Source organism: Brevibacillus sp. 1238 (genome assembly GCF_029892995.1).
GTDB lineage: Bacteria > Bacillota > Bacilli > Brevibacillales > Brevibacillaceae > Brevibacillus > Brevibacillus parabrevis.
On sequence record NZ_JARXWC010000008.1, the window covers coordinates 173,015 to 279,731 of the forward strand.

The window sequence follows — 106,717 nt, forward strand, 5'->3', positions numbered from 1 at the left end:
AATGACTCCGCTTCTTTCGCTGTGGTCGTCATCGGCTTTTCACACAGCACGTGGATGCCTTTTTCCAGGAAGTGCTTGGCGATTTCGTAGTGGGTGTGATTGGGCGTACATAAAATGACGGCATCCAAAGGGACCTGTCCGATCTCGCTTAGACGTGAGCACGCCGCCGCTCCCGCCTGTTCGGCCAGGCGCGCAGCCCGTGCCTCGTCCGTATCGTATATCGCTCGCACGGACACGTTATCAAGCGACAAAAAGCACGGGAGATGCGCGTGTTCAGCGATCCACCCGGCTCCGACAATCCCTATGGACATGTGACGTTGTTCGGCCAAAGCATTCATCCTCTTCATCTGTCATCTGTTGGTTCTGACTCATTCGTTTATGCGAAAGGTTTTTCCTTCCTTTTTATCCGCTTTTTATCAAAAATTTCCTGTTTGTCCCGATGCTGTCGAGCATGTCAAAAGCTCAAGCGTGAGCGACGCTACGCGCTTTTCTTTTTCGTACATGCCGCCGAGCAGCTCTCGCAACGACTCGATTTCGCGCTGATGCGCCGGGGTGGAAGCCTTGCTGTAGCAGCTCTTGTAATAACATTTGATCAGCGAGTTTCCGAATAACTCCCACTCCTGGCACAGCGTTTGATACTCGCTGCTCAGCTGCTGAAATTCTTGCTCGCTCACCCAGTTTTGCTTATGCAAGATCAAAGGCAAATGAACGGTAGACTTGCGAAAGAAATACGGGTTTTTGAGCGCCACCGCCTTGCGCTGAAACTGCGAAAGGGAAATCCCGAACAATCTCGCCTCCAGGCTGTCTGCGAATTGCTTGATCGCAGACAGTCCGTACGTTGTGGAAATGAGCGAATTTCCTGCATGATCGGTTTTGTATGGTTTGCACTCTTCCCGCAGAAGCGTCTGGAGATTCGCGCTAATCAGCTCTTTTGTGCACCTGGAAAAAAACGCCACCTCTTCTTGTTCCTTTACGCGCGTGACAATCAGGGAAGACGTCTGCGCGGCTGCAAAGGCCCGGTCGAAGCAATCGTAGGGAAGCGCGTATGGTTCCATTTTGCTCGGCTGCATGCAATCCTCAATCAACAGATAAGATTTCGTCTGTTCGTCGTAGCCGTACAGAAAAGCAGGGTGAATTTGCCGGTGCTTTTCCGCGTCCACGCCAGAAGGGTAATGAAAGCGGTCCAAATCGACAAACACGTAATATCCGCTGTGCAAAAACTGCTTGATGGCCAAGTGCACACTGTCTGCTGGTTCCAAGGAGTGGGTTTGGAAATCCAGCACAGAAGAAAAATCCAGCGCGCGGACAACGTCCAGCAGCAGGCTTCCTTCTTCATGCGCCTGGCTGCTGTGCTCTGCCGCTTCCTGACTGCCGTCGTCTGCGACGGAATGTAGCTGATACTGTGCTTGCGCCAGGCACGGGGCGTACGCGAAGTTTTTGTCGTGGTTCATCAATATCGAAATCAAATTGTTGTTAACACAATTCACCCATGTGCCGTTGAATGGCTCAACGGGTAGCGAAAACGCTTCCAATGCTTCTCACCTCCGCGATCATGCTAGACTTGCTCGCTGATCTCTCTGATCAGCAGATCGGCTTCGTCCGCCGTTATTGTGCCTTGCTCCAAATCATTCATGATTTGCTCGATCGTCATGCTGCGTTTTGCCGGGGTGGCGCGCTTTCGCTCCAAATAAGCCGCCATATCGTGAACGGTCGGATACGAAAAAATATCCGAAATCATGAAGACGCCGGGATAGGCTGCGTCCAGCTCCTTTTGCAGTCTGACCGCGAGCAGCGAATTGCCGCCCAAGTCCTCGAAGTTGGCAAAAATGCTGATCTCTTCAAGTCCCAGCACTCTCGCCAAGATGTGCGCGATCTCCTGGTCCCACGCCGTAATCTCCTGATGGTCTGCTTCTTTAATGATCGTAGTTTCTGTGGCTGACGAGTCTGCCGGATAGCTGCCGCTGCCAATCGCCTGCGTGACGGCCCTCTCGATGGTTTCTCCCAGCACGTAATCGTGCACCAGACTGTGCCCGATCGTCTCCTTCGCAAGTCGGCGCTTCAACTGGCCGACGATGATCTGGCATTGCTCTGCGTGCAAAAGCTCTGTGAAGATCGCCGCCCCTTGTCTGGGCGTAAGGCTCTCGAACAGGCTCTGGCGGTTGTCGGCTTGGTAGGCTTGCCCCATCCCCACTTCTCGCCAGAGCGGCCAGTTGATCGTCAGCGCCTTTCTGCCTGCTTGGCGCATGTACGCGGCGTACAGGTCGAGGTAACTGTTGGCCGCAACGTAATCGCTCTGCCCGATGCCGCCTGTTACGGTGTGCATGCTGGAAAACATCACAAAGAAATCGAGATTGTCCGCTTCGGTGAGCTGATCGAGCAGCCGGGTGCCTTTTACCTTGGCAGCCAGCACTTCCCGGATGCGGCTTTCCGGTTTGCGCACTAGCAGCCCTTCTCCGGCTACGCCCGCACAATGAATCACGCCATGGATTGTGCCAGACTCGGTGCGGATCGTTTCCAGCAGTTGCCTGAGCTGACTCTCTTCGCTAATGTCTGCCGCGTGAATCTGCACGCTCGCACCCTGTTTTTCCATCTCGCGGATAGAGGCGATCTGCTGGATTCGCTGCTGATCTGCTCCTGCCGCTTCGATCTCCGTCCACGTTTCGCGCGCAGGCAATCCTTGGCGGCTGATGAGGTGGAGGTTTACCGGATGCAAGCGGCTGAGCTGCTTGCCGATTTCCAGGCCCAGTCCTCCGGTTCCGCCCGTAATTAGGTAGACGCCGTTTGCTTTGATTGCGTCCCTGTCTTCTGCTGCTGCCAGTGTCGTTTCCTGCAAACGCTCCACATACCGCTGGTTGTGGCGATACGCTACCTGATACGGGGCAGCTGCGACCGCAAATTCCTCCACGACCTTATGCGGATCGGTATGGGCGTCGACATCGATGAACCGGATGCGAACGTGCGGAAACTCTTCTCGTGCCACTTTGCCAAGACCGAGCAAGCAGCCATGCTCCGGCCGCAGAGTGATCTCATCGCCTGTCACGCGGTTGGCGTAGTCGCCGACGAGGATGATTTCCCATTCCTCGCCGTTACTTGGCTGAGCAGACAGGCTATCGAGCAAGTAATACAGACTGTAAAAGCCTCTTTGCTCGGCGTCATCGAATCCTTTTGCCTCTGTGGCTCTGGCGTCCGTCATGCTCAGCAGATGAATGATCTTCCTGACCTTTTTCGCCTGCTGTTGCCATTGCGGCCACAAGTGATGGTAGTCCTCGCGATCCTTGACCTGCCCCGCTTCTTTTCCGAAGCCGACTTCAATTACTTCTCCGTAGACAGCGCCAAGCTGCTGCCGAAGCTGCTCGGCCAGCTCGCCTTCCCCTGTGAACACGACGACCGTTTCGTCCGCTTTTTCTGGCGCAGGGGATGCTGTTTGCACCTCTTGGACGATCCAGTCTTTTTCGTAATAGCTCGCCGCCGTCAACTGCGTGCGCACTTGCTTGATCGTGTATCCTTCGATTTCCACAAGCACCTCGCCAGCGGGATTGACGATGTCGATGTCAAAAGTCGCCGTCTGATTTCCTTCCCCCAGCTCCCGCTGACGCACATAGCTGTAAATGGCGGAAGGGATCGGGCCATAGACGCGAATCTCCTGATAGTAAAACGGCAAATACAGCTGCTCATCAATGCTGCGTATCGCAATGTTCGCCGCGTTGTCCAGCATGGCTGGATGATAGTGGTAGTGCGCTGCTTCTGCGCGTTGCGACTCGGAAAGCTCGATGGCAACCAGGCACTCCTTCTCGCCAACCCGCAGCTCCTTGATGTTGTTCCAGTGCGCTCCTGTCGTGATAAAGCCCCCATCTGTCTGCAAGTCCGGCGTGTCGCGAGCCGCAGGGAACGCCTTTTGGAGAGCCGCCAAATCTACGTACTTTTGCTCCTGCATAGGGCGGCACAGCTTCCCTTCCGCGTGCTTGCGCCACGAGCCATCTGTCTGATCTTTGCTGGCGATGTAGAAGTGATGTTCACCGTCCGCTTTTTTCAGCGTGATTTGCAGCTCGTGGCTCTGCCCTTCCTGAAGCGAAAAGGGCTGCAAAAAGGCAAGCTCCTTGATGACGGTAAGCCCGCCCTGCTGCCTGCCGACCTCCAGCAGCAGCTCGATGTAGGCCGTGCCAGGCAATACGTACTCGCTGCCCACTCGATGCTCGCTCACGACCCAGTCTGTCGCCACGGAAAAAGAGGTCGTGTACACCGTCTGTTCAAGGCTGTCGCACGTTGTCCCGCGAAGCAGCGGGTGCCCTGTCGTTTGCGGCACGGCTTGCCGATAGCCTTGGCTGCTGCTTTCCACCCAGCAACGCGTTTTCTGAAACGGATAGACGGGCAGACTGAGACGGCTGCAGCTGGCTGGGTCGTACATCCGTTTCCAGTCGATCGCTGCTCCCAAGACGTACAGTTCGCCCAAAGCCAAGTAAAAGGAAGCGTCTTTTCCTTGCGCCGTCTTGGCTGTCAGCAAGTCCTCTCCTTGCCGGGACAGCTCCTGCTTCTCCCGCTCGGTCCATTTTTTCTTCGCGCCGAGCTGCTGCTCTGTCGCTCCTCCGCTGACGACGATCTCGTGTACCTGGTACAATACTTGCTCGCCGGAAGCAAGCCCGTGTCGTTTCAGGTGCCCCAGCTTGGCGAGCAAATCGTCGTATCTGGTGAAAATGATCGCCAAGCGATGGCTGTAATGGCCGCGTCCCGTGCTCGCCGTATAGCACAAATCTTCCAGATCAAGCTCCCGGTTTTGCGATAAATGCGCGACATATTCCTCGACGAGCTTGAACAGCACCGCTTCGTCTTTGGCAGACAGCGGAAGCAAATAGAGCGAAGGATCGACACTCTCCGGCTTTTGCTGCCTGGCGGGTACTTCTCCTACGACCATGTGGCAATTGGTGCCGCTAAAGCCAAACGAGCTGATCCCGGCGATTCTCGGTTCGCCCGCAGTCGTCCACTCCTGGAGACGATCATTGACATAGACAGGGGAAGCAAAGAAATCAATGAACGGATTCGCTTCCAAAAAGTTGATGCTCGCCGGAAGCTGGCCCTGGCGGATCGCCAGCATCACTTTGAGCAACGATGCCAGCCCCGATGCCCCAACCGTATGTCCGATATTCGTCTTGACGGTCCCGATCGCGCAAAACTGTTTTTTCTTCGTATGGCGGGAAAACGCTTTGACCAGTCCGTCAATCTCGATCGAGTCTCCCAATTTGGTTCCGGTGCCATGAGCTTCGATGTACGAGATCGCTTCGGCGGCAACTCCGGCTTCCTGCCACGCTTGGCAAATGACTTCTTCCTGCGCGCGCGAGTTTGGTGCCGTGATTCCGTCCGATGTTCCGTCGTTATTTACGGCGCTTCCTTTTATCACACCGTAAATGTGGTCCCGATCGCGAAGCGCGTGCTGCAACGGCTTGAGGATGACGACGCCGACTCCTTCTCCCCAAACCGTTCCGTTTGCCCGCTTGTCGAAGGTGCGGATGAGATAATCTTCCGACTCGACAAGACCGAGCATCGGATTTTTGATCGGGCTGTAATTGAGGTGAATCCCTCCGGCGATCGCCATGTCGCAAACGCCGGACTGAATCGCCCGGCACGCTTCATGAACGGCGACCAGTCCCGATGAGCACGAGGTGTCGATGACCAGGCTTGGCCCTTTTGCATTCAGCCAATACGAAATCCGGCTCGACAAGATCGCTGACCAGGTGCCGGACAACAGCAGCGGGTCTTTTTCCGCCGCATTGTCCCGGTACCATTGCCCCCACGTATGATCCGTGCCGATGTAGACGCCTGTATTCGTTCCGCTCAGCTCTTTGTAGTAGTATCCGGCGTCTTCGATCGCTTGATAGGACGTTTCCAGCATCAATCGTTGCATCGGGTCCATGAATTTCGCTTCGACAGGCGAGATTTGGAAAAAGCCGGGGTCAAACTGATCGATCCGCTCCAAATACCCGCCTTTAAAAAACCATTGATTTTTGTCGTTTTTGCCCCATAAACGCTCGTCGATGCAATCGCGAACGCGTGAATCGGGAAACTCGTCGATGCAATTTTGCTGATGCTTCAGTTGCTCCCAAAAGCGGGCGAGGTTTTCTCCTTTTGGAAATTTGCCTGCCATGCCGATAATCGCGATTTCTTTGTCCGCTATCGGCTCGGTCAGCTTTTGACACTGCGCAAGCAACGCGGCAGCATCGGTCGGATGTATTTTTTGCGAAGCGACCAGTTCGAAAATGAGTTGTTCTACTGCCGTCATTACACACCTCCCCCTTTGTTTTTGTAGGCGCCGAGCGCTTCGTGTACGGAGATTTCCCGGCTGGCCAGCCGCTGCAGCAAATCCAGCGTCGTCGTTTCGCTGGCGGCATCTGCGGCACCTGCACTAGGCTGCTGCTTGCTATCTATGTAATCAGCCATCTCCGAGATCGTGGAATAAGTGAACACATCGGAAATATTGAGAATTGGCCCGTACGTTTCTTCGAGAAGCCGGAACAAATAGACAGCCAGGATAGAATTGCCTCCCATGCTGTTGAACTTGGCGGAAACGCTGATTTCTTTGACGCCGAGAACTTGCGCCCAAATTTTCGCGACTTCTCTTTCTGTCGCAGACAAGCTCGTTTCGTCCTGATCCAAAATGCGCAGCGGCTGCTGCTCGCCAGGACGATCCGCTTTTTCCTCGCGTGGAGCTTCGAGCTGTCCGCGGAAAAAGCTTGCCAGCAAATCGCTCAGGACGTAATCGTGCGCCAGGCTGTGTCCGATCGTCTCTTTCGTGAGTCGGCGCTTCCACTGACCGACGATGATCTGGCTTTGGTCGGCGTGCAAAAGCTCTGCAAAGATCGCCGCCCCTTGTCTGGGCGCAAGGCTCTCGAAAGGACTGTGGCGATTGTCCACATCATACGCCTGCCCCATTCCTACATCTCGCCAGAGCGGCCAGTTGATCGTCAGCGCCTTTTTGCCTGTTTGGCGCATGTACGAGGCGTACAGGTCGAGGTAGCTGTTGGCCGCGACGTAATCGCTCTGGCCTGCACCGCCAGTCACCGTGTTCATGCTGGAAAACATCACAAAGAAATCGAGATTGTCCGCTGCGGTGAGCTGATCGAGCAGCCGGGTGCCTTGCACCTTGGCAGCCAGCACTTCCCGGATGCGGCTTTCCGGCTTGCGCACAAGCAACCCTTCTCCGGCTACGCCTGCGCAATGAATCACGCCATGGATCGCTCCAGCTTCTTTGCGAATGTTCTCAAGCACTTGCCGAAGCTGGCTTTCTTCGCTAATGTCTGCCGCGTGAATCTGCACGTGCGCACCCTGCTTTTCCATCTCGCGAATAGAAGCGATCTGCTGGATTCGCTGCTGATCCGTTCCTGCCGCTTCGATCTCCGTCCACGTCTCGCGCGCAGGCAAGCCTTGGCGGCTGATGAGGTGGAGGTTTACCTGTTGCAAGCGGCTGATCTCTTTGCCGATTTCCAGACCCAGTCCTCCGATTCCGCCTGTAATTACGTAGACGCCGTCTGCTTTGATTGCGTCCCTGTCTTCTGCTGGTGCGAGTGTCGTTTCTTGCAAACGTTCCACATATCGCTTGTTGTGGCGATACGCTACCTGGTACGGGGCAGCTGCGACCGCAAATTCCTCCACGACCTTACGCGGATCGGTATGCGCGTCGACATCGATGAACCGGATGCGAACGTGAGGGAACTCTTCTCGTGCCACTTTGCCAAGGCCAAGCAAGCAGCCGTGCTCCGGCCGCAGGGTGATCTCATCGCCTGTGACGCGGTTGGCGTGGTCGCCGACGAGGATGATTTCCCATTCCTTCCCGCTACTCGGCTGGGCAAACAGACTGTCGAGCAAATAATACAGACTGTAAAAGCCTCTTTGCTCGGCGTCATCGAGTCCTTTTTCCGCTGGGGCGCTGGCGTCCGTCATGCTCAGCAGATGAATGATCTTCCTGACCTTTTTCGCCTGCTGTTGCCATTGCGGCCACAAGTGATGGTAATCCTCGCGATCCTTGACCTGCCCTGCTTCTTTTCCAAAGGCGACCTCGATCACGTCTCCGTAGACAACGCCAAGCTGCTGCCGAAGCCGCTCCGCCAGCTCGCCTTCCCCTGTGAACACGACGACCGTTTCGTCCGCTTTTGCTGGCAAAGGAGATACCGTTTGCGCTTCTTGCACGATCCAGTCTTTTTCGTAATAGCTCGCAGCCGTCAACTGTGTCCGCACCTGCTTGATCGTGTATCCTTCGATTTCCACAAGCACCTCGCCAGCGGAATTGACGATGTCGATGTCAAAGGTCGCCGTCTGGTTGTCTTCCCCTTGCTCCCGCTGGCGCACATAGCTGTAAATGGCGGAAGGGATCGGGGCGTGGACGCGAATTTCCTGATAGTAAAACGGCAAATACAGTTGCTCATCGATGCTGCGAATCGCGATATTTGCCGCGTTGTCCAGCATCGCCGGGTGATAGTGGTAGCGAGCGGTTTCTGCGCGATACGGCTCGGCAAGCTGGATGGCAACCAGACATTCTGCACCTGCCAATCGCAATTCCTGCAAGTTGTCCCAGCGAGCGCCTGTCGCGATGTAGGCTCCGTTCGCTTGCAGATCGGCTGCGCGGGCAGCCACCGGGAGCTTCTGCATGAGAGCCGGCAGGTCTACACGTTTTTGCTCTTGCGTCGGGTGGCACAGCTTTCCTTCTGCATGCTTGCGCCACGAGCCGTCCAACTGATCTTTGCTGGCGATGGAAAAATGCTTTTCTTCGCCCGCTTTTTTCACCGCGATGTGCAGTTCGCAGTTCTCCCCGTCCTGAAGCGAAAAAGGTTGCAAAAAGGCGAGGTCCTTGATGACGGCAAGCCCGCCTTGCTGCCTGCCCACTTCCAGCAGCAGCTCGATGTAGGCGGTGCCAGGCAAAACATACTCGCTGCCCACGCGATGCTCGTTCAAAACCCAATCGTCTTTGACCGACAAGCCGACGGTATACGTCACCTCGCCGGAAGCACTTTCCCTTGCAGGCAAGCTCGTGAGCAGCGGATGCCGCAGCTCTTGTGGACGTGCGGGCGACTGTTTGTAGGCCGCGAAGTCCTCCTGGTTGAGCCAGCAGCGAACTTTTTGAAAAGGATAGACAGGCAGGCTGATGCGATTGCAAGCGATCCCCGCGTACAGTTGCTCCCAGTCGATTTCGGCGCCTGCGACGTACAGCTCTCCCAAGGACACATAGGCAGGCAACTCTCTGTTTGGCAAAGCGCTTTTCATGTCTTGCAGTTTTTGCTCAGCCTGCAGCGTCCGTACTTGCTTTTCTTCCTCTGTCACTCTTCGCCAGACGCCCGCCCCAGCCCGCCCCATGGTTGTGTCGCCGCCCGCTTCCCCTTCGTGAACCTGGTAGCGCACGTTTTCTCCCGAGGCAAGACCGTGTTTCTTGAGCTGTTCCAGTTTGCTGAGCAGATCGTCGCAGTCGGTAAAAACGATCGCCAGCCGATGACTGTAGTGACCGCGCCCTGTGCTCGCCGTGTAGCACAAATCGTCCAGATCAACTTGCCGATTGCGGGATACATAAGCGGCATATTCCGCGACAAGTGTCAACAGCACCTGTTCTTCCTTGGCGGACAGCGGAAGCAAATGAAGCGAAGCTGCTTGCTGTCGCTCGGCAAAAGCGGGCGGAGCTTCTTGCAAAACCATATGGCAATTCGTGCCGCTCAACCCGAACGAGCTGATCCCTGCCGTGCGCAGCGCTCCGGCTGTGCTCCATTCGCGCAGCTGGTCGTTCACATAAACCGCGGACGAGCTGAAATCAATATTTGGATTCGGCTTTTGAAAATGCAGCGAAGGAAACAGCTTTTTGCTTTTCATGGCGTGGATTACTTTTACCAAGCCAGCAATTCCGGCGGCATGATCGAGATGGCCGATGTTGGTTTTGAGCGAACCGATGGCGCAAAATTGCTTTTTCTTCGTATAGCGCGAAAATGCGCGAGAAATTCCTTCTATTTCAATCGGATCGCCTAGCTTTGTGCCCGTTCCATGCGCTTCGATGTAGCTGATCGTCTCGGGATCGATGCCAGCTATCTCCCATGCCTCGCAAATGACTTCTTCCTGCGCTTTCGAGTTTGGCGCGGTGATGCCGATCGAATTGCCGTCCTGGTTGATCGCGCTGCCTTTAATCACCGCATGGATATGGTCGCGATCCTCCAGCGCCTTTTTCAGCGGCTTCAACAGAACGGCTCCCATGCCCTCGCCTTTTCCAGTGCCATCGGAGCTGGCATCGAACGTTTTCGTTCTTTCGTCTGAGGACTCAATCCCGATTTTGACGTGCTCATGACTTTTCAGCGGGAAAAGGTGCAGCTTGATTCCGCCTGCCAATGCCAGATCGCAAGAACCTTCGATGAGCTGGCGGCAGGCAAAATGAATCGCGACCAGAGTAGAGGAGCAAGCCGTATCGATGGCGACGGCTGGCCCCTTCAAATCGAGCAGGTACGAAATGCGGCTGGCGATAATCGATTGGATGTTGCCGGGGATCGCGATCCCCATCGCTTCCGGTGCCAGCAACTGGATACCTTTTTTGTACACTTCGCCAAAATCCGTGCTGTAGCCAATAAACACCCCTGTCTTGCTGCCTGCCAGCTTCGCGCCCCCATAGCCAGCCTCTTCGATCGCTTCCCAGGCCAATTGCAAAAACAGCCGCTGATTCGGGTCCATCAGACTTGCTTCGCGTGGGGATATTTGGAAAAAGCCCGGATCAAACTGATCGATCTCGGGCAAATATCCAACTCGGTCAAACTGCGCTTTGGCTTGGTCGATGGGAAGCATGGGCAGGAAAAGGGCAGCATTTTCCTGCCTGTTTGCCGGGATATCCTGGATGGAGTCGATGCCCAGGTGCAGAAGCTGCTCCAGCCGGGCATCCGTGTCGGCCTGGCCTAGCCGGGCGGCGATCCCCACAATGGCAATGTCGTTATCCGTCTCCTTTTGCTGATCCTGTCGCAAATAATGAATCAGGTGTGCGGCAATGTTTTTGTCCAATTGCCCGGAGCCGACCTGCTGCAATATATAGGAGTACATCTCTTCTTTTTTTGCCATAAGCGTTACTCTCCTAATTTTTTCAGGATATCTTCTACCGATGCTTCTCCCTCGCTAAAATCGTCCAATAGCTGCAAAATATTGTCGATGTCGCTTGGCTGCCCTGCTTTTTTCACACCCGGTTGTGCTTGAGCTGACGAGCTTCTTTCGATGTGCTGCGCCATGGCACTGATCGTTTTGCATTCGAACAGATCGATCACTTTGATTTTTTGCGGGTATTTCTCTTCGATTCTAGCTTGCATCTGGACGATCAGGTGCGAGTTTCCACCGAGATCGAAAAAGTTTTGCCGAGTCCCGATCTGTTCGAGACGGAGCAGATCGCGCCATAGCTGAAGCAGGAACTTTTCCACATCGCTGTTCGGAGCATGCAGCTCGCCTTGCTCTGTGTCTGGTGCCATCGAGTCAGCAGGAAGAGACATGGCTTGCAGCGTTTTTCGATCCAGTTTTTGGTTGGACGTGACAGGCATCGCTTCCAGACGCACAAATCGGGCTGGAATCATGTAAGCAGGCAGCGCTTTGCGCAACGCATCCTGAAACTCCTGCACGGCAATGTCACGGGTCGACGTATAGTAGCCAATCAATTTGTTCGATTCGCTTTCTTTGACTGCCACGACGCAAACAGCCGTGACACCCGGTACGCTTGCGATCCGCTGCTCGATTTCTCCGGTTTCAATCCGGTATCCTCTGACCTTGACCAGGCCGTCATTGCGGGAAATATATTCAAGCTGTCCATCTGTCCCGTATTTGCCCAAATCTCCGGTATGGTAGACGAGCTGATCGGCAAACGGATGGAAGCGATATACTTGCGCGGTCTTCTCGCTGTCGCGGAAGTACCCGGGAGTGACTCCAGGTCCGCTAATGCAAATCTCGCCGGGCACGCCGGGACCGCACAAGTTTCCGTCCTTGTCCAAAATATAGACCTGGTTTTGTCCGAGCGGTCGGCCAAGCGGAACGACCGATTTGCCTTTCAGCTCCTGGTTTACTTCGCAACACGTAGCCCAGATGGTCGCTTCTGTCGGTCCGTACAGGTTGTACAGTTTCGCGTTTGGGAAATGGCTGCTAATGTCTTTTGCCAATGCCGGGCTCCAGGCTTCGCCGCCAACGAGGACGGTTGCGAACTGGCGCAAGCACGCCAAGCGTTGTTCATCTTGCTGCGACAGGCCGAGAATGAATTGGCTGATTAAAGTCGGCACAGAATGCCATACATCGATCCGCTGCTCCTCCAGATAGGAAAACAGCAAAGCCGGGTCACGCAGCCGCTCAGGCGACAGCACATGCAAGGTGGCTCCGCTTGTCAGGCAGCCAAAAATTTCAAAGACAGAAATGTCAAAGCTGATCGAAGTGACCAGCATCATGTTACGCGCAGGCCCCAGTTGAAATTGCTGCTGACTCCACAAAAGATAATGGATCACATTTTGCTGGGTAACCATGACGCCTTTTGGCGTTCCGGTCGAGCCAGATGTATACATGATGTACATCAATTCAGCTGGCGGCGCTGTCACAGGAGCGGCGGACTGTGCGCGGATATGCTCGCTGCCGTAGTAGCGAATTTGCCCCACCGTTTCTGGCTGGAGAGCATCCTCTGACAAATCCACTACTGTCTCCAGATGCGTCCCTGCGATTGTTTCCAAGTTCGCCATGACGCTTTGCTCCGTCAAAACGGTTTTGATCTCGCTGTGCTGAATCATATAAGCGATGCGCTCATGCGGAAAATCAACATCCAATGGGACATATGGACGTCCAGCCTTGAGAATGCCCAGCAGCGCGACAATCATCTCGATACCGCGCGGCATGTAAACGCCGATTGGCTCCTGTGATTCCTGACCGCTTGTGCTCGTGAGCAAGGCAGCCAATTGGTTGGAGCGCTCATCCAACTGCTGGTAGGTCAAGCTCCGCCCCTCAAAAACGACTGCTGTCTGCGCAGGATTTTTTTGCGCTTGCGCTGCAAACAGGCGGTGTACTTGTCCGGGAGCATCCAGAGCAACAGGCTGCGGATTTTTTTCGAGCAAGGCTGCCTTGTGTTTGGCATCCAACAGCTCATAGCGGCCGAGCATTGCCGTCGGATTGTCGATCACTTGGTCAATTAAAAATGAAAAATAGTCAACGTATTTGCGGATCGTCTCCTCGGCGAACAGAGTCGTTTTGTACTCCATCCTGACTTCCATTTGCTCCTGCTCCATTTTGCAAATGCAGCTCAGATCGTACAGACTGATCCGGTCGTTGTCTTGCGGGACGTTATCGTACAGCTGAAAAATCGTGGAAAAAACAGGCGTGCGGCTCTGATCTCGCTCCGGGTTCAGCTTTTCTACGAGCGTGTTGAACGGATAGCGGCCGTTGGCATACGCTTTGACGCATTTGTGCTTGATTGTCTCCAAAACCTCGTCAAAGCGGGAAAGTCCGCGAAAATCGACGCGAATGCACACCATGTTCATGAACAGCCCAATGACGTTTTCCCATTCTTGTCGCTCCCTGCCAGACACCGGGAACCCGACGATGATGTCCTCTTCCTGGCTAATTTTGTGCAGGAACAAAAAATAGACGGCGAGAACCGTCATGTAGAGAGTCGTCGAGCGATTTCTCGCAAGCAAACGCAACTGTTCGGTTTTCTCTTTGGAAACCGTGAATTTGATGTAGCTGCCGTCGTAGACGAGAGAGTGCGGCCGTTCAAAATCGGTCGGCAAATTCAGCACTGGCAGCGGTTTCGCCAGCTCGCTCATCCAGTACCGCTCCATGTTCCGGAACTCAGCAGAGGCCAACCACTTTTTCTCCTGCTCGACCCAATCGCCATATTGCAACGATACAGCTGGCAGCTGGACAGGATGGTTCGAGCGAATGCTCTCATACAGTTCCATCAATTCCCGGAAAAACAGCCCAACGCTCCAGCCATCGGAAATGATGTGGTGCATGCTGACGCAAAGACGGTGCTCATCATCAGTCAAACGATGCAGTTCCATCCTGAACAGCGGCTGCTCAAAATCAAACGGAGTCGCATTGTGCTCCTCCAATCGTCGGGCCGACATGGCTGCGCCTGACGATTCCTGCTGATAATCGCTGAACTGAATGACGTTTTGCCACTCCGGCAAAACGAATTGCTTCGGGACGCCATCGACCATTTTGATGACGGTGCGCAGCGAGGCGTGGCGCCGGGTCAGCATGTCCAGGCTTTGTTGCAGCACATCCAGATCAATGTCCAGCTTCAACTGTTTGATGACAGGCAAGTGATAGGCTGTCGTGTGCGGATCGTAGTTTTGCAAAAACCAAATCCGGTATTGCGCCTTGGAAAGATCGTGCCCGGCTTGTTGTTCGGTTGTCGCTTCCTGGCTTGCGGGCGTCTCTTGTGCGGGCAGCAGGTTTTCGTCCAAGTAAGCCGCCAGCTCCGGAATCGTGGGAAATTCAAAAACTTCCGCAATCGTGATCGGCTTGTTCAAGTGCGTGTTCAGCAGATTGGCCATTTGCGTCGCCATAATCGAGTCTCCGCCGACTTCGTAGAAGCTTTTTTGCAGGTCGATCTCTGCCAGCCCAAACGTTTTTGCCCATACTTGCGCTAATTGTTTTTCGGTCTCGGTAAGCTCGTCCTGCTGTTTGCCGACAATCGGCACATCGCTGGAAAAAGCTTCTCCTGGTGCGGTCGTTGCTGCTCGCTCCGCGACTTTTCCGCGCAATTCAGAAGCGAGCTGCAACGGAAAGCGCTTGCCCAGCGACGCAGCGATCTGCTCGAAGCGGATATCCGCCACGACTACGCGCGGAACGTCTGGCAGGCTGGCAAATGCCTGGACTGCCTGAGCTGTTTTCAGCGGCTTGAACAGAGCGTTGCCGTTTGTCACGCCGTAGTCCGCCGCCATCCCGGTTTCTGCCCACGCGGTCCAGTTGATCGTCGTGGCGCGAATGCCTTGCTGGCGCAGGCAGGAGGCAACGCCGTCGAGGTAGCCGTTCGCCGCTGCGTAATCGCTCTGCCCCGGACTGCCCTCCACCGTTGCGATCGAGGAAAACAGCACGAAAAAGTCAGGGCGTTCTTCCAGCAAGCGGTACAGCAAGTAGCTGCCTTCGATCTTCGGCTGGGTCACTTTGGCAAACTCGGCCCATGTTTTCGTAAACAGGAATCCGCTGCCCGCCACGCCTGCCGCGTGAATGACTCCTTTGACCGCTCCGTACGCCTCGCGCAACTGCTTGAAAGTAGTCGCTACTTGTTGCTCGTCGGCAATATCGCACGCGCAAACCGTGACGCTGCTGCCCGACCGCTCGATTGCTTCCACGGCTTCGATGATGCGGCGCGTTTTGCTGTCCGCTTCGCTCGACTTCTGTTTGATTGCCTCCCAGTCTGCACGCGGTGGAAGTCCGCTGCGGCTGAGCAGACCAAGGCGGATTTTTTTGCGGGAAGCGAGATGCTTGGCGATTTCCAGACCGATCCCGCCCGTGCCGCCAGTGATCAGATACAGTCCGTCCTCTTGCAGTTCGAAAGGCTGCACAGACTCTTCGACCGGGCAGCGAGCAAATTCCTCGACATACCGCTGATTGCCGCGATAGGCAACTTGGTACACTACGCTTTCGCCATAGATTTCCGCCAAAAGGCTGCCGCACTCCGTCTCGTCGTCGAGGTCAATGCTGCGGCACTTCACATGCGGGTACTCCGCATTCACTACTTTTCCCAGCTGGAACATGGCTGTATGGCACGGCTCCAGCGCTTTTTCGGCACCAGTGACCTCCCAGCCGTTCCGGCCCAGTACGATTAACTCCAAGTCCTGCTTGTACTTGGCCTGCACCAGCGATTTCACCGTAAAAAACAAGCTTTGGATCGTGCGTGCCTGTGTCGTTTGCAGGCGGGAGAGGCTGGGTGCATCCTTGTGCTCATCCAGCGCATAAGCGTGGACGATCCGGTTGATGCCCCGCTCCTGCAAGTCGGCAAAAAGCTGCTGGTAATCCGCTTCCGCATCTCCGACCACGTACTTCGTTTCCTGTTCTTTGCGGTAGCTGTCACCGTAAGCGACTTGAATCAGCTCGACGCCGCGCGCTTCCCATTGTTGAATCAGTTCCCGCGTTGTTCCGCTTCCACTTCCACTCTCGCTTCCGCTGTCGCTGTTGCCAAACAACAGCACGCTGCCCGCAGCGACCTCTCCTGGCTGTTCCAGCGGAGCTTTTACCCAGCGAATCTGGTAGAACAAATCGTGCGCGACCATCGCCGCAGAAACGCGCTTCAATGTGTAGTTCTCGACTTCGGCAAACACGTTTCCTTGCTCGTCGATCAGGCTAATGTCGTAGGACACCGTCTCCCGGCTGTCACTGCGTGCTTCTCTTTTCCGCAGGTAGCTGTAAAAGGAAGCAGGCATGTCCGTGTACAGATGGAGCGCTTGGTAATAAAACGGGAAGTAATACGATTCATGCTCCGCCTCGTTCTGTCTCAACAGATGCCAAAAGCTCAATGCCGTATCGAGCGACGCCGGATGCAGCGAGTAAGTGCCCTGTTCCCGCTCATCGGCCAGTCGGATATGCAGCAAGGCAGCGCGGTCGTTTTCATAAAACTGCTCGATGCCTCTCCATCTCGGACCGTATTGAATCAATCCCGAGTAGAGCGGCGCAAACTTGCCAGCGTCCTGTTGCTCCATTTCGCGGATGATGGACGCAATCGGCAGCGTCTTGCCTGTGCGCGGCGCAAGCGGATGTACTTCTCCTGTTGCATGGGTGATCCAGCTTGCTTCCGGATCGCTTTCGTCTCGGCTGGCAATCGTAAAGCGGACGTGTCCGTGCTCCGCCTGGACGATCGTATGGACGATTCTCGTTTCATCCGGCGAGCAAGAAAGCATGTGGGACAAAGATACATTTTTGATGACCACGCCTTGTTGCGCGAAAAAGGCTTTGCTGGCTGCCCCGGCCATCTCCAGATAGGCTGCTCCCGGCAAAACCCCGTTGCCGAGGATGCGGTGTTCCTGCAGCATCCACAGCTCGCTCATCGCTGCCTTTGCTGCGTATACGCGCAACCCGGATGTAGACAGGACACACTCTCCCGGCAGTTGCCCTTTTGCTGCCGCGTCTGCCGTTCTCTCATCCGTCGGCGTCGGCCAATGCCTCACTCTGCTGAATGGATAGACAGGCAGCTCTATCGTTTGCACAGCCTGTCCCTCGTACAACTTTGTCCAGTGGATGCGTGCTCCCTGCACATACGATGTCGCCAATTCGCGAAGAGAGTCGACACTGGCCAGCGAGCCTTGTTCTGCCCAGGCGTAAAGCAGTTGATTGGCCTTTTCATGAAGCGGCCGATTTGCTTTGTCCACTGTATCTGGATGCAGCAGATGGTTTTTCGCTTTCCAGGCGCTGGCGGATTGCCCGTAATACCCAAGCGTCTCAGGCAAATTGTCCAAATCCAGCGGCATGATCGCCGCGATTTTTTGCAACAGCTCGCTTGTGTTCCGGGCGATAATCGCCAAGCGATGGGAAAAATGCTCCCTTCCAACCTGCGCCGTATAGACGAGAGCAGAGAAATCCACCTGCTGATTGGCCTGCAAAAAATGGCAGTAGCGTCGCAGCAAGTCCGACAAATTCGCACGGCTTTTGGCCGATAGCGTAAACAGCCGAGGCGTTTCCTGCTCGTTCTTCTCCGTCTGCTGTTGATTCCATTCCTCCAGCAGCACATGGCAGTTCATGCCGCTAAAGCCGAAAGAACTGATGCCAGCCCGGCGCGGCACACCTCCAGTTTCCCAGGCTAGAGGCCGATCAACCAAGTAAAAGGGCGAATCGGAGAAAGGAATATACGGATTTGGCTCCGCAAAATTGATCGTCGGAACGAGTTGTTTATGCTTCAAGGACAACACGACTTTTAACAGCGAAGCCATCCCCGAAGCTCCTACGAGATGACCGATGTTCGATTTGACGGAACCGATCCCGCAAAACTGTTTTTTGCGCGTGTAGGGTTGAAAAGCTTGCTTCATGGCCTTTACTTCGATTGGGTCACCAATGACGGTTCCGGTGCCGTGCGTTTCGATGTAGGAAATCGTTTCCGGGTGAATACCCGCTTTTGTCCACACGTCCGTCAAGAGCTGCTCCTGGGCTTGCGGATTGGGAGCGGTGATGTAATTGGAAGCTCCGTCGCTGTTTACGCCACTGGCTTTGATCACGGCGTAAATCCGGTCCTTGTCTTGCAAGGCATCGTGCAACGGCTTCAGCAGGATGACCGACAGCCCTTCGCCCCAGGTGGTGCCTTTGGCGTGGCTGTCGAATGGCCTGACGATGCCGTCGCTGTTTTCCACGATTTTAAACGACGAATTAGCCATCGGCACGAGATTCAAGCTGATGCCTCCGGCGATAGCCAATCGGCATTCTCGTTTCCTGAGCGACTCGCAAGCGTGATGCACCGCTACCAACCCGGAGGAGCACGCCGTGTCGATCACCATATTCGGCCCGAAAAGGTTAAAGAAAAAGGCAATCCTGCCCGAGAGGAAGCTGGGCAGATTGCCAGTCATCGCCAATTCGTTCGACGAATCGATAAATTGCTGGTACAGGCCGGAAGAATGGTGATCTCTTCCGATGAAGACGCCCGTATCGGTGCCGTCGATTTTTTCGCCCATGTATCCCGCATCTTCAATCGCTTCTGCCGTGACTTCCAAAAGCAAGCGCTGGTGCGGGTCCATAAACTCGGCTTCCCTGGGCGAGATGCGGAAATATTCGGCGTCGAAGCGGTCTATCTCTTCCAGGTAGCTGCCTTTGGCATAGTGCGGTTCTCCCCAAAGCTTGCGCAGCAAAGGATCGGTATCCATGCGCCGCTTGAGCGGAAAATCGGTGATGCCATTCGTTCCGTTAAGCAGATTCGTCCAATATTGCTCCAGGTTGTCTGCAAAAGGAAGCCGGCAAGAAATGCCGATGATGGCGATATCCGCAACGGCGTCCTTTTCGGGCTTGGGCGAAGCTGCATTGACTTGGTGCAGCAGCTTGCGGGCAAGCTCTTTGTCCAGGCGATTTTCTTTTACACTTTCCAAGATCAGCGCATTGATTTGGTCGATGTTATTCATCTGTTCGATTCCTCCGCTGCGACAAAAGGTCCACCATCTCTTCTACAGATTGCTCCCCGGAAGAAAGGTTGTCCAAAATGGATTGTAGCTGTTGGTCAAACGAATCGAAGGAGTCCTGCTGTTTCGCTTCTTCTTGCCTTTTTGGCTCGCTGCTTTGGCCCTGCCTGATGTAGTCAGCCAGTTCCGCCACAGACGAATACGTAAACAGATCAGGCAAGTCGAGTGCGCCCGGGAACTCGGTTTCCAGCTTTTTCAGCAGTTGGGTCGCGATCAGTGAATCGCCCCCCAGTGCGAGAAAGCTGTCGTAGATGTTGACAGTCGACAAGTGCATCGTTTCCGCCCAGATGCGGGAAATCGTCTGCTCGATGTCGTCATAAGTTTCATCTTTGCGGCCCGTGAGCGTAAAAGCACGCTGCGCGCTGGCAGGAGCAGACGGGGCTTTGGAGCGGCCCTTGCTCGTGTTCTTGTCGATCAGCCCGCTCTCTACTTTCAAAAACAGGTCTTCCCCGCTGGTTTGCAGCCATTCTTGATTGAGAGAGGCAATCACCACTTGCTTGCGATCCATAGCCAGCGCCTGGTCCAAAGCAGCGGTTGCTTCATTCGTTTGCAGCGGTTTGAACAGGGCGTTGCTGGTGGTCACGCCAAAGTCCGCCGCCATCCCGGTTTCTGCCCACGCGGTCCAGTTGATCGTCGTGGCGCGAATGCCTTGCTGGCGCAGGTAGGAAGCAAAGCCGTCGAGGTAGCCGTTCGCCGCTACGTAATCGCTCTGCCCCGGACTGCCCTCTATCGTCGCGGTTGAGGAAAACAGCACGAAAAAGTCGGGGCGTTCTTCCAGCAAGCGGTACAGCAAGTAGCTGCCTTCGATTTTCGGCTGGGTCACCCTCGCAAACTCGGCCCATGTTTTCGTAAACAGGAATCCGCTGCCCGCCACGCCTGCCGCGTGGATGACTCCTTTGACCGCTCCGTATGCCTCGCAAAGCTGCTTCAAAGTGTCTGCTACCTGCTGTTCGTCAGCGATATCGCACGCGCAAACCGTGACGCTGCTGCCCGACCGCTCGATTTCTTCCACGGCTGCAATGATGCGGAGCGTTTTGCTGTCCGCTTCGCTCGACTTCTGTTTGATTGTCTCCCAGTCTGCACGCGGTGGCAGACCGCTGCGGCCGAGCAGACCAAGGCGAATGTTTTTGCGGGAAGCCAAATGCTTGGCGATTTCCAGCCCGATCCCGCCCGTGCCGCCAGTGATCAGATACAGTCCGTCCTCTTGCAGCTCCAACGGCTGCACAGACTCTTCGACCGGGCAGCGAGCAAATTCCTGTACGTACCGCTGATTGCCGCGATAGGCAACTTGATACGTGCCAGTTTTCCCGTACATTTCCGCCAAAAGACTGCCGCAGTCCGTCTCGTCGTCGAGATCCATGCTGCGGCATTTCAGATGGGGATACTCCGCATTGACTACTTTCCCCAACTGGAACAACGCTGTATGGCACGGCTCCAGCTCTGTTTCGGTGCCTGTCACTTCCCAGCCATTCCGGCCCAGTATAACCAATTCTATCTCCTGCCTGTACTTGGCTTGCACGAGCGATTTCACGATAGAAAACAGGCTATGGATTGTGCGAGCTTGCGTCGTTTGCAGGCGGGAGAGGCTGTCCACGCCCTTTTGCTCATCCAGCGCATAAGCGTGGACGATCCGGTTGATGCCCCGCTCCTGCAAGTCGGCAAAAAGCTGCTGGTAATCCGCTTCCGCATCTCCTACCACGTACTTCGTTTCTCGCTCTTTGCGGTAGCCATCCCCGTAAGCGACCTGAATCAGCTCGACGCCGCGCGCTTCCCATTGGCGAATCAGTTCCCGCGTTGTTCCACTTCCACGTCCGCTCCCGCCTTCGCTGTCGCCAAACAACAGCACGCTGCCCGCAGCAACCTCTCCGCGCTGTTCCAGCGGCGCTTTCACCCAGCGAATCTGGTAAAACAAATCGTGCGCCACCATAGCGGCAGAGATGCGTTTCAGTGTGTAGTTCTCGACTTCGGCAAACACGTTTCCTTGCTCGTCGATCAGGCTGATGTCGTAGGACACCGTCTCCCGGCTGTCGCCGCGCGTCTCTCTTTTTTGCAGGTAGCTGTAAAAGGAAGCAGGCATCTGGTTGTAGATGCTCATCCGTTTAAAGGAAAAGGGCAGATAGAGGTCAGACAAAACAAACATGGTCACGGCATTCAGCCCTGTGTCGAGCAAGGCCGGATGAAAGCCGTACAAGGCGAAGTCGTCCGCGTAAGCTTCCGCCAACTGCACGTGGACCAGCACACGCTCTTCGCATTTGCCCAAAGCTCGAATGTTGTTCCAACGCGGCCCGAATCTCGTACGCCCTCGCACCGTGGCAAAATCCGCATCCACCTGCTCCCAGGCGCTGTCCTGCTTGATGCGCTGAATATCCATCCATGCTGGCTCAGCAGTCGCGCCAGGAACGATTTTGCCTTCGACATTCAACTGCCAGTCCTGCCCCGCTCCACCGTCATCCGCTGCCTTGCGATTGACGATCCGCAGTTGCAGCAAGTCTTCCTGACTTTCCATAATCGTATGGACGATCCGTTCTTCCCCCTCAGGGACGACCAACGGACTGATAAAGCGAAAATCCCGCAACTCGAATGAGGCGTCTCCATAATGATTGTCTCCGGCTTTTCTCGCCCATTCGATCAGAGCAGTCGCCGGGACGATCGGAAAGCCCATCATGAGATGCTCCTGCAACATCCACTGCTTCTCCACTCGCAAAGGGATTTCATAGACGCTCTGCCGATACGATTCAAGCACTTTCCGTCCCGGGATGACTTCCTGATGCTGCGGCGCCAGCCCGCCATCCGGTTGCGGCCAGAACGAGGTCTTTTTAAAAGGATAGACAGGCAAGGCCAGACGGCGATGTTCCCCTGTTCCGTAGAAGTGCCGCCAATCGATTTCGGCTCCCTGAACATACAGCTTGCAAACCTCCGCCATCCCGTGCTCATCATCAGTGGAGGTGCGGGCGAGCTGTTGTTGCGCTTTTTCCAGCAGCAGCTGCAAGGCGGATTCGGTAATCTCTCCGACCGCTTTATCCAGCTTGCTCTCGGGAACGACCTTAAATTCGTTGCAAAAGATTCCGGCATGCTCCTGGCCGGATGGCAGCTGCTCCGTCATCACCTGGTTCAGCTTTTCTTGCAGCTCGGGCAAGCTGCGCACGAGGAGGGCAAGGCGGCACGAATAATGCCCGCGTCCCGTTGTCGCAGTCAAGCAAAGGTCTTCCAAAGACAAACTTTTCTGCTCGCTCAAAAAATGGCGGTAACGCGAGAGCAGTTCGAGCAGCGTCTCTTTGTCCCTGGCCGAAGCCGTGAAAACATGGCAAGGACGAGCGCTGGCTGCGCCCGGTTGTTCTTCTGGCGCTTCCTCCAGTACGAGGTGGCAATTGGTGCCGCTAAAGCCAAACGAACTGACGCCTGCCCGCCGCGGGGTATCGTCCTGATCGCGTGGCCATTCTTCCACCCTGTCCACCATGTAGAGCGGCGAACCCGTAAAGTCGATGAACGGGTTCGGATCGTCAAAATGGAGCGTGCTGACCAGCTTTTTATGCTTGAGCGACAAAATGACCTTGAAGACGGAGGCGGTTCCAGACGCTGCGGCTAAATGGCCGATATTGGACTTGACGGAGCCGATCCCGCAAAACTGTTTTCGCGACGTATATTTTTTAAAGGCATTGCCGAGCGACTGGACTTCAATCGGGTCGCCGAGTACCGTTCCTGTCCCGTGCGCTTCAATAAAACCGATCGTCTCGGGTGGAATTTCGGCGTTCGTCCAGGCTCTGGTGAACACCTCTTCCTGGGCGATTGCATTCGGTGCCGTGATCCCGTTCGATTTCCCGTCGTTATTGGCCGCGCTCCCTTTGATGACGGCATGAATGTGATCCCGATCCTGAATCGCTTTATCCAAAGGCTTCAGCAGCAACGCTCCGATCCCTTCGCCCCACAGCGTTCCATCCGCGTGCTTGTCAAAAGGTTTGACCAGATGCAGCTTCGATTCGACCAATCCAAACGCCGGATTTTTCACCGGGAAAAAAATCAGGCACACCCCGCCAGCGATCGCCATGTCGCACTCGTTGTTCCTGATCGCCTGGCAAGCGTTGTGAATCGCGAGCAATCCCGACGAGCAGGCAGAATCCACGACGACGCTAGGTCCTTTCAAGTCGAGAAAATAGGAAACTCTGCTCGCCAAAATGCCCGTATACGAGCCAGTCAATGCCAGCTCGTCTGTTTGATCCAGCAGGTGTGTGTACATGTTCCCGACGGTGTGGTCCCTGCCGATAAAAACGCCCGTTTTGGACGAGACGATCCGGTTTCCGCCATACCCGGCATCCTCCACCGTTTCCATCACAGTGGTCAAAAGCAGGCGCTGCATCGGGTCCATCATGACGGCTTCCTTGTTCGATATTTTGAAATACTCCGCGTCAAAATCATCAATTTGATCCAGGTAGCCGCCTTTTTCATAGGCGACCTCCATAGGAGCTTCCTGTTGCAGCCTGCTCACAAACCCTGCAACGCCTGCCTGTCGGCTCTCCGGAAAATCCGTGATGCAATCGACCTCTGCCAGCAAATTTTTCCAGTATTCATCGAGGTTGCGAGCGCCAGGAAAGCGGCCGGACATCCCGATGATCGCGATGTCCTTATGTTTCTTCGCCCCCGCCTGCTTGATCTCTTTTAAAATGACCTTGGACTTTTCAATGCTTAACTGTTGATCCTTGATCTGCTGATAAATGTACTTTCGCGTTTCTTTCATTCTTCTTCTCCCAGCAATCGATCAATCTCTTCCACATCGAGTTCACCATTGGCCAAGCGCTGCAAGATTTGATCGAGATTTTGGTCTTCCTCCTCCTGACTCACGCTGCCAGAGGAAGACGGTTGCTCTTTTTTCATCCGGGAATGCACATATTCGGCCATCTTGTTAATCGTGGGATACGTAAAAATATCCGAGATGCCCAGTTGGTCCGGAAAATACTTTTCCAGTTCCTGGAGCAAATAAACCGCAAAGATCGAATTGCCGCCAAGAGACGTAAAATTGTCGTCCAGTTGAATCGAATCGGATTCGAGCAGTGTGCTCCATAGCTGGCGGATCAACGCTTTGATTTCTTGCAAGGATGCGTGCTGCGGATCGCCGTGAAACACGCCAGTAGCTGGCTGGACTGGCTGGCTTTCTCCAGGTGTTGCCGCCGCCCCGTCCACATAATCGATCAACAGCCTGTTTCCTGCGTAAAAGAAGTTGCTGCGGAAGTGCTTTCTCGCGACTTCCTTGTTGATTTTGCCGATGACGACCTGTTTTTCGCCAAGGGCAAGCGCAGCATCAAAAGCAGCGACAGCGACCTGTGGCGTCAGCAAGTGAAAGATCAGTTCTTTTTGAAACGTTCCATAATCGTAGGCCATGCCGATCTCAGCCCACGGTGCCCAGTTGAGCGTCATGCCGTTTTGCTGGGCGGGCAGGCTGTAGACGAAGCTGTCCAAAAACGCGTTCGCCGCCACATAATCACCTTGTCCCGGCGTCCCTTCCAATGTGGCGACAGATGAAAAGCAGACGAAAAATTCCAGCGGCTCGGTAATCAGCTCCGCCACATTCAGGCTCCCCGCCGTCTTGGCTTGCAGCACCTCGCGAAAACGCTCCTCTTCCCTGTTGAACAAAAATTGATCCCCGGCGACTCCAGCCGCATGAATGACGCCATTGATGCTGCCATGTGCTGCCCGCACTTCCTCAAGCGCGCGCGCAAGCTGTTCCTTGCTGGCGACATCTGCCTTGTAGATGGTGTATGTACTGCCTGACGCTGTGATCTGTTGCAGCATCTCGATCCTTCGCATGACCTCTTGCTGCTCGCCTTTTTGCAAAATGTCTGTCCACTCGTCCTCTGCGGGAAAGCCTGACCTGCTGATCAGCACCAAATGAACCGGCTGCTTTTCTGCCAAATGTCTAGCCATGGTCAAGCCCAGGCCGCCTGTTCCGCCGGTAATCACATAGCAACCCGATTCAGTCAAGTTAAGTGTTTGGCCCGTAGGCAGCTGGCAATCGAGTTCCACCATTTTTTGCCCGTATCTTTGTCCGTTCCGGTAGGCTGCGATATAGCTGTCTGGCTGATGTTCCAGTTCAGCGAGGATGTCCGGGATCGCGGTAGCGGCATCCAGATCGATGCAACGGCAGCGCAGATGCGACCATTCGCTGCTGACCACTTTGCCAAGGTGATACAAAGCGTTGTGCATCGGCTGGAGCTGGACGGCAGGCTCCGTCTGTGTAACCGGAAGCGCCAGTTCGCCTAGCAGGACCAGATCAATCGGCTGTCGCACGTTTTGCGCAACCAAGCTTTTTGCCAGATGGAACAGACTGAACAAGCCTTCGTCGCTTGCCCTTTCTTCGGCAGCATCAGACAGGGAAAAGCCATGCACGATGCGCTGCACGCCCTTGTTCCCGATGTCCTCCCATAGCGCATCAAAAGCTTGCTGATCGACACTTAGCTCGTATTGATCATGGGCGAGCTTGGCAAACTGCTTGCCTGGCGTGGCGACAATCGCAGGAGTCCCCTTCTTTTTCAGCTCCGCAATCAGTTGCTGCGTGACAGGCTCATGGCCGCCGAAAACAAGCGTAAGCGGCTGCGCCGTGTCCGGCTGTCTGTTTTCTGCCAGCAAAGGCATGGCTTCCCAGACGATTTGATGGAACAGCCCTTTGGGAGAAAAGACGGCGGACGGTGCGGCTTCCATCGGCACCCTTTTTAGCGTGTAGTCGTGAATCTCGGCAAAAACTTCCCCTTTTTCCGTAACGAGCAAGATATCAAAGGAGATCGCTTCCTGCCTGTCTGCCGTCTCTTTGTCTGTCCTTTGCAGCACGCTGTAAAATCGGCCAGGCATAGGTCCGGCAAAAACGATTTTTTTATAGGCAAAAGGCAAAAACAGCCCGTCGCGAATTTGGCTGATCGGAATGTTCACTGCGCAATCCAGCAAAGAAGGATGCAGAACATGCGCGTGCAGTTCAGATGTAAAGGGCGCAGGCAGCTCAAAAAAGGCGACGATTTTGTCCTGCTCCAAATAAATTTCCTTCATGCACTCCCAATGCGGGCCTGTTTGCACAGGGGCATCAGCCTCTGGCTTGTAGCCGCTTACCGATTGCCTGTTTGCTTCACTGAGCAGCTCCGAAAGAGACAGTTGCTTTTGCTTGGGCAGCTCAGGTTGAAGCAGCACTTTTGCGCGGCAGTGAACGATCCAATCGTCCGAATGTTCAGAAGGCGATGTCACCATGACATCAAGCGACGACTTTTGCTTTTGCAAGATTATGTGGACGCTCTTCGGTTCTTGTTCCTTGACCTCAAGCGGCTGCAAAAACATGACGTTTTCCAGCACGAGCGCGGCTTGCTGAGGCATGTTTTTGCGCACAATCTCGCTCATCATTTCCAGATAGGCCGTGCCTGGGAGCACGCAATGCCCCGCGATTTTGTGCTCCGCCAGCACCCAATGCGTCTCGACCGCAAACCTCGTCTCATAAATATCGATGCCGTTGCTGCCAACAAGCCGTTTATCGACGAGCGGGGCGAACTTTTTCTCCAAGTCTTTCGGCTCGATCCAGCAGCGAATGTCCTGAAAAGGGTACGTCGGCAAGCTAATCGCTAAATGGCGTTGATCTGCGTACAGCTCCTTCCAGGCAACTGTCTCGCCAGCCGCATACTGCAACGCCAAACGAAGCAGCTCATGCAAGCGTGCGTTATCCTTCCCGCCCTGGCTGGCATGGCTTGCGTCCTCGCGGGGGGTTCCGCTGTAAAACACATGCTTCACGGCAAGCTTCTCGACTCCCGCTTTGCGAACAGCCTGGAGCTTTTGCAGCAAATCCGTCCTGTCGTTAAACACGATTGCGAGTCTGTGCGCAAAATGATCGCGTCCGACATTCGCTGTGTAGCACAAGCTCGCCAGATCGAGCTGTCCGCTCTGGTTGACTGCCTGATAGTAGGCGCTGACCAGCTGGTCGAGCACAGCGGGAGTTTTGGCTGACAGCGCAAGCAGGTGCCACTCTCCTTCGCCACGATTTTCGAGCGAAGCCATCTCAGCCTGCTGATATTGCTCCAGGATGAGGTGGCAGTTCGTTCCGCTCAACCCGAAAGAGTTAATGCCGCATCTTTTCGGGTGCTCTGCTTGTTCCCACGGACGGGCTGTGTCGTTCACATAGACTGGCGCGTCGACAAAATCGATTTCCTTGTTGGGGCTATGAAAATGCAGCGTCGGCGGCATGATTTCGTGCTTCAGCGCGAGAATGCATTTGAGCAGGCCGGATATTCCCGCAGCGTGATCCAGATGTCCGATGTTGGTTTTGACCGAGCCGATTGCGCAAAACTGTTTTTTCGTGGTGTATCGGTCAAAAGCTCGCTTGATTCCTTCGATCTCTACCGGATCGCCCAGGCGGGTTGCCGTGCCGTGAGCTTCGATCAGCGAGATCGTTTCCGGATGAATGCCGGCATCTTGCCAAGCCCGGACGATCAGGTCTTCCTGCGCCCTGGAGTTCGGCGCGGTGATCCCGAGTGATTGCCCGTCCTGATTGATGGCGCTGCCCTTGATCAAGGCGTAAATGTGGTCGCCGTCCCGAATCGCCTTTGCCGCATCTTTCAGCAGGATGATTCCGACGCCTTCGCCCAGACTGGTGCCGTCCGCCTCGCTGTCAAAAGTCCGCGCCCGAAAGGTTGGAGATACGATGCCGATTCCGGTCTGGGTCTTTTCAAACGGTTGAAACTGGATTTTCACCCCTCCGGCAAAAGCCTGCTCGCATTCACCGCGGCGAATCGACTGGCAAGCGAGATGCACGGCAACCAGCGAGGATGAGCAGGCGGTATCGACCAGCATGCTCGGTCCGTGCAAATCGAGCAAATAGGCCAGTCTTGCCGCCATGATCGACTTGATGTTCCCCGTCATCGCCAAGTCCGCCAGCTCAGCGTTTTCCCCCGCGAGAAAATGTTTGTACTCCCCGCCAAAGTCACTGCTGTACCCTAAAAAAACGCCCGTCTGCGTTCCGCGCAACCGCGCTTTTCCATACCCTGCATCTTCCATCGCAGCCACACAGCTTTGCAAAACAAGCCGCTGATTCGGGTCCATCAGCTTGGCTTCTTTGCGCGAGATAGAAAAGTATTCGCAATCAAACCGATCAACCTGCTCCAAATACCCGCTTTCCGCGTATTCGCTCTGCTCTTTGCGCACCTCTTTCTGCAAAAAAGCAGACAGCAGCTCCTCGTAGTCGTGCTTGCGCGACAAAGGAATGCGGCGGATCGAATCTTTGCCGAGCGCGAGATTGCGCCAAAACTCTCCGACATTGTGCGCATCCGCCAGCTTCCCCGCGATTCCGATGATCGCTACGTCTTTCTTCGGAGCCTCTGCCGCCCTCCCCAAGTCCTCCCAGGTACCTGCGCTCTCCTCCTCCAGGTCGATCTGGATATCCTCGAACAGCGGCTTACTTTTCATTGACAGCTTCCTTTTCGGCAAACATGACCGGGGCAAGGTCAGCAAACAGGTGTCGTTTCTTCGTCTCGTCAAAAATTTGCGTGAACCGCTCGCGCTGCTCTTCCAGCGACACTTTTTTCGTCACAAACACGGAACGGAGCATCTCGATCGCCTGCTTGATTTCTTCGATCGACTCTTCGCGTCCCTCTTCCTCCAGCTTGTTGCCCAAAGCTTGTATCTTTCTGTACGGCTCAATGACCCCTTTTTGGTACTCCTCTTCATTCCAGTTCTGGTTTCTTGTGCACACGGCGATGGCCAAGGAACGGGAAACGACAGATGGACGCTTTTCCGCTGTCTGCTCGTCAATGACCGCCATGATTTCCTGATAGTTGTCTTCATAGGAATAGGCGCGCACGTGCGAATAGTCGCGTTTGAGCAAATTGGTCAAAGCGGATTTTGGCCCAAGCTCGATAAAAGTGTTTACGCCTTGGCGCAGCATGTATTCGATCGTTTCTTTCCATCTGACTGCGCTGATCATTTGCACGTTGAGCCGCTCCTGAATTTCTGTCGGTTGGTAGTACGGCTTCGCGTCCACATTGGAGATCACCGGCCATTTGAGCATGGACATTGGTGTCTGCGCGATGGCCCGCTGGAACATTTGATTGCTCAGTTCCAGATACGGGGTGTGGAAAGGCGCCGAGACTTGCAGGGGAATCGTAATCGCACCGATTTTCGCCAAGTTTTCCATGGCGACCTTCACCAACGATTTTGCGCCGGAAATCACTACCTGGTTGGAGGAATTGTAATTGGCTACGACAATTTTGTCCTCGCCGTTCGATACGCGCTCACATTCCTCTTCGACGAGCAGCGGGTGCAAGCCATTGATGGCAGCCATGCCGCCAAATCCGTCTGCGGTAGCTTGCTGCATGATTGTCGCCCTCTCCATTACGAGCCGCAGCGCATCCTCATAGCGGAACACTTCGGCGCATGTCAAAGCCGTAAATTCGCCCAGGCTATGTCCAGCCATAAAGGAAGGGAAAAATTTCTTCTCCTTCCAGATCGATTGGAAAATGGCATAGCTGTAGGCAAAAATCGCAGGCTGCGCATGTTCGGTGCGCGTCAGTTGCTCCAGGTTGCCCTCGTTGATGATCGCGAGCAAATCGTAGCCGAGAATCTCGTTGGTGCGCTGAAAAATGTCCCTAACCTCGGGAGAGCTTTCAATAAGAGCTTTTCCCATCATATTGTACTGGCTTCCTTGACCTGGAAATAGCAAGGCGATCTTAATCATAAACTGTATCCTCCCTTTTTTGGTTAGCTTGGGACTGGACGCGCTTTTCGCGGGAGCACGCCCAGTTTATTGAATTGACAAACCAGTCGCCCGGATGCGCGACGACTGGCACTGTTTACGTATGAACGACGCGCGAAACTAGCTGCTTCGCCAAATGGGCAAAGCCCTGCACCATTTTTTTCAATTCGGCCGCTTTGAACAGCAGGCTGTCGTACTCCAGATGAATCCTGATCCGCTCCTCGCTGTCGACTTCCCAGCCCCAGACGGCATTGAAAGAAGACGATACGGCTTGTGAAACAGCAGGAACCAACGGGTACAGCAAAAACATCGTTTTGTCCTGCTCCCGTCCGATCCGATACGGCGGAACAGATGGGAACGATTGGTGCTGCTCCGCTTGGGCGATCTTTTCCTTGACTGTCATGAACAGCGAGTCGAAGTCAGACATGCCGGAAAAGTCAAGCGTAACCAACTGGAGCTGCTCGCGTTTGTTCAACAGGTGGATCGAGATGCTCGCTTCGTTCGACACCTGCTTGAGCAAGTAAAACAGCAGTGCAAGCATGACTTCCTCGATGCGCATTTCATGAAGCTGGGCGATTTGGAATAAGCCCTTTGCCGTGGCAGGGGGCAGCTCCAACGCCAAAGGCAAGCTTTCGCCGGAATCGCTTGCCGACAGGAAGTAGTGAGTCGGCAGGGAAACCCCGCGCTTGCCCGCTCCTTGCGAGGCAAAGATCGCCGCTTCGATGGACGCAGCCAGCCGCTCAATGGTCGGATGGGTAAAAATATCCGCTACGTGGATTTGCAGCCCAAATTGTTCTTTGATCTGCTCCTGCATCAGCACCACCGTAAGCGATGTTCCGCCCAGATCGAAGTACGAATCCGCGGCGCTGATTTGCTCCAGATGCAACAGCTTTTTCCAGATGGAAGCCAGCTTTTCTTCCACCTCGGTAGTCGGCTGTCTGAACGGTTTGGAGCTGACCAGCTGTGTTTGCTGCAGCGACTTCAGCTTCTTGCGGTCGACTTTTTGGTTATGGTTCAACGGAATTTGCTCGATCACGAAAAATTGCTGCGGGATCATATAAGCGGGCAGCTGCTCCAGCAGGAACCCTTTCAGCTCATCGATCTCGATCGTCGCCTCTGCCGCGAGTACCAGGTAGCTCGTCAAGCCTTTCTCGTCATCCGCAGCGGATTTCCCGGAACGTTCCGCCAGCGACTCCAGCACGACGACATTGTCGCGAATCCCGGGATACGCGGAAATGACCGCCTTGATCTCAGCCAGTTCGATGCGGAAGCCGCGAATTTTTACTTGATCGTCAATCCTGCCCGCGCACTGAATCGTGCCATCCGCCATAAAACGCGCGATGTCGCCTGTCCTGTACATCGTAGGCTGCATCTCGCCGTCGAACGGATTGGCAACAAACCGCTCGGCCGTTAGCGCCGGATTGTTGATATACCCGAATGCCACACCCATGCCGCCGATGTACATTTCTCCGTAGACGCCCACGGGAACGGGCTTTTTGTCCCGGTCCAAAATATAAATTTGCGTATTGGCGATGGGCTTGCCGATTGTCAGTTGCTCTGCATCGGTAATCTCGGCAATCGTGGACCAGATCGTCGTTTCAGTCGGCCCGTACATGTTCCAGAAGGAGCCGACCTTGCCGAGCATTTCTCGCGCCAAGTCTTGCGGCAGGCTTTCTCCACCGCATAGCGCTTTCAGTTGCGGATTGCCTGTCCAGCCGGACATGAGCAACATTTTCCACGTGGCTGGCGTCGCCTGCATCACGGTGATCCCGTGCGTTTCGAGCAAGCGGCTCAACTGCCTGCCATCCGCCATCTCCGTTTTGCTGGCAAGAACGACTGTCGCTCCAGTGATGAGCGGCAAATACAGCTCCAGCCCGAAAATGTCAAAGGAGAAGGTCGTCACGGACAGCAGCTTATCTGCGGCTGTCATGCCCGGTTGGCTCGACATGGACAGCAAAAAGTTGCCCAAAGCGCGATGCGGAACCATGACCCCTTTCGGCTTTCCTGTAGAACCGGATGTAAAGATGATGTAAGCCGTCTGTGACGGTTCGATTGCGGCGGACAGCGGCGAGGAAGACTCTTGCTTAATCTCGCTCCACTCCTGATCCAAAAGCACGAGGCTTTGGCAGCGGAGCTTGCCGTCTGCGAGCAAATCGCTGGTGGAAATCATCACGTTGACACCAGCATCTTCCTGAATCTGCTGCAAGCGCTGCAACGGAATGCTGGCATCGAGCGGAACATAAGCGCCCTCTGCTTTCAGGACAGCCAGCATGGCGATCACCATGTCAAGCGAACGCTCGATGTATATGCCTACGGGCTGTTCCCGCGTCACCCCTCGTTTTTGCAAGTACCGGGCCAGCTTGTTTGCCGCCTGCTCCAACTCCCGGTAGCTCAGGGACGCTGCTCCCAGCGATACGGCTGCTTTGTCCGGATGTTGTTCCACCTGGCGCTCAAACAGGGACAAGACGTTAGCGCCTGGGTCCACCTGCTGCCGCGTTTGGTTAAAGCCGACCAGCACCTGCTGTTGTTCCTGCCCGGACATGATCTCGACTTTTGCCAAGGCAGCTTCCGGCTCGGCTACCGCCTGCTGCATAATCTGCGCGAAGTAGCGCGCCATGCGCTCCATCGTTTCTTTGGCAAACAGCTTCGTGGAGTATTCAATCTCGCACCCGATTTGCGGCCCTTCCTCCCAAGCGGTAAAGCGGATGCTGAACATGGCCGTTTTATGCTTGTAAAACGAAGTAATCTCCTGGACCCCGCCGATTTGGTCGGTCTTGTCGTACACATCGCGGAAACTGAACATCGTTTCAAACAATGGATTTCTGCTCAAATCGCGCTGAATATCCAGATTGTTGATTAACTCTTCGAACGGATAGTCCTGATGGTCGAGCGCAGCAGAAATCGTTTGCTTGACGGCTTGCAGCAACTGCGAGAAGGAGTCGGCAGCATCGACGCTCAGTTTCAAGGCAACGGTATCGACGAAGGCTCCGATGAGATTTTCCAGCTCCGTCTGCTTCCGCCCGGATACGGGGGTTCCGACGATGACCGTCTCTTGCTGGCATATTTTCGACAAGAGGACAGCGTACACAGCCAGCAGTCCCATATTGACTGTAGCCGCTTCCTGTTTCAGCATGCTTTTGAACCGCTCAGTCGTATCGCGATCAATGTGAAAGGAAACGAAATCTCCCTCAAAGCTCTGGACAAGCGGCGGCTTGAAATCGGTCGGCAGCTGCAGCTTCGTTTCGTGCTCGCCATTCGCGAATTGCGCCAGCCAGTATTGTTTCTGTTTTTCAAAGGCAGGGGTGCCTCGCATGGCTGCATGCCATTCCGCGTAATCTTTGTACTGCACAGGCAATGCGGGCAATTCCTCGCCCTTGTAAAAGGCCAGAAAATCTTTGATCAGCAGCTGATACGACGTCTCATCTGATATGAGGTGATGCATGTCAATGAGCAGCAGCTTTTTGCTTGGCTCGTAACCAACGCGAATGAGCGGCGCTTTTTCCAGGTCAAACGGCCGGATAAAGGCAGAGATCGCCAACGCCATTCCTTCTTCCGGCAGCACCAGCTCCTCGATGGCGAACGGAACCGTCTCATGAACAGTCTGCACGACCTCTTGCCCCACAAAGCCAAAGGAGGTGCGGAAAATCTCATGACGCCCGATGAGCTGTTCAAAAATGTGCTGGATTTTGCCCGGCTCTACTTCCCCGTCCAATTGGTACACGCCCGGATTGTTGTAGACCGTTGTCAACGGGTGCATCTTTTGCAGGAAGTACACTCGCTTCTGAACGGACGTCAGCGGATAGTGGTCTTTGCGCGGTGCGACGCGAACCCCTCCCACCTGGCTCGGACTCGTCTGCTGCAAATAGGCAGAAAGTCCGGCGACAGTGGGATGGTGAAGAAAATAAGCCATAGGGATGCGTTCGTTGTACAGCTTCTGGATTTTTCCCACAATCGACAGGGCCATAATCGAGTCTCCGCCCAACTCAAACAAGCTGTCGTCAACACCGATTGGCTGCATGCCAAACTGCGCTTCCCATACCGCTGTAATTTGCTGTTCCCGTTCATCTCGCGGCGCGACATATTCCGTTGTCAAATCGGGCCGCTCGTATTTAACAGCGCTGTCAGGCTGCGGATAATCAAAGGCGATACCCTCTGAGACAAGCGGGAATTGCGCGTCCTGGTACCGGGTAATCAGCTCGTTTAAGTCATAGGCAGAGATGGCAACCTGCGGAAGCGAGATCGCCCCGACCCTGGAAAAGATGTGAACGCCTTCCGCTTCCGTGATCGCATGCGCCAGCTCCTCACCCGTCAACTGCCGATGCTTCTCCTCGATTTCCTTTGCCATTCCCGTCGCTTTCCATCTCTCCCAGTTGATCGACAAAACGGGAAACTGACTATTATTTCCATGGCAATAGTTTGCGAACGAGTCGAGGAACGCGTTTGCAGCGCAATAGCCTGCTTGCCCGATGGAGGGGATGTACGCACTCAAGGAAGAAAACAGGATAAAAAAGTCGAGCGGCCTGTCGCGCACAGCTTCATAAAGCAGCGATGTGCCCTCGACCTTGGCTGCCAGCATCTTTTTGCCGCTTTCTCTTGTGGAACGCTGGATCATTTCCCCATCGGCGACGCCAGCAGCATGGATCACTCCATTCAGTTCCCCGCCTAGGCGGTCTGCTTTTTGCAGCAGCTCTTCCACTTGGCGCTTGTCGCTGATGTCCGCATGGATGAGGTGAATGCTTCCGCCTGCCTGCTCGATTGCGCACAGTCGATGAATCGTTTGTTTGAGCTTGTCGTCTGCGTTGTTGTCTGCAAGCAGCTCCTGCCATTTTTCCTTAGTCGGGAACAATGTCCTGCCCACCAAAATCAGGGTGGCTTGCGCCTTTTGCGCCAAAAAGTCGGCGATGGCCAGCCCAATTCCGCCCAAACCGCCCGTGATCAAGTACGTTCCTCCCGGCTTCAGCTCCATGCTGTCACTGGAATCGAAGGAAACGGCCTCGTGCGTCGGCAGCCAAAAATGCTTGTTTTGATAGGCGACGATACCGTTCCAGGTTTGTGACAAAAGCGGGCGGACGAACGAATCGAGCGCCTTTTCCAGATCGTTCGCTTCCGATGTGAAGTCACTGTCAAACAAATGGCAGCGAATCGTCGGGTATTCCAGCGGGATAACTTTGATCGGCCCTAGCATGATCGACTTTTGCGGGTTCAGCTTGCCAACATCGGCCACCGAGCAGACTCCGTTTGCCAAAACTTTTAGCTCCAGCGAATGTCCGTCAAAATGCTTGCCAAATTCCTTGGCAATCGCAAGCAAGCTGTAGTAGCCGTTGTCCAGTGTCGTCTCCAGGCTCGGCAACGGCCCGGCCGCTTCTAAGCTCCACATGTGGATGACCTCATCCGGCGTGAACGAACTGTCTTTTAATTGTTGAAACAGCCAGTCGTAATCTTCGTCCTGGCCCGGATTGATCGCAAATTCGTTGCCGCGAATCTGCTGCCGCTGCGCACTTTTGCAAACGACAATACACTGCTCGCTCAACTGCTGTACTTTTTGCGTCAAAAGCTCACTGACTTTCGACTGCTCGGCAAAAATCAGCCGCCGCTTCTGTTTGTACGTACTGTCTTTGGCTGAAAAGACGGGGGTATGCCGCTTCCATGATGGAACGTAGTACCAGTCCTCGATCGGCTTCCTCGCCAACTGCTGCGAACTCGCTGCCTGCGGCTGAAACGAGGCCGCTTCCAGCCAAAACTTTTTGCGCATAAAAGGATAAGTCGGCAACGGAACCCGCGTTCCATCCGGGTTGACTTTGTCCCAGTCCAGGTTCACACCGTACTGCCACAGCTTGCCGAGCCGCTTGTACAGATGAAGCTGCTCCGAGACAGTGCTGTTGGCATACGGGATCAGGTTTAGTATGTTCTGCCCGGAAACAGATACGGTTCCAGCGTCGAACGTCCGTTTTGCCAGCGCACTCAAATCGTGTCCTGGCCCGATTTCGATAAATACGGCGCGCTGGTTTGCAAACAACTGGAGCGCCTTCGTAAACTGCACGGTGTCTTTTAACTGGCGCAGCCAATAGTCAGGAGCTGCCAAGTCTGCCTGCTCTGCCCATTCTCCTGTCACGCTGGAGAGAAAAGGAATTTGCATATCCTGAAAGGCTACCGGCTGTAAAGCGGCCTGATAATCGTCCAGTATCGATTCGACCCGTGACGTATGAATCACTTTGGGGAACGGCAGCGGCGTGCACATCCGTTTGTCCTGTTTCAGCTTCTCTTCCAGCTCCACAATGAGCGGTGTCGGGCCGCCGACTACGCAGGACGCTTGATTGTCGATGGCAATTTCCAGCGAGTCAGACAAAAACGGAGTCACTTCCGCCACAGAGAGCGGAATGCTCAGCATTTTGCCATCAGGCAGCCTGCGAAACAGCTCCCCGCGCTTGAGTACGAGCTGCAGTGCCTGTTCGAGCGTGAACAGCCCAGCGATGGTAGCCGCGATATATTCACCCAGACTGTAGCCGATCACGGCATCCGGTTGAACTCCCCACTCCATCACAAGCCGGGCCAGTGCGTACTCGAACACAAACAAAATCACTTGCCCGTGATCGAGGCTGGCGATTGCCTGCTTGGCCTGTTCCTGCTGCTCGTCACGCGGGAACAAAATGGAACGGTAATCGACCGGGGAATATCGTTGAAGCAGAGAGAAGCAATGATCGAGACTCTCTCGAAAAATTTGCTCCTGTTCATACAGTTCGCGTCCCATATTGACGTATTGCGAGCCTTGGCCGGAGAACATGAATACGATCTGTCCAGGCTCTCCATCCGCACGGTAAGCTTGTGCCTGCCGGGAGCCTTTATCCGTCAAGGCGCGGATCAGCTCGGTACGGCTCTTGCAAACGATTTGCTTGCGGTATTCAAATGACTTCCGGCCCTTTTGCAGGGTGTAGGCGACATCTTGCAGCTTGATCTCGGGGTGCTCTTCGAGATGCTTTGCCAGATTGTCTGCCATTTGTTCCAGCGATTCGCTGTTTTGCGCGGACAGCAAAACGAGCTGTGGCTGCTGCTCTGTATCCAGCGATTCGCTGACCTCTGGCGCTTCCTCGACGATCAGATGCGCATTTTGCCCCCCGACGCCAAACGAGCTGATTCCCGCCCGCAACGGATACGCTCCACGCTGCCATTCGCGCAGTGTGGTGTTGATCGCAAAGCGGCTGTTTTCCATGTCCAAAGCCGGGTTGCTCCTGGCAAAATTGATCATCGGCGGGATCTGGCGGTGTTTCAGGGCGAGGACGGTCTTCACGAAACCCGCTACTCCTGACGCTGCATCGAGATGGCCGATGTTGTTTTTGACCGAGCCTAGGACGCACTCGCTTTGCCGCTCGCGAAACACTTGCTTGAGCGCCGTAAACTCGATGGAATCTCCGAGCTGTGTTCCAGTCCCGTGCGTTTCAATGTACGAGATGCTTTCCGCCTCTACATCGGAGAGCTGCAAGGCGCTTTGAATGACCTCTTTTTGCCCCTCGACGCTCGGCGCCATGTATCCTGCTTTGCGGTTGCCGTCGTTGTTGACGGCGCTGCCTTTGATAATCGCCCATATATGGTCTTTGTCCGCCAGCGCATTTTCCAGCGGCTTTAACACGACCACTCCGACGCCGTTCCCGAACAGAATGCCGGATGCCGCTTCGTCAAAGGCGCGAATTTGGCCGTTTTTTGACAGAAAGTGCCCTTCTTCGTACATATATCCGCTCTTGTGCGGAATCAAAATCGAGCAGCCACCTGCAATCGCCATGTCGCATTCGCCGCTGAGCAAGCTGCGGCAAGCGGCGTGAATGGCGGTCAACGAAGTCGAGCATGCGGTGGTGAGCGTCAAGCTCGGCCCTTTTAAATTGAACTTGTAGGAAATGCGCGAGGCGAGGAAGTCTTTGTTGCTCAACTGGATTTCGGAAAAGAGATCCCGGTGCTCCCCTTCATATGAATACACTCTGGCATTCCAGCTGTAATTGCTCGATGCTCCGGCAAAGACACCTACTAATCCGGGATAATGGTCAGGGACGTATCCGGCGTCTTCCATAGCTTCCCAGGCTACCTCGTGAAACAGGCGAACTTGCGGGTCCATGACCAGAGCGTCTTTGGGGCTGTACCCGAAAAAGCGTTCGTCAAAATATTCAAACTGATCGATGATCGCACCAGCCTTGACGTAGTTTTCATGCTCGATCAGCTCTTGTGGTACTCCTTCTGCTCTAAGCTCTTCGTCGCTAAAAAACGTGATCGACTCCAGCCCGTCCTTGAGGTTGTTCCAAAATTGCTGGCGATTGTTCGCTCCCGGAAAGCGGCAGGATAAGCCGATCACGGCGATTTCCAGGCCGTTGAAGTTTCGCGTGTCAGCCATTTCGCACCTCCTTTCCTTTTTGGCGCAGCAGCTTTAATTTATCCATCCCTTTATGGACAATTTCAGAGCGATCGAAGCCATGATCGTTTGCCGCCGTATCGTTGTCTTCCGCTTTCAGGTACCCGGCCAGCTTGCGGATGGTCGGGTATTCGAACCAGGAAGAGATCAGAACAGGCTTCTGAATCGTTTTCTGGAGAATATCGTTGATCCCGACAATATCAAGCGACGTGACGCCTGCATCAAAGAAATTGTCGTCCAGTCCCATGTTCGCATTCCCAATCGCGTCCTGAATCGTCTCCTGCAGCAGTTGCTCCAGGGGAATCTCTTTCTGGCTCTCTTGCTTGCCTGCTTTTATGTAGCGAGGGCGGTTTACCCACTGCTCAAGCCGCGGCTCCAGGTCTGTCGTGGACACGATGACATGCTCTTCCTGGTGCAGAAGGGAAAACAAATGCGCAAACAGTTGTCGGCCTTCTGCGGGCGAAATCAATTGCTCCAGCCGTTCGCTTGTCGCTGTGCGGCTGCCTGGATCGGCAAGCGAAAAGTTCCAGGCGTCCCAACCGACAGACATCCATCGCGTTCGCTGCTGCCCTTGGTTCATCTTTTGCACAAAGCTGTCCATGAATTGGTTAGCCGCCGTATAGGCAACCAGTCCGATTCCGCCGAGTATCGAGGACAGCGAGGAATTGACCAGGCAGTACCCGATCTCTTTTTCCCGGATCAGCTTTTCCAGAACGAGCAGCCCTGTTTGCTTGACCGCAAACTCCGCTTCACACATGTCGCGACGGATATGGGGGATCGCGTGCTGAAAGAAATCGCTCACGACTCTGCCAGCAGAAAAGATGATTCCGTCAATCCGTCCGATCGTCGCCTCTATCTCTTCCAAAAGAGCTTTCATTTGTGCTTCATCGCTTACATCGACCTGATACAGATGAATTTGGGCGCCCCATGCTTGCAACTGCATCAGTTCGCAAATTTTCTGGTGCAGCGGGTCGCTTGCGGAAGTGGTGGATACGTATTCCTCCCACTGCGTTTCCGGCAAAAATGGCGAACGCCCTGTCAAAATGATCGTAGCTGGACCGTGCTGGGCTAACGCCCCCGCTGCGGTCAAGCCAATTCCGCCCAAGCCGCCGAGAATCAGATGCACGCCGCCTGCTTCGGGCTGTGCAGTTGTCGGCGGGTCCAAGCGAAGCGGTTCAAACGTGCGCACCCATTTATGACGATTGCGGATCGCGAGCAAGTTTTCCGGCTCTTGCTTCAGCAACTCCTCCACAAGCAGCGTCATGCCAGGCTGCCCTTGTTTCACGAATGGTTCCGGCTCGATTTCCAGGAAAGCCGAGCGGACATTGCCAAATTCTTGCGTGAGCACCTGAGCCGCCCCGAGCGCCATAGCCTGCTGTGGCAGCAAAGCTTCGTTCCCGGTGATCGATTGAGACGCGGACGCAATCACGAAAAGCTGGATTTGCTGCTGCGGATCGAGCATGCCAAACGATTGGCCCAAGTGCAGCAGACGGTAAAACACAGACGGCCCGGCAGCCGGGGAAGCATCTGCGCACTCGTTTGCAAGGCTCCACAAGTGCACGATTTTCCAGGTCTGGCCCGGCGTAAACACTTCCCGCAACAGCGCGAGATACTGCTCCGTTTCTTCGGGATGAATCTCGTACGCATTCGGGTCCAGCTTGGAAAAGTGCTGCCCTGCCTTTACCGTGCACACGCGTTTTCCTTTTGCTTGCAGCGCTTGCTTGACCGCTTCGCCGATTCCGTCCGTATCGATAAACAGCAGGTAGGTGTCAGACTGCTCGTCGTCTGTACGGGTACGGCCAGATCCGTTGTATTGCTTCCACACAGGCCGATACAGCCACTTCTCCGGTTCGTTTTTGCGAGAAAGATTAGGCTGTGGCTGAGGGGCGGCGGTACGCGCTTTTTTCTCAAACCAATACTTGTCGCGATCGAACCCGTACGTCGGAAGGGACAGGCGGCTTCTGTTCTCGCCGGAGTACCGTTCCCGCCAATCAATCGCAGCCCCCTGCTGCCAAAGCTCGCCCAAGCTCTTGGCAAAACGCCACTCCGCCGACTCCATCTCTCCATGCGCAGGCAACAGATGGATGGCAGGAAGGCTGCATTCCGCCCCGGATGGCTGCTTCATCCCGATCCCAATGACAAGGTGAACATCGCTCTCCGTGAGCGGAGCCTTTGCTGTCGCTGGCAAAGCGGATGCTTGCGTGGTGTGCAGCCAAAAGTTTGTCTGACCAACCAGCTCGCTCGTGACGGCAGTCCCGCCGGACAAGATAGCGTGATCCGCGCTGCCCGCTGGCATTGCCCGCAACAGCGAAGCCAGTTCTGCTTCGATCCGGCTTTGTTGTTCTTCTGCTGCCCGAAGCCACTTGTGTTTCAGGACGATGATTTTCGCGAGGTCGGACACGGTTGCCAGCTTCGCCTGATAGACAGCCGCAAACAAGCCTGCCCCGTCCGCAATCGCCACCTGCGGCTTGATTCCGAGAGAAACCAAAAAGTCGGCCAAGGCACTTTGGCAAAGAAACTGGCTCAGTTCCCCGTACATCGGGTCAAAAGCGTCGTCATTATGCAACAGGTCGGCACCCGTCAAAAGGCGATCCAGGCTGGGCGCAGCCAACGCAGCTTTGGACAAGTCGTGGACATAACCGTCCAAGATGCGGGAAAAGCACTGTTCAGTCTGGTACAACTCGCGCGCCATCGTGCAAAGCGCTTGGTTTTGCGCTGAAAACCAAAAAGCCGTGCGAAGCTCCTCCTGCCTGCTTTCGCTTGCCGTGCCGATTGCGGCTGCTTCCAGCAAGCGAGCAGCTTCTCCTACGGAAGAGCAAACCACCATTTTCCGATGCGAAAAATGAGCGCGCCCCGTCTGCAACGTATACGACACATCCGCAGGGGAAAGCGCAGGCTGGGCACGGAAAAATTGCGCCATTTTCCGGCACGTATTCGCCAATGCCTTTTCTGTTTTGGCTGAGAACAAAAACAGATGCTGCTGTCTCGCAGAAGCATCGGAAGCATAGACAGGAGCTGCTTCCAGAACGACATGGGCGTTTGTCCCGCCAATGCCAAACGAACTGACGCCTGCCTTCGGCGAATCGCTGACGTCTTTCCACGAACGCGGACGTGTGTTGACGTAAAAGGGACTATGCTCCAATGCCAGCTTCGGGTTCGGCTGCTCGTGGTGAATGCAAGGCGGGATCACTTGATGTTTCAGAGCCAAGGCCGTCTTGATTAGACCGATGATGCCCGCTGCCGTATCCAGGTGGCCGATATTCGGTTTGACAGACCCGATGGCGCAAAATTGGCGCGAGGTCGCCTCGGCCTGGAAAACCTCTTTGAGTGCTTTTATTTCAATCGCGTCGCCCAGCTCGGTTCCGGTTCCGTGTGTTTCGATATAGCTGATTTCCCGCGGCGAAACGTTGGCGACGGTGAGCGCCTCGTGAATGACCTGCGCCTGACCGATTGGACTCGGCGCGGTGTACCCGATTTTTTCTTCTCCGTCATTGTTGACCGCCGTGCCGCAGATGACCGCCTGAATGTTGTCGCGATCGCGAATCGCATCTGCCAACCGCTTCAAGACCACGATGCCGATGCCATTGCCAAAAACCGTTCCCGCAGAGTCGGCATCAAAGACACGGCAATGTCCATCCGGAGAAACCATGCCTTCTTTTTGGTAGACATAGCCTGCTGTCTGTTCGCTGCGGATCGTCACGCCCCCTGCCAGCGCCATGTCACACTCGCCATTCAGCAGACTTTGGCTGGCCAAATGAACCGCGACCAAGGAGGAAGAGCACGCTGTCTGCACATTGACGGAAGGGCCGCGCAAGCCGAGCTTGAACGACACCTTGGAAGCGAGAAAATCTTTTTCGTTGCCGATGCCGATTTGCACGTGCCCAAGCCGTTTTACCAGCTCCTGATCTTCGTACAGACGCAAAAAGTAGCTGCTGATGCACGAGCTGGCGTACACGCCCACGACAAGACGCTCGATATCCTGGACGCAGCCCGCATCCTCAAGCGCTTCCCAGGCGCATTCGAGAAAGACGCGATGCTGCGGATCGGTAATCTCGGCATCCTTGGCCGTATAGCGAAAAAAGCCCGCGTCGAAATACGCTGTATCGTTCAGGACGGCCCCTCTTTTTACATAGTGCGGGTCGTGAAGGAGATCAGCAGGAACACCTGCCTCTCTCAATTCCTCATCCGTAAACGTCTTGATCGATTCCACACCGCGGACGATGTTTTGCCAAAAAGCCAAAGGGGTATCGCCATCGGGAACACGGCAGGACATGCCGACGATCGCGATTTTTGAATGGATCAACTCTTCATCCACCACTCCACTCACTCCCGTTTATTTATAATGACACTCTCGGGTGTTGAAAAAGGGTTTGCAATGCCTGTCTCAGTTCGTCGACACTGTACGCAAAAAAAGTAGGAGCTTCCTGCTGGAGCACCTCTACCGAATTATGGCCCCAGGCGACTGCGATGCTTTTCACTTGCGCCTCCCTGGCACAGATCAGGTCGTTTTTCCCGTCGCCAACAAAGACGGAGTGATCAATACCGGATTGCAATTGCTCAATGGCAACAAGCAGACTTTCCGGGTGCGGCTTTGGATGGGTGACATCATCGGAACAGACCACCCCATCAAAATAATCGATCAAGCGAAATTCTTCCAGGATGTGGATGGTGCGCTTGCGATCTTTTCCCGTACACAATCCGCATTTCCAGCCTTCCTGTTGAATGAATCGCAGCACGTCTTCCATCCCCGCCACAATCTCGATCAGGTGGATGTTGGAGCTGGCGATTTTGCGATAATGCTCGACCATGCTCTGGGGCAGGTTCATTTTGGCGAAAATATTCGGAATCGAATCGCCGCTGTGTCCAAGAAACTCCTCAAAGGAAGGGAGCGGACCGTCGGAAACGAGCTGAAAGCTGTCATAGAACGCCTTGCGCTGCACCTCAAGCGAATCAATAATCACTCCATCGAAGTCAAACACGACACTTTTTTGCATACGCTTCTCCTTTAATCCTGTCATTGTCCAAAGCGGGAGCAGCCATCGGAAGCGCGAGGCACTCCGGACAGCTGTCTCCCCGATGGATTTTTACCGTTTTCCCCGTTGCTGGCGCAGGCTTTTCCGCAGCTCGCCCCGCTGCGTGCTTTGCTGCAAGTAATCGGTTTTGCTGATCTGTTTGTCCTGTAAAAACGAAGCTAATGAGCGGATCGTCGGATATTTGAACAAGTCGGCCATCTCAATCGTCGTTTGCCATTCCTTTTCCAAACGGTTTTGCACTTGCATCAGCAACAGCGAGTGTCCGCCCAGCTCAAAAAATCCGTCGTCTACGCCGACAGGCTCTTTTCCCAATATGTCTTGCCAGATGCTCACGAGCAGCTCTTCCATGCGATTTTGCGGAGGAACGATGTGCGAGCTTCTCGGTCTGTTGGCCTCAACGGCTGGCAAAGCATTGCGGTCGATTTTGTTCGGGCCGACCATCGGAAACGATTGCAGTTCCAGCCAAAAGGACGGAACGAGATAGCTCGGCAGCAGTTGCTTCACTTGGCCGATGATCGCTTTTTCCGCTTCGCTTTGTTTCAGCACATAGTAGGCGACAATCACCGGCTCGCCGTTCTCGTCGTAGATCGCTTTGACAACGCTTTTCAACATGCAATCCAGCCCGTCGATCACGCTCTCGATCTCGTTCAGGTCTACGCGGTAGCCGCGGATTTTCAGTTGCGAATCGTTTCGACCGTTGTATTCCAGGCAGCCGTCCGGCAACAGTCGGCCGTAGTCACCGCTTCTGTACAGCCTGCCCGTCCCTGTTCGCGGATCGCCGACAAAAGCGTTGGCCGTCTCTTCCGGCCGATTCCAGTAGCCCGGAGACAAGTAGGCGCTTTGATAAAAAAGCTGGCCCGATTCGAAAATGCTCACTTCCCGGCCGCTTTCGTCGAGAATCCGCAGCTCTATGCCATCCACGACATATCCGGCTGGCGTTTTCGCCTGCGGGACGGCCATGTTTTTGTTCATGATGTAAAAGGAAATGACCATCAATTCGGAGCAGCCCAGGAAATTGACAAACAGGCAGTCGTCCGCGCATTTTTGCTTGTACAAATCAAAATCGGTGCCGGAAACGACCTCGCCCCCCAGCAAAACCATGCGGATATGGGGAAGCTGTACAGCGTCGTCCAGATTCTTCATGAAAAAGCGGAAGACGGAAGGGACGGAATGGAACAGCGTAATCTGCTCCTGATTCAGCCAGTGCGCGAATCGCGGCATGCTTCCGTCCAGCTTGAAATCGTAAAGATGCAGCGCAGCACCGTTCAGCAGGCTGCCCAAAATATCGAGAATGCCAATGGCGTGACTGTACGAAGTCAGCAAGGCGATGCGATCTTGCGAATGAAGCCGCAGTTCCTTGCTGAGCTGCGCCAGATAGTAGTAGACGTTTGCATGGCTCTGCATCACTCCCTTTGGCCTTCCCGTGGAGCCTGACGTATAGAGGATAAAGGCGATGTCCTCGCCCTTGATGCTCAGCTCCAGGTTCTCTTCCGAAGCACCGCCAGTTTCTTCCGACAGATTGATCGTGGTGATGTCGAGCATCGCCTTGCCCGCCACTTCTGCTGCCAAAGCGAGGTTTTGCGAATCGGTCAGCAGGATGGCCGATTGCGTATCGCCGAGCATGTAAGCCAACCGCTCTGCTGGAGCGCTTCGATCCAGCGGCACGAAGGGCACCCCTGCTTTCAGCGCGCCGATCAAGGCAACGGCCATGTCCAGCGTGTTGCCAAAGAGCAGGGCAACAGGTGCGTGTCCGCTTGTTTGAGCCGTACGCTCTGCGATTTTCCGGGCAACGCGATTCGCCCTGGCATTGAGCTGTCTGTAATCCAGAACAGCGGAGCCGTGTTTGACGGCGATCTGGTCGGGGTACTGCGCGACTTGCTGTTCAAACCGCGACACGACCGTTGCAGCAGGCTCGTCGAAGGAAAAAGGCTGGTACTCGCAAGACGGCACAACCGCCTTTTCCCTGCCCTGCACTTCACTTTGCTGCAAAATCGGCAATTCGCCGATCAGCAAGTCCGGATTTTGCGTGATGCTCGCAAGCAATTTGCGGTACTCAGCAAACAGGTACTCGACCGTCTCCTGCCTGAACAAGTCTGTGCGGTAAAAGCATTCCAGACAAATGCCTGCGCCTGTCTCGTATAAATGGATATTCAGATCGGCTTTCGTTGTTTTTGCCGTGACCGGATACGCAGAGAGCTGCAAGTCTCCGTCATGCGTTCCTGCATCCTCTGCCCGGTTTTTCATGCTCTGGTAGTTGAAGATCGTATCGTACAAAAAGGTGCGGCTCGGGTCGCGCTTCACGTCGAGCTGATCCAAAATCAGTTCAATGTGAAAATCCTGATTTTCCAAAGCTGCCAGCAGGCTCGCCTTTACTTCGTGGAGGAAGCCGCGGAAGCTTTTTTCCCTCTCCGGTCGATTGCGCAGGACGAGCGAATTGACGAACATGCCGACGATCTCTTTCACGTCCTCGTGGTTTCGGCCTGCTTGCGGAATGCCTACCAGTATGTCCGATTCTCCGCTGAGTCTCGCCAGCCAGGCGTAATAAGCCGCAAGCATCGTCATAAACCAGGTAACCTGTTGTTCCTGGGAAAATTTCTTGATGCTCTCGCTCAATTGTTGATCCAGCTCTACAATAATCCGGTTGCCGTCAAAGCTAAGCGAAGCCGGGCGGGGAAAATCTGTCGGCAGATGCAGGACAGGCAATTTCCCTTCCAGTTGCTGCAACCAGTACGCTTTCTGTGCCCGGTAAGCGGCTGACTGGGCAAACGCGTGCTGCCACTCGGCGTAATCTTTGTACTGGACGGCCAATGGCGGAAGCGACTTGCCGCTGTACAGTTCCGCAAAGTCTTTTATCAACAAATTAATGGACGTTCCATCAGAAATGATGTGATGGATGTCGAGTGCCAGAACGCTTTTTTGTTCCCCGAGCTTGATCAGCCCTACGCGGAACAGCGGTGCCTGAGTCAGATCGAACGGCTGAATAAACTGTTCCACATCGCGCTCCACGGAATGCTCATCCGATGTCAGCGAGATTACCCGGAAGTCAACATGCGGGTGCACAATCTGGACAATCTCGCCGTCCACTGCTTGAAACGAGGTACGTAAGCTTTCATGTCGCTCGATGATTTTCGCAAATATGCGTTCGATTTTTTCGGGTTCAATCGATCCTTCCAGCAAAACAGCGGTCGACTCGTTGTATCCCACTGTATTCGGCACAAGTCCCTGCAAGAAAAAGACCCGCTGTTGCGCAAGCGAGGTCATGTAATGAGGCTTGGCAGCAACTGGCGCTATGGCCTGCTGTCTCGCCTGCTGGTTGTTTTGAATGAATGCCGCGATGTTCTCAATCGTTTTTTCCTGAAAAAAGTCTGTCAACGTCATATTGGCATGGAACTGCTTGCGGATGCTCGTGCTGACGTGAATCGCCTTGAGCGAATCGCCGCCCAGTTCAAAAAAATCATCCGCTATCCCGATTGGGGCTATGCCTAAATCATTTTCGTAAATGGCGCACAACGCTTTTTGCAAATCGGTTTGCGGCGGGACATACTCTACGGATAGCGGCGGCCTTTTTCCCTGAATCCGTACGCTCGTCGATTGCTGCTCGTCGCTCCTGCCCCATCCGTCCTGATTGCTGTCGCGCCTTTTCTGCACACGGCTTTCGAGGTCTGTCGTGGAAATGATGACAGTAGAAGCGCCAGACGCGAGCATTTTGCCGAATATTTCACGTCCCTTTTCCGGCAAGATGCCGACCTGGCCAAGATCTTTTCCAGATGTGCCTGCCGTCATCCATTTGGCGAGATCGAGCGTGATGCTTTGCCTGTTTCCGTCGCTGATCCGTTCGGCGACCGAACCGGATACGGCGATCATCGTGTAGTTGCGAATCTCAACGAGCACACGTCCCGCCTCGTCCATGATCTGGATATCGAAGCTCGCCAGGCCGTCTTGCGGGAACTCTACGTCCAAATACTTGCAGTAGCTGTAAATGCGCCGCGGCATTTTGCCATAAACGGCAAGCGATTCGTAGGACAGCGGAATGAACATTTCTGTTTTGTCGATAAAGCCGAGCAAAAAGCTCGTTGCCGAGTCGAGCATCCCCGGGTGCAAGTGATAGTCGTCCAGATCGGCTGCATATTTTTCGGGCAGCTCAATCACCGCTAGTCCTTCTGCTTTCCCGGCCATGACCTGGCGAATATTGCGCCATCTTTCCCCGAAGATCAGATAACCTCCGTGCTTCTTGTGATCCGCGTCGGTAAACAGCACATCCTTATCGGCACAACGCTCTTTCAGCGCTTCCAGATTGACGGTCTCAAGAGGCTGCTCGACCGTCTCGACTGTCCCGGTAACATGAGGCAGCCATGTATCTGCTTCTGGACGCATACGGCTGTACACTGTAAACGAATAGCCTTCACGACTATTCGGAGTGAACAGAAGCAGCACTTCTTTTTCCTCTTGCTCGCGTACCGTTATCGGCGTGTGGAAATGCACGTTTTGCAGGACGTAAGGCTTTTTCAGCATGCTTTTGCCGGCAGCTTCCCGCACCATTTCGATCAACGCCGTTCCCGACAGCACCCCATGTTCCTCTGTGCGATGATCCTGCAAAACCCAGTGCTGCTGCAAGGTCAGCCTGGCAAAAAACAGCTCTTTGCCGCCCGCCTGAAAGCTGTAGTCAAACAGCGGATGCTCCAGCGCTTGCTTCGAAGCTGGCGCGATCCCGGACTTGACGGCCATCCCTACGTTTTTCCATATATCCCATTTCAGATTGGTGAAAGCCACTTTGCCTTCCCGGTTGCGATAGTCGGCATACGCGTCCAAAAAGGCATTGGCCGCATTGTAATCGGACTGCCCGATCATCGGGGAAATCGTGCTGATGGACGAGCAGAGCACAAAAAAGTCCAGGTCGTTTTCCCGCAGAATCCGGCTCAAATTCAGGCAACCCGAGGCTTTGGAGTGAATGACCCGGTGCGTCGCCTCCTTGGTTGCCTGCTGGATCAAGCTGCTGCCCGGAAGCCCGGCGGCATGGATCACACCTTGAATCGCTCCTGCTTCCTGCTGGGCGCGCCGCAGTGTCGCGGCAAGCGCGGAGAAGTCGGACACATCCGCCTGATAGACGAAAACTCGCGCTCCTTTTTGCTCCAGCTTTTGCATGCGGGCGATTTTAACCGAGATGGGGTCTTGCTTGCCGTGATCCCGCAGCCAGTTGCCCCACTCTTCTTTTGCAGGGAAGAACGACCGCCCTACAAGAATGATGCTGGACTTGCATTGGCTGGCGATGTAATCGGCCAGCTCCAGTCCGATGCCGCCGATTCCCCCGATAAGCAAATAAACGCCATCGTCTTTGAGCTTTGCCCCCGAACGGGATACGGGCGATGTCCGATCATAGTGGGGAAGCCATTTCGCCTTTCCGCGCAGAGCGAACAGCTCATCTTGCCTTCCCTCGATCTCTTGCAAAAGCTGATCGACCAGACCGGAAGTGACAAGCTGCTCCTGGCCGGAAATATCGATCAACTGGCAGCTTCGATCGGGAAACTCCAACGGAATGCCGCGAACGAGGCCAAGCAGCGTCGCTTTCCAAGGGTTAATCTCTTCGCTGCCGAGCACATCAAAGAGACGATTCGCCACGACAGCAAGTTGAATCGCCGTCGAGCCATCCCGTTCATCCAGCGCTTGTACGAGATGCAGGAGACTGTCGTAGTTTTCTTCCAGCATGCGCTCTGCTTGCTCCTGATCCTCTTCCACGAAGTCTTCTTCTGAAAGCGAAAAGTACAGGATCGCATCCGGTTCCGCTTGCGTTTTCTGATCAAACGCTTGCAAAGCATCTTGGTAGGCTGCTTTGCTGTTATCTGCCAGCCCGTATCCGTTGTCAGCCCCAGCGACAGGAGCGCCGTTCCGGGCTACAAAAAAGGGCTGCTCAAAATGGCGCTTGCACGCTTCCACAACCGCTTCGTCCAGCCTTGTATCGTGGAAAATGATTGCGGACCGCCGCAGCTTTGGCGCAGACTTTGCGGACGATTCTGAAAACGCCGCCCGTTTCCATGTCGGTGCGTAATACCAATCGGCGGCATCCTTTTGCGCCGACGCCTGCTCCTTTATTTGCTGCAAAAACGCGTTCCCCAGCTTTACCGGGTCATCATCCAAAAAGTAGCGATTCCGCTCAAAAGGATACGTAGGCAACGGAATCCGCCCTTTTTCCGCTCGTTTATGCAACGCTTCCCAATGGATAGTTGCTCCCCTGCTCCACAGCTCCCCGATCCATTTCCAAACAGCAGCTTCACACACAGACAACGAAACCCATTCCTGCACAGGCAAGCCAGCGTAATCGCCTGCCGTTTCTGTGTTATTTCCTAGGAAAGCGACGATCGTCTTCGGCGTTTGGCAAAGAGCGGCAAGCCCGGCTGCAAACGAGAGCGGCGCAGTCAGCGCTGCATGCCAAAAGCTGCGATCCTGGCAATGCTCGCGGAACAGCTTTTCGCCGTTTCCGGCAGAAAACAGCGGGATGCGCGGTTGGGAAATCGGGTTCTCCGTAATCGCTGTGATCTCGTTATCCAGGAAAGCAACAAAAGCATGCTCAAGCGCTACTGCCTCTGCCAGCGTGACCGCTACGAAATTTCCGCTTCGGAAGCCAACGATTCCGAAAGGCTGCTCCTGGCAAGCGAACGTGACTTTTGCAAAGGCATATACAAACAGGAAGTGGATCGCTCGAAGCTGTGTCGCGTCCTTTACTCCCGGAGCAAACAACTGTTGCAAATCCAGCTTGCTGTGCGAACCGATTTTGCCCAGACATTGCGTCATTTCCTCTCGAAACGGTCGGTAGTTTTGGTACAGTGCGAGCGCAAGTTGCGCGATGTGCGCATCCCCGCTAATCTCCGGCACGAGATACAGGGCAGTCGCTTCCCCCTTTTCCACGGTGCGGAGCGGAAGACTTTTCGCATCCAATTGCGGAAGCAGCTCCTGATAACTTCGCGCAATCAAATAAGCACGATTGGACAAAGCCATTCTCCCTGCTTGCAGCGTATATGCGGCATCGCGCAGGTCGATATTGGGCTGTTGCTTCAGGTGGCTTTTGAAGCGGCTGATTTGCTCCTGCAAAGCCGTTTTCGTTTTGGCGGAAAAGACAAACAAGCGAGCTTCCTCTGTGGCTGCTCGCTTTTCGCGTATAGGCGCTTCTTCCAAAATGACATGCGCATTCGTCCCGCCGATGCCAAAAGAGCTGACGGCTGCCCGGCGCGGAGTGGCTGATCGATCCCAGTCGCGCAAGGAATGATTGATGTAAAACGGCGTATTCTCGAACTCGATTTTCGGATTCGGATTGAGCACATGAAGCGACGGGGGAATTTGTTTGTTGGCCAACGAAAGAATCGTTTTGATCAAGCCTGCAATCCCAGCCGCTTCATTCAGGTGCCCAATGCTCGACTTTACCGAGCCGATCGCGCAGTACGCCTTTTTATTCGTCTGAAAAGCCCGTTTGAGTGCTTCGACTTCGATGGAATCACCAATTTTCGTCCCGGTCCCGTGGGCTTCTACCATGGTGATGGATTCCGCATCCACTTCCGCCATCTGGAGCGCTGCTTCGATGACTTCTTTTTGCCCTTGAATGCTCGGGGCAGAAAAACCAGCCTTGCGATGGCCGTCGTTATTGATCGCTGATCCTTTGATGACGGCGTATATATGATCCTGGTCCTTGATCGCGTCCTGCAACGTTTTCAAGACGACCACTCCCGCGCCGTCACTGATGAGCGTCCCTGCGGAAGAGGCGTCAAAGGCACGGCAATGACCATCTGGCGAGTAAATGAGGTCGTCGGAATAGTAGTAGCCTTTTTTCGACGGAAGGGAGATGTGGACACCGCCCGCAACCGCGATACTGCACTCGCCGTTTAGCAAAGCCTGGCTGGCCAGGTGAACGGCAACCAGCGACGTCGAGCAAGCGCTCAGCACGGAGACGCTTGGACCTTTCAACTTTAACTTGTAGGAAATAGATGTGCACAGGTACTCGCGAAAGCTTACATTGAAAGTGGGGTTTTCATTAGCGAGCATTTGTCTCAGCAGCCAGTTTACATTTTCGGTACTTCCTGCGTACAAGCCGATCTGGCCTTTGTACACCTCAGGATTGTAGCCCGCATGCTCCAGGGCGTTTAGGACCACTTCGTGAAAAATTCTGATTTGCGGGTCCAGTACGGTTGCTTCACGGGGGGTATAATCAAAGAAGGCCGAGTCAAACTGGTCGATCCCTTCCAGATACCCTTTTGCTTTTACATAATTCGGGTCGTTGCATAGCGCTGGATCGATTCCGGATTGCAGCATTTCCTCCTCGGAAAAAAACGAGATCCCTTCGACTCCATTTTTGAGATTGTCCCAAAATTGGTTGGCATCATTTGCCTTTGGAAATTTGCAATCCATGCCAATGACAGCGATTTCCAGCCCTGTATACGTCTGATCGTCGTATTTATGCCCCATGGTAAACTCCCATTTCCCTTTTCAAATTTGTTTACAGCCAAAATAAAACGAACCCTCCACCAGTCACTGGCAAGGGTTAGCTGCTCGCATACGCGCGTCTTATGCAGTTAAGGTGCGATTGATAATTTCAATCACTTTCTCTTCTTCCTCGTGGATGAAAAAATGTCCGCCGTGGAGGGTCACGATCGTACAGGATTCGCTTGTGTACGCTCTCCATTGGCTAATATCGTCTGCCGTCACGAGGTCATCGTCATCGCCTGTCAAAACCGTCACATTGATGTCCCACATTTCCGGGGCCGCTTCCAGCAAATAGTTTTCGACGTTTTTGTAGTCGCCCCGCAGAACAGGCGTGAAAATTTGCATCAGTTCCCGGTTTTCCGCCACTTCCTTGGGCGTGCCGCCAAGCTGGATGATTTCCTGGATGAACTCGTCATCCGGCAAGTGATGAATCTTTTTCTTGTCGCGAATATGCGGGGGATACATCCCGGATAAAAACAGATGGCGCGGCTTTTTCCAGCCGTGCTCGCAGATTTGGTTCATCAGCTCACAAATGTACAGCGTTCCCATGCTGTGTCCAAACAACGAGTATTCGCCATCGCCGTTCTGCTCCCTGATAAACGGAAAAATGTCTTTGACGCCGTCTGGCAAGGAAGGATAAAAAGGTTCGCGAAAACGCCGCCCTCTTCCCGCCAGCTCTACTGGCACCAGCTCAATTCTTGGGTCCAGCCCCCGTTTCCACTTGCTAAAAGCAGTGGCCGATCCGCCTGCATACGGCAAGCAAAACAACTTCATGCAATCCGTAGAGCCGCTATTATTTTCCACTTTGTTTTCCCCTTTGTTCAAGCCAAGCATGATTGATCAAGCCTATTTTCGGGCATAGCTCCGCCATTTCGTGTATCGAATCTGTATACACTACACCATGTCGTATGGCCCCTGAGTTACTCTAATGTGCCTAAGCTTCAATAAAATACATCAGGTTGTTTTGACGAGGATATAGGAAAAAACTTTCCCTCTCGTTCGCTTTCATCTGGCAGGGCAAGTTTTATCACAAATAAATTTTAGAAAGATAACTTTTGTCTGGCTAAAGTTATCTTTCTAAAATCACCGTATATCATGTATAGTTCAAAATAACAAAAATGCATTTATATGGAAACCATTACGAATATACTACCTCATGCCCGTCCTCCTTGTCAATGCGAGGAAAGGTTGGCTGTTTTTAGGAAACAGGCTGAACCGCGTCCATCACGCCTGCTCGATCAAGCACCTGTCTCACATGATGCAAATCTTCCTGGGAACGTATGCAGCTTAAAATGACATGCTTGATTCCCAGCTCTTTGTATTGGCGGAAATAGCTCGCCACCTCGTCGTAAGAGCCGACCAGCAACGGTCCGCGGAACGCCTTGCCTTGCTCGACAGGAAAATAAATCCGCTCTTCTTCTTCCGTATAAAATCCGGCCATTCTCCCCTGCTTTTTCACAATTTGCATGAAGCGCATCGGAACTTCCTCTTTGGCAATCTCCAGCGCTTCCTGAGAAGTCGGGCGCGCGATAATCCCCAGCCGGCAACACAATTCCACATGGGAGTCGTAAAGAATGTCAAAGCTTTTGACAAGCTGCGAGACCGGGCTTGCCAACTGGATGGCGACATCGACCGACTGGTGGGCAGCCTTTTGAAACAAAGTGGAAGCGCCTGGCATAAAAATAATCGGCTTCAAATCTTCCTCGACCTTGGCAAACACTTGCAGGTCATGATAGGTGAAGTATTTGCCTTCGTAGGTCAAAGGCTCATTCGAGTCGAGCAAGGCTCGCAAAATCTCGATATACTCGACCAGCCGATCAAACCGCTCTTCGGCCGGAACCGTATCATGGACTTGTCTAAGCTCCGATGGCGATTGACCGGGGATCATATTTAACGCCACCTTGCGCCCGAACAAATGAACAAGCGAGTGGATCATTTTCGCTGCTGTGAACGGCGGAATCGTATTTGGCTGCAAGGCGATGATCGGCAAATGCTCCTTCGTAGCCTGTAAGGTGCTGGTCGCCACAATCCACGGATCGAGAGTCGTGTGCTGATAAAACAGCAAGGACCCGGTAAAGCCGTTTGCCTCCAGCAAATTCGCGGCCTCATGGATGATCTGGAGCTGATTTTGGTCATGGTGATGGAGCCACATCGGTAAATCTGCATAAAATTTCATCGGTTTTTCCACCTTTCAAAAGAAATGATATGCTCTGGCAAAAGAGCCGAGCGGTTGTCGTCTTACTGGCTCACTTTGCCCTCGATGTAGGCAATCAACTGCTGGATCGTTTCAAACAGTTCGACATTTAACATGTCATCGTCAAATTGAAACCCAAATTCGTTTTCAATCGCTACCACCAAGCGAATAAAGCCGAGCGAGTTGATCCCGACATCCTGCAAGCGAATGTGCTGGGAAGAGAAATCGACTCCGCTCTGCTGCACTTGTTCTGGACCTACTTGCAGCTCTTGCATCTGGCTCATGTAGATGTGCACCAATTTTTCTTCAATTTCGTTTTTGGTTATCATCCAAGTATCCTCCGTTCATTGTTTGGAAAATAGAAAAGACTTTGCTCTGCTTGGGCAAACGGCCGAGGAAACGCGAAAAACTACAATAGTTGCGGCTGATGCCTTTTCAGCACGCTCAAAAACTCCTCGATCGCCAGCGCTTCCGCTTCCGCTAGTTCATCGAGATACCGCATGATTTTATGCAAGGTCGCCTCTTCCTGCTGCATGTAAAATTTCAGCATGAGATTGCGCGTATTCCGCGCTTTGCGCTCAATCTCGCCATACGCCGCACGAAGCTGATTGGGCGAGGTCAGATAGTCGGTGTGTTCCTCCATGTACTTGATCCGGGCTACCATCAAGTTTTTGTGCTCCCACAAGCTGTGGACGTGACGAACGTCGAGGCTGGCCTTGCCCGCAAGCAAGCGCTCGTAATAGTCTTGCAGGCACGGATAGGTGTCCAATCCGTAGGCGCAATGATCCCACGGATTGGCAACCATGCGAAATCGCCTGGACGTGTTGCTCGACTTCAAATATTCTTCCAGCGTTTCCTGCACCAATGCCAGATCAAACTCATACGCTCCCGCATCCTTCACCTTGTACAAGTAGATACGATTGCAAACGGCCTGGTGATCAATCTGGGCGATGCTGTCATACGCCAGCGCAAAGTCTTGGAAGGACGCGCTCGTCGTGGCCAGCATCTGTTTGTCTGTAAAGCCGAGCAATTGAAAGGTTTCGTTCTGAAGATCGACTCCGTGCACCAGCACATCGTGGGAGAAATGGCTTTTTTGATAGACCGCGCGCTCGGGAATGTAAAACTCATCGACATTCAGGTACACATAGTAGCCTTCCAAGAGGCAATCGCGAACGAAATCGACGATGTTTCTGTTGACGATGCCCATCGTGCCCCGCTGCAATTGCTCGACGTGCAGCCATGGATTCAGCGTGTAGTCGTGAATGTAAAACGTAAACGGAACAGGCGGGTCAGGGCGCTTGTCGAAGCACACCTGGATAAAATTGCTGTATAGCCAGGGCAGACTTCGTTTGTCCTGCAAGACGATACATAGAGGAAAGGCAAAAAATTGATAGCCGTAAATGGGCGGCTGGACGACTGGCAGCGTTACGCTCTTCACAAGCATCTCCTCTTTTCCGTTTCGAATCAGGATTTTTCGTGCATGGCTACAAGCAAGCTGTGCCTTTTATTCCAAAAAGGGAGCGATCATCGAGCCAGCCAGCTTTTTGATTTCTGCGGGCGCTCCTTTGGCGATGATTTCGCCGCCTTTGTGGCCCGCGCCTGGTCCCAGCTCGATCAAGTAGTCACAATAGGAGAGCACGTACGGATCGTGCTCGATGAGCAGGACAGAGTGCCCGCTTGCGATCAGCTTGCCGAGAATCACCAGCAATTTTTCGGTGTCATAGTAGCTGAGTCCGACAGTCGGTTCATCCAAAATGTACAAGTAGCTTCCTTTGCTGCTTTTCCCCAGCTCTCTCGCCAATTTCAAGCGCTGGGCTTCCCCGCCGCTCAATGTAGTGAGGCTTTGCCCGATGAGGATATAGCCCATGCCAAGCTCTTCGATTGTGCCGAGCATCTTGCTGATTTTGGCGTGATCCTGGAAAAACTCGTGCGCTTCGGAAATCGACATCTCCAGAATGTCGGAGATCGTGCGCTCTTTGTAGCGAACTTGCATCACTTCCTGCTTGAATCTCTTGCCTCGGCAGGAAGGGCACGGGTCGCTGAACGTCAGCTGCCCCAGCCATCTTTTGATATGCCCGTTTCCGTTGCAAACCGGACACGAGCCTGTCGAGTTGAACGAAAAAGAGCTGCGCGTAAACTGAAGGGCGATGGCCTCCTCCTGCATGGAAAAAATATGCCGGATGTGGTCCCATACCCCCAAAAACGTGGCTACGCAAGAATTTTCATGGCGGCGTGCCAGCTTTTGCGTAACGACGATGCAGCCATCAATGTTTTCGGCTCCGGAAAGCTTGGCGTCGGCTTGCGCATGGGCAAAGTCGTCGTCGTGCTCCTCTTCTTCCTCCACCAGCGGTTTTTGCTTGCCCGCTTTTGCCTTGAACGATGACTGGAGCTTGGGAATGAGCGTATCGATCACCAAGGAGCTTTTGCCGCTGCCGGACAGTCCGCTGATTCCGACGATGGCGTGCAGCGGTATATCGACGTCGATGTTTTTCAGGTTGTTTGTTCGCGCGTTTCGGATCGACAGCTTGGCAGCAGACGCGTCCACACCGCATGCGTATTCTTTGCGAGGATGCTTTTTCTCGCGCAAATACTGGGCAGTGATCGAATTGCGGGAATGGAGAAAGCCGGGGAAGCTCCCCTGATAGACGATCGTACCGCCAAGCTGGCCAGCCAAAGGGCCAAAGTCGATGATGTAGTCGGCATGCTTGATGACGCTTTCATCATGCTCTACGACAATGACCGTATTTCCCTGTTGCTTTAACCGATGAAAGCTTTCGATGATCTTTTCTTTTTCCTTTTCGTGCAATCCGGCTGTAGGCTCGTCAAAAATGTAGATGATCGAATCGACCTTAGCCGACAAATGCGACATGATGTGCAGCCGCTGGGTCTCCCCTCCGCTCAGCGTCGGGATTTCGCGATACAGGTTCAAATAGGACAAGCCGACCGTCTCCAGACAATCCAGCTTGCGCAAAATCTCTCCAAGCAAATGGGCAATAAAAGGAGTATGCGGCCGCGCCGTCTGGTAATGCCGGAGGAACGCTGCCAGGTCGCCTACGTTCATTTGGCTAAGCTGTCCGATATGCTTGTTTTCGATCGTGATGGAAAGCGCTTTTGGTCCAAGCCGGAACCCTTGGCATCTCGTGCACGGCCGCGTCGTCTGTAGATCGGGAATTTGCTGTACGTTGATCTTTTTCAGCTTTTCTTCAATGACGACAGTGACTCCGTAAAAGATCAGGTGGCCTTTGCTCTGCGTCCGCTTGGGGCGATAATGCAAAAACGTTTCCTTGGCTTCCCTCGGCAAATCGGCAAAAGGCGTGTCCGCGCTCAACTGAAAGTGCTTGGTGAAATTGTCCAGCCGCTTGTACACGTACTCCTTTTCCTCTTTTTTCGCGTTGGGGAATTGGTAGGCGAACTGATGCCAGCGTTCAATCGTTTCGCGCTCAGACGGCAAAATCTTCTCCACGTTCACCTCGACCACGCTGCCCCGCCCTCCGCAAGCCGGGCATGAGCCGTGCGGAGAGTTGAACATGAACAGCCCCGGCACAAATTCGTCCAGTTGGTAAGGGCTTGCCTCTTTGCCCGCTCGTTGTCCCTCCTGGGCATAAATGATCGCCAACAAGTTGAGGATGCGGGTGACGGAGCCGACGACCGATCGCGGGTTCAGATTGCTGACCGTTCTCTGCTGTACGGCAATCGTCGGACTCAGTCCCTGGATCATGTCAAACGAGTCGTAGTGCAGCACATCGTGCGCAATGCCCAGCGCTTCCAAATAAATGCGCTGTCCCTCGTGATGCAAGGTGTCAAAAATAAAGCTGGATTTCCCCGACCCGCTGACTCCCGTGACCACGATAAATTGCTGCTTGGGAATCGTCGTTGTAATGTTTTTCAGATTATGCAGCTTGGCGTTGTAGACTTCAATGTGCACCCGTTCTCCATTCCTTCCCACTGATCGATGTTCGCTGTTCCTTGACGTGCTGCATGATCCCTCGCAAACCAAGCTCGTACACATTGGCCTTCAAGCCGATCACATGTCCCACAGCGTTTGCGAAAAAGATCGATTCAGCATGCCAGCCGCCCCGTTCAAAAATATTGGACATGTGCACCTCGACATAGGGAATGCCGACTGCAGTCAACGCGTCCAGTATCGAGTATCCGGTCTTGGAGAAACCCGCCGGATTTATAACCACACCGTCCAGGGCATGCAGTTGCTGTTGAATGAAATCGACAATTTCCCCTTCGTGATTAGATTGAAAAAAGAGGATGTCCACTTGCCATTCACCAGCCAGTTTGTTCAGCCTGTCCTCGATTTGCTTCCAGGTGACGGTCCCGTAAATTCCGGTTTCCCGCAATCCGAGCAGATTCATGTTCGGTCCATTGACAATGGCAATTTTCATATCGTTAATCATTCTCCTACGTGGCATGCGCCCTACTTTATCTGATTTTTTGCCTCTGCCCACAAATCGGCAACCCCGTCAACGCTAGGGATAGCCACCAGCAGACGTTTCACTTCGTCCAACAATTGCGCGACAGTGTCGTGGGCAAATTGGTTGCTGTCGTATTCGGCCCGGATCGTGAAGTGTTCCTCTCCCGGGTTGACAAACAGGCGCAGTGGAAGATGGAGTTGACCGCTGCTCTCGGCTTGAAACGGCCTTTGCTCGCCAGCTTGCCCCTGAAACGGGAAATGCGTATACACGAGGCTTCGCGTGTTGATCACCGTTTGCAAAAAATCGAGCGGGATTTGCGACCACTGGGCAATTTGCTGCAACGTAATGTACTCGTAGCGCCTGATGGTCACGATTTTTTTCTGCAAGGCGACAAACCACGCTTTGACCTGATCGGTGTCGCTGTAGGTCAGCCGGACTGGCAGGCTGTTTGTGAACAATCCGACCATTTTGTCCATTTGCTCGATTTCCGGGACCCGTCCCGATGTAATCATCCCGATCAGCACGTCATGCTGTGCGAACAAGCGCGCTTGCGCCAACCCCCACGCACCTAAGACTACCGTATTTATCGTTAATTGGTTCTTTCTGGAAAATTCTCTTACAGTATAGACCTCGTCTTGCGCAAGGGCAACACTTTTCACAGCACTCACGTAGCTGTTTCGCTGGCTCGGTGTCGTCTGCACAAATTGCTCCTGATAGCGGAACTTGCCTAGCTCCTCTGTCCAAAAACGCTTCGCTTCCTGGTCATCCTGCCGTTTTTGCCACTTCACATAGTCGAGGAAAGGAGTCGCTTGCATGTGCGGCTCGCTGATGAGCGATTCGCCAAGCTGATAGTTTGCCCATACTTCCTGCAAAATGAGATTCATGCTCCAGCCGTCAAACAGGGAATTTTGATAAGTCCAGACAAATTGATAGCTTGCCTTGCTGTATTGGATGAGCTGGAAACGCATCTGCGGAACTTCATCCACCTTGAAGTTTTTTTGTCGTTCCTCTGCGATCCATTCGCCCAAAGCGCGCTGCTGCTCTGCCTCAGACAGCTTTGTCCAATCAAGCACGTCGATAGAAACCTCTACTTGTCTTTTCACGAATTGCACCGGGTTGGATATCCTTCTCCAGATAAACCCGGTTCGCAGCACAGAATGGCGGTCGATCACTCTCTGCCAGGCCATCCGGAAATCGTGGAGCCTCAGTTCCTCCGCAATCGGGAACGAGAGCACGTTGACAGTGCCCTGTCTGGCGTGAAGAATATTGTGGTTCAAGACAAGCAGCTGCATGAAGGTCAGCGGATAGACGCTTTCCACTTCTTGCGCATCCACTGTACCCCGCAAAATTTCCTGATCGGCCTGACCGATGCTGAAAAACAGCGTGCCTGGCGTGACATCTGGCAGAGCGTTCCCGGATGATTCGCTGTTGCTTTCCAGGCTGATCTGCCTCGCCTGCTGCTCCTGTATGGTCAGGTCTTCCCCCGCCACTGCTTCCGTCGACGGCTGGCTGTCGCTTTCCAGTCGAATTTGCTTCGCCAATTCCTCCATCGTCGAGTAATCAAACAGCAGATCGGAGGCAATCTCAATCTGCTGTTCTTTCAACCGCGAAGCGAACTGGATGGCCGTCACGGAATCGCCGCCCAGGTCAAAAAAGTCGTCATGGACGCCGATTGGTTTTTTGCCGAGCAGTTCCTCTAAAATGGTACACAGCCACGCGGCCATGTCCTCCTGTCGCTGCTGACGCGGCGGCTGCGCGGGAGCCGAAGCGCTGGCGAGCGGTGCGAGCTTTTCTGCGGGAGAGTCAGTAGAAAAGCTCGCCAGCAGTTCTTCCAGTTGCCGCATCTGGAGCGCATTTAGCGTGTAGCTGGCCTGTCCGTCCCGGATGAACTGCTCGCCCTGTTTGATCAGAAGCGCAGATGGAGACAGCCGCTTTTCGCTGCCAGATGTGTCGACAGGCGCTGCGAACGATCGCTCAATCCAGTAATATTGCCTGTCAAAAGCGTACGTCGGCAAAGGCAGTCGGCGCGGGTGCTGTGGCGCATGGACGTTTTTCCAGTTGATGCTCGCCTTGTACAGCCACAGTCGCCCTAACGAGCCAAGCAGCGTTTTGCAGGCGGATTCGCTTTCCGTGGAAGCAGGCAAGGAAGACAGCAATGGCGCGGAGTGAAACTGTTCGCTTGCTGCCAGCCGTTCAAGCTGCTTGTTCCCTGGACCGACTTCGAGAAACACGGGCTTTTTCACCTGGGCAAGTGCAGGCAAGCTGGCGACATCCATCCCTTGACCGGACAAGCCGACCAGCTCCCGCCAATAGTCCAAGGAGGTCGCCTGTTCTTCCGTTATCCACGTGCCGCTTCGATTCGACAAGAACGGAATCGTCGGTTGAGCAAGCGCAATGTCTGCATGGAAATCCCCGCGGAAAAACAGCAGCTGCAAAGCGTCTTCCCAAGCCAAAACGCCTGCGAGACACGCACTGACGTACTCCCCGAGCCAATCCCCCGCCATCGCTTTTGGCGTCACTCCCCAGTGAAGCCATAGCTGCGCCAGCGAGTATTCCAGGATGAACAGTGCGATTGTGCCATGGGGCGAATCATTGTCCAGCATCGCGTTGGCATCCAGCCGAAGCATGCGTTCCGCGAACCGGAAGCATTGATTCATCTGCTCCCGCAAGAAAGGAATTTGCTGATACAAGTCGCGGGCCATGTTGCCATGCGTGGCGCTCCCTGCTGGTGAAAAGACAAAAACGACCGCCTTCTCTTCCGCGCTCCCCTCTGTCTCGTTGCAAACGAACCGCAGCTTCTCTGGATGGGCAAGCGCCTCTTGCCCACGGCACAGGACAATCCCGCGAAAATCGAACGACTCCCGGCCTGTTTGCAGCGTGTAGGCTACTTGTGCGAGGTTAACTTGCGGATTTTCCCGCAGAAAAGCGAGCACATTTTCATAGTTGCGCTGTCTCGCCGCACTTGTTTTCCCCGAAATCGTCAGCAGTTGCCACTCGTTCGCTTCTTCCCGGAAGTGCATCGCTGGAGGCGCTTCGACAATTACGTGCGCATTGGTCCCGCCGATGCCAAACGAGCTGACGCCAGCCACCCTTTTGCTTGCCTCCGCACGCCAGCTCACCGGGGTGTTATTCAACCGGAACGGGCTGTTCTCCAATTCGAGCTGCGGATTCGGCTTTTGCAGATGCAAGAGCGGCGGGATCGTTTCGTGGTGGATGGCGAGAACGGTTTTGATCAGGCCCGCGATGCCGGAAGCGGTGTTCAGATGTCCCACATTCGCTTTGACCGATCCGATGTAGCATGGATCGGCCGGGTCGCGCTCCTTGAAAACTTCCTTGAGGGCCGCCATCTCTACCCGATCCCCCAATTTCGTTCCTGTGCCGTGTGCCTCCACATAGCCAATCTCGTGCGGAGTCACTCCGGCCACTTCCATCGCTTCGGAAATGACTTGAATCTGGCCCTCGAACCCGGGAGCAGTGTATCCCACTTTGCCTGCGCCGTCGTTGTTAATGGCCGAACCGCTAATGACTGCGTAAATATGATCCTTGTCCTGGATAGCCTCGTCCAGCCTTTTGAGCACAATCACGCCCACGCCGTCGCCGAAGACAGTTCCTTCCGCTTTTTCATCGAAGCAGCGGCAGTGTCCATCCGGCGATTCGATGCCCCCTTGCTTGTACAAATAGCCATGCTTGCCGAGAAACTGGACAGATACGCCTCCCGCCAAGGCCATGTCGCACTCCCCGTTCAGCAAGCTCTGGCATGCCAGGTGCACGCTCACCAACGAGGAGGAGCAAGCCGTCTGTACAGAAAAGCTCGGGCCAGTCAAATTCAATTTGTAGGAAACGCGTGTCGTCAAAAAATCTTTGTCGTTTCCGACCTCGATTTGGCGATGGTCCAAAATGCGCAGCAAGTCTGGACGGCTGACCACATGCGTCAAATATTTGTTCGCCCCGATCCCGGCGAATACGCCCACCGCTCCGTCAAGTTGCGACACGCTTTGTCCGGCATCCTCCAGCGCATTCCAGGCAGCTTCCAGAAACAGGCGCTGCTGGGGATCAATGATTTCCGCTTCTCGCGGCGTATATTGGAAAAAGGCTGCATCAAACCATTCGATCTCTGTCAGTTGACCGCAAGCCGGCACATAGTCCGGCCGATCGAGCAGAGCCGGGTCTACGCCCGACTCCAACAGCTCCTCTTTTGTGAAAAAGCGGATTCCTTCCACGCCTTCGACCAGATTGTGCCAGTACCGCTGAATGTTTTCCGCTTGCGGAAATTTTCCCGCCATGCCGATGATGGCGATTTTCTCGCTGAGCGCATGAGCATTTTCCATCGCGATTTTCCTTTCCCCCAAACGGCTCCTTAGCTTCGCATGGTTCTTCGTCTTTTTCGCAGTTCTGCTCTTTTTTGTCCCGCTTCCACGCTTGAACGGTTCACGGCAGTTGCTTTGATCTGCTCGGCAATCTTTTCGATCGTCGTATATTGGAAAAGCTCCACAATCGACATGTCGTGGGACAGCTCCGTCTGGATCAGCTCCTGCAATTGCACGATCAGCAAGGAGTTTCCACCTATATCAAAAAAGTTTTCGTGGATTCCGATGTTAGGCGCGCCAAGCAGCTTTCTCCAGATTTCCACGAGCTTTTTCTCGACCTCATCCCGGGCTTCCGCAAACAGAGGGCTGGCCTCTGCATACTGGCAATGCTGCTCCATTGCCTTCCAGTCCATTTTGCCGTTCGGGGTCAACCAGAACTGCTCGACGTGGAAAAATTGGGCGGGAACCATGTATTCCGGCAGTTTTTTCCGCGCGTACTCCTTCAATTGACCCATCGGGAGCGGCCTGTCTGCTGTGTAGTAGCAAACGATTTTGCTTGTCTCCCCGTCTTTTACCGTCGTCACGGCGATCTGTTGCAGCGCCGCCGCATCCCGGAGCGCATGTTCGATCTCGCCAAGCTCGATACGGTAACCGCGCACTTTTACCAACTGATCTCTTCTGCCGATAAATTCGATGTTGCCATCCGGCAAGTAACGACCGAGATCGCCTGTTTTGTAGCAAAGCTGGCCGCTGGCTCGCTGGATGAATGCTTGACTCGTCCGTTCCTCGTCCCGGAAGTAGCCGCTGGTCACATTTTGCCCGGCTACGTAAATTTCACCGATCACTCCCGGCGGGCAAACGTTGCCATCCGGCGCCAAAATCATGATTTGATTATTGGCAATCGGTTTGCCAATGAGCACAGCCCCATACGGAGCCTCTGCGTCTGCCTCTGGCTCCACTTGGTAGCTGGACACCCAGATCGTCGTCTCGGTCGGTCCGTACATGTTGCGAATGTCAGCAGACGGCAGCACTTGCCGTACTTGTTTGGCCAAGGCAAAGCTCCACGCTTCTCCGCCCAGCAGCACGTGTCTGATCGATGGCAGCACGAAGGAATGACCATGCCGCTCCTTGTTGGCTTTCAAATAAGTCGTGAGCTGCACCATCAAGCTCGGTACCGAATGCCAGATCGAGACCTGCTGCTGCTCCATGTACGCCAGCAATCGGTCCATATCCTTGAGCCTGTCTTGCGTCAAGATGCAAAGACGCCCTCCGCTCAACAGCGCCCCGAATAGTTCAAAGACAGAGATATCAAAGCTGATCGAGGTGACCAGCATGAACACATCGTCGGCCCGGAGCCGGAAGTCAGCTATGCTCCACGCCAAAAAATTATGGACGTTGGCATGGGTAACCAGCACGCCTTTTGGCTTGCCTGTTGAACCAGAAGTGTACATGATATACATCCAGTCAGCTCCGCTGCTCGTTGTCGGCGGATTGGACGTGGACAGTGCTTGCTCCCGGCGAGCGGCATCCATCGCGCTTGCAGCATAGTCCTCTTGGAACAGGCTCAGATTGACAAGCTCGATCTGTTGCTCCTGTCCGATTCGCCCCGCTTTTTCCAGCAAGCGATTTTCGGTCAGCAACAGCTTGGCTCCGCTGTGCGCGAGAATGTAAGCAATGCGCTCCTCGGGATAGCCTGGATCGAGCGGCACGTAGGCGCCACCCGCTTTCAAAATCGCCAAAATGCCCACGACTGTCTGGAAGCTTCGGTCGACCAAAATACCGACGGGCACATTTTTGCCGACGCCCTTGTCTATGAGCAGCCAGGCGAGCTGATTGGCCTGTTCGTTTAGTGCCTGATACGTCATTTGCTCGTCTTCGCATACTAGCGCGATCGCATGCGGCGTTTTTTGCGCCTGGGCTTCAAACTGCTTGTGGATCGGCAGAGGCTCCTGCCCGTCCATCTGCGCCCCTTGAAAACGGTGCAGCAGCTCCTCCGCCTCTGGGCCAGTCAGCAGGGCCGCTTCTTTGAGCGGGATTTCCGGGCGCTCTGTCACTTGTGCGAGTATGTGCAGGAAAAAGCGGGCAAACTGCCGGATCGTGCTGTCCGTATACAAGTCCGAATTGTACTCAAAGGAAATCTCGATTCGCTGATCGCTTTCCTTCGCGAGGCAACTCAGTTCAAACTGACTGATCCCGTCATTTTCCAGATGCAGCTTGTCAAAAAACTGGAACAGCACATTGTAGACGGGATTTCTCGCCAAATCACGCTCCGGATTGACCTTTTCCACCAGCAGATCAAACGGGTATTGCGCTTTGTCGATCGCCGCCCAAACCTTTTGCTGTACGACATGCTGCAACTGTGAAAACGTAGAGATGTCTTTGAAAGAAACGCGAATGCACAAAGTGTTAATGAATATCCCCACTACTTCTTCCCATTTCTTTTGGTTTCTTCCAGCAGTAGGCACACCGACGATAATGTCTTCGTCCTGCGACAGCTTGTGCAGCAACAGGAAGTAGGCGCTCAGCAAAACATTGCTATACGTAATCTGCTCTTGCTCCGTGTGGGTCTTGAGCTTTTCATACAGCTCGCCGCCGATCTCGAACTTGTAATAGCTGCCGTTGTACGTTTGCACGGAAGGACGCTTTTTGTCAGCAGGCAACGCCAACGTCGGCAACGGCTTCGCCAGTTCGTTCAGCCAGTAGCTTTCGTGCTCCGTGAACTCCCCGCTGTTTTCCCAGTCTTTTTGTGCGGCAATCCAGTCAAAGTAATCGTGCTTCGCCTCGGCCAGCCTTGGCGACTGCTGCTGCAAAAACGACTGGTAAACGCCGAACAGCTCCCGGTAAAAAATATCGATGCTCCAGCCGTCCGTAAGAATATGGTGAAAATTGACGTAGAGACAAAACCTCTCCTTGGCAAGCTGGTAAAGATAGATGCGATACGGAGGCGACTCCAGGTCGAACGGCTTCATTTTTTGCTCGTGGATGCTTTTTTCCAGCAAAAGCGCCTGGTCTGTCTGTTCAGTGAGATTCATCACCTGGATAGTCGGACGGTACTCCGGCAACGCTTCCTGCACGGGACTTCCGTCTTTGAGCGTAAATCGTGTGCGCAGCATGACGTGTCGGGCAGCGAGATAAGCGACAGCCCGTTCCAGGAGCGCAACGTCAATCGCCATCTCATACGTGCGAATAAACGGCAGATTGTAGGCGACCAGCTCAGGATTCATTTTTTGCAAAAACCAGATGCGTCTCTGCGCGTGCGACAGCGGCATGACCCGCTTGTCTGGAACCGCTTCTCTTGGCTTGGCTGCTTCTCCCCCGCTGCGTTCCTGCTGCTTCTGCCGGACAAACTCGGCCAAATCAGGAATGGTCAAATGCGTAAACACATCCTGTACCGACAAGGTCACCTGGCATTGCTCGTTGATCCGGTTGGCAATCTTGATGCCCATGATCGAGGTTCCGCCCAGTTCGTAAAAATGATCGTAAATATCGATGGTCGGCATGCGGAAGACGTTGCCCCAGATTTGTGCAATCTGCTGTTCGAGATCGGTATAGGTGTCATCGGCTCTGCCCGTCAGCTCTACGTTTATCTCGACCTCCGGCAATTTGATCTTCGCCCGAATCTCGGGAGCCAGTGCGATCGGCAGCGCGTTGTTCCAGAACAAGTCATTGTCCGTATTGATTTCCCCGATGACGACGCTTGTCAGGTTCTTGTGCAGGACTTGCTCGAATGCCTTGATCGCCCGGCGAGGCGAAATGGAGCGAAAAGCAGCATCAAGGCTGGCGCCCGAATGTTTTGCCATGCCTGTATTCATCCACGTCGTCCAGTTGATCGTGATGATCCGCGTAGGCGAGCTTGCGACTCCGGAAAAAGCATCGAGGTAGCTATTGGCCGCCGCGTAATCCCCCAAGTAAATGCCCCCGACTACCGCCGCGATGGACGAAAACAAAACGAGAAACTCAGGCGGATTTTCGCGCGTCAACGCATGCAGATGCTCTGTCCCGCTAATTTTGGCAGCCAGCCCGGCCGAAAATGCCGCTTCGTCCTTGTCCACGAGCATGCCGCTTCCCGGCAAGCCTGCGGCGTGAATGATGCCGTCGATTTTTCCGTGGACGCGGTAGATGTCGCGTATGGCCGAGGCTATCTCATCGCGGTTGGCTACATCGGCGCTGTATGTATACACCTGGGAACCGTTGCTCTCCATGCTTTTCAGTTGATGCAGCAACTTGCCCCATTGCTCGTGCTGGCTGAACTCGTCCCACAAGGAACGCTCGGGCAATTTGGTGCGGCTGATGAGAACCAGCTTTACCTTGTACGTGAGGGCAATATGCTTCGCAAGCTCCAGGCCGATTCCGCCCGTGCCGCCTGTAATGACGTACACGCCTTGCTCCTTGAAGCGCAGGCCGCTGTCGTCAACCGCTGACAAGTCCAACGGCGCCAACTGGGGATAGTATCTTTGACCAACACGATGCGCGATCTGATAATGTCCGGTGCTTCCCAAAGCTTCCGCCGCGATATCGCTGACAGTTGTAGCATCATCGAAGTCGATGCACCTGCAAGGCAGTCCGCTGTTTTCCTCCCGAATGACTTTTCCCAGCCCAAACAAGGCAGCAACTTCCGGCTGGACGCTGACATCGTCAGCCAGGACTCGCTGCGCGTTTTTCCCGACCAGGACGAGCTCGATTGGAGCAGAGCGAGTTTTTCCTAATGCTTTTGTCAAATAAAACAGCGCGTGCAAAAGCTGCCCGGCATCGGCATGTTCATAGTCGGGTTCGGCTGTTTTTCCGACAGCGACAGCGAAGACGACTTTGCTGAGCGCTGCCTGGCTTGTATCGCGAATGAGCTGGTCAAAATCGGCTTGCGAGCATGCCAGTCCATACCGGGAGGCGTTCTCCTGGCGATAGGCTGTCGTCGTCAGCCGGGCATGAACGACATGCTGGCTGCGCGCAGCGATGGCGTCGGCCAGCTCGCAGCCCCAATCGGTAGAGTCGGTAATGACCAGCACATTCTCTGCTCTCTCCGGTTGTGCGGAGAAAGGCTCGGCAGGGACCCACTGGATGCGCTGATAAAGAGCATGCTCGGCTGCGGGTAGTACGGATGGCCCTTCGCTCGCAAGCGCGCTGCTTCCCGCTGCGTTTGGCACGGAGCCGTTCGCTTGTTTGTCCGCTTTTGGCCAGATTTTGATTTTGTCAAATGGATACACAGGCAAGTTCAGCTTTTGTCGCGGCTGACGGTATACCAACTCCCACGGGATCGACATTCCCGCGACGTATTGCTCCGCCAGCTTTTCCAGTGACGCTCTCGTCTGCCAGCCGTCACGGTCGGTCGTGGCCGACACGTCCGGGACAGCAAAAGAGCTGGCGGGATTGCCGCCGTCACGGCTGGATTCGGCACGCAGATAGAGGTAAATTCCTTTGTCTTTCGCCGCTTCTGCTTGGGACAAATCTGCCTGGAGCAACTGCTGCAGCAATTGTTCTTCGGACTGGAACACGAACGCGATCCGGTTCTCGTATTGCCCTCTGCCTGTGTTTGCTGTATAGCAAAGATCTTCAAGATTGGTTGATGGATGCGTATGCAAATAGGAATGGTAGGATTTCAGCAATTCAACCAGTGCTGGCTTGCTCTTGGCGGAGAGCGTCAAAAGATGAACTGGCGGCAAAAGCTCTGCTTCTGTCTCCGCTTCCAGACGGTCGCTTTCCGGCGCTTCCTCCACGACGACATGGCAATTGGTTCCACTGAAGCCAAACGAGTTGACCCCGGCACGAAGCAGTGCCTCCCCATCCGCTCTTTTCCAGTCTCTCAGCTCGGCGACGATTTCGACCGCAGCGTTTTGCGGATCGAGAAAAGGGTTTGCAGACTGATAGTGCAGCGTAGCAGGAATTTTTTTGTGCCGGAGAGCCAGCACGACTTTGATGAGCGAAGCCAGACCTGATGCGGCAACGGTATGGCCGATATTCGTCTTGACAGAACCGACCCCGCACACATGAGGCCGGGACGCAGCTTGTTGAAACGCGTCGTTGATCGCCTGCAACTCGATCGAATCGCCCAACAGCGTGCCTGTGCCATGCGCTTCGATATAGGAGATGGACAGCGGATCGATTTTGGCTTTTTCCCACGTGCGCAAAAACAGTTGCGTCTCGGCATCCGGATTGGGGGCGGTCAAGCCGTTGGAAGCGCCGTCTGCATTGACGCCGCTTCCTTTGATAACCGCATAGACGGGATCGCGATCTTCCCGCGCCTTCGCTAACGGCTTGAGCATGAGCGCTGTGATTCCTTCGCTCCAGATCGTTCCGTCGGCATTTTTGTCAAAAGCCTTCACTCTTCCATCGGACGTCTCCAAATCGTGCAGCTTTCCGGTCACTTGCGGAATGACCATCAGATTCACCCCGCCGACCAGCGCCGTTTCACACTCGTTGTTCGCCAGAGCCGTGCACGCCTGATGCAAGGCGACCAGCCCCGATGAGCACGCTGTGTTCAGCACGAAAGCAGGCCCGCGCAAGTCGAGAAAATACGAGATCCGATTGGACAAAAGTCCTACCAGGGAACCGACAAGCGACGAAATATCTTCGTTTTGCAGCAGGGAGCGGTAATGAGACTGGTAGGCCGTCTCCAATCCGACAAATACGCCCGTGTTGGAATGTTTCAGTCTGGCTCCCCCATACCCGGCATCCTCGATCGCATGGTAGGCCGTCTCAAGAAACAGTCGCTGATACGGCTCCATCGCCATCGCTTCTTTGTGTCCGATATGGAAAAAAGAGTGATCGAAGCAGGAAATTTGATCCAAGTAGCCAGCTTGATGATTGGCGTTTGCCAAAAGCTCTTCCAGCTCTGGAACGAAGCCGGATAAATCGTGCAACCGCTCTTCCGGGAAATACCCGATGCTGTTTACCCCCTGGACCAAATTGTGCCAAAACTGCTGGGGATTGCTTGCTCCGGGGAAGCGGCAGGCCATTCCAATGACGGCAATGTCCTGACGGTGCTTTCGCTCTGGACTGCGATTCAGCTTTTCCAACATGGAAATCGCCATTTCCTGATTGAGATGTCCCGATTTCAGCAACTGCAAAATGCTGTCATTCATCTCTTTTCGGCTACTCATCTTCTTCTCCCCACGCTTTCTTGTCTAGGTAGTCCAATATGTTTTCCATCGAAACATCGCCCTTGATAAAGTCGCTCAGCTTGTCCTGCAAGGGAACACTTTCGCTCTCTCCGACTTTGCGGGACGGTTCGTGTGCATTCGGCTTGTCTTTGTTTTCGAGATACTCCGCCATTTTGGCAATCGAAGGATAGGCGAACAGCGTGGCGATGTTGATCCGCCCCGGGTACAACTGCTCGATTTCCTTGACGAGACTCGTCGCGAGAATGGAGTTTCCTCCCGCCTCCTGAAAAGACTGGTACACATTCGCTTCCGGTATCCCCAATACTTTTTGCCAAACAGCAGCCAGTTGCGTTTCTACAGCGCTGTATCTGTGGTCGTTTCGCCCGCTCAATATCGGCACAAGCGGCTGGACTTCCGTCGTCTGCGCAGCAACCGTCTGTGTGAACAAGCTGCTGATTTCCGGCGAAATCGAAAACGGCAAGTGATAGCTGTGCGTCTGAAAATGCGCCTCGTTCAGCTCGCCGACGATTACGCGCGCAAGTTTTCTCGTTAAAACGGCATCCAAAATCTCGATCGCTTGGTCCGGATGCATGCCGTGAAACGGCGAAGCTTCTTTCTGAATGCGGTATCTCCCCGCCATGCCAGTCTCGTTCCAGGCAGGCCAGTTGATCGTCACGCTCCGTTGGCCTTTGGCGTGCCTGTAATCGCTAAAAGCGTCCAAGTAAGCGTTGGCAGCCGTATAATCAGCCTGTCCAAGCCCGCCAAGCAAGCTGGTCACAGAGGAAAACAGGACAAAAAAGTCGAGGTTGTCTTGCTCGGTGTAACGATCCAAAAGCCAGGTGCCGACGACCTTTGGATCGAGCACGTGAGCTATTTGGGCTTGCCCTTTGTTGATAAGCAGACCTTCACCAGCCACACCCGCGCAATGGAAAACGCCATGGATCGCCCCGTACTGCTGGCGAATCATGGCCAAAGCAGCTGCCAGCCTGCGCTCGTCAGCCACATCAACCGTATACACCTCTACAGAGGCTCCCTTTTCCTCAAGGCTGCGGATTTGTTCGATCTGGCCCGCTAGTGCGGAATCAGGCTGTTCCCGGACGATTTCCGCCCATTGTCCGCGTGGAGGAAAAGCACTTCTGCCGAGCAAGCACAGGTGTACTGGCCGCTTCCCAGCGAGATAGTGAGCGACTGCAAGCCCGATGTCGCCAAGTCCGCCCGTAATCAGGTAGACGCCGTTTTCCCGGATCGATATGTCCTGACGCTCTGCCTGTTGCAGCGTCTGCACTTCCAATCGTTCGACATACCGGACATTTTCCCGATACGCCACCTGGAAGTCTTCCTGTTCCGACACCAACTCATGCCAAAGTGTAGACGGCGAAGTAGCGCTATCGAGATCGAGGCAGCGGCATTTCCATTGCGGGTACTCCTGGGCGATCACTTTTGCCATGCCAAACAAAACGGCATGCTGCGGCTTCAAGGCCGCTTCCTGCCTGGTTACGGAAAACGCGTGGTCGCCCAACAGATACAGGCTGATCTCCTGGTGATACGACTGTTTCAACAGCTCGCACACAAGCTGGTAGAAGCTGTAGACGCTCCGGTTTTCCCACTCATGAAAGTCGTCCGCACACGCGAGCTTCTCCTCCGTCACGCCCATGCAGTGGACGATATGGCGAATGTCCCGATGCGCCAGCTCTTGCAGCAAGCGCGAAAAATCGTCCGCCGAGCCGACCTCGTATCGATGATCGCTGCCTTTTTGAAAAGCAGTACCGAAAGCAACTTCGATGACATCCGCTTCCCGCGCTTGCAGCTCCTGGAGCAACTGATGACTCCTGTTGCCCGTTCCGCTCAAAAACAGCCACGTGCCCTTTTTCGCGCCAGCTTGCCGCAACGGCGCTTTCGCTTTGTCGTCGCGCACCCATTGCAGGCGATAAGTTACATCTGCTCGCGTAGCACCTTCGTGGTTTTGCGCCCCGATCCAGTGCCGAACCGACTCGTACGGGTAGGCTGGCAATTCGATGATTCGATGCTGCGCTTTTTCATACAGGCGCTGCCACTGGATATCTGCCCCGTCTGTGTACATGGCAGCAATGTTTTGCAGGCTGTCCAGCGCAAAAGCTGTCCCGGTTTCTTTGTATTGCTGGATCGTTCTTTCCGCAATCGCCGTCCGCTTTACTTTTTCTTCCTCCAGCAGTCCGTGTTCAGAGGGATCATTTTGGTCAAGGATGACGCGGCTCACCTTGTACAAAATCCCTTGCTCGGCAGCCTGCTGCCTATTTTCCAGCCCTGTCGCATCCGCGTACTGGCATTTTTCCCGCAGCTCGGCCTGGTCGCGGAACAAGATCGCGATCCTGTGCTCGTAATGTCCGCGAGTCGCATTGGCTGTATAGCACAAATTTTGCACATCGACCGCAGTCGTCTCGTTGAGATAGTTGGCGTAGCGGCTGATTAGCGCACGCAAGGAGCCTTTTGTTCTCGCCGACAAAGCCAGCAGGTGCCAGCCTTGCTTGTCCTCGCTCTGCACAGGGGCGGCAGGCGGCTCTTCCAGCAAAACATGGCAATTCGTCCCGCTGAACCCAAACGAGCTGATGCCGCATCGACGCGGCGACTCCGTTGCGGTCCAATCCTGCAGCTTGTCGTTGACGTAAACGGGGGAATCCGCAAATTCGATAAATGGATTCGGTTGCTGGAAGTTTGCGACCGGGGGCAATTGTCCATGCTTGAAGGCCATAATCATTTTGATGACCGAAGCCATCCCCGACGCTCCTACCAGGTGGCCGATATTGGCTTTTACCGTACCTACCCCGCAAAATTGCTTTTTGTCCGTGAATCTGCGGAAAGCGTTGGCGATGCCCTTCATCTCGATCGGATCGCCCAATCTCGTTCCGGTGGCGTGCGCTTCGATATACGAAATCGTTTCCGGATCGATGTCGGCTGCTTTCCACGCCTCGATCAATGCTTTTTCCTGCGCTTCCGCATTCGGTGCGGTAATTCCGTTCGACGCTCCGTTGTTGTTCATGGCCGAGCCTTTGACGACAGCGTGGATCAGATGGTTGTCGCGCACGGCCTGATCCATGCGCTTCAACACGACGGTGCCTACTCCCTCTCCCCACATCGTGCCGTTCGCCTGCGCATCAAACGGGCGTATCGTTTCATCTGCGGAATCAATCAGCGAATTGTGCTGGGTAGGCAAGTACGCCAAAGAAACGCCTGCTACAATCGCCACATCGATTTCTCCTGCCTTCAAAGCCTGTGCAGCCAAGCACATGGCTGCGAGACTGGAAGAGCACGCCGTGTCCACGACCAGGCAAGGTCCTTTCAAGTTGAGGAAATACGCGATCCGGCTTGCCAGTATCCCTGTCGAGCCAGAGGTAACCTTCAAAGGATGCTGAATATCAATCATATTGTTGTACTCATTGCGTCCAGTCGTATCTTTGCCGATGTACACGCCCGTTTTCGTCCCGAACAGGCTTTTCCCGCCAAGCCCGCTGTTTTCCACAGCTTCATACACGTTTTGCAAAAGCAGGCGCTGTTCAGGGTCCATCAGCTCGGCCTCTTTGGGCGAAATATGGAAGAAACTAGAATCAAACCGATCGATAGTTTCCAGGTAACCGCCCTGACAGTAGGATTGGGCTGCGCTCAAATAACGGTCCGTGTCCTTTCTTCTGGAGGCGGGAAACGGCCGGATGGCATTGATGCCCGCGGTCAGATTGGTCCAAAACTGCTCGGCATTTTCCGCCAACGGGAATTGGCAGGCATAGCCGATGATGGCGTACTCGTCCTTTTGCTCAGACGGCACAGTCTGGCCTGCGGAGAAAGCGGTCCACTGTTCCAGCAGTCTTTTCGTCTCTTCCTGCGAATATTTGCTCTGTTTGTACCCTTCCAGGATCGACTCGACTGTAAGCGTGGCAGGTTCCGGCGCCTTCTGGCTGTCCAAGTAATTCGCCAGTTCAAAAATGGTCGGGTACAAATAAAGGTCTGCGACGTGCAGCGTGCCCGGGTACTTCTCGTTCCATTGCTTGTACAATTGCGCAGCGTGGATCGAATCGCCGCCCAATTGATGGAACGTATCGAACAGGCTGATGGACGACAGTCCGAGCACCTCTGCCCACAATTGCGCCAGCTCTTTTTGCGTCGCTGTAAATCCGTCCTGCTCCTTGAGCGCCACAGGTACAGGTGCGGCAGCAGCTGTGCGCCCCGGTTTTGCCGTATGCTTGAACACGTCTTTCTTCACGTCATCCGCCAGACGGAACGGCCAGATGTGCGAAAGCTCCAAAAGCTCGTTGGCATGATTGAACTGGCCGACGATCGTTTTGAACAGCTGGCGGCGGAGAATGTAGTCGAGCGCTTGCAGCGCCTGATGGGTCGGCAGGAAGCGGAAAACGTGCCTGTCCTCTTGCATGGAGAGCCTTGTAGCCGTCTCTTCCCACGTAGCCCAGTTGATCGAAAGCACTTTTTTGCCTTGCCGCTTGATCACTTCTGCCCAGCCGTCCAAAAAGGCATTGCCAGTGGCATAGCCAATAGCCCCGCGTCCCCCGGTGACAGAAACCGCCGAGGAAAAGAACAGGTAAAATCCTGTGTCGATCCCCTGCGTGAGGGTGTACAATAGCCAGCTTCCGTATGTTTTCACGGCATGTCTGCGCTCAAATTCCACTTCGCTCATCGCCAAATCTTCGAGATCGCCAACGCCGACGCCCGCGCAATGAATGATTCCGTCAAGGCGTTGGTGCGTCTGGCGGATCGTCTGAATCGTTCGTTTCATGTCTGCTTCGTCGCATATGTCTACACAGTGATAGTCCAGCGTGGAGCCGAGCGCTTCCACAGCCAGCACCGCATTGAGTTTATCCGCCAAACTTTTGTCTGTCTGCTCCCGGACTACCGCTGGCCATGTCTCTTTGTCCGGCAGCATCGTCTTGCCGAGCACGATCAGCTTCACTTTGTTTTTCTGGCTTAGGTATTTGCACACTTCCGTTCCCAATTGGCCCAAGCCGCCCGTAATCAGGAACACATCGCCCGCTTTGACAGTAAATGCGTCTTCCTGTGCACCCGCCTCCGCCACTCTTTCGATAATCTCGATGTAGCGGCGGTGCTGGCGCAGCGCTACGGAGTAATCCGTACCCTTCCGCTGTAGCTCGGCGAACAGCGGCTCAGGCTCGAAGCCGTCCGGGCTGATGTCGATATGGCGCATGGACAAGCCGTAGTTTTCCTGGCGAATCGATTTCCCGAGTCCGCCCAGCATATGCTGAAAAGGATCGCAGATCGCATCGCTCGGCTGCACGGCCTGGGCATTTTGCGTCATCAGGACGACATCCAGTTCTTTTGTCAGCTTCCCCGTCATTGCCAGCGCTTTGGCGAAAAGCAAAAGCGACCCTGCTGTCTGATTCATGGACGCTTGAAACGCCGTCCGTGATTCCGGCAGTTCAGCGAGAGCCGGGGACATAAATAAAATTTGCTCCAGTGACGAAAAATCAAGCTGCGTGCAGAAGGCAGCGATGTCTTCAAGCGTGCGCGAAACTTGGAAATAGTCCGGCGACACTTGTGCAGAGCATGCTCCCAGCTCGACCGTAATCAACCGCTTGGCCTGGTATTTTTCCGAAAAAAGCGGCCGCCAACTGGCTGTATCTGCCGCATCGACGATCAGCAGAACGGTATCGCGAGCAGCGGGCTGCTGGTTGTCCATGTCGGCAAGAGCTTCTTCTTTCCAGACAGTACGATAAAAAAGCTCTGCTTCTGCTTTCTTGGGCTGCACGCCAACAGGCCAAAACTTTTGCCGTTCCAGTATATTTCCCGGCAATGACAACTTGCGGCCGCCTTGGTACAGCAGCTTCCAGTCCATACTCGCTCCCTTTATGTAAAACGACGCAACCTGCTCCCGGATCATTTTCCCGTCAGTGGTCTTCCCGAGCCATTCCTTGATCGCTTCGTTTGCTTGCCTATCTAACGATTTTTTCTCTCGTTCCCTGATTTCCCACGCTTCGACCGCTTGTTTGTTATCCGGTACGACCTCGTGCCTTTGGTAGCTGATCGCCGGGTTTTCCGTCCACGCGGATACGCTGTTCGCCGTTTTCAGCTCGTTTAGCTTCTCCAGCAAATCCTCGTAGCTGTCGAAACTAATCGTGGCCCGGTGGGAGTAATGGTTGCGGGACGAGCTGACGGTAAAGCACAAATCCCCCAGGTCGACGTCCCGGTTTGTTAGCAAAAACTGCTGGTATTCTTTTGCCAGCTCCTGAAGCTTGTGCTCGCTTCTCGCCGATAAAACCAGCAAGTAGCTGCCTTGTCCGTGACTGGCTTGCCGGACAGCCTTTGGCGGCTCCTCCAGCAAAACGTGGCAATTGGTCCCACTGAATCCAAACGAATTAATTCCGATGCGGACAGGATGATCCTGCTGCTGCCATTTGGTCTGCACGTCATTGACAAAAACGGCTGAGTTGGCCAAGTCCATGTACGGGCTGGGCGACTGGAAATGCAACGAAGGCGGGATTTCCCCGTGCTGGAGCATCATGACTGCTTTGATTAAAGAGACAATCCCGGAAGCGCCCACCAGATGCCCAATGTTCGTTTTGACGGAGCCAACCCCGCAAAACTGCTTTTTGGACGTAAATGCTTGAAAGGCGTTGATAATCGACTGCAGCTCGATGGAATCGCCCAATACCGTGCCTGTCCCGTGGGCTTCGATGTAACGAATCGTTTCCGGATTGATTTGCGCCTGCTTCCAGACGCTTTTCAGAAGCTCTTCCTGCGCCTCGCCATTCGGAGCTGTAATGCCTTTGGACAAACCGTTGTTGTTGATCCCGCTGCCTTTTATGACCGCGTACACGACGTCGTTGTCCGCAAGCGCCTTTGACAACGGCTTCAGGAGCAGCCCTCCGCCACCTTCGCCCCATACGGTGCCTGTCGCCTCCTTGTCAAACGCCCGAATCTTCTCTTCGGCGGATTCGACCTGATCCAGCGACCCGTCTTCCTTGACTGGCGGAAAATAGAAAAGGCCGCTTATGCCGCCTACAAATGCCATGTCACATTCATTTCTGCGCAACGATTCGCAAGCAAAATGAAGCCCTACCAAACCGGAGGAGCACGATGTATCGAAGACGATGCTCGGCCCTTTCAGATTGTAGACATAGGAGATTCTGCTCGCCAAAATCCCCGGCCAGGAGCCAGTCAGGCTAAAAATATCCGGGCTGACGTAATGGCGGTACTCGATCCCTGTCACATGGTCTTTCCCGATAAAAACGCCTGTCTTCGAGCCGATGATATCCCGCGTCTCGTAACCGGCATTGAGCAAAGTCTCATAGGCAAGCTCCAGCATGATTCGCTGATAAGGCTCCATGGACAGCGCTTCTTTCGGCGAGATGCGAAACATGTCTGGATCAAAGAAGCTGATTTCGTCCAAATATCCGGCCTTTTTAAAGCGTTTATGGGCAAATCGCTGGTCGGAAAACAGCGCCTGTCCATCTTCGCGGCGATGGACAGGAAAGTCGTCGAGGCATTCTCTTCCCAAGCGAATGTTTTCCCAAAACTGCTGTACCGTATTCGCCTTGGGAAAGCGTCCCGAGATGCCGATAATCGCGATCTCGTCAGTCTTGGCTTCGCTTGCTTTTTGCAGGCTCGTGATGTATTCCGTCGCTTCCTTGGCCGATAGCTTCTTGGCTGCGACCAGCTCGTAAATGTACTTCTTCAATTTATCCATCTTCGTATCACCGCTTAGAGTTTAATCGAACAACTGCCCTATCTTTTGAAGTGCAGGAACTTATGCTCGGAAAACAACGCTTGCAGTTGTGCGTAATTTTCATCGGGGTCTTGCAAATAAAGAGCGATCTCATCAAGCAGTTGCAGCTCTTCCCAGTCCAGCTCGTCCATCTCTTTTTGGCAAAGCGGAGGATAGTCCCAGTAGCACAGCTCGTTTCCAAGAACGGCATTCAGGTCATAGCACAAGTTGTTGCGGATGTAGTGCATCCCCCACGATTTTTTGACCCCGAAAAGCTGGGGATTGATTTCTTTGTCGCGTGCCATCAGCCACGCGTCACCCGCCATCAGGAACTCATCGCCCTGAATATCGATGAGTTCCCAATCGGGATCGACCCTGATCCACCGTTTTTCGGCTTCTTCCCACACTTCGCAAATCCAGTGATCGATATATTTCCTGCCGTTCTCGGACAAATAGCTGGCAAAGCCGACCCGGCTGCGCACCGGGAGTCCCCGGGAGCGCAGCATGGAAATCAGCAGCAGCGAATGAAAGCGGCAAGAAATGAGCAGCCGCTCGCTTGGCAAACGTTCAAACGTGAGGCCATCTGCGTTGCGTTCGACCAGAGCCTCCAGCATTTCCGTGATCTTGTAAAATTTCTCGTCTTCATTTCGCGTATAATCGGTCAGCAAATGCCTCACTTTTTTGATCATCGTGGGATGGATCAATTGGCACTTGATTAATCGGCACAGCTCTGGCAAGCCTTGGGGCAACTCATGAAAGAGATAGCCGTATTCACCGGGATCGGTGTTGGGAGTAAATGTCGTATAAAAATGCAGCAGTTCGGCTTTATTCACTTTCAGAGTTCCTCCTTCTTTTCGCATTTCTTTGCTTGATCCGCTCTCTTCCCTGGTTGCGGACGTTGATCGTCTCTTCCTGTCCTTCGTCTGGCTGGTCGTCGTTTTCCGCTGTCAAATAGGCAGCCAGCGCATGGATATTGGCGTGCTCGAACATGGCGAGGATCGGGATTTCCCTGGCAAATACGTCTTTCAACTTGCTGTTAATCATTCCGATCTGCAACGAATGAATGCCCATCTCAAAAAAGTTGTCGAGCACACCTACACGATCAGTCTCCAGAACTTCCTGAAACACAGCGACGATGCTCGCTTCCACTTCATTGCGGGGAGCGACGTATGCCGTTCCGGTGCTCGTGCCAGTCGGTTTCAGCTTCAAGAGAGCCTGTACATCCACTTTTCCGTTGGCCGTCAGCGGCAGTTGCTCCACGACGATAAAATGATACGGTATCATGTAATCGGGCAAAGCTTTGGCAAGCCTGCTCCTGATCTCATTTATAAAAGCATCCCGGTCGTGCGGTTCGGTTTCCGGCACGAGATACGCATACAATCGCTTGTCTGCTTCTCCCGCCACCAGCACGACCGCATTTCTCACCGTGGCGATTTGCAGCAGCCGTGATTCTACCTCTCCTAATTCTATTCTATATCCACCAATTTTTACCTGCTGGTCCTTTCTGCCCAAAAACTCAATCAGCCCGTTGCGGTGCAGTACGCCGTAATCCCCTGTCCTGTATATATAGCCGAATTGCGGATGATGAACAAAGGAGCGATTGGTCTTTTCGGCGTCATGCAGGTAACCGTCCGCAACCCCTCTTCCTCCGATATACAGTTCGCCCGGTACAGAAAGCGGGCAAAGCTCCATCCGCGAGTTGAGTACATAAAACTGCTGGTTGGCTAATGGCTTTCCGTAAAAAATGCTCTTCCACTCGGGGCCAACCTCGTCGATCGGGTAGTAGATCGACCAGATGGATGCCTCGGTAGCCCCGCCCAAACTGATGACTTCCGCCCCAGGGAAGCTTTCGCGAATCGCTTGCGGCAGCGTGAGCGGAATCCAGTCGCCGCTCAGCATGACCAGACGAAGCTGCTCATCTCGCTGCTCGCCGCCGCGCTCCTTTTTCTCCGCTGCCACGCGATCCATGATTGCAGGGACGGAGTTCCAGATCGTAATGTTTTTCGCCGTAATCGTGTCGGCAAGCTGGGCCATGTCCTTTTGGTCTTTGACAAGCACGAGTGTCGCTCCGGCGGCAAACGCGCCAAAAATGTCATAGACGGACAAGTCGAAGCAGAGCGAAGATACGCCCAAAATCCGATCATGAGCGGCAACATGGAATTTTTGATTGATATCCTGGATCGTATTGCAGGCGGCTACGTGCCGAATCATGACTCCTTTTGGATTGCCCGTGCTTCCCGAGGTGTAGATCACGTAGGCCAACTGTTCCGGCTGAACAGCCGCAGCCTCGTATTTTTTTGCAGCATGCTCCAGCTCGTTCCGCTCGTAAAAGTCAGACTCAAGCACGAGCTTGCATTGGCTGTGTCTGCGGATGTAGTCCACACGATCCGCCGGGTAGTCAGGATCAATCGGCACATAGGCAGCGCCGCTTTTTAAAATGCCGAGCAAATAGGCAAAGGTGGCGATTTCCCGTTTGGCAATGACGCCAATCAGATCGCCGGGAGCGACGCCGATGTGCCGCAAGCAGCTCGCGACTTTGTTTGCGCGCTCGTTCAGCGCTTCGTACGTGATCTGCGTCTCGCCGTCCTCGATTGCGACGGCAAAAGGAGTTTGTGCCACAGTTTCCTCGAACAGCCCGTGCAACGTTTTGCTCGCAATGTCCACGGTGGTATCGTTGTACGCATCAATCGCAGCTCTGTCACTGGCGGATACCGAAGGCAACTCCTTTTCAGCCTCGTCGTTCAAGATCGTATCGATCCGGGTCAGGTACTGGGCGAACATCGTGTCAATCACTACAGGGTCAAACAACTCGCTGATGTAGTCCCAGTTGATGACGATGTTTCCGTCAAGGAGCGCCACCTGATTGTCGAGATAGACTTGGGAAGTTTGCGTGATGCCGCTTGTATCGCTTTCCCATTCGGATGTGTACTCCGCATCGTCAGTCGCTTGCTGGACAATGTCTTCATTTTCAAACAAGGCACTCGTAAACACGATGGGCAAGACAGCCTTGTTCCCCAACTCTCGCTGCTTGCTGATCTCCCGCATCACATCGATCCCGTCAAAATGGCGATGAGCCAACGCCTCCATCAGCGATTGCTGAACTTTTCTTGCCTTCTCCCAGAACGTATCCGCTGGATGCAGCCGTACCTCGACCAGCGCAACGGACGTAAAGTCTCCGACCAGCTTATCCACATCCGGGTGCAACGGCAGACGATTGAACAAGGTCAAATTCAGGCTAAAGTCCAGTTGATTGCTCCAATTCGCCAGCACTTCGGCATATGCCGTGCACAAAACCGCCGAAGGAGTCAAATTGTGCTTCTGGGCCGCCTTTTTCAAAACTTGCCAGCTTTCTTTGGCGTATCGCTTCGACTTTCTTTGGAAGTACGGGTTTTTGACGTGGGACGGTTGCACCTGCACCGGGATTTCCGGTGCCAGCGGAAAATCGTCCAGCTTTGCCATCCAGTATTCCTTGTCCTGCAAATACAAGCTGCTGGTCTTCAGTCGCTCGTAGCCGATCATGTAATCCCGGAAGGAAATCGATAATTCATCCAGCTCGTCCGCAGCGCCTTCATACAGCTTTTGCAGCTCTTTCCCTAAAATCTCCAGGCTGTACGCATCCATGATGAGCAAGTCAAAGCTGATGCACAGCAAACTTTCTTGCCCGTTCAAGCGAAACGCTTTGATTTCAAAAAGCGGCCATTGTCCCGGACGGAAAATCGCATGGGACATGCGCTCTCTTTCTTTTGCCAGAATCGCCGCTTTTTCTTCCTTGTCGCATCCTTGCAAATCGCGGATGTCGATAGCGTATTCGGGTATGTCTGCCAAAATTTGCTGGCGGGCATCGGGCAAAAAGATCGTGCGCAGCGCGGGATGCCTGCGGATCAACAAATTCAGGCAATGATTGAGACGCAAGATATCGAGCCTGGTGACAATCTCCTGATACGAATGCGTCGAGACTCCGCCCAGCTCGAAGCTGCTGCTTCTGCCCAAATAATAGGCCATTTGCACATTCGTTAACGGAAACGGTTCATGCAATTGGCTTGGTTCCGGTATCAGGGTTGGCAAGTCGGCTACGCGCTCTTCGTGGATCGCTTCGCGAATAAAACCGGCAATCGCCTCGATTGTTTGCAGTTCGATAAAGTCTTTGAACTGCATAGAGCATGCAAAGCTGTTGTTGATTTCATACACGAGCTGCATGATTTGAATCGAGTTTCCGCCCAGCTCAAAAAATCGGTCGCGGACGCTCATGCTTTCGCTGCGCAGCACGTTTCGCCAAATGTCGTACAGCTTCGCTTCCACTTCGTCCCTCGGCTCGACCAGTTCTTTTTGCTCTGCTGCGACCCCGGTTACCTCCGGAAGCGACTTCCGGTCGATTTTGCCGTTGATGGTCAGCGGAATCTGCGCAAGCGGCATGAACAAGGACGGAATCATATATTCCGGCAGCTGTTGGCGCAAATAGTCCCGCAGCTCCTGGCTCGTTACCGGATAGGCAGCCGTATAGTACGCGACCAGCAGCTGTTCGTGCTGAGCGTCCTGCTGGACATGCACCACGGCTTTTTCAACAGCAGGATGGGCATCGAGCAAATTTTCGATTTCGCTTTGCTCAATCCGGTAACCGCGTATTTTCACCTGAAAATCGGTTCGTCCCAAATAGTCGAGCAAGCCTTCCCGCGTCCACCTTGCCATGTCTCCGGTCGCGTACATTTTTTCGCCAGGTCGAAACGGGTTGTCGATAAACTTCTCTCGGGTCAGCTCTGGATTGTTCTGATACCCACGGGCCAAACCGTGCCCGCCGATATACAAAAGGCCAGGGACGCCGACAGGTTGCGGCATCAGCTCTGGACTTAGAACATAGACTTGAGTATTTTTGAGCGGTCTGCCGATGGTCACAGGCTGCGTCGCCGCCACTTCCTGAATCGTGGACCAAATGGTCGTTTCGGTAGGACCGTACAGGTTGTAGACTCGACCCTCCGGCAACAGTCGCACGGCTGCATCTGCCAACGGCTGCGGCAAAGCTTCTCCCCCGATCAGCAAGTAGCGCAGGCGACTGAGCTGCCCGGCCAATTCCGGCTCCGCCAGCAACAACTTCAAGCGCGATGGCGTCGTCTGCATCACGGTAATTTTTTCACGTCTGACCAGGCTTGCCAGCTTGAGCACATCTCGCTGGCAGTCTTCATCGGCAATCACCACCTGATGGCCTGTCAACAGCGGCAGGATGCTCTCCAGCCAGAAAATATCGAAAGAAACGGTCGTCAAGGATAAAAACTTCTCGTTTTCGCCGAAAGAAAGCACATCGGTCATGCCGTGAAGGAAATTGATCAAGGCGCGGTGCTCGATCAAAATTCCTTTGGGAAATCCGGTCGTGCCTGAGGTATACATGCAATACGCCACATCGGTGCTGCTGTTTTCCAGCGGCAGCCGTTCTTGAGGCTGCGCCGCAACGTAAGGATCGCGCATGTCAATGACCTGCCGCTCGCCTGCTGCCTCCACGGTCGTATTGGTCAAAATGACCCGGACACGGCTGTCCGCAAGCATATAGGCGACTCGATTGGCTGGCAGACTCGGATCGACAGGCAAATACGCGCCGCCCGCCTTGCCGATCGCCAGTAGTCCCGCAGTCATGTCGCACGATCGGGTAGCGATGAGGGCGACGACCTGGCCCGCGCCGACGCCATGCGATTTGAGCGCATGAGCGAGCTGGTTGGCCCGCGCATCCAGTTCACGGTACGTCATCGTCTGGTTGTGGAACGTTAGCGCAGGCTGGTCAGCGCATTTTTCGGCCATGGCTTCAAAAAGCTCATGCACCAGCAGTTGCTCGGGATATTCCCCTGCTGTCTGATTGAACCCGCTGACTAGCCGCTCCCGCTCGTCGGCATCCAGCAAGGAAAGCTGGCTCATTTTTTGCTGCGGCTGCGCGATCACATCTTGCAAAAGCTTTTGGAAATAGCGGATAAAACGGGTAATCGTTTCTTTTGTAAACAGATCGCTTGCGTACTCTACGGTAAAAAACAGCTCGCCTTCCCGTTCTTCGCCATCCAAGGTCAAGTCAAAGCGGGCTGTGTTTGTTTTGAACGAATACGGCTCGATTTGCAGCCCGGCAGACGAATGGTTCTCACCGCTCCCTTGACGGCTGACATTTTGAAACGCGAACATCACATCAAACAACGGGTTGCGCCCGAAGTCCCGGGAAAGCTCGATCTGGCTGACCAGCTCTTCAAACGGATAGTCTTGGTGCTCCAGGGCGTGGGACATGTTTCCTTTGATCGCGTTCAGCAGCTCGGCAAAGGTCATGTCGCTGCGTACGGTGCTTTTGAGCGGAAGCGTTTGAACGAACATGCCGATCACATTTTGAATATCGCTGTGATTCCGTCCCGAAGTCGGAATCCCTACGATAATCTCGTCCTGATTGCCGAGCTTCGCCAAAAGAACGTTCCATGCCGCCAGCAAAACCATGTACAGCGTCGCTTCATGGCTCGTGGCCATCCGCTTGATTTCGTCGGCTTGGCGTTGCGGGATGGAAAACATCTCCATGCCTCCGCGATACGTTTTGTAAGGCGGGCGGGAAAAGTCCGTCGGCAGGTCAAGCAGCGGAATTTCGCCGGAAAACATCCCGGTCCAATACTCCTGGTCCGCCTGGTGTCCGGCGAGCGTTGTCTTTTCCTGCTGCCACTCTGCGTAATCCTTGTATTGAACAGACAAAGCGGGAAGTCCAGAAGACTGTCCATCCTGCTGGTACAAAGCCGTAAACTCGTCAATCAAGATCGAGTTGGAGGTGCCGTCTGTGATGATATGGTGAATGTTGAAGACGAGCACGTGGCTTTGCTCGCTTTCCTTGAAAATGCCCACCTTCCATACAGGAGCAACGCCGAGATCAAACGGCTGTATCCACGCTTCGATGTGCGCATCGCGGATTGGCTCGTTGAGTTCTCTGTAGTCAGCAGGAAACGGGAACGGCTCGTGAATGACCTGCAGCAGCTCCCCATCAATGCGCTGGAACGAGGTGCGCAAGCTTTCATGTCTGCGAATCAGCTCGTTCAGGCATCGCTCCAATTTTTCGTAGGAAAGCGAACCTTTCACGCGCAACGCAATGATATTGTTATACTGCTTGTTCGCTTCCTCCATTTGGCTGAGGAAATACAGTCGTTTTTGTCCGGAAGTCAAAGGATAGCCCGCTTTTTCTTGCGCCTTGGGAATCTGCGAGAAATCTGTCCGGTCCGCCCCGCGGATAAAGCAGGCGATCTCGCCAATCGTCGGCTTGTTGAAAAAGGTCGGCAGAGGCAGTTTGACATCCAGCTTTTTATAGAGAAGCGCAATCATCGTGATCGCCTTCAGCGAGTCTCCGCCTAGAGCGAAGAAGTCCTCGTCGCTCCTGATCGCTGCGATTCCCAATACACTGCGCCATACGTCCGCGATAATCTCTGTCAGCTCGGCTTCGGACAGCGTTGCGCGATTGATTTTGGCGGGCACCAGCTCAGTCTGCACGGCGACTGCCGCTTCTTTTTCCAGGATGAACTCTTCGCTGAGCTGATTGCTTTCTTCCATTAAAGCAGGAAGCTCAAGGACAGAGACGATGGCCCGGTGAAACTGGTTTTCCAAAAGGTAGCGCAGCACTTCTACCCCTTGCTGCGGCGAGATCGCCTCTTCGGCAAATTGCCGCTCGTTGACTTGCCGATTCATGCTGCGGTTTTTTTCCATCGCGGTGACGGACATCCCTACCTCTGCCCAGTCGTTCCAGTTGATCGAAGCTGTGTAGCCAGCCCGTTTCTGCAAGCGATACGCGGCGAACGCATCCAAAAACTCATTCGCTGCGTTGTAGCCGACTTGACCGAATTTGCGCCCGTAAATGTAGTTGCCGATGGAGGAAAACAAGATAAAGAAATCGAGTGCGCGTTCTGCAAAAAGCGTATCCAGCACGATCGTTCCCTGTACTTTGGGCAGCAAGATCGGGTCGGTCATTTCCTTCGTCCTGCGCTGGATTACCCCTGCGTAGTCAGGAACCCCGGCCGTGTGCAAAACGCCAGTAATCGGCCCAAACCGCATCTCCGCCTCACGAACTACCTTTTGCATGGCGGAATAATCGGAAATATCCACGCTGTAAACGTCGATCATCGCCCCGGCTTGTTCCAGCGACAGGATCGTGCGAATTTTGCCGGACAAGTGATGATCGGGCTTGTCCTCGATCCATTGCGTCCATTGCTCGCGCGGCGGAAAAGCAGAGCGTCCGATCAAGACGAGCCGCGCCTGATAGCTCTTCGCCAAATACTCCGCCAAGGCGAAGCCCATTCCGCCCAGTCCCCCGGTAATCAGGCAGACGAGCTTTTCTTTGAGCAGCGGCAGCTTTTCCGGCTGTTTCACGAGCACAGGCTCGCGCACCGCTTCAATCCACCTGCTTTTGCCGCGGAGCGCCACTTGCTTGTGCGGAAAATCAAACTGAAATTCCCGAAGCAGATTCGCCGCCAGCGCCATATGGTTACCTGTCTGCTTGCCGCCCGCTGGAAGCTCGATGTCGACCGTGCAAACTTTGCTGTTGGGGTATTCGTAAGGAATGATCTTGCTTGCCCCGAGCACGACCCCTTTCAGCGGGCAGATTGGTTCGTCCTGGGTAACGGAATACAGCCCGTTCGTCACGATCTGCAAGCGCATCTTTTTGCTGCCAGCCTTGCTCCCGATGTACCGGGCAAGCTGCAACAGGCTGTAAAAAAACTGCTGCTGGCTCGGCTCAACGGCCGCCAGCTCCGGTTCGATTGGCGGTGTCACTGTCCATAGATAGCTGATACAATCCGGTACCGTCTGCAAATCGTCCAGCAAGCTGTCCAACTCTTCCGGCTTTTGCGGATTCAGTCGATAGTGGGCAGACGTCACTCGCTGGTAGCGCTCGGCCTGCTCGACGATAATATACGTGGCGCCGCGCTCTTTCAGCTCGCTCGCCAGCGCTTCTCCCAAGCCAGCCTGATCCTGGAAAATGAGCCAGGTCGCCTCGCTAGAAATCGCTTTTTCTGCATAGGCTGGCAAAGCAGAGCTTTCCCATGCAGGCACGTAAAACCATGAACGGATGTCTTCCCTTCTGTGCGCCGCGCTGCTCTCGCTGGGCTGAAGACGGCTGGCGAACTGCCCGAAGTTGAACAGACTTTTATCCACAGGAAATTCCTGCGAGTCAAAGGCGTAGGTTGGCAAAGACACACGATTTCGCTCTTCGTGTTGATAATAGGCAGTCCAATTGATCTCCTGACCGTACAACCACATCGTTCCCAGCGCTTCCAAAATGGCGTAGGAATGGATGCGCTCCAGCCTGAGCTGGTGACCATAAGCCGCGACTTGTTCCATGCCAGGTTCCCCAGCCTGTGCCGAGCCAAAGATCAGGCACAGCCCATCCGGTTTGGAAACAGGGCGATTGCTTTCTGTTTGCGCAAAGTGGTCAAGCCGATCGCGACCCACGAGCGCGTGAATCGCATCACCAAAAGCAAGACGCCCCTCCAGGCACTCGACTAGCAGATTGCCTTTGCCGTATCCCCACATGCTTTGCGGTTCAACGCCCCAGTCTTTGAACAGTTTGGCGATCGCATAGTAGAACGCAAAGCGCAAAGCTTGCCCGTGCTTCGGCGCGCGCAACTGCTCCGCGATGGACACAGCCGCCTGCCCAAACACTTGCTGATTCAACAAGCGCAGCGCTTGTGCCATTACTTGCTGGACGGCAGGCTCTTCCTGGCACAGATGGACGATTTCTGCAAGCTCGCCCTCCTCCCAGTTGTCTGCGGCAAAGTCAGGGAATACAAAAGCGACGGAAAGCTTTTCCTTGGCGAAAGCAGCTTTGGAATCTTGCCCGATAAAGCGGAGCGGCTGTGCCAGCGTCTGGTTGCAAAGCGCGATTTCTCGAACGGGAAAATGCTTTCGTCCCACCTGCAGCGAATAGGCAACATCTTCAAGACGTGCATCTGGATTAGCATGCAAGTATTCCTCAACATTTTGCTTATATCGCTCCAGGGCTTGCTCTGTTTTGGCCGAGAGCAACATCAGTTGCCAGCTTCGGCCAGCGCTTGCTTCCCGCACGGCAGGCGCTTCTTCGATAATCACATGGGCATTGGTTCCCCCGATTCCGAATGCGCTGATCCCGGCCCGCAGCGGCTCATGCGTTTTTTCCCACTCCGTCAGCTTGTCATTGATGTAAAAGCCTTTCTCAATTACGTCCAAATGCGGATTCGGGCTTTGAAAATGCAGCGAAGGCGGAAGCTGGCGATGCTTGATAGCCAGCACCGCCTTAATGAAGGAAGCGATCCCGGCTGCGCTGTCCAGATGACCGATGTTGGTCTTGACCGAGCCGAGCGCGCACGAGTGTTTTTGCGAAGGCTGATAGGCCAGCTCCAGCGCTTCCAGTTCAATCGGATCGCCAAGCGGTGTCCCTGTTCCGTGACACTCGATGTAAGCGACGCTCTCTGGCGCTACTTCCGCTACCTTGAGCGCGGTGCGAATCACTTCCGCCTGTCCGATTGTGCTCGGGGCCGTAAACCCGGTTTTTTGCATACCGTCATTGTTGACAGCGGAGCCTTTGATGACGGCGTGAATCTGATCGCGATCATCGATGGCATCCTGCAACCGCTTCAATACGACGACGCCCGCCCCGTCTCCGCCGACAATGCCCTGTCCGTTTGCATCAAACGCCTTGCATTTGCCGTCTGGCGACAAAATCATTCCTTCCTGATAGACATAGCCGCTTTTTCCTGGCAGCGTCACGGTAACCCCGCCAGCCAATGCCAGATCGCACTCGCCGTTCAACAGCGACTGGGCCGCCATGTGCACAGCGACAAGCGAAGTCGAGCAAGCGGTATAAATCGTCAAGGCAGGGCCTTTCAGGTTTAATTTATGCGCGATCCGCAGGCTCAAATAGTCCTTGTCCACAAGCTGGGTGGCAGCCCAGTGGCCGATCGCCTCGCTTTTTCCCGACAGGCTCATCAGCGCTTCCCACATATGGTTCGGGGAAGCTCCTGCAAACAAGCCGATCAGCTTCTGCTCGACCTGCGCGGCATAGCCGGCATCCTCCAGCGCTTCCCAAATGCACTCGTGAAACACCTTCATTTGCGGGTCCATAAGCTCCGCTTCCAGTGGCGTATAATCAAAAAAACGGGCATCGAAGCGATTCCCGCTCTCCAGATACCCTTTTGCCTTGACGTACTCTGCGCTTTTGACGGCTTGCGGGTCTACCCCCGCCTCGATCAGCTCGGCTTCGGAAAACGTCTGGATGGAGTGCACGCCGTTTTTCAAGTTTTCCCAGTACGCCGTGACATTGCTTGCTCCCGGAAACCTTCCTGCCAGGCCGATTACGGCTATTTCCAGGCCATTGTATTCGTGTCCCATATCATCCCTACTTTTTTAACAGACGTAATTTTTGCAATCGGGCTTTTTTCCCGTCCTCGATCGAGTCGAGCCGGGCGTCGGCTTGCAGCTTCCGGGTAGTGACTTCTGCTTCCAGTACGTTTGCCAGCATGCTGATCGTCGGATAAGTAAACAAAGTCACGACAGTCACCTCTCGCCCCAGTTGATCCGTCAGCTCTTTGCTGATCTTGAGCACGTCAAAAGAAGTCCCGCCCAAATCAAAAATCGTGGAATGAATGCCGATGGAATCGGTTTTGAGAACCTTGCCCCAAGCCTCTGCGAGCTGTTTTTCCAGCTCGGTGCCTGGTTGAACAACATCGCGCTTGCCGCTCTGTCTGAACTCCATCTGGAGCAATTGGTTGTCGTCCACTTTTCCATTGATCGTTAACGGTATTTTGTCGAGCAAAAGGATAAAGGACGGGATCATATAGTCGGCGACGCGCGTTTGCATATACTGCCTGATTTCCACCGGATCGAAGCGCTCTGCCTGTTCTTCTTTCATCACGACATAGGCGCAAAGAATTTTGCCGTCTTCCTCGATTTCCCGAGCCATCACCACAGCCTCTTGAATGCCTTCCATCGTCAACAGATGGGAGCGCACCTCATCCAGTTCGATGCGATACCCCCTGATTTTCACTTGCTTGTCCCTGCGCCCGATGTATTCCACTTCTCCGTCAGACGAATACCGCCCTAAATCGCCGGAGCGATAAAGCCGCTGCATCTGGCCGCCAAGCTGGCATAGCTGAAACCGTTCCGCTGTCAATTCCGGTTTGTTCAAATAGCCACGCGCGACTCCTTCGCCGCCAATGCAGATTTCACCGACGACACCTGTGGGCACGACGTCTCCTTGCCTGTTCAAAATGTGCAAGTGGACGGTGGAAAACGGCACGCCAATCCGCTTTTCATTCGAGCGAATCTGCTCCGCGGCAATTTCCTTGTAAGTCGTATGGACAGTCGTCTCTGTAATTCCATACATATTGATAAGCTTTGTTTCGGGATATTTGTCATGCCACGCGGCGAGCTTCGCAGGCAGCAGAGCTTCCCCGCCAAAAATGACGTAGCGCAAGCAAAGCTTTTTGTCCAGCTGTTTCAGCTCTTCCTCGATAAACTGGTAAAAAGAGGAAGGCGTTTGATTCCAGACGGTCACCTGTTCTTCTCGCAACCGCTGTACGAGTTGCCGATAATCCCGCTTCAGCACGTTCGATAGCAGCAAAAGCTTGCCTCCGTGCAGCAAAGCTCCGAATATTTCCCAAACGGAAAAATCGAAGCCGAACGAGTGAAACAGCACCCACGTATCGTCGCAGGAAAAAGCGAAGCGATTGTTGTCATGAAAAAACAAGCGGACTACGTTTCTGTGCTCGATCATGACTCCTTTGGGCTTGCCCGTGGTTCCCGACGTGTAAATAATGTAGGCAAGCTGGTTCGGTTGGTGGATCGGCTCTAGATTGGCAACAGAATAATGATTGAGTCGCTCGTCGTCGGCAAAGATCACGTCAGCAAAACCGCTGGCCAACGATTGCGCTTGCAGTGTCACGACATAGGCGGCCTGGCTGTCTTGTCTCATGTACTCAACTCTGTGCGCGGGAAGATCCGGGTCAATCGGCAAATACGCGCCGCCCGCCTTCAATACGGCCAAAATGGCGACGATCATGTCCACGGACGGCGGCATCAACACGGCTACTATCGATTCGGCGGTTACGCCCCGCTCCCGTAAACAATGGGCCAGTTGATTCGCCTTTTGATTGAGCTGGTCATACGACAGCCGCTTTTGTTCAAACACAACAGCTGTATGCTGCGGATACGCCTGGACAGCTTCCTCAAAAAGCGACGAGATCGTCGCCTTTTCGGGAAAACGCACCGCCGTCTCATTGATCCGAGCGAAAAGCTCCTGCTCTTCCGCGGTGAGGATCGACAGCTCTTTCAGTGGCACTCGCGGATTGTTGAGTGAATGTTCCAACAAAATCGAGAGCTGTTCCACCAGCCTCTCGACCTGCTCTTTTTGGTAAAGCAAGGCATTGTAATGGATGCGGACACGCAGCTCGTCGTGCTGTCTGTCAAAAGCCAGAATGAGGTTGGACGAGGCCCTGTCCAAGTATGACAGCTCCTGAATGTTCGCCAAAATAACAGAGACGTCCAGAAAATCCGCAGGCTGCTTCGCATTTTTCAAGATCAGCTCAATCGGGTAGTTTTGATGCTCGATAGCCTCGGAAACGGTTTGCCTGACGTCCGTAATCACGTCAAGCAGCGGCATTTCGTTGGTGAGCGGAATGCGGATCGGCAGCACCGTATTGATAAACTCTTCGTTCGCTTGCTGACGGTAGATGCTGGTTCCGAGCACGATATCCGTCTGCCCCGTATGCTTCATCAGCAACACGGCTGTATAAGCCAGCAGCAGTACGTGCAATCTGGCATCGGAGTGGTTGCTGATTTGCACCAGTCGATTGGCGCAATGGCTCGGGAGGACAAAGTCTGCCGTCTCCATGCGCAGTTCCTCTGCTTTTGTGTCATGCGCTCCGGCAAAAAAGCAGCTTTTCTCTGCTGCGCCTGCCAGCTTGTTTTGCCAATACTCATATTCTTTTTTATACATGTCATTCAAATACGACACGTTCGTATCGAAATGACCTCCCATACGCTACCACTCCTATGCTCTCGATTGCTCAAAAGGCAAAATCGTTTCCATCTTCCAGCAACGCTTCTGCTGCTGCTTTGGCAAGTCTCGTATCCAGCACAATCTCTTTTACAAGCACGTCGGGGTTGTCGACGACTTGCTTGGCAATGGCGAGAAAATGTCCCGTCATCGTCTCGATCGTCTTGCGGGTAAACAAATCTGTCGAGTATTCCATGCGCATTTCGATTTTGCTGTCGTAATCGTACACCCAGAGAGTCAAATCGAATTTCGCGGAAGGGTTGCGGAAAGGATAGGACTTCAACACAAGCCCCTGCATCGCGATCTCGGCAGGCTTGAAATCGGGCAGCACAAGCATGACCGTAAACAGCGGATGGGCGCTTAACTGGTGAGTCAACCCCAGCTTCTCCACCAAAATCTCAAACTGCACGTCCTGATTCTCGAACAGTTCCAAGCTCTTCTCTTTTACTCCGCTTACGTAATCTTCAAACGTGGCGGTTTGCTCCAGTCGCGAATAAAACGGCAGCACATTCGCAAACATTCCGACCATTTTTGCCAAATCGGCGTGGTTTCTTCCAGCGAGACTCGCTCCGATGATCATTTCCTCTTGCCCTGTATATTTGTGCAGCAAGATATGGAAAATGGCGAGCATGTTCATGAACAAAGTGGTCGTGTTGCGTTTCATGCCTGCTTTCAGCCTGGCCGTCGTCTCCTCTTCCAGATGGAACGTATAAATGTCGCCGCGATAGCTCAGCACAGACGGACGGGGAAAATCGGTCGGAAGCAATGCCTCCGGGAGCTTCCCTGATAGTTGCCGGAGCCAATACTCGGTTTGTTTGTCATAATCTCCGCGCTCAATTCGTTCATTTTGCCACGCGACAAAATCGGCATACTCCAACGAAACGGGGTCAAGCGCTTCCGGTTGATTGTTGTAGAAATGGATCAGCTCGTTTTGCAAAAGCGAAACCGAGATATTGTCGGCTACGATATGGTGGATATCAAAGAGCCACACGTATTTTTGCGCAGCGTAGCGGACGACTTTTACCCGCATCAGGGGAGGATGCCGCAAGTCAAACGGTTGCATAAACTGCTCGACCGTCTGCTGCACGTCCGATTCGGCCAGCTCTTGGTACTCCACTTGAAATGCGACCTCGTCTGCAATGATCTGCACCATCTCGCCATCGATGACGTCAAAGCCTGTACGCAAAATGGCGTGGCGTTGAATGACCTGCTCGAAGGCGTGTTGCAGTTTGTCCAGGTCGAAATCGCCCTCCATGTAGGTGATTTCTGGAATGTTGTAAGCGACGTTATCCGGCTGGACTTGCTGCTGAAAATACAGCCGCTTTTGCGCCGACGACAACGGATAGTACGCTTGCGGCGCTGCTTTTGGAATCGCCGTGTACGCTTGTCCGTCATCATGCGTATCCGCAATGTAGCGGGCCAGCTTCTCGACGGTAGTTGACTGGAAGAAGACCGTGATCGGAATTTTGATGCTGCTGGCCTGGTAAATCCGCTCAGCAACAGTCAATACTTTCAGCGAGTCTCCGCCAAGCTCAAAAAAGTCGTCGTCGCGGGAAATGTGTTCATGGCCCAAGATCGCCTGCCAAATGCTCGCGATGAGCTTTTCCGCCTCCGCAAGCGACAGGCGCGGCTTGCTGGCCATCAGCGGCTCAGCAGCAGACTCTTTGCTGCTTTCAGCCAATCCGCTCACCCGCTGGCGCTTGTACGCCAAAAACCGCGCAGGCAAATCCACGGTTGAGACGAGCAGTTGACTGTAACTGGCGGCGAGCGCCGTATCGAGCAACTGCAGTCCTTCTTCCACCGTCAAAGACGGGGCCGAAGTGGCGAGCGCCGCCTCATCTTCTGCCTGTAAAGAAGCCGATTTCGTCTGCAACGGCAACTGCGGTTGCGGTTGTGACTTTGGCTGTGCCTGTGGCATCCCATGGCTATCCTTGTCCGGCTGTTGAGCCGAGACGGCCGCCACCTGGTAGCCTTCGATTTCGACGATCCCCCGCCCCTGTTCATCCATAATCGTCAGGTCGAACTCGACGATTTTGCTGTCCGGCCGTGAAGCTGTCCGGCAGCGAATATGGCTGTACACTTTGGAGGGCACTTTGCCGTGGATCGTAATGCTTTTGTAGGAGAACGGCACGTATGGACCGCCAGCCGTTTCAGCGCGATTCATATAGACCAATGCCACGTCGATGATCGCCGGATGGAAACGATAAATAGCGGTATCCTCCGCAAACTCCGCTGGCAGTTCGATCAGCGACAGTCCTTGCGCTTGTGCAAACGTTCCCCAGCAATAGCTGTTCCAGCGCGGCCCGTATGTGAACTGGCTGTCGCGCAGATTGTTGTAGTCGCTTGGGCCGTACTGGCTTTGAGCGCAGGCATCGCGAACAGCAGCGAGCTGATAATCGCGCAGCTGGCTCTGCCCCGCACCGACATAGCCGCGAGCATGGGTAATCCAGCTTGCCTTTTGCACGTCCGAGCAGCTTTCGATCGAAAAACGATAGCCCTGGTTTTCCCGCAGCAGCACGGTGCGCACATGAACAGCAGCCCCGTCCTCAAGGAGAAGCGGCGTCAAAAAGAACACGTCCTGGAGGCGCATCGCTGCTTCCATGCCGGGATGCAGCGATGCGTAGGCGGCGCAGGCCATTTCCACATAGCTCGTTCCCGGCAATACCGCTTTGTCTCCTACCCGATGCTCAGCCAAAATCCAGTCTTTGCTCGTCTGAAAATGGGACAAAAACGTCGTGCGTCCTGTATTTTCTTTCGCGGCGTACTGGAAAAACGGATGCGCCAGCTTGTGGTACGAAATGCCGGGAAGCGCGGAGCTGTCCGGACGGAATGTCGCCGAGATGCTGGCCATTCCGGTATTTTCCCACGTATCCCAGTTGATCGCCTGGGTGAAAACGCCGTTTTTCGTATTCGTCAAGGCAAATGCATCCAAAAAGGCATTCGCGGCGCTGTACGCTACTTGCGCGGGTGGAGCGATGACCGAGCTTAAGGAGGAAAAGAGCAACAAGAAGTCGACGGGTAGCGCCAACTGCTCAATCGCTTTTTGCAAGACCGCCGTACCGTAAACTTTTGTCGCAAACACGGCTTCGCACAGCTCGCTTGTTCTGCGCTGGATGACAGCTCCATCGGGAACGCCAGCAATATGGAAGATCCCGTCAATTGACTGATTGTCCTCCATGATCCGGCTGAAAATTCGCAATATCTGCTCCTCGTCGGCAATATCCGCCTGATACAAGAAAAGCTGCTTCGCGGAAGCCTGCAGTTCCCGCAGCAGCGCGATTTTTTGGCTGACTGGATCGTCCTCTCCGTGGAGCGCACGCCACCTGTCCCATTCCGCTTCCGGCAAAAAGTGCGAGCGATTGATAAGGACGAGCTTCGCGTGGTACTTTTCCGCCAAAAATTTCGCTACTTGCAATCCGATGGCTCCCAGACCTCCGGTAATGACGTACACTCCCCCGTGCTTGAGACGCTGGGAAGCCGGAGCGGCAGAAGCAGGCAGCTGAATTTGCTTGAAGGCAGGCTCCCAAATGTACGCATGGCGAATGGCCAGCACGTCAGCGAAGCTCTCCCCGCTGTCCATCCACTGTTGCAGCAAGCGAGCTACGCGCTGGTTTTCGCGGCGGTCGGCATCGATCAGCCTGCAACTGATGTTTTCGTACTCTTTGGGAATGACGCGAACCGGGCCTAGCAGTGTCGCTTTGGCTGGCACGACCGCCTCGTCTCCAATGACTTCAAAAACGTCGCTGGCGACGATATCGACGGCAATTTTCTGCTGGAGCCGGAGCTGTCCGATCGCTTTTGCCAGGTTCAATAAAGTGTGATAGCCAAGCCGATTCCATTGCTGCGCCGCCCGCTTGGCGTCGTCAGCGTCCACCTGCTGGTCGTAGCACCAAAAATGAACGAATTTCAAGGGCTGGTCAGCGGGTAGCGCCAGCGTTTCGAGCAGTTTGACCAGATCGGCGGGATTGTCCGGGTTTACCGTATAGGTCGCTTCCGCTTGCTTGGAGAAGCCTTCGCCTGTTTCGATGCGGACAACGGTGTGACCTGATGTCTCGATCTGCTCGATCCACCGGATCACGCTAGAGTTTTTGGTAGCGAAAACGACAAAGAGACAAGGCGCAAGCTCCCCTGCTGCCTCGTCGTAATCTGAGCGGGTCCATGATGGAATGTACAGCCAGTCTTCCCTGCTCTGCTTTACTTCCTCCGCCTTGCCCGCTGTTTGCGCTGGCGCTTGACCTTGCAGCAAATCGTTCAGTTGTTTCAGCTGCTCGGGGTCCATCCCGTAATTTTTCCGCGTAAACGGATAAGTGGGAAGCGAGACACGCGATTGCCCGAGATGCTTGTTCAGCTCGGCCCATTTGATCGGGCAGCCTTTTGACCACAAATGACCGATCGCTTCAAGAAGACGCTGCTCGATACCGGAAGGGCCAGTCACGAGGGACAAAAAGGCGGGCTGACTTTCGGCTCCCCCTGCTGTAAGCCCTGTTCCTCCGCCTTCCCGCTCTGGGCCAAACAACAGATGCTGAACTTCCTCGGCAGCTTCCTGCCAGGCAACAAACGCCCCTTGTCCTTCACTGCCTCCCCCGAAGCGATTCACCCAGTAGTCAGGAAGCGTCACTTCGCGGGAAATCGTTTTCCCCGCATCGTAGGACACCACAGGGATTGATGGCAGCGAGAGTGGGACGGTGTGAACAACTTCAAACAGCTCGCTCTGGAGAGCTTCCAGCAAGAACAGATCGCCTTCGCTGCCGCTCCATTCTTCCAATAGCTCGTCCCTTTTTCCCACAAGCAGCAACGCATCCTCAAAGGAAAACACGTCGGCGAGACACCCTGCCACATACTCTCCGCTTCCGACTCCCGTGACAGCAGCAGGCTGTACTCCCATGCGGAGCAACCATTTAGCCGTGGCGAGCTGGAAAAGAAAAGGCAGCATCTGCCCATACCGCGTAGGAGCATCGAGAAGAAGCGAGCCTGCGGTTCCTTGCACTTCGCTTGCCTGTAGCAGCAACGCTTCAAATTCGTCCCGGCAATACGCACTTTGCAAACCAGCTTGGTAGAGCAAAGCCGCTTCCTCCGCGTCCATCTCAGAAAACACAAAAGCAATCGGCGGGACTGCCTTTTTCGCCACCAGCCCAAAAGCTTGCGGCTCGTTTTGCTCAAGCGCAGCGCAAGCATCTGACATGGCAGCGCAGACTACATAGCGACGATGGGAAAAATGCGCCCGCCCCATTTGCAAGGTGTAGGCGATGTAGGAAAGCTCGGCACCTGGGTTCCTTTTGACAAATGTCACAAAGTCGTCCGTCGCACGCTCCAGCTCTTCCCGGGTCTTGGCGGAGAAGACAAGCAGCTTGCTCTCATGCGTTTTTGACTTGGCTGCTTGTCTGACAGGCGACTCTTCCAGCACCACATGCGCATTCGTTCCGCCAACGCCAAACGAGCTGACCCCTGCTCGCAAGGGGCCTGCCGAATGATCCCACTCTGCCGGCTGGTCCACCAGGAAAAAGGGGGTATTTTCCAGTTCGAGGTTTTGGTTCGGCTTGGAAAAGTGCAGCGTAGGCAGCAAGCATTTGTTGTCGATTGCCAGTACCGTCTTGATCAATCCCGCGATCCCCGCCGCACTGTCCAGATGTCCGATATTCGTTTTGACCGAGCCTAGCCCGCAGTAATTTTTTCTTCCCGTCTGAAAAGCCCGGGTCAGCGCTTTGACTTCGATCGGATCACCCAAAGCTGTCCCGGTTCCGTGAGCCTCGATATAGCTGATCGTCGCCGGATCTACTCTGGCCACGCGATGAGCGGCACGAATGACCTCGACTTGTCCGTCTACGCTTGGAGCGGTGTACCCGACTTTGCGGTTGCCATCGTTGTTGATCGCCGTTCCTTTGATGACGGCGTATATATGGTCGTTGTCGCGCAAGGCATCTTCCAGCCGCTTTAAAATGACCAGTCCGATCCCATTGCCCACCACCGTTCCGCTAGAGTCGGCAGCAAAAGCACGGCAATGACCGTCGGCTGACAAAATCATCCCATCCTGATAGACGTATCCGTTTTTCAAGGGGCTGGTGATGGATACGCCGCCAGCCACTGCAAGCTCGCATTCCCCGCTGAGCACGCCTTGGCAGGCTACATGCACCGCGACCAATGACGTGGAGCAGGCGGTAAACAGCGTATAGCTCGGCCCTGTCAGATGCAGCTTGTAGGATACTCTCGTGCTCATCAAATCTTTATCGTTCAGGTGGGCGATCTCAAACTCCTCGGCCCCGTTATGCGAACCTACCGATAAAGACAGCGCCTCCCAGCGAAAGTGCGGGCGCCCTCCCACATATACGCCGACAGCGTCATTGGTCGTACCTGGCGGATAACCGGCATCCTCCAGCGCTTTCCACGTATGCTCGTGCAGCAAGCGGGTCTGCGGGTCCATATATTGGGCTTCGTTCGGGGTATAGCCAAAAAAGTTGTTGTCAAAATAGTCGCTCTCTTCCAGGTGACCTTTTGCGTTCACGAAGTTTTCCGCCTTGTACACCGCTGCCGGTACGCCCGCTTCTTCCAATTCTTCGTCCGAGAAAAAGGAGATGCTTTCCACGCCATTTTTCATATTATGAAAAAACTGCTCCAGATTTTTCGCACCTGGAAAAGCGCCCGACATCCCGATGATGGCGACTTCCAAGCCTGTTCTTGCGTTCTCGTTCATGGTTCCCCTCCTTTTCTCCCGGTTTCTTTTCCAGGCGGCTGGCCAAATCAAGCCAAAATTGCTTGTCCACCAAGGGTGGCGGTTTGACAAGCTATGCTTATCCCTTTGCCATCAAGGTCATGGCAAAAATATGTATATTGGGGCAATCAGGCAATTTGATCCGCAGCATTTTTCGGCTCGGATTCAAATAGTATTGCTGCACCAGCAGTCTGACCGGAAAATCGAGGATTTCCACCTGGCCCTCTCTTCGCGCCGCGCCCTTGCCTACCCATGCGGTTGTTTCCCCGAACATCGGCTCCATATACCAGTCGGTAAATTGAATCGGAATGTATCTGACGATGTTGTCCTCGTACAAAATCTCGATTCTCTCCGTGTAGCTCCCGCACTCTGAGCAGCCCAAGATCAGCAGGCTGGAATAGTAGCCTTCCGGGACGTTGATCTCTTGTCCCGCGCAGGAGATGTTATCGTTTCTGTTTTCCGCAAGCGCGGGCAGAGAAAACTCCATCCCGTTTACATTCCAGATCGGTTGCTCCGGCACATCCTCTAGCAAGAAAACCTCGCCCATCAGCGTCAAATCGGCGGTACAAGCAGACGCAGCCACATGACTGAACCCTTTGTTATTGCAGGAATCAGCCAGGTCGATGAACGTCATCCTGCTGTAGCCCGCACCCGCTTTCGATCGCTCGCGCTTGTCGTCCGCCAGATGATGGGGCCTCTCTCCGCAGATGTTTTGCAGTTGATCGGCAACCTTTTCCTCCAGTTCGGCAACCATCCGGACTTTGCTGGCCGCCCGCTGAATCAGCTTGCTGTCGCCCGATTGATAATACGCTTTCGTCAGCATGGACAGCACCGTGCTCCACTGAGCCGCCGAGTAAGTCAAGTCCTGGATCAGTGGAGCAAGGCTGTCTATTTGAAAGCGGTCATGCACATATTGCAAGGCAGAGGCAAAATGCTTTCTGCCGTTGCTGATTGCGTGCAAGATGGACAAGAGCGGCGACATCCATACTTGCTGCGAATCGTTAAACTCGCCAGCGACTGTTGGCAACTGCTGCAACACATCGGCAAACTCTCGCATCTTCTCAAAAGCAGTCGCCTCTCGCTCCCGATACAGCGTTTGTTTCAGCGCATACAGGATCGTCTGTTTCCAGTCGAAGGCTTGCTCATGTTCTGGTAGCTTGCGGAAAAGCGCGATCCCTCGGCACTCTTGCCGAAAACAATCCGCGATCGAAATCGTGACGTTCTGCCTTTCGTAAAAGCAATCTACCAGCGTATAAGTCTGACTGGCCTTGTCTGCTCCTACGATCAAACACGTATGAATCGAGTGGTACTTCTGATAGCCGTGGCTCCACGGGCAGTAATAAGAATCCAAATCGATGGCAACCGGCCTTGATTCTTGCAGCTCGCTTTCCACCAAAGCGACTGTGTCCTGCAAGGATACACTCCCCTTAACAAAGATTTCGATGCCGTGAAGGTGCCTGAGTAAGTTCAACATGTCTCCGATGCCTGGCGTAATGCTCTGGTACAGCTTCCCTGATTGTTTCCATTGCGTTTGATCAAATGCAAATCCCCACGATTCCAAAAACATCAAGGCGTAGTCACGCTTCCACCAAGTGGCGACGGTAACGATGGTGTCCTCTTTGCAGTTTCGTGAATCGTGGTGAAGGGGAATGATATCTAAGATTGCGCTCACAGTTAATCACCTTTTTGGTTAAATGGGGAAAACGTCTTGACCGTTTACATGCCCATGGATTAGCTCGTTCTCGTTCTCGTTCTCACTCTCTCTTTCTCAGCTCTGCTTGTCTGGCCAAAAGCTCCCTTCCGGCGACTTCCCGCTCTTTCAGCCTTGTTGCCTCGCCTTCATCGCCTGTTCCGGTTTCACCTGCCTGGATGCTTTTCGCCAAGCTGGCAATGGTCGGATTGGCAAACAGGTCGACAATCGGGATCGGCTTGTGGAACTCTTCTTCCAGAAGCGATTTGATGCGAATCAATGTCAAAGAGGTGGCACCCAACTCAAAAAAGTTGTCGTTGGTGCTGATCTCCTCAATCCCCAAAAACGTCTCCCAAATTTCTGCGATTCTTTGTTCGACGTGATTGGACGGCTTTTCATAGTCGACCATCGCGGAAGTGCTTTTCCGTTTTTGGCGAGCGCTTTTCGGCATGGCGACAGCATTGGCTTTTCCTGCGGGCTGCTCCAGGAACCGTATCCACTGATCCAGCCGCGCTTCCAAATCACCGGGGGAATGCACAAGATGGTGCAAGCGATCCATTGATAATACTCTGCGGAGAGCTTCGATCCCTTCTTCCGGCGTCATGGCCAGATCGCCGATCGAAGACTGATACCTCGCTTCCGCTTTCTCACGGCTCCGCCATGCTTCCCAGTCAATCGTTTTCCATTTCACGCTGCGCTGTCTGTTTCGCTTGATCGTATAGGCATCCATGAACACATTCGCCGCCGCATACGCAGCAAAGCCATACCCGCCCAGCACAGCCGCTGTCGAGGACATAAGCAGACAAAAATCAAGTGATTTTTGCTCCAATACTTGATCGAGGACGAGCACCCCGTCCATTTTCGGCTGAAAAATCGCCTGGCAAAGCCCCTCGTCCAGCTGGTCAATCGCATGGAAAAAGTGATCTCCCATGTTCGCTGCGCAATGGAAGACGCCATGGATCGTCCCGTGAGCGGCTTCGATCTCGGCTATCGCATTGGACATCTGCAAATAGTCGTCGACTTGCGCCCGGTAAACCTCGATAGTGGCTCCCGCTTGCTCTGCGTCGAGCATTTCGCGGATGCGCATGCTTCGCTCGTCCTTTTCTCCGTGCTCGGCAAGCCATGCTGCCCATTCCTGCTTCACCGGGAATGATCGTTGAATGATGGCAATCGTCGCCTGATAATGCTTGGCCAAATAGCTGCCGATCATCCAGCCGATCATGCCTGCGCCCCCGGTAATTACATAAACGCCGTTTTGGCGAAAAGGCTCTGTCTTCGGCTCTGTCACCTTGACAGGCTGATAACTTGGAACCCAGCGCTGGAAATGACGGTACGCGACCAACCGATCTGCCAACTCGTGCGCAAGCTCTTCCAGCAGCATCTTGGCCATCTGTTTGGCAGCTTCCCCGGCTTCGAGCTCGGCGGACGAAATATCAACGGTCAGCTGGCGGATGTTGTGCATCTCTTGGGGAATGACGTGCCCTAACCCAATCAGCGGCGAGTGCTCGGGAAACAGCGTCTCCTGTCCGGTCACAGCCACGGCTTCATTCGTCACGACTGCCATGCGGACGACTCTGTGCCTGTCCAGGCGCTGCAAGCCTCGCGCTGTATGCATGACGCTGTAAAAGCCTGTTTGCTGCGTCTTGTGCAAGGCAAACACATCCAGAGGGGCGCTCGGCTTTTGTCCGGCGCTCCACAAATGCAGCACATGGTCGATTCGCAGCTTTTGCTCTTGCATGCTGGCAAAAAGATTTTCGTAATCCGCGGAAGAAGCCGGATTTACCACATATCCCTGACTGCTCGCGGCAAATTCCGCACCGCTGTAGACGACGATGGGAACTTGTCCGGCAGACGACAGCTGGCGAATCAGCTCGTCGCAAAGCGAGTCCCGATTGGCGAAGACGAGATACGTTTGGTGAGCTGGCGGCTGAGCGGCAAGCGGCAACACTTTTTGCTGCCAAAGAGGGGCATAAAACCAATCCTCGATCTGCGGCTTCTTTTGCAAGTTCTTTTTCGCAGATGCTTGCTTGTCGTGCAGCATGTGAAACGGATTGCCGTCCAGCCAATGATAGTCACGCTCAAACGGATAAGTCGGCAAGGAAAGTCTGTTTCGCTTCTCGGACTGGTACAGCTTCGTCCAGTCGACAGTATGGCCTGCTCCCCACAGTTGGCCCAGACGGGTGTACAAGTAATACAGGTCGTCTACTTTTTCCTGCGGATTTCGGATGATATTGAGAATCGTATGGGCCGAGTCGCGTTGAACAAAATAACGCAGCAGAGCACTCAGATTCCGGTCTGGTCCCACTTCGACAAAAGTTAGCGCGTCTTCTTGCAAAATGTGTTGCAGACCGCGAGCAAAGCGGATCGGGTCCGTCAGCTGTCTCGCCCAGTAGCCAGGGTCTGTTGCCTGTTCAGCCGTGATCCACTCCCCGGTCATATTGGAAATAAACGAGATATGAGGGGGATGAAGCTGAATCTGCCGCATTTCCTCCTCGAACGCCTGTCTGATCGGCTCCATTAAAGCCGAGTGCAGCGCATGGGCAGTATCCAGGCGAATGCCTAGCTGTTTTTGGGACTTCAGTTGTTCCTCAAACTGCTCCACCGCTGCTCTCGTTCCTCCGACGACACAAGACGGCCCGTTGACGATGCACAAGGAGAGCGTTTCCGGAAGCAATGGCAAAAGCTCTGCTTCTGTCAGCGGGACGCTCAGCATCGCTCCCTCTTCGGTCTGCTTGATGAGCTGGCCTCTTCGGATAATCACGCGAATGGCGTCCTCTAGCGCAAACACCCCTGCCAGGCAGGCGGCCGCAAATTCCCCGAAGCTGTAGCCGATCATATAATCAGGCTTGACGTCTAGCTCTATCAGATACTTGCCGAGAGCGTACTCGAAAATGAAGACCACTAACTGGCTGATGTCGATCTGCCTGATTTTTTGCATGGCCTGCTCGCGATCCGTTTGTGGAAAGAACCACTCCTTGCTTGGCACATCCAAGTAACGGTCGAGTATCGCAAAGCAGTGATCCAGCTCTTTGCGGAATAGTGGCTCAGATCGGTACAGCCCGAGGCCCATCTCCACGTATTGATTGCCCAGCCCCGGAAACATGAAGACGATTTTCTTGTCGGCCTGCTCGACAACGCTTGTAAACAGCTTCCGCGAGCGCTTTCCTGTTTCGTTTCCAACGGACTGCAAAACCTCAGTCAATTCATCCGTATGGCTGGCAACGACAAAGCGCCTGTGCTCGAAAGCCTTTCTTCCAACCTGGAGAGTAAACGCCAAATCTGCCAAGGAAACATCCGGGTTTTTACGGATATAGTCGAGCAGATTCAGGCTGGACTGGTCCAGGGCGGTTTCACTTTTCGCCGAAAGCAGGATAAGCTGCGAGTCTCTGCCCTTCGCGGACTTAGGCAGCGGCGGCGCTTCCTCCAGGATGACATGGGCGTTTGTACCGCCGATCCCGAAAGAGCTTACTCCGGCCCGCAATGTGTCTTGGATGGCAGTCAAATCGAACAGCCTGGCATTGATCTCAAAGGGCGAGTCAGACAAGTCAATTTTCGGATTCAGCTTTTGAAAGTGCAAAGTCGGCGGCAGTAACTTATGCTGCAAACTGAGCGTTGCCTTGATGAGCCCTGCAACTCCTGCCGCTGCGTCGAGGTGGCCGATATTGGACTTGACCGAGCCGATCAGGCACGTGCCTTCCTCGCTGGCAAAAGCCGTGCGCAATGCTTCCAGCTCAATCGGATCGCCGAGTACGGTTCCTGTGCCGTGCGTCTCGACAAAGTGAATGTCGGCAAAATCTACCTCGGCCAATTGCTGGGCCGTCTGAATCACCTCGACTTGCCCTTCCACGCTTGGAGCCGTGTAGGCGCTTTTTCGATCTCCGTCGTTGTTGATCGCGGAACCTTTGATGACCGCATAAATGTGATCCCCGTCCGCGATTGCTTCTTCATAGCGCTTCAAGACGACAACCCCTGCCCCATTGCCTGGCACGGAGCCTTGACTATCTGCGTCAAACGGCTTGCAGTGCCCGTCCGGCGACAGGATCATGCCCTCCTGATACTGGTAGCCGGACTTCAACGGCAAGGAGATGCTGACACCCCCAGCCAGAGCAAGGTCGCACTCGCCGTTCAGCAATGCCTGCGCGGCAAGATGGACCGCGACAAGCGATGTCGAGCATGCCGTGTTGACGGTCATGCTCGGCCCTTTCAAATTCAGCCGATGGGCAATCTGCATCGACATAAAATCTTTGTTTGCGAGCTGGTTGGCCGAAAACGGACCGAGCAGTTGGGCGCTCTCTGACAAAAAAGCGAGGGACTGCCAGTAAAGACTGCTGGCAGCTCCCGCGTACAGACCGATCAAACCAGAGTACGTGTCAGTGCAATAACCCGCATCTTCAATCGCTTCCCAAACGCATTCGTGAAAAATGCGCACCTGCGGGTCCATGACCTCTGCTTCAAGCGGTGAATAGTTGAAAAAGGAGGCGTCGAAATATTCGCTGTTCTCCAGGTAGCCTTTTGCCGGAACGTAGTCTGGATGGGCGAGTAGCTCCGGGTCAATGCCGCTCTTTTCCAGTTCTTCCCGGGAGAAAAACGCGATCGCTTCTGTGCCATTGACCAGATTGCGCCAAAAGCCTGCGATGTCCAGCGCTCCCGGAAATCTTCCCGACATGCCGATAATGGCAATCTCAAGTCCGTTTACTTGTTTACTCATCGCTATTTGTCCCTTTTCTTTTTGATAGTCGCTGTGATCGTTTGGCATTGCCTTGCAGCAATCGCTCTTTGCGTTCCGGCACTGTCATCGTTTGCGACTTGCCTGCGTGCGCCTTCTGACTCGTGTAAGCCAGGAAAGATTCGATGGTGCGATATCGGTACAGATTGGCGATCGAAATAGTTGGATCGAGCTGCTCCGTCAAGCGCTTGTGCAAGTGGATGACGCTGAGCGAGTTTCCTCCGAGCTGGAAAAAGTCGTCACGTATGCCGACCTTTTCGATTTGCAGCACTTCTTTCCAGATCAGCGACAGTTGTTTTTCCTGCTCGGTTTTGGGCAGAACGGCTCTTTCCTTTTCCACGTTCAATGGCATGCGGGAAAGCGCCTTTCTGTCGATTTTTCCACTGGACGTATGCGGAAGCGCAGGGAGCTGCTGATAGTGCAGCGGAACCATGTAAACAGGCAAGTGCCGCTGCAAATACGCCTGTAGCTGGCCTGAATCGATCTGTTCTGTCGCGCTGTAATACGCGCAAAGCATTTTGCTCTCCGCTTGTGTTCCCTGGCTGACCACGGCAACCGTCTCGATCTTGTCTGTATAGGACTGGATCGCCGATTCGATCTCCCCCAGTTCAATCCGGAAACCGCGCAGCTTGATTTGGGTGTCTTTTCTACCCAAGTAAGCAATGTTTCCGTCTTCCAGCCAACGGGCCAGGTCGCCCGTGAAGTACAGCCGTTCTCCGGGGAGCAGCGGCAGTTCCCTGAACTTTTCTGCGGTCAGCTCCGGGCGGTTGAGATAGCCTTTTGCCAGCTGGATGCCAGCGATGCACAGCTCTCCCGGCACGCCAATCGGCGCCAAGCCGCCTTCTTCGGTGACGATGTACAGTCGGGTGTTCGCTACTGGCTTGCCGATCGGAATTAGCCGATCTTCTGCCCGCACTTCATAGAACGTCACGTCAATCGACGCCTCGGTAGGGCCGTACAAGTTGTGCAGCTCTACTCCCGGCATTTTTCGGAAGAAGCGGTCCTTCACTTCGATGCTTAGCTCTTCGCCGCTGCAAATGCAGCGCTTGAGGCAGGAAAAGGAAGCTTCGGAAGCTTCATCCGCGTTGTCCGGCAAGGTGTGGAGAAACGCTGCCAGCATGGACGGTACAAAGTGCAGCGTTGTCACTTTTTGTTCGTCGATGAGACGATACAGATACTCGGGGTCTTTTTCTCCGCCTGGCTCGGCGAAGCAGAGTACCCCTCCGATCATGAGCGGCAAAAATAGCTCCCATACCGAAACGTCAAACGTATAGGTCGTCTTTTGCAGCACGACCTCGTTTTCGTCCATGCCGTAATGCGCCGCCATCCAGCACAAGCGATTGGACATGCCGCCATGTGTCAGCATGACTCCTTTTGGCTGGCCTGTGGAGCCGGATGTGTAGAGCACATAGGCCAGGTCATCCGGCAAAAGCGGTACACCGGGGTTGGTGCGTTCATAGCTGGCGTACTGCGCTTCGTCTTCCAAATCGTAGACGGCGACATCCGCAAAAACGGCTTGATCGACCAATCCGGTTTGACTGAGGACGATGCGCATTCCGCTGTCTTCGAGCAAATACTGAATCCGTTCGGCCGGCGTGGCGGGGTCGATCGGCAAGTAGGCCGCGCCTGCCTTTTCAATCGCCAGCAGCCCGATGATCATCGCCAAGGAGCGTTCCGCCATGATGCCGACGATCTCGTTTTTCTCGCAGCCTTGCTCAAGCAAGAACCGCGCTACTTGATTCGCACGTTCGTTCAGCTCGCGATAAGTCAGTCTCTCCCCTTCGCATATCACTGCTTGCTCGTCGCCGCGCTTGCTCACCTGCTCTTCGATGAGCGCCACCACGCTGCGGCTCCAGTCCTCATCCACTTGCGTCTGGTTGAAGCCGTCCCGCAGCAGTTGTTCTTCCTCCGTAGAAATCAAGCGAATTTCTTTAATCGGCTGCTCAGAAGCCTGCAAAATTTCTTGAAGGATTTGCGTATAATGCTTGCCCATGCGCTCCACCGTGGAGGCGGCAAACAACGCCGTCGCGTACTCCAGCGCAAACCCCATCTGCCCTTGCTCTTCCCACGCTTGCAGCATCAGGTCAAACTTGGCGATGCCGCTGTGAATGTCCTGGCGTTGCACGTCCAGCCCGCGAATGCGCAA

Annotated in this window: 28 protein-coding genes (1 of these 28 only partly in view); all 28 read right to left on the minus strand. The window is 54.3% G+C overall.

What is annotated here, in order from left to right; all coding sequences use genetic code 11:
• Nucleotides 1-329 carry the 5' end (the start) of a Gfo/Idh/MocA family protein gene (locus M2298_RS18850; protein WP_280648883.1) on the minus strand. The gene continues 757 nt to the left of window position 1, outside the view, so 329 of the gene's 1,086 nt are visible here — the first part of the coding sequence; the start codon lies at nucleotides 327-329; its stop codon lies off the left edge, out of view.
• A gap of 87 nt (nucleotides 330-416) precedes the next feature.
• Nucleotides 417-1,532, minus strand: a complete 1,116-nt coding sequence (locus tag M2298_RS18855) for a hypothetical protein (protein ID WP_280648884.1) — start codon at nucleotides 1,530-1,532, stop codon at nucleotides 417-419.
• 23 nt (nucleotides 1,533-1,555) lie between these two features.
• Complete coding sequence (locus M2298_RS18860) at nucleotides 1,556-6,271, minus strand: type I polyketide synthase (protein ID WP_280648885.1); 4,716 nt, start codon at nucleotides 6,269-6,271, stop codon at nucleotides 1,556-1,558.
• Complete coding sequence (locus tag M2298_RS18865) at nucleotides 6,271-11,061, minus strand: type I polyketide synthase (protein ID WP_280648886.1); 4,791 nt, start codon at nucleotides 11,059-11,061, stop codon at nucleotides 6,271-6,273. The genes M2298_RS18860 and M2298_RS18865 overlap by 1 nt, the downstream gene beginning before the upstream one ends.
• Before the next feature lie 5 nt (nucleotides 11,062-11,066).
• Entirely contained in the window at nucleotides 11,067-19,058 is a 7,992-nt protein-coding gene (locus M2298_RS18870) for a non-ribosomal peptide synthetase (RefSeq protein ID WP_280648887.1), read from the minus strand.
• Complete coding sequence (locus tag M2298_RS18875; RefSeq protein ID WP_280648888.1) at nucleotides 19,051-23,847, minus strand: SDR family NAD(P)-dependent oxidoreductase; 4,797 nt, start codon at nucleotides 23,845-23,847, stop codon at nucleotides 19,051-19,053. The genes M2298_RS18870 and M2298_RS18875 overlap by 8 nt, the downstream gene beginning before the upstream one ends.
• Complete coding sequence (locus tag M2298_RS18880; RefSeq protein WP_280648889.1) at nucleotides 23,844-28,538, minus strand: type I polyketide synthase; 4,695 nt, start codon at nucleotides 28,536-28,538, stop codon at nucleotides 23,844-23,846. Before M2298_RS18880 ends, M2298_RS18875 begins: the two co-directional genes overlap by 4 nt.
• Nucleotides 28,528-29,805 (minus strand): ACP S-malonyltransferase, encoded by a 1,278-nt coding sequence (fabD, locus tag M2298_RS18885; protein ID WP_122966478.1) that lies wholly within the window; start codon nucleotides 29,803-29,805, stop codon nucleotides 28,528-28,530. Before fabD ends, M2298_RS18880 begins: the two co-directional genes overlap by 11 nt.
• A 115-nt stretch (nucleotides 29,806-29,920) precedes the next feature.
• A complete protein-coding gene (locus M2298_RS18890) occupies nucleotides 29,921-38,197 on the minus strand; it encodes a non-ribosomal peptide synthetase/type I polyketide synthase (RefSeq protein ID WP_280648890.1) in 8,277 nt (2,758 codons plus the stop codon).
• Nucleotides 38,190-42,530 (minus strand): SDR family NAD(P)-dependent oxidoreductase, encoded by a 4,341-nt coding sequence (locus M2298_RS18895; protein ID WP_280648891.1) that lies wholly within the window; start codon nucleotides 42,528-42,530, stop codon nucleotides 38,190-38,192. Before M2298_RS18895 ends, M2298_RS18890 begins: the two co-directional genes overlap by 8 nt.
• Before the next feature lie 22 nt (nucleotides 42,531-42,552).
• Nucleotides 42,553-43,209: an HAD family hydrolase gene (locus M2298_RS18900; protein ID WP_173599528.1), complete on the minus strand. Its 657-nt coding sequence runs from the start codon at nucleotides 43,207-43,209 to the stop codon at nucleotides 42,553-42,555.
• 90 nt (nucleotides 43,210-43,299) lie between these two features.
• Complete coding sequence (locus M2298_RS18905) at nucleotides 43,300-51,696, minus strand: non-ribosomal peptide synthetase (protein ID WP_280648892.1); 8,397 nt, start codon at nucleotides 51,694-51,696, stop codon at nucleotides 43,300-43,302.
• Nucleotides 51,697-51,795: 99 nt separating this feature from the next.
• Complete coding sequence (locus M2298_RS18910) at nucleotides 51,796-52,518, minus strand: thioesterase II family protein (RefSeq protein ID WP_173597316.1); 723 nt, start codon at nucleotides 52,516-52,518, stop codon at nucleotides 51,796-51,798.
• A gap of 394 nt (nucleotides 52,519-52,912) precedes the next feature.
• Entirely contained in the window at nucleotides 52,913-53,890 is a 978-nt protein-coding gene (locus tag M2298_RS18915; RefSeq protein WP_173597315.1) for an LLM class flavin-dependent oxidoreductase, read from the minus strand.
• A gap of 62 nt (nucleotides 53,891-53,952) precedes the next feature.
• The gene (locus tag M2298_RS18920) at nucleotides 53,953-54,237 is read right to left on the minus strand and encodes an acyl carrier protein (protein WP_173597314.1); all 285 of its coding nucleotides are present in this window, start codon (nucleotides 54,235-54,237) and stop codon (nucleotides 53,953-53,955) included.
• An 80-nt stretch (nucleotides 54,238-54,317) separates the two neighbouring features.
• Nucleotides 54,318-55,352, minus strand: coding sequence for a cysteine peptidase family C39 domain-containing protein (locus M2298_RS18925; RefSeq protein WP_217365219.1), 1,035 nt, complete (start codon nucleotides 55,350-55,352; stop codon nucleotides 54,318-54,320).
• A 60-nt stretch (nucleotides 55,353-55,412) separates the two neighbouring features.
• Entirely contained in the window at nucleotides 55,413-57,833 is a 2,421-nt protein-coding gene (locus tag M2298_RS18930) for an ATP-binding cassette domain-containing protein (RefSeq protein WP_173597312.1), read from the minus strand.
• Nucleotides 57,823-58,302: a type II 3-dehydroquinate dehydratase gene (locus M2298_RS18935; protein WP_173597311.1), complete on the minus strand. Its 480-nt coding sequence runs from the start codon at nucleotides 58,300-58,302 to the stop codon at nucleotides 57,823-57,825. The genes M2298_RS18930 and M2298_RS18935 overlap by 11 nt, the downstream gene beginning before the upstream one ends.
• Before the next feature lie 32 nt (nucleotides 58,303-58,334).
• Nucleotides 58,335-62,660, minus strand: a complete 4,326-nt coding sequence (locus M2298_RS18940) for a beta-ketoacyl synthase N-terminal-like domain-containing protein (RefSeq protein ID WP_280648893.1) — start codon at nucleotides 62,658-62,660, stop codon at nucleotides 58,335-58,337.
• Between the two features lie 29 nt (nucleotides 62,661-62,689).
• On the minus strand, nucleotides 62,690-69,733 hold the full coding sequence (locus tag M2298_RS18945) for a non-ribosomal peptide synthetase (protein ID WP_280648894.1): 7,044 nt from the start codon (nucleotides 69,731-69,733) through the stop codon (nucleotides 62,690-62,692).
• Nucleotides 69,726-77,417, minus strand: coding sequence for an SDR family oxidoreductase (locus tag M2298_RS18950; protein WP_280648895.1), 7,692 nt, complete (start codon nucleotides 77,415-77,417; stop codon nucleotides 69,726-69,728). The genes M2298_RS18945 and M2298_RS18950 overlap by 8 nt, the downstream gene beginning before the upstream one ends.
• A gap of 38 nt (nucleotides 77,418-77,455) precedes the next feature.
• Nucleotides 77,456-78,268, minus strand: a complete 813-nt coding sequence (locus tag M2298_RS18955; protein ID WP_122966465.1) for a transglutaminase family protein — start codon at nucleotides 78,266-78,268, stop codon at nucleotides 77,456-77,458.
• Complete coding sequence (locus M2298_RS18960; protein WP_280648896.1) at nucleotides 78,261-88,784, minus strand: hybrid non-ribosomal peptide synthetase/type I polyketide synthase; 10,524 nt, start codon at nucleotides 88,782-88,784, stop codon at nucleotides 78,261-78,263. Before M2298_RS18960 ends, M2298_RS18955 begins: the two co-directional genes overlap by 8 nt.
• A 7-nt stretch (nucleotides 88,785-88,791) precedes the next feature.
• The gene (locus M2298_RS18965) at nucleotides 88,792-91,431 is read right to left on the minus strand and encodes a non-ribosomal peptide synthetase (protein WP_280648897.1); all 2,640 of its coding nucleotides are present in this window, start codon (nucleotides 91,429-91,431) and stop codon (nucleotides 88,792-88,794) included.
• Nucleotides 91,432-91,459: 28 nt separating this feature from the next.
• Entirely contained in the window at nucleotides 91,460-98,137 is a 6,678-nt protein-coding gene (locus M2298_RS18970) for an SDR family NAD(P)-dependent oxidoreductase (protein ID WP_280648898.1), read from the minus strand.
• A gap of 97 nt (nucleotides 98,138-98,234) precedes the next feature.
• Nucleotides 98,235-99,827 carry a BtrH N-terminal domain-containing protein gene (locus M2298_RS18975; RefSeq protein ID WP_280648899.1) on the minus strand — a complete coding sequence of 531 codons (1,593 nt, stop codon included), beginning with the start codon at nucleotides 99,825-99,827 and terminating at the stop codon, nucleotides 98,235-98,237.
• Nucleotides 99,828-99,909: 82 nt separating this feature from the next.
• Nucleotides 99,910-104,553, minus strand: coding sequence for a type I polyketide synthase (locus M2298_RS18980; protein WP_280648900.1), 4,644 nt, complete (start codon nucleotides 104,551-104,553; stop codon nucleotides 99,910-99,912).
• Nucleotides 104,546-106,717: non-ribosomal peptide synthetase (locus tag M2298_RS18985; RefSeq protein ID WP_280648901.1), on the minus strand; the 2,172-nt coding region annotated here is incomplete at its 5' end. The genes M2298_RS18980 and M2298_RS18985, both read right to left, overlap by 8 nt.

Excerpts from the sequence above, each read along its gene's own strand:
- M2298_RS18860 (WP_280648885.1), bottom strand. The coding sequence starts at position 6,271 with ATGACGGCAGTAGAACAACTCATTTTCGAACTGGTCGCTTCGCAAAAA.
- M2298_RS18865 (WP_280648886.1), bottom strand. The coding sequence starts at position 11,061 with ATGGCAAAAAAAGAAGAGATGTACTCCTATATATTGCAGCAGGTCGGC.
- M2298_RS18870 (WP_280648887.1), bottom strand. The coding sequence starts at position 19,058 with ATGAATAACATCGACCAAATCAATGCGCTGATCTTGGAAAGTGTAAAA.
- M2298_RS18875 (WP_280648888.1), bottom strand. The coding sequence starts at position 23,847 with ATGAAAGAAACGCGAAAGTACATTTATCAGCAGATCAAGGATCAACAG.
- M2298_RS18880 (WP_280648889.1), bottom strand. The coding sequence starts at position 28,538 with ATGAAAAGTAAGCCGCTGTTCGAGGATATCCAGATCGACCTGGAGGAG.
- fabD (WP_122966478.1), bottom strand. The coding sequence starts at position 29,805 with ATGATTAAGATCGCCTTGCTATTTCCAGGTCAAGGAAGCCAGTACAAT.
- M2298_RS18890 (WP_280648890.1), bottom strand. The coding sequence starts at position 38,197 with ATGGCTGACACGCGAAACTTCAACGGCCTGGAAATCGCCGTGATCGGC.
- M2298_RS18900 (WP_173599528.1), bottom strand. The coding sequence starts at position 43,209 with ATGCAAAAAAGTGTCGTGTTTGACTTCGATGGAGTGATTATTGATTCG.
- M2298_RS18905 (WP_280648892.1), bottom strand. The coding sequence starts at position 51,696 with ATGGGGCATAAATACGACGATCAGACGTATACAGGGCTGGAAATCGCT.
- M2298_RS18915 (WP_173597315.1), bottom strand. The coding sequence starts at position 53,890 with ATGAAATTTTATGCAGATTTACCGATGTGGCTCCATCACCATGACCAA.
- M2298_RS18920 (WP_173597314.1), bottom strand. The coding sequence starts at position 54,237 with ATGATAACCAAAAACGAAATTGAAGAAAAATTGGTGCACATCTACATG.
- M2298_RS18925 (WP_217365219.1), bottom strand. The coding sequence starts at position 55,352 with ATGCTTGTGAAGAGCGTAACGCTGCCAGTCGTCCAGCCGCCCATTTAC.
- M2298_RS18935 (WP_173597311.1), bottom strand. The coding sequence starts at position 58,302 with ATGAAAATTGCCATTGTCAATGGACCGAACATGAATCTGCTCGGATTG.
- M2298_RS18940 (WP_280648893.1), bottom strand. The coding sequence starts at position 62,660 with ATGGAAAATGCTCATGCGCTCAGCGAGAAAATCGCCATCATCGGCATG.
- M2298_RS18945 (WP_280648894.1), bottom strand. The coding sequence starts at position 69,733 with ATGAGTAGCCGAAAAGAGATGAATGACAGCATTTTGCAGTTGCTGAAA.
- M2298_RS18950 (WP_280648895.1), bottom strand. The coding sequence starts at position 77,417 with ATGGATAAATTGAAGAAGTACATTTACGAGCTGGTCGCAGCCAAGAAG.
- M2298_RS18960 (WP_280648896.1), bottom strand. The coding sequence starts at position 88,784 with ATGGGACACGAATACAATGGCCTGGAAATAGCCGTAATCGGCCTGGCA.
- M2298_RS18965 (WP_280648897.1), bottom strand. The coding sequence starts at position 91,431 with ATGGGAGGTCATTTCGATACGAACGTGTCGTATTTGAATGACATGTAT.
- M2298_RS18970 (WP_280648898.1), bottom strand. The coding sequence starts at position 98,137 with ATGAACGAGAACGCAAGAACAGGCTTGGAAGTCGCCATCATCGGGATG.
- M2298_RS18980 (WP_280648900.1), bottom strand. The coding sequence starts at position 104,553 with ATGAGTAAACAAGTAAACGGACTTGAGATTGCCATTATCGGCATGTCG.